The organism is Nocardia sp. CC227C, assembly GCF_030767025.1.
Lineage (GTDB): Bacteria > Actinomycetota > Actinomycetes > Mycobacteriales > Mycobacteriaceae > Nocardia.
Genome location: NZ_JASITE010000004.1, coordinates 171,980 through 283,074, shown reverse-complemented (window position 1 = coordinate 283,074; position 111,095 = coordinate 171,980). Strand labels below are relative to the sequence as shown.

General features: G+C 68.9%; 113 protein-coding genes and 1 pseudogene (2 of these 114 running past the window's edge). 58 read left to right on the top strand and 56 right to left on the bottom strand.

The genetic code is table 11. The features are described from left to right. The 5 genes from QMO76_RS09880 to QMO76_RS09860 form a co-directional block, all read right to left on the bottom strand. Nucleotides 1-11: the beginning of an FAD-binding protein gene (locus QMO76_RS09880; RefSeq protein WP_306360896.1), read on the bottom strand. 1,618 nt of this gene lie to the left of the window's left edge; the window shows 11 of its 1,629 coding nt (coding positions 1-11); it begins with the start codon at nt 9-11; its stop codon lies off the left edge, out of view. A 234-nt stretch (nt 12-245) separates the two neighbouring features. Further along, entirely contained in the window at nt 246-626 is a 381-nt protein-coding gene (locus tag QMO76_RS35320; RefSeq protein ID WP_372341938.1) for a type II toxin-antitoxin system VapC family toxin, read from the bottom strand. Beyond that, on the bottom strand, nt 623-925 hold the full coding sequence (locus QMO76_RS09870; protein WP_306360894.1) for a type II toxin-antitoxin system Phd/YefM family antitoxin: 303 nt from the start codon (nt 923-925) through the stop codon (nt 623-625). Before QMO76_RS09870 ends, QMO76_RS35320 begins: the two co-directional genes overlap by 4 nt. A gap of 131 nt (nt 926-1,056) precedes the next feature. Continuing rightward, the gene (locus tag QMO76_RS09865) at nt 1,057-2,277 is read right to left on the bottom strand and encodes an acetyl-CoA C-acetyltransferase (RefSeq protein ID WP_306360893.1); all 1,221 of its coding nucleotides are present in this window, start codon (nt 2,275-2,277) and stop codon (nt 1,057-1,059) included. A gap of 107 nt (nt 2,278-2,384) precedes the next feature. After that, the gene (locus QMO76_RS09860; RefSeq protein ID WP_306360891.1) at nt 2,385-2,888 is read right to left on the bottom strand and encodes a hypothetical protein; all 504 of its coding nucleotides are present in this window, start codon (nt 2,886-2,888) and stop codon (nt 2,385-2,387) included. Nucleotides 2,889-2,970: 82 nt separating this feature from the next. Here QMO76_RS09860 and QMO76_RS09855 point away from each other — a divergent pair, with 82 nt between their 5' ends. The 4 genes from QMO76_RS09855 (at nt 2,971) to QMO76_RS09840 (ending at nt 8,247) form a co-directional block, all read left to right on the top strand. Next, entirely contained in the window at nt 2,971-4,365 is a 1,395-nt protein-coding gene (locus tag QMO76_RS09855) for a cystathionine beta-synthase (RefSeq protein ID WP_306360890.1), read from the top strand. A 278-nt stretch (nt 4,366-4,643) separates the two neighbouring features. Then, a complete protein-coding gene (locus QMO76_RS09850; RefSeq protein WP_306360889.1) occupies nt 4,644-5,792 on the top strand; it encodes an AbrB family transcriptional regulator in 1,149 nt (382 codons plus the stop codon). A gap of 571 nt (nt 5,793-6,363) precedes the next feature. Continuing rightward, complete coding sequence (locus QMO76_RS09845) at nt 6,364-6,987, top strand: transglycosylase SLT domain-containing protein (protein ID WP_306360888.1); 624 nt, start codon at nt 6,364-6,366, stop codon at nt 6,985-6,987. A gap of 144 nt (nt 6,988-7,131) precedes the next feature. Then, entirely contained in the window at nt 7,132-8,247 is a 1,116-nt protein-coding gene (locus tag QMO76_RS09840) for a hypothetical protein (protein WP_306360887.1), read from the top strand. 374 nt (nt 8,248-8,621) lie between these two features. On the opposite strand, the gene QMO76_RS09835 is transcribed toward QMO76_RS09840, so the two are convergent. The 3 genes from QMO76_RS09835 to QMO76_RS09825 all read right to left on the bottom strand — a co-directional run bounded on the left by QMO76_RS09835 (nt 8,622) and on the right by QMO76_RS09825 (nt 10,753). Continuing rightward, on the bottom strand, nt 8,622-8,963 hold the full coding sequence (locus QMO76_RS09835) for a DUF6401 family natural product biosynthesis protein (protein ID WP_306360886.1): 342 nt from the start codon (nt 8,961-8,963) through the stop codon (nt 8,622-8,624). A 113-nt stretch (nt 8,964-9,076) separates the two neighbouring features. Next, on the bottom strand, nt 9,077-10,252 hold the full coding sequence (locus tag QMO76_RS09830) for an acyl-CoA dehydrogenase family protein (protein WP_306360885.1): 1,176 nt from the start codon (nt 10,250-10,252) through the stop codon (nt 9,077-9,079). A gap of 87 nt (nt 10,253-10,339) precedes the next feature. Then, nucleotides 10,340-10,753, bottom strand: coding sequence for an ankyrin repeat domain-containing protein (locus QMO76_RS09825; RefSeq protein ID WP_306360884.1), 414 nt, complete (start codon nt 10,751-10,753; stop codon nt 10,340-10,342). Nucleotides 10,754-10,867: 114 nt separating this feature from the next. On the opposite strand from QMO76_RS09825, the gene QMO76_RS09820 reads away from it, so the two are divergent. Next, nucleotides 10,868-12,013: a cystathionine gamma-synthase gene (locus tag QMO76_RS09820; RefSeq protein ID WP_306360882.1), complete on the top strand. Its 1,146-nt coding sequence runs from the start codon at nt 10,868-10,870 to the stop codon at nt 12,011-12,013. A 272-nt stretch (nt 12,014-12,285) separates the two neighbouring features. On the opposite strand, the gene greA is transcribed toward QMO76_RS09820, so the two are convergent. Both greA and QMO76_RS09810 read right to left on the bottom strand, forming a co-directional pair. Continuing rightward, complete coding sequence (gene greA, locus QMO76_RS09815; RefSeq protein WP_029931336.1) at nt 12,286-12,780, bottom strand: transcription elongation factor GreA; 495 nt, start codon at nt 12,778-12,780, stop codon at nt 12,286-12,288. Between the two features lie 244 nt (nt 12,781-13,024). After that, nucleotides 13,025-13,444 (bottom strand): DUF4307 domain-containing protein, encoded by a 420-nt coding sequence (locus QMO76_RS09810; RefSeq protein ID WP_306360881.1) that lies wholly within the window; start codon nt 13,442-13,444, stop codon nt 13,025-13,027. A gap of 156 nt (nt 13,445-13,600) precedes the next feature. Here QMO76_RS09810 and mca point away from each other — a divergent pair, with 156 nt between their 5' ends. Both mca and QMO76_RS09800 read left to right on the top strand, forming a co-directional pair. Beyond that, on the top strand, nt 13,601-14,479 hold the full coding sequence (gene mca / locus QMO76_RS09805; protein ID WP_306361140.1) for a mycothiol conjugate amidase Mca: 879 nt from the start codon (nt 13,601-13,603) through the stop codon (nt 14,477-14,479). Continuing rightward, entirely contained in the window at nt 14,476-14,757 is a 282-nt protein-coding gene (locus QMO76_RS09800; protein WP_306360880.1) for a hypothetical protein, read from the top strand. Before mca ends, QMO76_RS09800 begins: the two co-directional genes overlap by 4 nt. A 282-nt stretch (nt 14,758-15,039) precedes the next feature. Here QMO76_RS09800 and QMO76_RS09795 read toward each other — a convergent pair whose 3' ends face one another. Next, nucleotides 15,040-15,507 (bottom strand): carboxymuconolactone decarboxylase family protein, encoded by a 468-nt coding sequence (locus QMO76_RS09795; RefSeq protein ID WP_306360879.1) that lies wholly within the window; start codon nt 15,505-15,507, stop codon nt 15,040-15,042. 115 nt (nt 15,508-15,622) lie between these two features. Here QMO76_RS09795 and QMO76_RS09790 point away from each other — a divergent pair, with 115 nt between their 5' ends. The 4 genes and pseudogenes from QMO76_RS09790 (at nt 15,623) to QMO76_RS09775 (ending at nt 20,376) form a co-directional block, all read left to right on the top strand. Beyond that, complete coding sequence (locus QMO76_RS09790; RefSeq protein WP_306360878.1) at nt 15,623-16,408, top strand: alpha/beta fold hydrolase; 786 nt, start codon at nt 15,623-15,625, stop codon at nt 16,406-16,408. A gap of 191 nt (nt 16,409-16,599) precedes the next feature. After that, on the top strand, nt 16,600-17,130 hold the full coding sequence (locus QMO76_RS09785) for a hypothetical protein (RefSeq protein ID WP_306360877.1): 531 nt from the start codon (nt 16,600-16,602) through the stop codon (nt 17,128-17,130). A 366-nt stretch (nt 17,131-17,496) separates the two neighbouring features. Beyond that, nucleotides 17,497-18,231, top strand: coding sequence for a DUF3558 family protein (locus QMO76_RS09780; protein ID WP_306360876.1), 735 nt, complete (start codon nt 17,497-17,499; stop codon nt 18,229-18,231). A 60-nt stretch (nt 18,232-18,291) separates the two neighbouring features. Next, nucleotides 18,292-20,376, top strand: a pseudogene (locus QMO76_RS09775) (thioredoxin domain-containing protein). Nucleotides 20,377-20,590: 214 nt separating this feature from the next. On the opposite strand, the gene QMO76_RS09770 reads toward QMO76_RS09775, so the two are convergent. The 4 genes from QMO76_RS09770 to QMO76_RS09755 all read right to left on the bottom strand — a co-directional run bounded on the left by QMO76_RS09770 (nt 20,591) and on the right by QMO76_RS09755 (nt 24,529). Further along, nucleotides 20,591-21,040 (bottom strand): hypothetical protein, encoded by a 450-nt coding sequence (locus QMO76_RS09770; RefSeq protein ID WP_306360875.1) that lies wholly within the window; start codon nt 21,038-21,040, stop codon nt 20,591-20,593. Nucleotides 21,041-21,674: 634 nt separating this feature from the next. Beyond that, nucleotides 21,675-22,019 carry a hypothetical protein gene (locus QMO76_RS09765; RefSeq protein ID WP_306360874.1) on the bottom strand — a complete coding sequence of 115 codons (345 nt, stop codon included), beginning with the start codon at nt 22,017-22,019 and terminating at the stop codon, nt 21,675-21,677. Nucleotides 22,020-22,093: 74 nt separating this feature from the next. Further along, nucleotides 22,094-23,647 carry an adenylate/guanylate cyclase domain-containing protein gene (locus tag QMO76_RS09760; protein WP_306360873.1) on the bottom strand — a complete coding sequence of 518 codons (1,554 nt, stop codon included), beginning with the start codon at nt 23,645-23,647 and terminating at the stop codon, nt 22,094-22,096. Nucleotides 23,648-23,842: 195 nt separating this feature from the next. Continuing rightward, nucleotides 23,843-24,529, bottom strand: coding sequence for a hemolysin III family protein (locus QMO76_RS09755; RefSeq protein ID WP_306360872.1), 687 nt, complete (start codon nt 24,527-24,529; stop codon nt 23,843-23,845). Nucleotides 24,530-24,685: 156 nt separating this feature from the next. On the opposite strand from QMO76_RS09755, the gene QMO76_RS09750 reads away from it, so the two are divergent. Together QMO76_RS09750 and QMO76_RS09745 are read left to right on the top strand one after the other, a co-directional pair. Then, nucleotides 24,686-25,465 (top strand): isoprenyl transferase, encoded by a 780-nt coding sequence (locus QMO76_RS09750; protein ID WP_306360871.1) that lies wholly within the window; start codon nt 24,686-24,688, stop codon nt 25,463-25,465. Nucleotides 25,466-25,602: 137 nt separating this feature from the next. Then, a complete protein-coding gene (locus QMO76_RS09745) occupies nt 25,603-26,214 on the top strand; it encodes a hypothetical protein (protein ID WP_306360870.1) in 612 nt (203 codons plus the stop codon). On the opposite strand, the gene coaA is transcribed toward QMO76_RS09745, so the two are convergent. Beyond that, nucleotides 26,211-27,143, bottom strand: a complete 933-nt coding sequence (coaA, locus tag QMO76_RS09740; protein WP_306360869.1) for a type I pantothenate kinase — start codon at nt 27,141-27,143, stop codon at nt 26,211-26,213. The genes QMO76_RS09745 and coaA overlap by 4 nt on opposite strands. Before the next feature lie 223 nt (nt 27,144-27,366). On the opposite strand from coaA, the gene QMO76_RS09735 reads away from it, so the two are divergent. Further along, on the top strand, nt 27,367-28,566 hold the full coding sequence (locus tag QMO76_RS09735) for a DUF885 domain-containing protein (protein WP_306360868.1): 1,200 nt from the start codon (nt 27,367-27,369) through the stop codon (nt 28,564-28,566). A 182-nt stretch (nt 28,567-28,748) separates the two neighbouring features. Further along, a complete protein-coding gene (glyA, locus tag QMO76_RS09730) occupies nt 28,749-30,041 on the top strand; it encodes a serine hydroxymethyltransferase (RefSeq protein WP_306360867.1) in 1,293 nt (430 codons plus the stop codon). Between the two features lie 273 nt (nt 30,042-30,314). Here the strand turns inward: glyA and QMO76_RS09725 are convergent, their stop codons facing one another. Beyond that, complete coding sequence (locus tag QMO76_RS09725; protein ID WP_306360866.1) at nt 30,315-30,623, bottom strand: glutaredoxin domain-containing protein; 309 nt, start codon at nt 30,621-30,623, stop codon at nt 30,315-30,317. A gap of 148 nt (nt 30,624-30,771) precedes the next feature. Further along, complete coding sequence (locus QMO76_RS09720) at nt 30,772-31,044, bottom strand: hypothetical protein (RefSeq protein ID WP_306360865.1); 273 nt, start codon at nt 31,042-31,044, stop codon at nt 30,772-30,774. An 81-nt stretch (nt 31,045-31,125) separates the two neighbouring features. Between QMO76_RS09720 and QMO76_RS09715 the strand changes: the two genes are divergently transcribed. Further along, nucleotides 31,126-31,500 (top strand): DUF488 domain-containing protein, encoded by a 375-nt coding sequence (locus tag QMO76_RS09715; RefSeq protein ID WP_306360864.1) that lies wholly within the window; start codon nt 31,126-31,128, stop codon nt 31,498-31,500. A 352-nt stretch (nt 31,501-31,852) separates the two neighbouring features. Next, entirely contained in the window at nt 31,853-33,130 is a 1,278-nt protein-coding gene (locus QMO76_RS09710; protein WP_306360863.1) for a PhoH family protein, read from the top strand. A gap of 263 nt (nt 33,131-33,393) precedes the next feature. Here the strand turns inward: QMO76_RS09710 and QMO76_RS09705 are convergent, their stop codons facing one another. Genes QMO76_RS09705 through QMO76_RS09680 form a run of 6 tightly spaced genes read right to left on the bottom strand, consistent with a single transcriptional unit; the run spans nt 33,394 to nt 36,300 of the window. Next, the gene (locus QMO76_RS09705) at nt 33,394-34,296 is read right to left on the bottom strand and encodes a site-specific integrase (RefSeq protein ID WP_306360862.1); all 903 of its coding nucleotides are present in this window, start codon (nt 34,294-34,296) and stop codon (nt 33,394-33,396) included. Then, a complete protein-coding gene (locus QMO76_RS09700) occupies nt 34,289-34,567 on the bottom strand; it encodes a hypothetical protein (protein WP_306360861.1) in 279 nt (92 codons plus the stop codon). Before QMO76_RS09700 ends, QMO76_RS09705 begins: the two co-directional genes overlap by 8 nt. Nucleotides 34,568-34,569: 2 nt before the next feature. Then, entirely contained in the window at nt 34,570-34,767 is a 198-nt protein-coding gene (locus tag QMO76_RS09695; RefSeq protein WP_372341937.1) for a helix-turn-helix transcriptional regulator, read from the bottom strand. A 50-nt stretch (nt 34,768-34,817) separates the two neighbouring features. After that, nucleotides 34,818-35,567 (bottom strand): hypothetical protein, encoded by a 750-nt coding sequence (locus QMO76_RS09690; RefSeq protein WP_306360860.1) that lies wholly within the window; start codon nt 35,565-35,567, stop codon nt 34,818-34,820. Continuing rightward, entirely contained in the window at nt 35,567-35,977 is a 411-nt protein-coding gene (locus QMO76_RS09685; protein ID WP_306360859.1) for a helix-turn-helix domain-containing protein, read from the bottom strand. Before QMO76_RS09685 ends, QMO76_RS09690 begins: the two co-directional genes overlap by 1 nt. Beyond that, nucleotides 35,974-36,300, bottom strand: a complete 327-nt coding sequence (locus QMO76_RS09680) for a hypothetical protein (RefSeq protein WP_306360858.1) — start codon at nt 36,298-36,300, stop codon at nt 35,974-35,976. The genes QMO76_RS09685 and QMO76_RS09680 overlap by 4 nt, the downstream gene beginning before the upstream one ends. A 304-nt stretch (nt 36,301-36,604) precedes the next feature. Here QMO76_RS09680 and QMO76_RS09675 point away from each other — a divergent pair, with 304 nt between their 5' ends. After that, nucleotides 36,605-37,444, top strand: a complete 840-nt coding sequence (locus QMO76_RS09675; protein ID WP_306360857.1) for a sigma-70 family RNA polymerase sigma factor — start codon at nt 36,605-36,607, stop codon at nt 37,442-37,444. A gap of 74 nt (nt 37,445-37,518) precedes the next feature. Then, nucleotides 37,519-38,253: a protein phosphatase 2C domain-containing protein gene (locus QMO76_RS09670; protein WP_306360856.1), complete on the top strand. Its 735-nt coding sequence runs from the start codon at nt 37,519-37,521 to the stop codon at nt 38,251-38,253. Between the two features lie 14 nt (nt 38,254-38,267). Here the strand turns inward: QMO76_RS09670 and QMO76_RS09665 are convergent, their stop codons facing one another. Then, nucleotides 38,268-38,750, bottom strand: a complete 483-nt coding sequence (locus tag QMO76_RS09665) for a hypothetical protein (protein ID WP_306360855.1) — start codon at nt 38,748-38,750, stop codon at nt 38,268-38,270. Nucleotides 38,751-39,858: 1,108 nt separating this feature from the next. On the opposite strand from QMO76_RS09665, the gene QMO76_RS09660 reads away from it, so the two are divergent. The 3 genes from QMO76_RS09660 to QMO76_RS09650 all read left to right on the top strand — a co-directional run bounded on the left by QMO76_RS09660 (nt 39,859) and on the right by QMO76_RS09650 (nt 42,746). Further along, on the top strand, nt 39,859-40,029 hold the full coding sequence (locus QMO76_RS09660) for a hypothetical protein (protein WP_306360854.1): 171 nt from the start codon (nt 39,859-39,861) through the stop codon (nt 40,027-40,029). Between the two features lie 750 nt (nt 40,030-40,779). Beyond that, complete coding sequence (locus tag QMO76_RS09655) at nt 40,780-41,373, top strand: LGFP repeat-containing protein (protein WP_306360853.1); 594 nt, start codon at nt 40,780-40,782, stop codon at nt 41,371-41,373. 503 nt (nt 41,374-41,876) lie between these two features. Next, a complete protein-coding gene (locus QMO76_RS09650; RefSeq protein WP_306360852.1) occupies nt 41,877-42,746 on the top strand; it encodes an acyl-ACP desaturase in 870 nt (289 codons plus the stop codon). 73 nt (nt 42,747-42,819) lie between these two features. Here the strand turns inward: QMO76_RS09650 and QMO76_RS09645 are convergent, their stop codons facing one another. Further along, complete coding sequence (locus QMO76_RS09645; protein WP_306360851.1) at nt 42,820-45,951, bottom strand: BTAD domain-containing putative transcriptional regulator; 3,132 nt, start codon at nt 45,949-45,951, stop codon at nt 42,820-42,822. Between the two features lie 121 nt (nt 45,952-46,072). Between QMO76_RS09645 and QMO76_RS09640 the strand changes: the two genes are divergently transcribed. Together QMO76_RS09640 and QMO76_RS09635 are read left to right on the top strand one after the other, a co-directional pair. Beyond that, entirely contained in the window at nt 46,073-46,645 is a 573-nt protein-coding gene (locus QMO76_RS09640) for an NADPH-dependent FMN reductase (RefSeq protein ID WP_306360850.1), read from the top strand. Between the two features lie 19 nt (nt 46,646-46,664). Further along, the gene (locus QMO76_RS09635; protein ID WP_306360849.1) at nt 46,665-48,092 is read left to right on the top strand and encodes an MFS transporter; all 1,428 of its coding nucleotides are present in this window, start codon (nt 46,665-46,667) and stop codon (nt 48,090-48,092) included. Between the two features lie 4 nt (nt 48,093-48,096). On the opposite strand, the gene QMO76_RS09630 is transcribed toward QMO76_RS09635, so the two are convergent. Together QMO76_RS09630 and QMO76_RS09625 are read right to left on the bottom strand one after the other, a co-directional pair. After that, on the bottom strand, nt 48,097-48,519 hold the full coding sequence (locus tag QMO76_RS09630; protein WP_306360848.1) for a limonene-1,2-epoxide hydrolase family protein: 423 nt from the start codon (nt 48,517-48,519) through the stop codon (nt 48,097-48,099). Between the two features lie 44 nt (nt 48,520-48,563). After that, nucleotides 48,564-49,277: a TetR/AcrR family transcriptional regulator gene (locus QMO76_RS09625; protein WP_306360847.1), complete on the bottom strand. Its 714-nt coding sequence runs from the start codon at nt 49,275-49,277 to the stop codon at nt 48,564-48,566. Nucleotides 49,278-49,368: 91 nt separating this feature from the next. Here QMO76_RS09625 and QMO76_RS09620 point away from each other — a divergent pair, with 91 nt between their 5' ends. Beyond that, a complete protein-coding gene (locus QMO76_RS09620; RefSeq protein ID WP_306360846.1) occupies nt 49,369-50,547 on the top strand; it encodes an FAD-dependent monooxygenase in 1,179 nt (392 codons plus the stop codon). 286 nt (nt 50,548-50,833) lie between these two features. Here the strand turns inward: QMO76_RS09620 and QMO76_RS09615 are convergent, their stop codons facing one another. Then, nucleotides 50,834-51,667: a PASTA domain-containing protein gene (locus QMO76_RS09615; RefSeq protein WP_306360845.1), complete on the bottom strand. Its 834-nt coding sequence runs from the start codon at nt 51,665-51,667 to the stop codon at nt 50,834-50,836. Nucleotides 51,668-51,708: 41 nt separating this feature from the next. Beyond that, nucleotides 51,709-53,112, bottom strand: a complete 1,404-nt coding sequence (locus tag QMO76_RS09610; protein ID WP_306360844.1) for a class II fumarate hydratase — start codon at nt 53,110-53,112, stop codon at nt 51,709-51,711. 144 nt (nt 53,113-53,256) lie between these two features. Between QMO76_RS09610 and QMO76_RS09605 the strand changes: the two genes are divergently transcribed. After that, nucleotides 53,257-54,684 carry an RNA-guided endonuclease TnpB family protein gene (locus QMO76_RS09605; RefSeq protein ID WP_306360843.1) on the top strand — a complete coding sequence of 476 codons (1,428 nt, stop codon included), beginning with the start codon at nt 53,257-53,259 and terminating at the stop codon, nt 54,682-54,684. Between the two features lie 124 nt (nt 54,685-54,808). On the opposite strand, the gene glpX is transcribed toward QMO76_RS09605, so the two are convergent. Continuing rightward, on the bottom strand, nt 54,809-55,840 hold the full coding sequence (gene glpX / locus QMO76_RS09600) for a class II fructose-bisphosphatase (RefSeq protein ID WP_306360842.1): 1,032 nt from the start codon (nt 55,838-55,840) through the stop codon (nt 54,809-54,811). Nucleotides 55,841-56,012: 172 nt separating this feature from the next. Between glpX and QMO76_RS09595 the strand changes: the two genes are divergently transcribed. After that, the gene (locus QMO76_RS09595) at nt 56,013-56,549 is read left to right on the top strand and encodes a DUF4245 domain-containing protein (RefSeq protein ID WP_372341936.1); all 537 of its coding nucleotides are present in this window, start codon (nt 56,013-56,015) and stop codon (nt 56,547-56,549) included. A gap of 141 nt (nt 56,550-56,690) precedes the next feature. On the opposite strand, the gene QMO76_RS09590 is transcribed toward QMO76_RS09595, so the two are convergent. The 4 genes from QMO76_RS09590 to QMO76_RS09575 all read right to left on the bottom strand — a co-directional run bounded on the left by QMO76_RS09590 (nt 56,691) and on the right by QMO76_RS09575 (nt 59,748). Beyond that, nucleotides 56,691-57,035, bottom strand: coding sequence for a VOC family protein (locus QMO76_RS09590; RefSeq protein WP_306360840.1), 345 nt, complete (start codon nt 57,033-57,035; stop codon nt 56,691-56,693). Nucleotides 57,036-57,039: 4 nt separating this feature from the next. Next, entirely contained in the window at nt 57,040-57,261 is a 222-nt protein-coding gene (locus QMO76_RS09585; RefSeq protein ID WP_039817016.1) for an exodeoxyribonuclease VII small subunit, read from the bottom strand. Beyond that, the gene (xseA, locus tag QMO76_RS09580; protein ID WP_372341935.1) at nt 57,248-58,597 is read right to left on the bottom strand and encodes an exodeoxyribonuclease VII large subunit; all 1,350 of its coding nucleotides are present in this window, start codon (nt 58,595-58,597) and stop codon (nt 57,248-57,250) included. The genes QMO76_RS09585 and xseA overlap by 14 nt, the downstream gene beginning before the upstream one ends. Before the next feature lie 410 nt (nt 58,598-59,007). Continuing rightward, the gene (locus QMO76_RS09575) at nt 59,008-59,748 is read right to left on the bottom strand and encodes a lipid droplet-associated protein (protein ID WP_306360838.1); all 741 of its coding nucleotides are present in this window, start codon (nt 59,746-59,748) and stop codon (nt 59,008-59,010) included. A gap of 113 nt (nt 59,749-59,861) precedes the next feature. On the opposite strand from QMO76_RS09575, the gene QMO76_RS09570 reads away from it, so the two are divergent. Further along, nucleotides 59,862-60,866, top strand: a complete 1,005-nt coding sequence (locus QMO76_RS09570; protein ID WP_306360837.1) for a 4-hydroxy-3-methylbut-2-enyl diphosphate reductase — start codon at nt 59,862-59,864, stop codon at nt 60,864-60,866. 503 nt (nt 60,867-61,369) lie between these two features. Here the strand turns inward: QMO76_RS09570 and QMO76_RS09565 are convergent. Next, nucleotides 61,370-62,269 carry a DUF6542 domain-containing protein gene (locus tag QMO76_RS09565; RefSeq protein ID WP_306360836.1) on the bottom strand — a complete coding sequence of 300 codons (900 nt, stop codon included), beginning with the start codon at nt 62,267-62,269 and terminating at the stop codon, nt 61,370-61,372. A 67-nt stretch (nt 62,270-62,336) separates the two neighbouring features. Further along, nucleotides 62,337-63,500 carry a DNA recombination protein RmuC gene (locus tag QMO76_RS09560; protein ID WP_306360835.1) on the bottom strand — a complete coding sequence of 388 codons (1,164 nt, stop codon included), beginning with the start codon at nt 63,498-63,500 and terminating at the stop codon, nt 62,337-62,339. A gap of 144 nt (nt 63,501-63,644) precedes the next feature. Here QMO76_RS09560 and QMO76_RS09555 point away from each other — a divergent pair, with 144 nt between their 5' ends. After that, nucleotides 63,645-64,841, top strand: coding sequence for an exonuclease SbcCD subunit D (locus QMO76_RS09555; RefSeq protein ID WP_306360834.1), 1,197 nt, complete (start codon nt 63,645-63,647; stop codon nt 64,839-64,841). Between the two features lie 142 nt (nt 64,842-64,983). Beyond that, nucleotides 64,984-68,262, top strand: coding sequence for an AAA family ATPase (locus QMO76_RS09550; RefSeq protein WP_306360833.1), 3,279 nt, complete (start codon nt 64,984-64,986; stop codon nt 68,260-68,262). Nucleotides 68,263-68,357: 95 nt separating this feature from the next. On the opposite strand, the gene QMO76_RS09545 is transcribed toward QMO76_RS09550, so the two are convergent. From QMO76_RS09545 to QMO76_RS09530, 4 genes are all read right to left on the bottom strand, one after another. Further along, nucleotides 68,358-68,909, bottom strand: coding sequence for a methylated-DNA--[protein]-cysteine S-methyltransferase (locus QMO76_RS09545; RefSeq protein ID WP_306360832.1), 552 nt, complete (start codon nt 68,907-68,909; stop codon nt 68,358-68,360). Beyond that, nucleotides 68,906-70,393: an AlkA N-terminal domain-containing protein gene (locus QMO76_RS09540; RefSeq protein ID WP_306360831.1), complete on the bottom strand. Its 1,488-nt coding sequence runs from the start codon at nt 70,391-70,393 to the stop codon at nt 68,906-68,908. The genes QMO76_RS09545 and QMO76_RS09540 overlap by 4 nt, the downstream gene beginning before the upstream one ends. 58 nt (nt 70,394-70,451) lie before the next feature. Further along, nucleotides 70,452-70,631: a YbdD/YjiX family protein gene (locus QMO76_RS09535; protein ID WP_306361137.1), complete on the bottom strand. Its 180-nt coding sequence runs from the start codon at nt 70,629-70,631 to the stop codon at nt 70,452-70,454. Nucleotides 70,632-70,716: 85 nt separating this feature from the next. Further along, entirely contained in the window at nt 70,717-73,056 is a 2,340-nt protein-coding gene (locus QMO76_RS09530; protein WP_306360830.1) for a carbon starvation CstA family protein, read from the bottom strand. A gap of 206 nt (nt 73,057-73,262) precedes the next feature. Here QMO76_RS09530 and QMO76_RS09525 point away from each other — a divergent pair, with 206 nt between their 5' ends. The 5 genes from QMO76_RS09525 (at nt 73,263) to QMO76_RS09505 (ending at nt 77,340) form a co-directional block, all read left to right on the top strand. After that, the gene (locus QMO76_RS09525; protein ID WP_306360829.1) at nt 73,263-74,606 is read left to right on the top strand and encodes a sugar ABC transporter substrate-binding protein; all 1,344 of its coding nucleotides are present in this window, start codon (nt 73,263-73,265) and stop codon (nt 74,604-74,606) included. A gap of 223 nt (nt 74,607-74,829) precedes the next feature. Then, entirely contained in the window at nt 74,830-75,813 is a 984-nt protein-coding gene (locus QMO76_RS09520) for a carbohydrate ABC transporter permease (RefSeq protein WP_306360828.1), read from the top strand. An 8-nt stretch (nt 75,814-75,821) separates the two neighbouring features. Next, on the top strand, nt 75,822-76,658 hold the full coding sequence (locus tag QMO76_RS09515) for a carbohydrate ABC transporter permease (RefSeq protein ID WP_306361136.1): 837 nt from the start codon (nt 75,822-75,824) through the stop codon (nt 76,656-76,658). Nucleotides 76,659-76,708: 50 nt separating this feature from the next. Next, complete coding sequence (locus QMO76_RS09510; protein ID WP_282785366.1) at nt 76,709-76,927, top strand: type II toxin-antitoxin system VapB family antitoxin; 219 nt, start codon at nt 76,709-76,711, stop codon at nt 76,925-76,927. After that, entirely contained in the window at nt 76,924-77,340 is a 417-nt protein-coding gene (locus QMO76_RS09505) for a PIN domain nuclease (protein WP_306360827.1), read from the top strand. The genes QMO76_RS09510 and QMO76_RS09505 overlap by 4 nt, the downstream gene beginning before the upstream one ends. A gap of 30 nt (nt 77,341-77,370) precedes the next feature. Here the strand turns inward: QMO76_RS09505 and QMO76_RS09500 are convergent, their stop codons facing one another. Continuing rightward, nucleotides 77,371-78,774 carry a tetratricopeptide repeat protein gene (locus QMO76_RS09500; RefSeq protein WP_306360826.1) on the bottom strand — a complete coding sequence of 468 codons (1,404 nt, stop codon included), beginning with the start codon at nt 78,772-78,774 and terminating at the stop codon, nt 77,371-77,373. A 151-nt stretch (nt 78,775-78,925) separates the two neighbouring features. Between QMO76_RS09500 and ychF the strand changes: the two genes are divergently transcribed. The 3 genes from ychF (at nt 78,926) to QMO76_RS09485 (ending at nt 80,758) form a co-directional block, all read left to right on the top strand. Further along, complete coding sequence (ychF, locus tag QMO76_RS09495; RefSeq protein WP_306360825.1) at nt 78,926-80,005, top strand: redox-regulated ATPase YchF; 1,080 nt, start codon at nt 78,926-78,928, stop codon at nt 80,003-80,005. 124 nt (nt 80,006-80,129) lie between these two features. Next, entirely contained in the window at nt 80,130-80,348 is a 219-nt protein-coding gene (locus QMO76_RS09490) for a type II toxin-antitoxin system VapB family antitoxin (RefSeq protein WP_306360824.1), read from the top strand. After that, a complete protein-coding gene (locus QMO76_RS09485; RefSeq protein WP_306360823.1) occupies nt 80,345-80,758 on the top strand; it encodes a PIN domain-containing protein in 414 nt (137 codons plus the stop codon). Before QMO76_RS09490 ends, QMO76_RS09485 begins: the two co-directional genes overlap by 4 nt. A 142-nt stretch (nt 80,759-80,900) precedes the next feature. On the opposite strand, the gene QMO76_RS09480 is transcribed toward QMO76_RS09485, so the two are convergent. Beyond that, nucleotides 80,901-81,353 (bottom strand): hypothetical protein, encoded by a 453-nt coding sequence (locus QMO76_RS09480; protein WP_306360822.1) that lies wholly within the window; start codon nt 81,351-81,353, stop codon nt 80,901-80,903. A 21-nt stretch (nt 81,354-81,374) separates the two neighbouring features. On the opposite strand from QMO76_RS09480, the gene QMO76_RS09475 reads away from it, so the two are divergent. Continuing rightward, nucleotides 81,375-81,797, top strand: coding sequence for a TetR/AcrR family transcriptional regulator C-terminal domain-containing protein (locus QMO76_RS09475; protein WP_306361135.1), 423 nt, complete (start codon nt 81,375-81,377; stop codon nt 81,795-81,797). Between the two features lie 227 nt (nt 81,798-82,024). On the opposite strand, the gene QMO76_RS09470 is transcribed toward QMO76_RS09475, so the two are convergent. After that, nucleotides 82,025-82,387, bottom strand: coding sequence for an HNH endonuclease (locus QMO76_RS09470; protein WP_306360820.1), 363 nt, complete (start codon nt 82,385-82,387; stop codon nt 82,025-82,027). Between the two features lie 133 nt (nt 82,388-82,520). On the opposite strand from QMO76_RS09470, the gene QMO76_RS09465 reads away from it, so the two are divergent. Further along, the gene (locus QMO76_RS09465; protein ID WP_306360819.1) at nt 82,521-83,033 is read left to right on the top strand and encodes a nitroreductase/quinone reductase family protein; all 513 of its coding nucleotides are present in this window, start codon (nt 82,521-82,523) and stop codon (nt 83,031-83,033) included. 14 nt (nt 83,034-83,047) lie between these two features. Here QMO76_RS09465 and QMO76_RS09460 read toward each other — a convergent pair whose 3' ends face one another. Then, nucleotides 83,048-83,317, bottom strand: a complete 270-nt coding sequence (locus QMO76_RS09460; protein ID WP_306360818.1) for a hypothetical protein — start codon at nt 83,315-83,317, stop codon at nt 83,048-83,050. Between QMO76_RS09460 and QMO76_RS09455 the strand changes: the two genes are divergently transcribed. Both QMO76_RS09455 and QMO76_RS09450 read left to right on the top strand, forming a co-directional pair. Then, nucleotides 83,297-83,818: a carotenoid oxygenase family protein gene (locus QMO76_RS09455; protein WP_306360817.1), complete on the top strand. Its 522-nt coding sequence runs from the start codon at nt 83,297-83,299 to the stop codon at nt 83,816-83,818. The two genes, QMO76_RS09460 and QMO76_RS09455, sit on opposite strands and share 21 nt — an antisense overlap. Further along, nucleotides 83,782-84,609, top strand: a complete 828-nt coding sequence (locus QMO76_RS09450) for a carotenoid oxygenase family protein (RefSeq protein ID WP_306360816.1) — start codon at nt 83,782-83,784, stop codon at nt 84,607-84,609. The genes QMO76_RS09455 and QMO76_RS09450 overlap by 37 nt, the downstream gene beginning before the upstream one ends. Nucleotides 84,610-84,651: 42 nt before the next feature. On the opposite strand, the gene QMO76_RS09445 is transcribed toward QMO76_RS09450, so the two are convergent. Next, nucleotides 84,652-84,864, bottom strand: a complete 213-nt coding sequence (locus QMO76_RS09445; protein ID WP_306360815.1) for a hypothetical protein — start codon at nt 84,862-84,864, stop codon at nt 84,652-84,654. Nucleotides 84,865-84,941: 77 nt separating this feature from the next. Continuing rightward, nucleotides 84,942-85,529, bottom strand: a complete 588-nt coding sequence (locus QMO76_RS09440; protein ID WP_306360814.1) for a TetR/AcrR family transcriptional regulator — start codon at nt 85,527-85,529, stop codon at nt 84,942-84,944. A 179-nt stretch (nt 85,530-85,708) separates the two neighbouring features. On the opposite strand from QMO76_RS09440, the gene QMO76_RS09435 reads away from it, so the two are divergent. Next, a complete protein-coding gene (locus tag QMO76_RS09435; RefSeq protein WP_306360813.1) occupies nt 85,709-86,572 on the top strand; it encodes an SDR family NAD(P)-dependent oxidoreductase in 864 nt (287 codons plus the stop codon). Between the two features lie 194 nt (nt 86,573-86,766). Further along, on the top strand, nt 86,767-87,741 hold the full coding sequence (locus QMO76_RS09430) for a M48 family metalloprotease (protein WP_306360812.1): 975 nt from the start codon (nt 86,767-86,769) through the stop codon (nt 87,739-87,741). 57 nt (nt 87,742-87,798) lie between these two features. On the opposite strand, the gene QMO76_RS09425 is transcribed toward QMO76_RS09430, so the two are convergent. Beyond that, nucleotides 87,799-88,239, bottom strand: a complete 441-nt coding sequence (locus QMO76_RS09425; RefSeq protein ID WP_306360811.1) for an SRPBCC domain-containing protein — start codon at nt 88,237-88,239, stop codon at nt 87,799-87,801. A gap of 385 nt (nt 88,240-88,624) precedes the next feature. Further along, nucleotides 88,625-89,266, bottom strand: coding sequence for a hypothetical protein (locus QMO76_RS09420; protein WP_306360810.1), 642 nt, complete (start codon nt 89,264-89,266; stop codon nt 88,625-88,627). 128 nt (nt 89,267-89,394) lie between these two features. Between QMO76_RS09420 and QMO76_RS09415 the strand changes: the two genes are divergently transcribed. The 4 genes from QMO76_RS09415 to QMO76_RS09400 all read left to right on the top strand — a co-directional run bounded on the left by QMO76_RS09415 (nt 89,395) and on the right by QMO76_RS09400 (nt 92,727). After that, nucleotides 89,395-90,294, top strand: coding sequence for a hypothetical protein (locus QMO76_RS09415; RefSeq protein WP_306360809.1), 900 nt, complete (start codon nt 89,395-89,397; stop codon nt 90,292-90,294). A gap of 151 nt (nt 90,295-90,445) precedes the next feature. Next, nucleotides 90,446-91,141, top strand: coding sequence for a hypothetical protein (locus tag QMO76_RS09410; protein ID WP_306360808.1), 696 nt, complete (start codon nt 90,446-90,448; stop codon nt 91,139-91,141). Nucleotides 91,142-91,328: 187 nt separating this feature from the next. Next, the gene (locus QMO76_RS09405) at nt 91,329-92,006 is read left to right on the top strand and encodes a GNAT family N-acetyltransferase (protein WP_306360807.1); all 678 of its coding nucleotides are present in this window, start codon (nt 91,329-91,331) and stop codon (nt 92,004-92,006) included. Nucleotides 92,007-92,196: 190 nt separating this feature from the next. After that, complete coding sequence (locus tag QMO76_RS09400; protein WP_306360806.1) at nt 92,197-92,727, top strand: hypothetical protein; 531 nt, start codon at nt 92,197-92,199, stop codon at nt 92,725-92,727. 221 nt (nt 92,728-92,948) lie between these two features. Here the strand turns inward: QMO76_RS09400 and QMO76_RS09395 are convergent, their stop codons facing one another. Beyond that, entirely contained in the window at nt 92,949-93,467 is a 519-nt protein-coding gene (locus QMO76_RS09395; protein WP_306360805.1) for a hypothetical protein, read from the bottom strand. A gap of 172 nt (nt 93,468-93,639) precedes the next feature. On the opposite strand from QMO76_RS09395, the gene QMO76_RS09390 reads away from it, so the two are divergent. The 4 genes from QMO76_RS09390 to QMO76_RS09375 all read left to right on the top strand — a co-directional run bounded on the left by QMO76_RS09390 (nt 93,640) and on the right by QMO76_RS09375 (nt 100,075). Continuing rightward, nucleotides 93,640-96,960 (top strand): BTAD domain-containing putative transcriptional regulator, encoded by a 3,321-nt coding sequence (locus QMO76_RS09390; RefSeq protein ID WP_306360804.1) that lies wholly within the window; start codon nt 93,640-93,642, stop codon nt 96,958-96,960. Nucleotides 96,961-97,029: 69 nt separating this feature from the next. Continuing rightward, nucleotides 97,030-97,650, top strand: coding sequence for a CHAP domain-containing protein (locus tag QMO76_RS09385; RefSeq protein WP_306360803.1), 621 nt, complete (start codon nt 97,030-97,032; stop codon nt 97,648-97,650). Nucleotides 97,651-97,815: 165 nt separating this feature from the next. Beyond that, complete coding sequence (locus tag QMO76_RS09380) at nt 97,816-99,108, top strand: hypothetical protein (protein WP_306360802.1); 1,293 nt, start codon at nt 97,816-97,818, stop codon at nt 99,106-99,108. A 235-nt stretch (nt 99,109-99,343) separates the two neighbouring features. Further along, nucleotides 99,344-100,075 (top strand): DUF1906 domain-containing protein, encoded by a 732-nt coding sequence (locus QMO76_RS09375; RefSeq protein WP_306360801.1) that lies wholly within the window; start codon nt 99,344-99,346, stop codon nt 100,073-100,075. 7 nt (nt 100,076-100,082) lie between these two features. Here QMO76_RS09375 and QMO76_RS09370 read toward each other — a convergent pair whose 3' ends face one another. Together QMO76_RS09370 and QMO76_RS09365 are read right to left on the bottom strand one after the other, a co-directional pair. Beyond that, nucleotides 100,083-100,457: a hypothetical protein gene (locus QMO76_RS09370; RefSeq protein WP_306360800.1), complete on the bottom strand. Its 375-nt coding sequence runs from the start codon at nt 100,455-100,457 to the stop codon at nt 100,083-100,085. Between the two features lie 125 nt (nt 100,458-100,582). Further along, nucleotides 100,583-101,365, bottom strand: coding sequence for a hypothetical protein (locus tag QMO76_RS09365; RefSeq protein ID WP_306360799.1), 783 nt, complete (start codon nt 101,363-101,365; stop codon nt 100,583-100,585). A 298-nt stretch (nt 101,366-101,663) separates the two neighbouring features. On the opposite strand from QMO76_RS09365, the gene QMO76_RS09360 reads away from it, so the two are divergent. Then, on the top strand, nt 101,664-102,884 hold the full coding sequence (locus QMO76_RS09360) for a mannosyltransferase (protein ID WP_306360798.1): 1,221 nt from the start codon (nt 101,664-101,666) through the stop codon (nt 102,882-102,884). On the opposite strand, the gene QMO76_RS09355 is transcribed toward QMO76_RS09360, so the two are convergent. Continuing rightward, nucleotides 102,826-103,119: a 4a-hydroxytetrahydrobiopterin dehydratase gene (locus QMO76_RS09355; protein WP_029931425.1), complete on the bottom strand. Its 294-nt coding sequence runs from the start codon at nt 103,117-103,119 to the stop codon at nt 102,826-102,828. The genes QMO76_RS09360 and QMO76_RS09355 overlap by 59 nt on opposite strands. A gap of 74 nt (nt 103,120-103,193) precedes the next feature. Further along, the gene (locus tag QMO76_RS09350) at nt 103,194-103,373 is read right to left on the bottom strand and encodes a hypothetical protein (RefSeq protein WP_081592687.1); all 180 of its coding nucleotides are present in this window, start codon (nt 103,371-103,373) and stop codon (nt 103,194-103,196) included. 153 nt (nt 103,374-103,526) lie between these two features. On the opposite strand from QMO76_RS09350, the gene typA reads away from it, so the two are divergent. From typA to QMO76_RS09325, 5 genes are all read left to right on the top strand, one after another. Then, a complete protein-coding gene (gene typA / locus QMO76_RS09345) occupies nt 103,527-105,419 on the top strand; it encodes a translational GTPase TypA (protein WP_306360797.1) in 1,893 nt (630 codons plus the stop codon). Between the two features lie 554 nt (nt 105,420-105,973). Then, complete coding sequence (locus tag QMO76_RS09340; protein WP_306361134.1) at nt 105,974-107,689, top strand: ABC transporter family substrate-binding protein; 1,716 nt, start codon at nt 105,974-105,976, stop codon at nt 107,687-107,689. Then, on the top strand, nt 107,686-108,609 hold the full coding sequence (gene mshB, locus QMO76_RS09335; RefSeq protein ID WP_306360796.1) for an N-acetyl-1-D-myo-inositol-2-amino-2-deoxy-alpha-D-glucopyranoside deacetylase: 924 nt from the start codon (nt 107,686-107,688) through the stop codon (nt 108,607-108,609). Before QMO76_RS09340 ends, mshB begins: the two co-directional genes overlap by 4 nt. A gap of 5 nt (nt 108,610-108,614) precedes the next feature. Further along, nucleotides 108,615-108,773 (top strand): hypothetical protein, encoded by a 159-nt coding sequence (locus tag QMO76_RS09330; RefSeq protein ID WP_306360795.1) that lies wholly within the window; start codon nt 108,615-108,617, stop codon nt 108,771-108,773. After that, the gene (locus QMO76_RS09325) at nt 108,770-109,267 is read left to right on the top strand and encodes a hypothetical protein (RefSeq protein WP_306360794.1); all 498 of its coding nucleotides are present in this window, start codon (nt 108,770-108,772) and stop codon (nt 109,265-109,267) included. Before QMO76_RS09330 ends, QMO76_RS09325 begins: the two co-directional genes overlap by 4 nt. A 75-nt stretch (nt 109,268-109,342) precedes the next feature. On the opposite strand, the gene QMO76_RS09320 is transcribed toward QMO76_RS09325, so the two are convergent. Then, nucleotides 109,343-109,951, bottom strand: coding sequence for a hypothetical protein (locus QMO76_RS09320; protein ID WP_306360793.1), 609 nt, complete (start codon nt 109,949-109,951; stop codon nt 109,343-109,345). Continuing rightward, nucleotides 109,948-111,095, bottom strand: the 3' portion of a protein-coding gene (locus tag QMO76_RS09315; RefSeq protein ID WP_372341934.1) for a PH domain-containing protein. Its footprint extends 484 nt past the window's final position; only the last 1,148 of its 1,632 coding nucleotides appear in the window; its start codon lies off the right edge, out of view; its stop codon occupies nt 109,948-109,950. The genes QMO76_RS09320 and QMO76_RS09315 overlap by 4 nt, the downstream gene beginning before the upstream one ends.

Sequence of the window (111,095 nt, the reverse complement as noted above, 5' to 3'; positions counted from 1 at the left end):
GTCCGCACCATTGCCTTCACCCTCCCACCGACCGCCCGGCCGCTCGGAACTCGTGGGCAGACTATAACGTGTTCTATTTTGGGATGCGTTTCGGACGCGCAGCCCGAGGCTCCGGCGCATATGCCTACCACTTGGCAGGCGATGATCCGCCCGCTGTCGGGTCGGCGATCCAGCGAGGTGCGTCCGAAGTACCGCCAGTGGCGGCTGAACAGAGGCGGGCGCCGACGGCACCCGCCCAATTGTCGCTAGATCATCACTACCGACGCGTGGTGCCCAGGGGTCGAACTCAACTTTCCATCAGCTGTCACCAAGGGGCACGCCAGATCCTCCGCGAGGGCCAGGTAGAACGCGTCCCCCGGGTAGGTATTGCATCGCAGTTGCCACACGCGGGGGAGTAGGTCCGCCAAAGGAATTCGAGTTATAGGCAGATGGGCAAGGTCCTGGATTGCGGCGCCGCTGCGGTGTCCATCCAACTTCCCGCTCAGATGCAGACGCCGGATGACCTTGGCTACTTCGAAATCGACGTGGGCCGGGGCGTACACCGGGTTGCTGGCGAACTTTCGGGCGACCTTCCTCGAATCACCGACCAGAAGCTCTACGACGGCTGATGCGTCGGCAACGATCACGTATCACCCTCCTCGCGCACTTCTCGCACGGCTTCGACGATGTCGCTCGTCGTCGCGGTACTTCCGCCCAGGGCGGCGAGGCGCTCGGCGAGATCCGCGATGTCCTGGCCTGGTGGGTGCGGTTCGCCGACGAGTGTGGCCGAGATGGGGGCGATGACCGCCCATGGCTTTCCGTACCTGGTGAGCAGCGTGGTCTGCCCGGTGTAGTGCGCGAGGTTCGCCAACTTCGGAAGGTCGGCCCGGGCTTCGGCCAATGTAGCGGTGGGTAGGTCACGCAGGTACGCAGGCTCGGTATTCATGTACAAATTGTACAAGACTTGCTGGTGTGGGGAACCTCGCATCGCATCTCCCCGAGACAGCGGAAGGCCCGCCCGACGATCGAATCGGGCGGGCCTTCCGGCTCTGCGGAGACGGACGAATCGAGCGCGGCTCAGCTGAGGCGTTCGATGATCATCGCCATGCCCTGGCCGCCGCCCACGCACATGGTCTCCAGACCGAACTGCTTGTCCTGGGTCTGGAGGTTGTTGAGCAGGGTGGCGGTGATGCGGGCGCCGGTCATGCCGAAGGGGTGGCCGAGGGCGATGGCGCCGCCGGACACGTTCAGCTTGTCCAGGTCCATGTTCAGCTCGCGGGCCGAACCGAGCACCTGCACCGCGAACGCCTCGTTGATCTCGTACAGGTCCAGATCGTCGATGGTCATATTCGCGGTCTTCAGGGTCTTGCGCACCGCCTCGATCGGGCCGAGGCCCATGATCTCCGGCGACAGGCCCGACACACCGGTCGCCACGATGCGGGCCAGCGGGGTCAGGCCGAGTTCGCGGGCCTTGGTGTCGCTCATGACCACCAGCGCCGCCGCGCCGTCGTTGAGCGGACAGGCGTTACCGGCGGTAATGGTGCCGTCGGGGCGGAAGACCGGCTTCAGCTGCGAGATCTTCTCGTAGGTGGTGCCGGGCCGAGGGCCGTCGTCGGTGGCGACCACGGTGCCGTCGGGCAGCGTCACCGGGGTGATCTCCCGTTCGAAGAACCCGGACTTGATGGCCTCTTCGGCACGGTTCTGCGACCGCACGCCCCAGTGGTCCTGCTCCTCGCGGGAGATGCCGGTGTACTGGGCCACGTTCTCGGCGGTCTGGCCCATGGCGATGTAGACGTCGGGCAGGATGTCGTTCTCGCGCGGATCGGTCCACACCTCGGCCCCGCCCTCGGCGCGCTTGGCGGTGCGCGCCTCGGCGTCGGCGAACAGCGGGTTGTGGGTGTCGGGCCAGCCGTCGGCGGTGCCCTTCGGGAACCGCGACACCGTCTCCACACCGGCGGAGATGAACACGTCGCCCTCACCGGCCTTGATGGCGTGGAAGGCCATCCGAGTGGTCTGCAGCGAGGAGGAGCAGTAGCGGTTGAGGGTGACGCCGGGCAGGGTGTCGTAGCCCAGCTGCACGGCGACCGAGCGGGCCATATTGAAGCCGCCCTCACCGGCGGGCTGACCGCAGCCCAGGATCAGATCGTCGATATCGGTCGGCGCGAGGGCGGGCACCTTGTCCAGGGCCGCGCGCACCATCTGCGCCGTGAGGTCGTCGGGGCGCATGCTCACCAGCGAACCCTTGCCTGCGCGGCCGATAGGCGAACGGGCGAACGAAACGATGACGGCCTCTGGCATGAGGACTCCTTACTCGCAGGGGTGGAACCGCATTCGAATCTACGACGGCCGTGTGAGCGGGGAAACATCCGGTATGCCGGTATCCCGTTCAGTGACGGTGGGATTTCTCACTGCTCGGCGGGCTCGGCGGGCTCGGCGGGCGGCGGGGGCGGTGCGGGGACGACGAAGCTGCCGTACTGCGGCACATTCGGCATATCCGTAAAGATCGTCACGTCGACGCGTCCCGGCCCGGTGTCCTGGAACTGCGCGTACTGGATGCTGCCGTAGATCCCCGCCACCACGGTGACCCGGTACTCGCCCGCCGCGCCGGTGTTCACATTCCGCCAGGCGACCGTGGTGACCGCCTCGCACAGCGGCGCGGCCGAATAAGTGCCCGGCCCCAGCCCGCCGACGGGCAGCGCCTGCACATTGATGATCGCCCGGCCCGGATACTCCGGCCCGGTCTCCGCCCAGCTGCGAATCGCGCCACCGCAGTATCCGTTCCGCATCAGACTCGGCACCTGCGGGAATTCGACGGCCGCCGCGGACGCGGGCGCGGCCGCGAACACCGTTGCGGCACAGGCGAGACTTCCGAACACCGCGGCACTGCGAACGCTCGTCGGCGACGTCATATCTGCACAGGGTAGTGTGGCGCGCCCCGCCCTCGGCCGATGTGCGCGCAGGCCCCGATCTCCTTTCTGCAACGATGGGGGCATGCGCATTGCTGACCATGTCGTCGATCTGATCGGAAACACCCCGCTGGTTCGGCTGAACTCCGTGGTGGGTCCGAACTCGGGACTGGTGGCCGCGAAGGTCGAGTACCTCAATCCCGGCGGCAGTTCCAAGGACCGCATCGCCGTCAAGATGATCGACGCCGCCGAGAAGGCCGGGCTGCTGAAGCCCGGCGGCACGATCGTCGAGCCCACCTCCGGCAATACCGGCGTGGGCCTGGCGCTGGTCGCGCAGCAGCGCGGCTACAAGTGCGTATTCGTCTGCCCGGACAAGGTGAGCGAGGACAAGCGCAACGTCCTGCGCGCCTACGGTGCCGAGGTCGTGGTGTGCCCGACCGCCGTCGCGCCCGAGGACCCGCAGAGTTACTACAACGTCTCCGATCGGCTGGTGCGCGAGATCCCGGGCGCGTGGAAGCCGGACCAGTACTCCAACCCGGGCGGTCCGGACTCGCACTACGACACCACCGGCCCGGAGATCTGGCGCGATACCGAGGGCAAGGTCACCCACTTCGTGGCGGGCGTCGGCACCGGCGGCACCATCACCGGCACCGGTCGGTACCTCAAGGAGGTCTCCGGCGGCAAGGTGAAGATCATCGGCGCGGATCCGGAGGGTTCGGTGTACTCCGGCGGCACCGGCCGCCCCTACCTGGTCGAGGGGGTGGGCGAGGACTTCTGGCCCAGCGCCTACGACCCGGCCGTCCCGGACGAGATCATCGCCGTCTCCGATGCCGACTCCTTCGACATGACCCGCCGCCTGGCCCGTGAGGAGGGGCTGCTGGTCGGCGGCTCCTGCGGTATGGCCGTGGTGGCCGCGCTGCGGGTCGCCGAGCGGGATCCGGACGCGGTGGTGGTGGTGCTGCTGCCCGACGGTGGCCGCGGCTATCTGTCGAAGATCTTCAACGACGACTGGATGAGCTCGTACGGCTTCCTGCGCTCGCGCCTGGACGGTTCCGCCGCCACCGAACCGCTCGTCGGTGACGTGCTGCGCGGAAAGTCCGGCGCGCTGCCGGATCTGGTGCACACCCACCCGCAGGAGACGCTGCGCGACGCCATCGAGATCCTGCGCGAATACGGTGTCTCCCAGATGCCCGTGGTCGGTGCGGAACCGCCCGTCATGGCGGGCGAGGTCGCGGGCAGTGTGTCCGAACGCGATCTGCTGTCCGCGGTGTTCGAGGGTCGCGCCCACCTCACCGATTCGGTCAAACAGCATATGAGCCCCGCGTTCCCGCTGATCGGTTCGGGCGAACCGGTTTCCGCCGCCACCAAGGCCCTGGAGGAGACCGATGCCCTCATGGTGGTCGAGGACGGCAAGCCGGTCGGCGTGATCACCCGCCACGATCTGCTCGGCTTCCTCAGCACGGGAGTTCTCGGGCACTGAGCGCGCAGCGCATGCTCCGAAGCCCGTCCGACCGGAGTGTCGGGCGGGCTCGCTCATCTCGCCAAGGGATAGCTGTGCGGCTGAGCGTATCTCGTCGCCGCAACGCCTGCGCACAATGAATCGATCGAGCGAAATGATTGAAATCCCGAGGTAGAGGTCACATTTCGCGCTCTCGGCGAGGGGTGCGGCGGCGGTGCGAGCCGAATCACCGTGCCGTGTCACAGGTGATAACTGCGGTGTTACTGCTTGTTCATACTCGGCGAGAACGATCAGCACGCATGAACCGGTGGCAGGTGGTTTCGTGGGCGGCCCTGTTGGGCACCGTGCTCGGTCTCGCCGAGTTGCTGGAACGCGCCCGGTTCCCCGCGCCGCAGATGATCGTCGCGATCGTGATCGGAGCCGGGTTGGCGCTGCTGGGCCGGCTGCCCGCGCCGCTGCCCCGGGAGGTGTCGCTCGGGGTGCAGGCCATGCTGGGCGTGCTCATGGGCAGCTATCTCGAGATCTCGCTACTGGTGTCGATCGGATGGGATCTGCTGCCGGTGCTGGCCGTGACCGCCGCGACGGTGCTGGTGAGCATCCTCATCTCGCTGGTGTTCGCGCGAATTGCCAAGGTGGAGTTGCCGACTGCGACGCTGGGGCTGCTGGCGGGCGGGTCGGCGGCGGTGGTGTCGGTGGCCGACGAGTTGGAGGCGGACCCGCGGCGGGTGGCGTTCATGCAGTATCTGCGGGTCGCCCTGGTGGCCCTGACCGCGCCCGCGCTGGCGGCGTTCCTGGACGACGGCGAGCACGGGGGCTACGGCGCGGCGGTGCTGGGCGGCGCGGTCACCGATCCGGATCTGCCGTCCTGGATGATCGTCGGCCGCGGTGATCAGGTCGCCGGGCTGTCCATCGCGATCATGTTGTGCCTCATCGGACTTCGGCTCGGCCGCTGGCTGCGGCTGCCCAGCCCGGCGCTCATCGGACCCATGCTCGTCACCGCCGTGCTCACCGCGCTCGGCATCAGCCACGGCTACGCGCCCACCAACCTGTTGAAGGAATTGCTGTTCGTCCTCATCGGTTTCGAGGTCGGCACCCGCTTCACCCGCGCCGTGGTGGTCGAGATGGCGCGCATGATTCCGGGCATGATGGCCGCCATCGTGGCACTGTCGGGATTGGTCGGGGCGCTGGCGTTCGGGCTGGCGTGGGTGGTCGATCTGGAGCTGTCCGACCTCTACCTGGCCACCACCCCGGGCGGCATCAACGCGGTCCTTGCCACCGGCGAGGGGATGGACGCGAATATGCCGCTCATCACCAGTGTGCAGAGCGTGCGTCTGCTGCTCATGGTGCTGCTACTCCCGTTGATCATGCGCGGGCTGCGCGGACGCGCCGATCCGGAGCCGACGCCGGCCGCCGCCGTGCTTCCCGAACCGGTCCGGATCGCGGCCTGAGCGCTGTGCCCGCTGTGCCGTCTCGGCCGGTCCGGCGGGACACCCGAACCGTTAGCCGAACGATCGCGACACGCCGAGAATCCGGCGATTCGGGCTCATGTCCAGCGCGATGCGATAACTTTCTAAGTGAGCTGCACCACTTTCAGTTTGGAACAGGATGACCAGGTCAGGGCTGGAATTCGACCAGGTGAGCGAGGCTTACACTCGCGTGGTTCACCTGTAGTTCAACTGTGGTTCAGGCAGTGTTCATGTAGCGCAATCAGGCTGTGACCTTGTCAGAAACAGACCACAAGTCTGATCGGCACGAGGAGTTCCAACGCCTATGCGGAAACCTGATACGACGCCGGCGCCGGGAGGCGCCACGGCCGCAGCGGCCGCCCGCGTCCCGCACTGAACACCTCGCGCACGCTGCACAGGAATTGATTCCTCTTCGCCCGCAAAGGGTTTGAACGCAGCTCCCACAACAAACAGATAGCGCGTCCGACGAGCGCCGCCCCGGCGCTCGCCCGGTGTGGCGCGCTGTCTTCCAGGCCAAGCGACGGCCGAGACCGAATAGGAATCCAACTTCGCCATGCCCACAAACACCCTGACCGCACTGCGCTGCCCACATAAACGTAGCAAGGTGGTTGCCGCCGCCCGCACCGCGAGCGCCGCCGTGCTCGCCGTGGGCGTCTTCGGCGCCATCGCCACCGCGGGCGGCAACGCCAGCTCCTCCGAGATCCGGAAGGTCTCCCTCGCCGAGACCCTCGCGGCTACCGCGGAGCCCGCAGCTCCGGCCGACAAGGCCGCCGAAGCGCCCGCTCCCGCGCCGATGCCCGCCCCCGAACTTCCGGCCCCGGCTCCCGAGCCCGCGCCGGCCCCCGCCCCGGTGTACGAGAACAATCTCGACGGCTGGATCCGCGAAGCGCTGGACATCATGCGCGCGCACGGCATCCCGGGCAGCTACGAGAGCATCTACCGCAACATCATCCGGGAGTCGAGCGGCAATCCGCAGGCCATCAACCTGTACGACTCCAATGCCGCCATGGGCATCCCGTCCAAGGGCCTGCTGCAGGTGATCGACCCCACCTTCGCCGCCTACCACGTGCCCGGCACGCCGTACGACGTGTGGGATCCGGTCGCGAACATCGTGGCGGCCTGCAACTACGCGGCGGCCCGCTACGGTTCGATGGACAACGTCTACGGCGCGTACTGAGCACTTACCGCCGCAACCTGCGAACACCCTAATTGGCAACTTTTTCGCAAACTGCTAATTAGGGTGTTCGTTCAGGGGTATAACCCCCCTTGGAGCGAAGTTCTGGCAACCCGGCTGGAACAGATAGCGAAGGGATGGGGTTTCATGAACTCCTCGAGTCTGGCTATCGATATCCAAGGTGGGCTTTCCGACGCCTGGAGTTCCGTCGCCACATTCGTGCCCAAACTCGCCGGCTTCCTGGTCATCCTGGTCGTCGGCTGGCTGGTGGCCAAGGTGGTCGCCAAGCTGGTGTCACGAATACTGCACCGGATCGGCTTCGACCGGATGGTGGAGCGCGGCGGGATCAATCGGATGCTCGAGAACAGCAGTTACGACGCCGTCGACATCCTCGCAAAACTGGCGTACTACGCGATCCTGCTGATCACGCTGCAACTCGGCTTCGGCGCCTTCGGGCCGAACCCGGTGAGCGATATGCTCAACGGCATCGTGGCCTGGCTGCCGCGGGCGTTCATCGCCATCGTCATCGTGTGCATCGCCGGCGCGATCGCGAGCGCGGTCAAGGATCTGGTCTCCAATATGCTCAGCGGGCTCGACTACGGGCGCATGCTGGGCCGGGTCGCGGCCGTATTCATCTGGGGCATCGGCATTATCGCCGCCCTGAACCAGATCGGGGTCGGCACCTCGGTGACCATGCCGATACTCATCACGGTGCTCGCCACCATCGGCGGCGTGCTGGTGGTCGGCTTCGGCGGCGGTCTGGTGCGGCCCATGCAGCAGCGGTGGGACCGCTGGCTCAACACCATCGAGGGCGAGATGCCCGAGCTCAAGGGGCACGCGCAGGCGTACCAGCGAGGTCGGGAGGACGCCGCGCGCCAGCGTGAGGCCGCGCGCCAACAGTCCATGTCGGGGCGGCAGATGCCGCCCGGAAAGTGGGCCGACCAGCCGGTCGGCGCGTCGGGTTACGGCGCGCAGCCGGGATATGGTGGGGCGCAACCGAGTTCGGGTGGCGCGGAACAACAGCGCGGCTACGGCGGGCAGTCCGGCCAGGGCGGCGCACAGGCCGGTTACGGCGGGCAGTCCGGTTACGGCGGCGGCCAGATGGCGTCCGGCGGTGACCGGACGGATTACGGCGGCGGGCAGTCCGGTGCCGGTGATCCATCCGGCTGGAGCCGCCAGGATCCGCCGATGGGCGGCCGGGGGCGGTACTCCGGCCCGGCCGGTGGCCACACCGGCTGGGATGATCCTTCCGTCGATCGCTGAGGACATCGTCCGGCTCGCACAGCTCGACAACGCATCGGCCGCGCACCTGTCGTGCGCGGCCGATTCCATGTGCGGCAACAGCCGAGCGATCCCGGACCCGTGGTCGTGCTATGCCGGGGTCGAGCGATCCGGACCCGCCGTCGCGCTGTGTGAGATGCCCTGGGATCCGGCCATTGGTGTCGGTAGCACGCCGCGCGGCAGCCGTAGGTGGGCAATCGCCGCATCGGTAGTGCGGGATCGGCAGCCTGTCGGGGCGGGGCCACTCGGAGAAACACGCGACTGATCAGGCCGTGCCCGACCGGCAGGCCGTGCCGGGCGTTCTGCGGCTGTGTTGAGCCGTGCGTTCTCGGGTGGTCAGCCGCCCGGCGGCACGCTCAGGCGCTGTGGGCGAGCTGGCAGACACCCGCGAGCCGCAGGTGCAACCAGTCGGCGGCGATCCAGTCGTGCGGCTCGGCGGGGGTGGCGTCCAGGTCGCCGATATCGTCCACCAAGCCGCGCGCATAGCCTGCCAGCAGCACGCACACCGGTAGTTCGCGAGAATTCTCCACGCCCAGCTCGATGATGTCGCGGACCGCGGCGGCATGCTGGTCGACCAGTGCCGAGACCGCCGGGTACGCCGAGGCCGCATGTGTAGCCGGAGCTCCGTGCGTCCGGTGCAGGCGTTTCAGGGTCTTGCGCGCCGACACTTCGAGCAACGCGGAGCCGAGCAAAAACACCCGCTCATGCTAGCAATTCGCGGGCATCCAGCACTGTGAGTTTCCGCGCACCCGCCGATTCCGCCATCGCGTCGGCCGACCGGTCTGCCGGACCCCCGAGCGGACCCGGATCGTCAGCGGAAGGCTTTGGATCCCGTCAGCGCCTCGCCGAGTACCAGCTGGTGCACCTCCGCCGTGCCCTCGTAGGTGAGCACCGATTCCAGGTTGTTGGCGTGCCGCAGCACCGGATACTCCAGGGTGATGCCGTTCGCGCCGAGAATGGTGCGGCATTCGCGGGCGATGGCGATGGCGACCCGGGTGCTGTTGAGCTTGCCCGCGCTGATCTGCTCGGGGCGGATCTCGTGGCGGTCCTTGAGTCGGCCCAGGTGCAGGGCGAGCAGCTGGCCGGTGCCGAGTTCGACGGCCATATCCGCCAGCTTGGCCTGGGTCAGCTGGTAGGCGGCCAGCGGCTTGTCGAAGACCTCCCGGGTGCGCGCGTAGTCGATGGCGGCGGAAAGGCAGTCGCGGGCGGCGCCGAGCGCGCCGAAGACGATGCCGAAACGCGCCTCGCTCAGGCAGCCGAGCGGTCCGGCCAGGCCGCGAGCCTCCGGCAGCAGCGCGTCGGCGGGCAGGCGGACGCCGTCCAGGGACAGCTCCGCGGTGATCGAGGCGCGCAGCGAGAGCTTGCGGTGCATCTCGCGGGCGCTGAAACCCGGTGTGTCCGTGGGGACCACGAAGCCGCGGACGACCTGCCGCTCACCCTCCTGCGTCTGCGCCCAGACGATCGCCACATCGGCAACCGAGCCGTTGGTGATCCACATCTTCGCGCCGTCGAGCACCCAGTCGTCCCCGTCCCGGCGCGCCCGGGTGCGCATCCCGCCCGGATTCGAACCGAAATCCGGCTCGGTCAAGCCGAAGCATCCGATGAGCTGACCGGCCGCCATCCCCGGCAGCCACCGCTGCTTCTGCTCCTCCGACCCGTACTTGTGGATGGCGGTCATGGCCAGCGACCCCTGCACCGAAACCATGCTCCGCACACCGGAATCCACGGCCTCCAGCTCCATACAGGCCAGCCCGTACGCGGTCGCGGAGGTGCCCGCGCACCCGTACCCGTCCAAATGCATGCCGAGCAGTCCCAGCTTGCCGAGTTCGGGCGCGATCTCCCGGGCCGGGAACGTGCCCGCCTCGAACCAGTCCGCCACATTCGGCCGCAGCCGCTCCGCCCCGAACGCGCGCACGGTATCCCGAATGTCGGTCTCCTCGGCGGAAAGCAGGGACTCGATCGCGAACAGCTCGTCTACGGTGACCATTGCGCCAGCCTATGAGGGTGCGGCCGGGGCCACAACGCCCCGGATCACAACCGCGATAGATGTCCCGTCGCCAGCCGTAACGGGTGGTCAGGCGCGGGGGCCGAAGAGTTCGAGGAGGTGCGTCTGGCCGAACATCTCGGCGGCTTCGCGTGCGGTGGGCGCGCCCGCGTCGGGGCTGGCTCCGGCGGCGAGGAGGTCGCGGATGAGGTCGGCGTCGCCCTTGAAGACCGCGCCCGCGAGCGGGGTCTGGCCGGCGTCGTTGGTCTTGTCGGGGTCGGCGCCGCGGTCCAGCAGGACCTTCGTGGCGTCCCGGTGGCCGTGGTAGGCGGCGAGCATGAGCAGGCCGTCGCCGCGGGCGTTGGTGAGGTCGAGGGGCACGCCCGCGTCCAGGTAGGCGGCGAGGGTGGTGGCGTCACCCTGGCGGGCCAGGTCGAAGATCTTGGTGGCCAACTCGATGACGTCGGCGTCGGGCTGCGGGGTGTCGGCGTTCGCATCGCTCATGTGCCCAGTACTACCACCACCGGCCGACCTGGGCGGCGGATCGCCGCCGCCGTCGACCACGGAGTGAGCCCACCGCGAATTCGGGGCGATCGGCACGCGCAATAGACTCGGCTCATGAGCGATCAGCTGGGTTTCTCCACACGGGCCGTGCACGCCGGGTTCGACCCCGACCCTCAGACCGGTGCGGTGAACGTGCCCATCTACGCGAGTTCCACCTTCGCCCAGGACGGAGTGGGCGGGATGCGCGGCGGCTACGAGTACGCGCGGACCGGCAACCCGACCCGGACGGCCCTCGAAGCCAATCTGGCGGCGCTGGAGTCGGGAATCTACGGGCGGGCCTTCGCCTCGGGCATGGCCGCCACCGACTGCGCGCTGCGCGCCAACCTGCGGCCCGGCGATCACCTGGTGATCCCGAACGACGCCTACGGCGGCACCTTCCGGCTGATCGACAAGGTGTTCACCGAGTGGGGCATCGAGTACTCGGTCGCCGCGGTGAGCGACGCCGACGAGGTGGCGCGGGCCATGCGCCCCAACACCAAACTGGTGTGGATCGAGACCCCGACCAATCCGCTGCTGAACATCGGCGATATCGCGGCCATCGCCGAGGTCGCGCATCAGGGCGGCGCGAAGCTGGTGGTGGACAACACCTTCGCCTCGCCGTACCTCCAGCAGCCGCTGCTGCTCGGCGCGGATATCGTGATCCACTCGACCACCAAATACCTGGGCGGGCACTCCGATGTGGTGGGCGGTGCGCTCATCACCGACGACCGGGAGATGGACGCCAAGTTCGCGTTCCTGCAGAACGGCGCGGGCGCGGTCCCCGGCCCCACCGACGCGTTCCTGACGCTGCGCGGCATCAAGACGCTGGCCCTGCGCATGGACCGGCACTGCGACAATGCCGAGACGCTGGCCGAATTCCTCGCCAACCATCCGAAGATCGCCCAGGTCATCTACCCGGGGCTGCCGGAGCATCCGGGGCACACCGTGGCGCAGAAGCAGATGCGGCGCTTCGGCGGCATGATCTCGGTGCGCCTGCACGGCGGCAAGGACGCGGCCCTCGACTTCTGCGCGCGCACCAAGATCTTCACGCTGGCCGAATCGCTGGGCGGCGTGGAATCGCTCATCGAGCACCCGGGCGCCATGACGCACGCGTCGACGGCGGGCTCGGCCCTCGAGGTTCCGGCTGATCTGGTCCGGCTGTCGGTGGGCATCGAGGATGTGAGCGACCTGCTCTCGGATATCGAGCAGGCGCTGGCCTGACCGGAGGCCCCATGCACACGAAACGGCCGCATCGGATGAGATCCGATGCGGCCGTTCGGTTGTGGACGCGGGGCACCTCCCGGGTCGTCCGCTTGTGAGGACCCGCTCCGCGTCCATCGCGGCTCAGTGGTGAACGCGACGCCTGATTTCGTGAGGTTCGGGGAAACTCGCCGGGTACCCCCGGAATCGGTGTCGCGCCCGAACCGCATCTCCGCATATGGGACGGTGGACGGCTCGCGGCCGTGCGCTGAATATGGGGAGAGGCGGCACAGTCAGCTGTGGTAAGGCTCGGCGCTGACCAGGGTCACCTTCATGGTGTTGCCGTTGGGCAGCGTGTACTCGCGGGTCTCGCCCACCTTGGCGTCGATCAGTGCGCCGCCGAGCGGCGAGTTCGGCGAGTAGGTTTCCAGGTCGGCGCGGCCCAAACCCTCTTCGCGGGTCGCGATCAGGAACGTCTCGGTATCGGTCTCGTCACCGTCGTAGTAGACCTTGACGACGGAACCCGGCAGGGCGACACCCGACTTGCTCGGCGGCACACCCACCTTGGCGTTGTTGAGCAGCTCCTGCAGCTGGCGGATGCGCGCCTCCTGCTGGCCCTGCTCTTCACGCGCGGCGTGGTAACCGCCGTTCTCCTTGAGATCGCCTTCTTCACGGCGTTCGTTGATCTCGGCCGCGATGACCGGACGGTTGGCGATGAGCGCGTCGAGTTCGCCCTTGAGCCTCTCGTGCGACTCCGGGGTCAGCCAGGTCACGTTCGTCTCAGTCATCTCGATCACTCCCTAGTAGTTGTTCCCGGCATGCCGGGATTCCCTGATACCCGTCGCCGAAACCGCCTCGAGCGGGCACAGCGACAGTGAGCGGCTAGAGCGATCTCTGGGGGAGGTACCCGACAGCGCTGGCCGCCAATGCAGCAAACACGGCTCCGAGGTCCGGAACCGTGTGTCGGATCATTTTAGCACGATTCGGAAATGCGCAGGTAGAAGCGCCAAAGCGGGTCGCTTACCGGACTTTTCAGCCAGCGTGCAGGTAGGCGGGTACCTTGTCGCTACAACCGTAAACGCTGGCCGCGCCCGTACGGGCCGAGGTGCGGATGACGGTATCGATCCGGACGGTCTTGTCCTCCGAGCCCGCTATCAGCACCTCGCGGCGGCCGACCTCGACCTGGTCGGGGTCCAATGCCCGAACGTAGCACACGACCGGTTTGTTCGGATCCGCACGCGTGACCTTGAAGTCGAGGGTCACGGTGGAGTCGTCGAGCACGTCGTAGCCGATGCGCTCGGCCTCGATGTCCTGCGGGCCGTATTGGCGATAGCCCAGGTAGGCGACCACGAGACCGGCGACGACGACCAGAACGCCGAGCAGGATAAGTACCGGACGAGAGGTCTTGCGGGGCGCGGCTCCGTACCGGTCGGCCGGTCTCTGGATCACCACTGCGCGCTCCCGGGGGGGTAGGTCGGAACAAATAACAATCGGATGGAACTATAGGGAATGAAGATCTGACACCCCCTGCCTGGACTACCCGGCGGAGAGCATTGAGGTGAAGACTGTGATCGGTGAGGTGAACGAGAAGTGAGCGGACTTCGCCTCATGGCGGTGCATGCCCATCCCGACGACGAATCCAGCAAGGGCGCGGCGACCACGGCCCGCTATGCCGCGGAAGGGCACGAGGTCCTCGTCGTCACCCTCACCGGCGGTGAGCGCGGCGACATCCTGAACCCCGCCATGAACATCCCAGGCATTCGCGACCGCATCGCGGATGTGCGCCGCGAGGAGATGGCGGAGGCGGCCAAGGCGCTCGGCGTCCGGCAGACCTGGTTGGGGTTCGTGGACTCCGGGCTGCCCGAGGGCGACCCGCTGCCGCCGCTGCCCGAGGGCTGCTTCGCGCTGGTGCCCCTCGACGAGGCCACCGAAGCGCTGGTGAAGGTGGTGCGCGAATTCAAGCCGCATGTCATCACCACCTATGACGAGATGGGCGGTTACCCGCACCCGGACCACATCATGTGCCATCAGGTGTCGGCGGCCGCGTTCGACGCCGCGGGCGATCCGGAGCGCTTCCCCGACGCGGGCGAGCCGTGGACGCCGCTGAAGCTGTACTACAACCACGGCTTCAGCCTGGCCCGCCTGGAACTGTTCGCCGAGGAGTACGAGCGCATCGGCGAACCGTTCCCCATGCAGGACTGGATGGACCGCATGCGCAAGTACGCGGCCGAGCGCGGCGATATCATGGCCAGGGTCACCACCCAGGTCGAATGCGCCAAGTACTTCCCGCAGCGCGACGACGCCCTGCGGGCACACGCCACGCAGATCGACCCGAACGGCGCGTTCTTCGCGATTCCACTGGAGATGCAGCAGCGGCTGTGGCCCACCGAGGAGTTCGAACTCGCCCAGACCAGGGTGCGCACCGCCATCCCGGAGACCGACCTGTTCGCCGGAATCGAAGACGCCGACGAGGAAGCCCCCCGATGATCACAGCCTTGCTCGCCCAGACCCCCGGTACCCCGACCGGTCCGGAGTTCGGCAAGGCGTCGCCGCTGGGCCTGGTCATCGTCCTGGTCCTGCTGGTGGGCACGGTACTGCTCGTCTGGAGCATGAACAAGCACATCAAGAACCTGCCCGCCACCTTCTCACCGGAGCATCCGGAACCGGATCAGGCGGCGGACGAGGGCACCGATCCAGGAGTGGTGCGCGCCGACTCGCAGACGGTCGAGCAGGGCACGAAGAACGAATCCTCGGGCGCTTCCTGAGCGTCGCCCGACCCGATCGGAGCCCGTGCCGGACATTCGGCACGGGCTCCGATCGCGTGTAGCGGAAGTTTGGTCGCCCTGAGAGCCGGTACCTGTGCACTCGGGCGCGGTGCACGACTGTAGCGGCCGTGCCCCGGACGCCGCATCCGATTTTCGGCGTCCGGCGGATGGGCGGGCGGCGACGCCGAGATCCGGGCGGTGGCGCACCGCGCTTCGCACGGCCTGAGCCGCGCGGACCGTCGGCCGCTTCGGCGGGTGTCGAAGCGGCCGTGCGGTCGGCTCTCACCACTGGCCGGGCACGTACTCCCCGCCCGGGAGACCCGCGATGACATTGAGGCGGTTCCAGGCGTTGATGGTGGCGATCAGGCCGATCAGCGCGCCGATCTGGTCGTCGTCGTAATGCTTGCGGACCTCGGACCAGGTCTCTTCGGAGATGCCGCGGCCGTTGTCGGCCAGCCGGGTGCCTTCCTCGGTGAGCGCGAGGGCGGCGCGTTCGGCCTCGGTGAACACCGTCGACTCGCGCCAGGCGGCGACCATGGCCAGGCGCAGCGGCGTCTCGCCCGCATGCGCCGCGTCCTTGGTGTGCATATCCAGGCACATTCCGCAGCCGTTGATCTGGGAGGCGCGGATCTTCACCAGCTCCTGGGTGGGCATGGGCAGCGTGGAGTCGTCGATCACGCGGGCCGCGGTCACCAGGCGCTTGTTGAACTTGGCGGCGACTTCGTTCTCGTACAGGGCGAACCGGGTCATCGTCTTCTCTTTCCTGTTCGGGTTCGTGGTGCTTCGACAGGTTGACGACACGGTCGGCTCGGGTGTGACATCGCTCGGCGATACAGTGCGGGGACGCGGATCGGGAGGAGCCGGGATGACGAAGCCGCCACTGCTGTTGCTGCACGGTGTGACCATGTCGGGGCTGGCGTGGAAGGAGCTGTTGCCCAGCCTTTCCGAGCGCCACGAGGTGCTCGCGCCGACGCTGCGTGGACATCGGGGCGGACCGCCGCCGCGGCGTCGGCCGGTGCGGGTCCGCGATCTGGTGGACGATATGGAGCGGCTGATCGACGAGAAGGGTTGGGACACCGCACATCTGGCCGGAAACTCGCTCGGCGGATGGATCGCGGTGGAACTCGCCCGGCGTGGTCGGGCGCGCACCGTATGCGCGCTGTCGCCCGCTGGATTCTGGTCGGCCGGGGACGAGGAGCAGCAGCACGGAACCACGATTCTGCGGTGGCTGGCCCGGTTGGCCTCGGCCACACACACTCTCGCGCCGGTGGGGCTCGCCGTTCCGCCGGTGCGCAAGCTGGTGCTGCACTCGGTCGCGCAGCACGGCGAGCGGCTGTCCCGCGCGGACGCCGCCGCCGTCGTGCGCGATCTCGTCGGCTGCGCGGTGACCGCCGACATCCTGTCCTCCACCGAGGAGATCGCACCCCTGGATCCGGTGCCGTGCCCGATGACGATCGCCTGGTCGGAGCACGACCGCATCCTGCCGCTCGATGTCAATGGGGCTATCGCGCGGGAACGGGTGCCGGGTGCTCGGTTCGAGGTGCTCACCGGCGTCGGTCATGTGCCGATGATCGACGACCCGGCGCGGGTGGTCCGCGTCATCGAGGCCGGTACGGGTGTGCGCGATGGGTCCGGCGCGCCGGTGGAGTAGCGCGCGGTCCGGATCCGGACGGGCCGTCACCGGGGCTGGGTAACACGTCGTCTCGTGTCGCCGACGGTATTAATACAGGCCGACCGGTCGGCCCGTCGTGACCGGCGTTGATCGACAACCGTGATAGACACCGCCGGTAGCAGTGCACGACAGCTCGTAGACAACCGCCCGACCACGAGTGGAGTACGACCATGAAACGCACGATTCGGTACCTGACCGCCGCTACCTTCCTGGGCGCGGGCGTGGCCGTCGCCGCCGCGCCCGCCAATGCCGAACACCCCGGCGGCCCCTGCCAGCTCGGCTGGTCGAATGTGGAGCCGCGCTCCTGCGAGCAGAACAACTTCAACCTCGCCCCCACCTGGACCCTCGGCAACGGCATCTGCGCCGGCATGTTCTCCACCGGCGGCACCGCCTTCGACGGCCCCCTCTACGAGTACTCCGAAGCCCCGGGCGCCACGCACTCGGTGGTCCTGCGCATCACCCAGGGCTTCTCGCCCGTCGGCTACTGGGGCCCGCAGTTCCTCGCCTGCGACGTCACCGCCGTGGTCGACTGGCACAATCTCGACACCGGCCAGTCCGGCAGCATCAGCCAGTTCATCCCCGCGGGGCAGCGCACCACCCCCGCCATCCTGGTGGCGCATACCGGACCGGGGCGGGTGCAGCTCACCGTCCGCACCGACCGCCCGTCCATTCCGGCGACAGCGGAAGTGTTCGTGCCGTAGGCCGACGTCGCGATGACCCGGCCGGGGAGCCGCGCGACCCGTGGCTCCCGGCGCGGCTCAGCAGGATTCGAGCAGCGCGGCGGCGAGCCGCCGCGCCGTGGCTGTGTGAAACGGCCGAGCCGACCGTCGTTACACGGCCGAGCCGACCGTCTCGACGGCAAGATCATGGGCGATCCGCCGGATTGGGCACGGCGAGGACGGTGTTCCTGTTGGCACCGCTGGTGAGCTGCTCACCGGCCGGTGAATAGGGCATTCATCCGATAGTGCGGTCCCGGTTCGAACCATACGGTGGGATCTCCGCGTGATTGTCGAATCAGGTTCCGGGAGCTGGCTTTCGGACCGCTTAGCTGGAGGTATCGGCCGACCATGACACGAACTCGTGAGTTCCACGCCACCCCGCGTCCCCGGGGCGGCGGTGCGCGGACCGCCGCGGTCCGGATGGCGGCGGTGCTGGGTGGCGCGGCATTGGCGCTCGCCGGCTGCACCACCGACTCCACGGGCGGCGCACCGGCTCCGGGCGGGACCACCACGGCCACCACCGACACGCCAACGACGGTGCCGGGCGACGGCGGCACGGCGGCACCGGAGCCCACGCGGGCCGACACCCCCGCACCCGATCCCGCTCCGGTCGACAGTCCCGTGTCGGAGCCCACGCGGCCCCACAGCACCGCGCCCGCCACGACGACCACGGAGGCCGCATCCGGTGCCTTCTGGGATCCCTGTTCGATCCCCGAATCCGAGCTCGTCGCAGTCGGATTGGACCCCGCTACCGAGGTGCGGATGGCCGAATCGATGTTCGCGGCCTGCGAGTGGCAGTCCACCGATCGAACCTTCGAACTGATTCTGACGCACTCGGGCGATTCGATGGACTATGTACTCACGCCCGGAAACTACAAGGACCTCCGTCGCAGCGAGTACTACGGTCGCGAGTTCGCCGTCTTCCGCGCGGCATCCGACAGCGACAATACCGGCTGCCTGATCGTCACCCCGGCCGAAGCCGGCAGCTTCGTATTCACCCTCCGGAACTCCCAGCCCGATGGCGAGGACGCGTGTCTCACCATCCAGCGAGTCGGCACCGGACTGTTCCATTCCCTGCCCTGACCAGCCCCTCCTTCGGCGGGCAGTCGCGGCGATGGTGGTCGGTGTGGGAGGCTGGGACATATGAACCGATTAGGTGGTGCCACGTCGCCCTACCTGCGCCAGCACGCTGGAAACCCGGTGCACTGGCAGGAGTGGGGAGAGGAGGCGATCGCAGAAGCAACCAGGCGGGACGTACCCATCCTTCTTTCAGTGGGGTACGCATCCTGCCATTGGTAGCTTCTGCCGAACAAACCTTGGTGTCATGTGATGGCGCACGAGTCCTTCGAGGACGCCGCCACCGCCGCGCTCATGAACGAGAACTTCGTGTGCGTGAAGGTGGACCGGGAGGAGCGGCCGGATCTGGATGCCGTGTACATGGCGGCGACCGTCGCCATGACCGGGCAGGGCGGCTGGCCGATGACGTGTTTTCTGACTCCGGCGGGGGAGCCGTTCTATTGCGGGACCTACTTTCCGAGGACACCGCGGCACGGGATGCCGTCGTTCACGCAGTTGTTGACGGCGGTGTCGGGGACGTGGCGGGATCGGCGCGGGGAGGTGGACCAGGCGGCCACGCAGGTGGGGGAGGCGTTGCGGCAGCAGTCGGGCGGGCTGCCCGAAGCGACGGTGACGGTCGGGCCGGAACTGCTCGACCACGCGGTGGCGGCGGTGCTGCGGGATGTGGACCACGAGCGCGGCGGGTTCGGGAACGCGCCCAAGTTTCCGCCCTCGGCGCTCATGGAGGGGCTGTTGCGGGCCTATGAACGCGGCGGGAACGAGCAGGCGCTGCACGCGGTGATGTTCACGGCGGAGGCCATGGCACGCGGCGGTATCTACGATCAGCTGCGCGGCGGGTTCGCGCGCTATTCGGTGGACGCCGCCTGGGTGGTGCCGCATTTCGAGAAGATGCTCTACGACAACGCGCAACTGCTGCGGGTGTACGCGCACCTGGCGCGGCGCGCGCCGGACGCCCGCGACGACGTGCCGGAAGCGCTGCCCCTGCGAATCACCAGGGAGACAGCACGTTTCCTGCTCGACGACCTCGGCACCGAACAGGGTGGATTCGCGTCGGCGCTGGACGCGGACACGCATCTGGAACCGGGGCGGCCCGGCGTCGAGGGCGCGACCTACGTGTGGACTCCGGCGGAACTCAACGGCGCCCTGGGAGCCATCGACGGTGCTTGGGCCGCCGAGCTTTTCGGCGTCACCACGGCGGGCACCTTCGAACACGGCACCTCCGTGCTCACCCGCTATCGCGAACCCGTCGGCGAATACGAACGCTACGAAAGCATTCGGGAGACCATGCGCGCCGCTCGCGACCGCCGCCCGCAGCCCGAGCGCGACGACAAGGTGGTGACCGCCTGGAACGGCATGGCCGTCACCGCGTTGGCGGAGGCGGGTGGCGCGCACAGCCGCAGGGACTGGATCGCGGCCGCCGAGGCGTGCGCGCTGTTCCTACTGGACGTGCACGTGGTCGGAGACCGGGTGCTGCGGGCCTCGCTCGGCGGCGTGGCCGGCGCCGCGCCCGGGGTGCTGGAGGATTACGCCTGGCTCACAACGGGTTTGCTGTCGCTGCATCAGACCATCGGTGGCCGCGACTGGCTCGGCCACGCGCAGCGCATCCTGGACGCCGCCATCGCGCACTTCGCCGATCCGGACGCGCCCGGCAGCTGGTTCGATACCGCCGACGACGCCGAGACCCTGGTGGCCCGCCCGCGTGATCCCCTGGACGGAGCCACCCCCTCCGGGGCCTCCGCCATGGCCGAGGCACTGGTCACGGCCGCCGCGCTGAGCGACCCGGACCGCGCCGAGCGCTACCGCGAACTCGCCGACCGCACACTCGAACGCGGAGCGATCGTCCTGGCCCGCGCACCCCGCTCGGGTGGGCACTGGCTGACCGTCGCCGAGGCCGCCGTGCGCGGACCCATCCAGGTGGCGGTCGCCGTCTCACCCGACGACAGTCAGGACTGCTCGGCCGGATTGGCGCTCACCGCATGGGAATCCGCGCCCGGCGGCACGGTGATCGTGACCGGGACCCCCGACAGCGCCCCGCTGCTCACCGACCGCCACCCCGTCTCCGGCCGCTCCGCCGCCTACGTCTGCCGCGGCGCGGTCTGCGACCTCCCGGTCACCTCCCCCGACGACCTGCGTGCCGCGCTGGCCCGCTGAACCGCGCTGCTGGCGGTGCGATCGGTGGGTCTCGCGGTGGCCTTGACCGCGGCGCTGTGCTCGTCGACCGGGCTGCCCGCTCGCTGACGGTGCTGGGACGGCGGGTATCGCCGCGCTGCCCGGCACCGCGAGCGGTCTCGCATTGACGCGCAAGGGATCCCGTTCCCGCGCCGCCGCCCGCCGCGGTTCGGCGGGGCGGGTGTGTCTCGCGCGGTCATCGGCGAGCGCGGACCAGGGCGGGGAGGGCGATGAGGACGGCCAGGATGTGCACGGCGCGAAGGGCTCCGACCACTACGGACTCCGTGGTCCAGCCCAGCGTCAGCTCGCTGAGGTGCGGTGTCGTGAGCACCGCCCGCACCGGCTCCGCGAGCAGCGACAGCAGACCCACCGTCCCCAATCCGGCGGCGAGAGTCCAACGCGCCCAGGACGATCCGGCCGCCATCCGGAACGCGAGGACGACCACCGTCAGATAGACCGCGGCGCGCACCGCCAGCGCGGGCAGCAGCCCGCCGATATCGGCTTCGGGCCGTTCGAGCAGCATGGCCGCCCGCAGCAGCGTTTCGCCGATCCCGCAGTACACGGCGATCAGGACGGCGTGCAGCGCCACCGCCACCGAACGGGGACGCGCGACCTCGGCGCTCTCGCGAAGTGAGCTCTCGATCATGTCCGCCACTGTGCGCGCGGTCGGCCGCGCACCGGATCCCCCGCGAGTATCGAAGACTGCTCACCCGTTGGTATGAGTTCCCGCCGCGAGCCGAGGTCGGCCGCCGAAGGTGGGCCGCACCGGCGCTCCCGGTCACCGATGAACCACGCGACCGCATGCCCGCCGCCGCCCACGCCGTGCCCGGGGCTGGCACCGACACTGTGTCTTCGGTTAGCGCTGACGCTGTGTCCGTGGCCAGCGCTGACGCTGTGCTCGTGGCCAGCGCTGACGCTGTGCTCGTGGCCAGCGCTGACGCTGTGCCCGTGTTCAGTGCCGACGCTGTGCCGGTGGCTAGCGCCAATGCTGTGCCGGTGGCTAGCACCGACGCTGCGCCCCCGGCCAGCGCCGATGCTGCGCCCGGTGCTGGCTCGGACGCGGTGCGCCCGCGCCACGCACATGTCCGCCCGCATAATGTTTTGCCCACCGCCGACCCTGGGCCTAAAGTCCGAAACATGTCCCTCTCAATCTGTCCAGCGCGCGATCGACGAGCACCCGGTGCTCGAGGCGATGACTGTGCATGACTGACAGCCGTCGATCGGGGGTGTTCGCGCCGCCCAATCGAGCGGACACCACCCGTGCCTTGAACGACCGCTACCTACAGCGCCCGCGCCGCGCCACGGCCACCCGGCCCCCGTCCAGTCGCCCGGGAGCCCGCCGCGGCTGAGCCGGAAATTCTGGGCCGCAGGCGTAGTCGGCGGCGGGCCACGAACGGCTGCCCGCCCCGGGGTGTCGTGCCGACGGGGCCGATGTCGCGCCGCATGGCGCGGAGGTCGTCAGCGGCCGGTGGCGCGCCCGGGCGGGGGAGCATGCGCGGTGTGAGCGGACCCGTTGCGGCACCTGCGCCCCGGATGATGGTGTCGCCGGTGAGCAGGTAGCGCTTGCCCGCGATGGTGGCCGGATAGTTGGTCGTTCCGCACCGTCGTCGATTGCGGTGGTGCATCCGGGCGGAGCGTTGTCGGCGGTGGTGTGGGTGCGCCCGACGGCCGGCACCGGCGGCAGCGCAGCGGATTCCGGTCAGCCGGTCTCGGCGGCTGGTTCGGCGAGTTCGCCTGTGCCGGAGCGGGTTTTGGGCGGCGTCGGCTCCGTGACCCGCCGGGTGTCCAGATCCGTCCAGCAGTCGGTCGGGGTCTTGCGGCCGCGCAGCAGGACGGTTTCGTGCAGCGTCCAGCGTGTTCGCTCGCATTCGGCGGCGGCGTCGATGACGGCCCGGCTGGCCAGGACGCGTCGCGGGACCCGTTTGGCCTCGGTGGTGAGGCGTGCCGCCTCGTTCACCGCGTCGCCGATGACGGTGAACTCCAGGCGGGTGTCGGCTCCGATATCGCCCGCGAACACCAGGCCGCGGGCCACGCCGATGCCGATGTCGAGTTCTCCGGCCGCCGCCACCTCGTCGCGAATGCGGCGGGCAGCGCGCAGGGCGGGGGTGGCGTTGTCCGACAGCGAGATCGGCGCGCCGAAAATGCACAGCGCGGCGTCGCCCTCGAACTTGTTGACCAGACCGTGGTTGTCCTCGGTGGCCGCCACCACCGTGGACAGCAGCCGGTTGAGTTTGGCTACGAAGGCGTCCGGGGTGAGCTCGGTGGACAGCGCCACCGATCCGGTCACATCCACGAACAGCGCCGTCACCACGCGCATATCGCCGGTGAGGTCGGCGCCGCCGGCGAGTGCCCGCTCGGCCACCTCCGCGCCGACGTGGCGGCCGAAGACGGTGCGCATACGGTCGCGCTCGCGCAGATTCGCGGCCAGCTCGTTGACCGAGAGCTCCAGCCGTCCCAGTTCGCTGGCGCTGCCGATGGGCACCCGCACGTCGAGGTCGCCGCGTGCGATCCGGTCCAGCGCCATCCGCAGCGTGTGCATGGGGGTGGCGACCGCGCGGGCCAGCGCCGCCGTCGCCACCGCGCCCGCCGACAGTCCGACGACGGCGAGGTAGATACCGGTGCGAATCCGGTCGTCGGGGGACGGCACCGGATCGGCCAGCACCGTGATCAGCATGAACAGCGGGACGGCCCCCGCCACCGCGAAGGTCACCAGCACCCGCACCAGCACGGTGGAACTCCAGTGTGTGGTGACGCCGACCACCTCCGCCACCGTGGGAATGGTCGGCCGGATGAGCCGGTCCACGACGAGATAGGTGACCGCCGCCGACTCCAGTCCACCGAAGGTGAACATGGCCAGTACAACGGCCAGATCCTGCCCGGTGGTGGCCTGTGCGAACAGCGTGGCGGCGATGATCACTCCGGGCAGCCAGATGGCCAGCGCCCGCGCCGTGATGGTGATCGGCAGCGTCAGCAGGCGGCGGGCCTCGGCCTCGGTGGGCTTGCGGCGCTGGTCCAGCCAGCCGAAGTAGTGGCTGCGGTCGCGCACCGCGAGCACGATGCCGACCAGCGCGCCGATGGTCGGATAGATGGCGGCCGGAGCCATGGCCGACAGCCAGTTGGGGCCGAGGCGGCCGAGGTATCCGGCGAGCCAGAGTTCGGTGACGATGACGCCGAGGCCGCTGAGGTTGCACGCCATCACGACGGCGGCCAGCCCCCAACCCGCCCGTAGCGCCCACAGGATCAGACGGCTCATCCGCCTCTCCGTGTCTTCAGCGCGCGGCGCAGAGCCGCCGGCGGCCGTCGACGCGTGCCGCCCGTTGGGAGCCGAAAACACTGTGGGCGTGCCCGATGAGTTACCCCGATCCTCGCGAAATCGGCCGTCGCTACTCGGAAGCGCGGCTGTTCCGGTGATTACTGCGTGGCGCACAGTCTAGAGGTCGTGATCGTTTCAGCGCAGCAGGACCAGCCACACCGCGATGTAGTGGCACAGGGCCGCGACGACCGTCGCGGCGTGGAAGAACTCGTGGTGGCCGAAGACCTCGGGCCACGGATCGGGCCAGCGGGTGGCGTAGAGGATCGCGCCGCCGCTGTAGGCGAGGCCGCCGATGAGCAGCAGCAGCATCGGCGCTGGGCCGACATTGTGGGTGAGGGTCCCGGCGACCGGCACGATGGCCCAGCCCAGCAGCAGGTACAGCGGTACGCCGACCCAGCGGGGAGCGGTGGGCCACAGCAGTTTCAGGGCGACCCCGGCGAGCGCGCCGATCCACACCACGGTCAGCAGCGCGGTGCCGGACCGCCCGCCCACCCCGAGCAGTGCGAAGGGCGTGTAACTGCCCGCGATGAACAGGAAGATCATCGAGTGGTCGGCTCGCTTCATGTGGATGCGGGCGCGATCGGTCTTCCAGTTCACCCGGTGATAGGTGGCGCTGACCCCGAACACTCCGCACACGGTGAGCCCGTACACCAGTGTCGACCACGCCGCCGTCGCCGACACCGTGGTGCCCGCGACCACCAGCGCGACCACCCCGACGGCCGCGATCCCGACCGCCCAGGTGTGGATCCATCCCCGCATCCGCGGTTTGAGCAATACCTCGACAACGTCCGCCGCCGGAGCGGGCACCGCGGTATCCGACATCTAGTTACCTCCTGAGTAACCTACGGTACCGTAGGTTAGTGGACCGTAGGCGCGTCGCGCATCACACCGCGGTACGGGTCACGGCTGGCACCGCTGTATGTGGGTCCACTGTCCCGGTCGGCCCGCCGCCGCGCGGCGGGGCGTACTGTTTTCGCCGTGAAGCTTGCGAGTCAGGTGCGTGGTTTTCCCTACCGCATCTACGAGGCCCGGCTGTCGAAGCAGCTGGCTGGCAAACAACATCCGCGTCATGTGGCGGTGATGTGCGACGGCAATCGTCGCTGGGCGCGGGAGAACGGCTTCTCCGATATCAGTCACGGGCACCGGGTGGGGGCGCTCAAGATCGCCGAGCTGGTGAGCTGGTGCGGTGAGGTCGGCATCGAGATGGTCACCGTGTACCTGCTCTCGACCGAGAACCTGCGCCGCGACCGCGAGGAGTTGGAGACGCTCTTCGACGTGATCACCGACGTGGTGGAGGAACTGTCCGCGTCGGAACAGAATTCCACCGTCCGCATCGTGGGCGCGCTGGATCAGCTGCCCGAGGATATGGCACGGCGGCTGCGCGACGCCGCCAAGCGCACCGACGGCCGCAACGGCGTCCACGTGAACGTGGCCATCGGGTACGGCGGCCGCCAGGAGATCACCGATGCGGTGCGGTCGCTGGTTCGCCAGGAGATGGCGGCGGGTGAGACCGGCGAGGATCTGGTGCAGTCGATCACCGTCGACGCCATCGGCCAGCATCTCTACACCTCCGGCCAGCCGGATCCGGATCTGGTCATCCGCACCTCCGGTGAACAGCGGCTTTCCGGATTCCTGCTGTGGCAGAGCGCCTATTCGGAGATCTGGTTCACCGAGGCGTACTGGCCGGAGTTCCGGCGCACCGATTTCCTGCGCGCCCTGCGCGATTACGCCGCCCGCCACCGCCGCTTCGGCGTCTGAGGAGTCCACTCTGCCGCGAACCCGCCGGAGCGCAGCGGAGGCAATCGAACACGGCGAATAAAAACACAGCCACGGTTGGGTTGCAGTGCAATGGCTTCGGGGTTCGCGGGGGCCTTGCTGCCGTAGCGTCGGATGGCATGGGCGAGGTGCGCGAAGGGCCGTGGACCGCCGTGAACGCCGCGGCGGTGGTCGAGTCGGATCCGTATGTTTCCTACGAGGAGTTCGGCCGCAGATTTCTGGAATACGCGGCCTCGGAGCACCGCATCCAGGGCGCGTTCGGGCAATTGACGGGCGAGGCATTCGATTTCGGCCCGATCGGGGTGGGGCCGGGCCGGATCGCGAAGCTCTTCGCGACCGTGCGGCTCGGCAAACCGAAACTCGACCGGGAGGTGCGGGAGAATATCTCCTTCGCGCTGAAGATCCCGCTCGAGGTGGATCTGCTGGTCGATCTCGCCGTGGACCGCTATCCGTTCCATGTGGACGGCAAGATCCACCTGCATCTGACCGTGCGCACGGCCGAACCGCTGCGCGTGATCATCGATATCGCCGAACCGCGCCCCAGCGATGTGCGGGTGAATGTGGCGAGCGCTTCGCGCCGCGGTGAACTGCTGCGCATTCTGGCCAGCGTCGATCACGAGATCCGCCGTTTCGTGGCCCGCTACCTGGCCGAGGAGATCCGCAAACCGCATATCGTGGCCGCCACCGATATCGACGTGGCGGCACGGCTGGACGCGGCCTGGAAGCTCTAGAGCTTCCGCAGCCGCAGCCGGTTGATGCTGTGGTCGGAGTCCTTGCGCAGCACCAGCGTCGCGCGCGGGCGGGACGGCAGGATGTTCTCCACCAGATTGGGCCGGTTGGTGTTGTTCCAGATCTCGCGGGCCGCGCCGATGGCTTGCTGATCGTTGAATCGGGCGTAGTGGTGGAACGCCGAATTCGGGTCGGAGAACGAGGTCTTGCGCAGCGCGAGAAACCGCTCGATATACCAGTTCTCGATGTCTTCGATGCGCGCGTCGACATAGATGGAGAAATCGAACAGGTCCGACACCATGAGCCGCGGACCCGTCTGCAACACGTTCAATCCCTCGACGATGAGGATGTCGGGCTGGCGCACGCAGTGTTTCTGGTCCGGCACGATGTCGTAGGCGATATGCGAATACACCGGGGCGCATACTTCCGGCGCACCGGATTTCACCTCGGTGACGAAGCGCAGCAGTTTGCGGCGGTCGTAGCTCTCCGGGAAGCCCTTGCGGTGCATGAGACCGCGGCGGGTGAGTTCCGCTGTGGGGTAGAGGAATCCGTCGGTGGTCACCAGGTCGACGCGCGGATGGTGGTCCCAGCGGGCCAGCAGCGCCTGGAGCACGCGGGCGGTGGTGGACTTGCCGACTGCCACGCTGCCCGCGACGCCGATGACGAACGGCACCTGGCGGTCCGGGTGGGTTTCCCCGAGGAAGGTGGCGGTGGCGGCGAAAAGCCGCTGTCTGGCGGCCACCTGGAGGTGAATGAGTCGCGCCAGCGGCAAGTAGACCTCGGCGACCTCTTCCAGGTCGATCTGTTCACCCAGACCGCGCAGACCGATCAGTTCTTCCTCGGTGAGCACCAATGGGGTCGACTTGCGCAGTGTGCGCCACTGCTTCCGGTCGAATTCCACATAGGGGCTCGGCTCGCTCATCCGCGCCACGAAGCCTCACCATTCCCGTGTCCGGTCCGGTGAGATCCGGTCCACACTCCACGCATAGGCGAATTCTGCTCGGGTGCAACGGGGCGCGAAAAACCGGGTGTAGTTACCGGCCAGTAGCAAGGGTGAGATATCCCACGCGGACTCCACGTTTGAAATGGCGTTCCGGCGCTTCACCGGTCCGGACCGTCGCCGCGGTGGCCCGGGGCCGTTAGTGTCTGCGGACATGGCAGCGCATCCCCTGGTTACCGACTATCTGCGACTGGGCCTGGCTTTCGACCGGCTCGAGGAAGGGTTCGTCGACGCGTACACCGGTGATCCCGCTCTGCGTCGCGAGGTGCAGAACGCGCCGCGGCCGGAGCCCCGCGATCTCGCGCACCGCGCCGCGGCACTGCGCAAGGAACTGCCCGAGGCCGGGCTCGCCGCCGAACGCACCGAATTCCTGGACGTGCACCTGCGGGCCATGGAGTGCTCGGCGCGCACATTCGCCGGGGACGAGATTCCGTTCGTCGAGGAGGTGCGCGCCTACTTCGACGTGGATATCGCCCCCGGTGACGAGGCCGAGTACCAGGAAGCGCACCGACAGATGGACGAGGTGCTCGCGGGCGAGGGTTCGCTGTTCGAGCGGGTGAGCGCGCACCGGCGCGCCGACGAGATTCCGCCGGAGCGCCTGCGGGCGTGCGTGGCGGCGTTCTCGGGCGCGCTGCGGGAACTGGTGCGCCAGCGCTATCCGCTGCCCGACCACGAATTCGTGGAGTACGAGGTGGTCGGTGACAAGCCGTGGTCCGGCTTCAACTACTACCTCGGCAACTTCGAGTCCCGGGTCGCCATCAACTCGGACCTGAAGCAGCACATGGCCAACCTGCCGCACCTCATCGCGCACGAGTCCTATCCGGGGCATCACACCGAGCACTGCCGCAAGGAAGCCGGGCTGGTGGCGGCCGGGCAGGCCGAGCAGACCCTGTTCCTGGTGAACACCCCGCAGTGCCTGATGGCGGAGGGGCTGGCGGATCTGGCGCTGAAGTCCATCGTGGGTCCGGGGTGGGGCAGATGGGCGCAGGAGATCTACGCCGACCTCGGCCTGCGCTTCGACGGTGAACGCGCCGAACGCCTGTCGAACGCCTCCGCCAAACTGCTGAACGTGCGTCAGGACGCCGCGCTGCTGCTGCACGATCGCCGCAGGGACGCCGACGAGGTGGCGGTTTTCCTCGAGCGCTGGAGCCTGGCGACGCCCGAACGCGCCCGCCAGGCCCTGCGCTTCCTGTCCTCCCCGCTGTGGCGCGCCTACATCTCCACCTACGTGGAGGGGTACCGTCTGCTCGGCGGCTGGCTCGACGGTGCCGCCGACGCGGACGACCGCTCGGAACGCTTCCGCCGCTTGCTCGACGAGCCCCTCACCCCGGGCGCGATACGTCGCATGCCCTGAGGTCGTGCCGGAGCACGCTGACATCGCGGGGTGTGGCGGAGCGTGCCGGCGTGGCGGGGTGGCGGCGTGCGCTGCCGTTGTGGAGGTGGCTGACTCCGCGGGTGGGACGATGGTGCACGCGGGTGTCGGGGAGGCGGCGGGGGTGAGCGATCGGTCGACGGCCGCCCCCTAGACTGACCGTCGTGACCCAGACCGCCGCCTCCGTCAACACCCAGTCGCTCGCCGAGCTCGACCCGCAGGTCGCCGCCGCGATGGCCGAAGAGCTCACCCGGGAACGCGACACCCTCGAGATGATCGCCTCCGAGAACTTCGTGCCGCGCGCCGTGCTGCAGGCGCAGGGCAGCGTGCTCACCAACAAGTACGCCGAGGGGTACCCGGGTCGGCGCTACTACGGTGGCTGCGAGGCCGTCGACAAGGTCGAGGAGCTGGCGCGCGAACGCGTGAAGGAGCTTTTCGGCGCGGAATTCGCCAATGTCCAGCCGCATTCGGGCGCGCAGGCCAATGCCGCCGTGCTGATGGCGCTGATGAATCCGGGCGACAAGATGCTCGGCCTGGATCTGGCGCACGGCGGCCACCTCACCCACGGCATGCGGCTGAACTTCTCCGGCAAGCTGTACGAGGTGCACGCCTACGGGGTGTCCAAGGAGGACCACCGCGTGGATATGGACCAGGTGCGCGAGATCGCCCGCGACACCCGCCCGAAGGTGATCGTGGCCGGTTGGTCGGCCTACCCCCGTCACCTCGATTTCGCCGCCTTCCGGGAGATCGCCGACGAGGTCGGCGCGTACCTGTGGGTCGACATGGCGCATTTCGCCGGTCTGGTCGCCGCCGGTCTGCACCCGTCGCCGGTGCCGCATGCCGATGTGGTGTCCTCCACCGTGCACAAGACCCTCGGCGGTCCGCGGTCGGGTCTCATCCTGGCCAAGCAGGATTTCGCCAAGAAGCTGAACTCCGCGGTCTTCCCGGGCCAGCAGGGCGGCCCGCTCATGCACGCCATCGCCGCCAAGGCCGTGGCCTTCAAGATCGCGGGCGGCGAGGAGTTCAAGGAGCGTCAGCAGCGCACGCTGTCGGGCGCGAAGATCCTGGCCGAGCGGCTCACCGGCGCGGATGTCAAGGACAAGGGCATCACCGTGCTCACCGGCGGCACCGATGTGCACCTGGTGCTGGTGGATCTGCGGAACTCGGCGCTGGACGGCCAGCAGGGTGAGGATCTGCTGCACGAGGTCGGAATCACCGTGAACCGCAATGCCGTTCCGTTCGACCCGCGCCCGCCGATGGTCACCTCGGGCCTGCGCATCGGCACCGCCGCGCTGGCCACCCGCGGCTTCGGCGACACCGAGTTCACCGAGGTCGCCGACATCATCGCCACCGCCCTCACCGGCGGTGACATCGCCGCCCTGCGCGCCCGGGTCGCCAAGCTGGCCCAGGACTTCCCGCTCTACGAGGGCCTCGAGGACTGGAAACTGCTCGGCTGATCACCGCGCCGAAACGCCTGCGGCGCTGAAGCATCGGGGCCTGGTTATAGCACGCGATAACCAGGCCCCGCCGGTGTCCGGGGCCCGGTCGCGGCTACCCGGCGCGAGCCGATCGGTGAAGCGGGCGGGTTGACGCGGGCGGTGACACCATGCGGTGTGGCGCTACCGGCAGGCGCGCGGGCACGCTCGCGGCGTGAAGTCGCGGTGCGAGCTTGTGGTGCGAGCTGGGTGGCCGAATGGTGGTGTGGCCGGGCGGGTGTGGCCGCCGGACTCCTACCAGCTCCAGAACTTGCGCGGCCCCTCCGTGAGCGCGGGTGCGTCGGCGGACACCGTGCGGATCAGCCGCTTCGGGGACGGGTTGACCCAATGTTGCTCGCGCGCTTCGGTTTTCAATACGACCGTGGGAACGGTCTCGTTGCCGTCGGCGACCGAGCGCACGAAGGCGGCCGCGTCCGGGTCCTCCCAGATATCGATCTCGCTGTGCACGATGCCGTGGCGGTTGAGCACCCGCCGCATCCGGGAGCAGTAGGGGCAGCCTGCGCGGCGGTAAACTAGCAGCTCCGGGGTGGAATCGGCGGTCATGTCCGGAGTCTAGGTCAGCGCGCGGATGTGCGCAGCCAGTCGAGCAGAGCGGCGGTGAAACCTCCGCGGGCCGTTCCCTCGCGGAGACTTCCCGGCGGTTCGTGCGCGCGACGCGGACCCGTCGAACGGTATCGCGTGCCCGGCCCGCTCAGGAGTGCTTGACGAGGTAGTCCAGGTACATGGGCCGCAGCACCTCGGCGATATCGCCCTCGCCCGCGTGCACGTAGTCGTCGAGCACCGGGAGCACGTACTTGATGTCGGCCTCGCTCTCCCCGATGTTGCCGGCCGCGGCCTCGGCGGCCGGGATCGACTTCAGCAGTTCCCACAGGAATTTCACGTCACCGTGCCGGACGGCCAGCTTCACGGCGCGGTTGTGCAGTTCCTTGGAGGACAGCTTCTCGAGATCCTGATCATCGGCCATGGTTCGACTGTATCGGCTCCGGATCGGAATCGGCGGCGTGGTGTATCGCGTCGGCCGCCCGGTTCGTGCTGCCATACGGAGATGGCACAGCAACCGCGTTTCCAGGTCAAGCGGGTGTACGACCCGCCGGAGTCGAGTGACGGCCGCCGGGTGCTGGTGGATCGGCTGTGGCCGCGCGGGATCAGCAAACAGGCGGCGGAGATCGACGAGTGGGCCAGGGAGGTGACGCCCTCCTCGGCGCTGCGGAAGTGGTTCCACGCCGACCCGTCGGGGCGTCGGGCGGAGTTCGAGCGCCGGTACCGTGCCGAGCTCGCCGACGATGCCGCGCGGGATGTGTTGGCGCGGTTGCGCCACGAGGCCGCTGCTCAGACATCGACGCTGGTCACGGCCGTGAAAGAACATGATCACAGCCACGTTCCGATACTGCTCGCCGAATTGGGCGAATCGCCCGAATAGGGCGTCCGTTAACGGGATCTTCACCAACACGCCTGTAACTCGGTAGGCCGGAAGCCCAAATCGGCTGTAGCGTCGGGGGTGCGGGTCGCGTAGAGGTGGCCCGTACGGGAGGTCCTGGTCGTGACTGAGCAACTCAGTGCGAGGGGGCCGGCACCCGGCCCTCGGGTCGACTGACCTACAGGGCGGACCGGCCCAGCGAGAACACCCGCGCGGGGCCGCGTGGGTGACAAAGGAGCCCACCGTGACTGATGCACGCTCCGTAACCGCTCCCAGCAGGGATGCCCGCACCGCGAGCACCGGAAAGGGAGTTCGCGCCTCGCAGTCGTCCGAATCCGGACGTAAAACCTTTGTCGTGGACACTTCGGTGTTGCTGTCGGACCCTTGGGCGGTCACCCGCTTCGGTGAGCATCATGTGGTGCTGCCGATCGTGGTGATCAGCGAGCTCGAGGCCAAACGCCACCACCACGAACTGGGCTGGTTCGCCCGCGAGGCGCTGCGCATGCTGGACGATCTCCGACTCCAGCACGGACGGCTCGACCAGGAGATTCCGGTCGGCGTCGACGGTGGGACCTTGCAGGTCGAGTTGAACCACACCGATCCGGAGGTGCTGCCGGTCGGGTTCCGCACCGATACCAACGACTCCCGGATTCTGGCCTGCGCGCTGAATCTGTCGGCCGAGGGTCATCGAGTCGTCCTGGTGTCCAAGGACATTCCGCTGCGCGTCAAGGCGAGCGCGGTGGGCTTGGCCGCCGACGAGTACCACGCCCAGGACGTGGTCACCTCCGGCTGGACCGGGATGGCCGAGCTGGACGTCAGCGCGGCGGTGGTGGACAAGCTCTACGCCGAGTCCGTCGTCGATCTGGACGAGGCCCGAGACCTGCCGTGCCACACCGGCATTCGACTGCTCGGCACCAACGGCAGCGCGCTGGCCCGGGTGACCCCGGACAAGCGGGTGCAGCTGGTGCGCGGTGATCGCGAGGCGTTCGGCCTGCACGGCCGTTCCGCCGAGCAGCGCATCGCCCTGGATCTGCTGCTCGACGAGAGCGTGGGCATCGTGTCCATGGGCGGCCGCGCCGGTACCGGCAAGTCGGCGCTGGCGCTGATGGCCGGTCTGGAGGCCGTGCTGGAGCGCCGCTCGCACCGCAAGGTCGTGGTGTTCCGGCCGCTGTACGCGGTCGGCGGCCAGGATCTCGGCTACCTGCCCGGTTCGGAGAGCGAGAAGATGGGGCCGTGGGCGCAGGCCGTCTTCGACACCCTCGAGGGGCTCGCCAGCCAGGAGGTGATGGAGGAGGTGCAGTCGCGCGGCATGCTGGAGGTGCTGCCGCTCACCCACATTCGCGGGCGGTCCCTGCACGACTCCTTCGTGATCGTGGACGAGGCGCAGTCACTGGAACGCAATGTGCTGCTCACCGTGCTCAGCCGCCTGGGCACGGGATCGCGGGTGGTGCTCACCCACGATGTGGCGCAGCGCGACAATCTGCGAGTCGGTCGGCACGACGGCGTCGCCGCCGTGATCGAGAAGCTGAAGGGGCATCCGCTGTTCGCCCACATCACCCTGACCCGCAGCGAGCGTTCGCCGATCGCCGCCCTGGTGACCGAGATGCTGGAGGAGTACGGGCCCAACTCCTGAAAAGCTGCGCGACCTGCGTGAATGCCGGTGAATGCCGGGTTTGGTACGCAGTGGGTACGCAGTAGTCGGGAAACACGGAAGGCGGCGGACATTCTTTGATGGCTGTCCGCCGCCTTCTCCGTGCTCTGCTGTCGCCTCGGTGTCCACCCGTTGTCGCCTCGGTGTCCAGTCCTGTCGCCTCCAGTGTCCACCTACGGCACCGTAAGGAGACAGGCGCTGGACACCGGTGGACAGAGGTGACAGCCGGGGCGACAGCTTGTCGCCTACGCCTGCTCGTCGGTTGCCCGCGACGGGGCGGAGTTCCGCTCCTTGAACACCGCGGCGATTACCAGTCTGGTCGATTCGTCGGTGTCGGGCCAGAGATGCCCGTAGGTGTCCAGTGTGGTCTTCGCTTTCGCGTGCCGCATGCGAGCCTGGACGACCTTGATGTTCGCGCCGTGCGCGATCAGCAGCGACGCCAGATAGTGACGCAGGTCTTGGAAGCTGAATTCTTCCGGGAGCCCCGGAACCTTGGCTCGCACGTCGCGGAACGCGGCCTCGATCTGCCAGGGCGGCACGGGCTTGCCGAAGTCGTCGGCCACTACCCGCTCGCCCGGCCGCCGACGCACAGCTGCCGACAGCTCCAGCGCGAGTTCGTTCGGAATCGGGATCGGCGCTTCTGATCCGGGCGTCTTCAGCGGTTTGGCCGGCCACTGCTGTTTCGGGTGCACGATGCCGCGGATGAAATCGACGTCAGCCACGCGCAGCCCGGACACCTCCGCGATCCGCAGCCCCGCGAAGGCTCCGAGCAGAACCGCGGGCCGGATATGGTCCGGCACCGCCTCGTAGATGGCCCACACCTGTTCGGTGGTGGCGCAGTAGACCTTCTGCCTGCCAGCGGGCGGGGATGTCCGCCTGGAGCACGGATTGCGGGCGAGACGGCCGTCGAGAATGGTGTCGTTGAGGATCTGGGACAGCCGACCGTGCAGCGCGTAGATGTAGCTGGCCTCGTAGCCCTGTTCCTTGAGCTTCGCCGTCCAGGCTTTCACGCTGGACGGACGTATGGCCGACAGCTGAAGGTCCCCGAACTCGGCGTTGATCTGGGCGATATGGATCCGGCCTTGCTTCACGGTGCCAGCGCGGTGGATCGCGTAGCCCTTGATCCACTCGGCGTTCCACTCACGCACGGTGATCTGAGCATCCCGTGGGGCGACGTGCGTCCCGCTGACCAGGGTGGCCAGGGCCGTCCAGCCAGGTTTTGGCGTCGGCCTTGCGGGTGAAGCGCTGGCTGTGTTCCTTCCCGTTGTCATCGACGTAGCGAGCGCGCCAGCGCTTCCCGGTGCCGTGCAGCTTCGACGGAACACGCTCGCTGGTCTTCGTCCCGTCGTCGCCGATTTTCGAGACGGTCTTGTACCAGAGGTCTTCGACGCTCGCGCGGCGGTTCCGTCGTGCTGCCACGGCTAGACGGCCTCCCCTCGCCGGGTCTCGGCCTCCTGCTGCTCGATCCACGCCAGGATCACGCTGTGTCGCCATACGCGGCGGCGGCCGAGCTTGAAGCTCTCCGGGCCCGCGCCGATGTGCGCCCAGTAGCGCCACGTGGCCGCGGGGATTCCGGTCAGCTCCTCGCAGTCCTTGGCCTGGAGGAATCGGTCGTTCATGTCCATGGTGATACTCACTGTCCCTTGATGATTCGTGTTCGATACCCGCGTCACAGCGCGGTTCGGTTGATGTCGGCTCCGCCGTCGACCAAGCGCAGGTCCGGCCGTATCCCGCCCCGGGTGGGCGGCTTGCTCAACAGGGTCTCCAGCCGCGCCATGCGGACTTCCAGGCCACCCCGGAACAGGTGTGCCTGCTGCTTGAACAGCTGGTCGGCGGCCGTGCGGATGACGTTGCGGACCGCGTCGCCTCGGCAGTAATAGATCAGGCCGTGGCAGTGCGCGACTGCGGCGGCCTCGATGGCCGCGTACAGCGTGCGGTAGGCGTAGGCGGGATCTTTGGCGTTGAGCTCCACTTCCACCGCCCACCACTGGCCCTTGGGGTCGAGGTAGCGGCCGTCGTGGATGTGCGGGCGCTTCACCCCGCGGACCGGTGCGCCGACCTCGGCCCGCAATTGCCGCTCCGATACCCACCGGTCGAGGTCCATGCCCGCTAACGCGATCCGGGTGCGCAGCACCGTGGTCACGTGATCGGCCATTTTCGGCGTGGGCATCCAATGCCGGACCGGATGGTCGAGCAGCAGTTCCGCCACCGACCGTCGCGGCACCACCCACCGCGGGCCGGGGACCGGGCGCAGGGTCTCCCGCTTCACCAGTCCGGCTGTCCGCCACCGCTGTTCGATGCGGTACATGTTCGTCACGCTCACGCCCAACAGTTCGGCCGCGACATCCAAGGGGCCGCCGTAGTGCTGCGCCAGCACGGTCACCCCGGTCATATCGCGGGGGTTGAGGTAGACCGCCATCAGGCCACCCCCGCCCCGGCGAACTTGGCCGACTGCACCAGTCCGTACAGACATCCGCAGCCGCCCGGCCGCCTCCACGGCGCTCCCTCGCACGCGGAGCATTCCTCCCACAGCGCCGACTCGTGTCGGATCACGCAGTCGGAATCGGTGCAGCCGCGTCGCTCACACCAGATGCAGACACCAGCGAAGCTGAACCGTGCGGGACGGCGGGCGGTGTCGTCGGGCCACAGGTCGGCCTCCGACACCTGCAACAGCGTCGCGACCGCGTACCGGTGCACCGGGTAGGGCGTCCGTCCTCGTACCCACCGTTCCACGGTCTTCGCGTCCACCTCCACCGCGGCGGCGACCTTGGCAGGGGTCAGCCCGGCCCGCAACATCGCTTGCTGCAAGCGCACATTCTTGCCGGTCATCGGGCCACCACCATCTGCGCGGTGCCGAGCCCGCACGCGGCGAGAACATCGGCGTACTGTTTGGCGGCGTACTGCTGGGCGAACCGCTCCCACGGGTTGAACTTCACCGTCGGCGTCACGGGCCGGTAGCCGATCTCCTCGGCGGTGACGGGACGGCCAGCCTTCTCGCTCAGCGCCATCAACAGCACTTCGAGGCTGCGCGCGGTCGGCTGATGCTTACCGACCCGGTAGTTCTTGATGTTCGAATGCGAGGGTCGCAGCACCCTGCCGCCATCACGCTCACTGACCACTCGCATCCGGTGGGCAAGCCCTTTGTTGCTCACCCCCAACTCCTGCATTACCGCAGACAGGCAATGGTTCGGGATACACGGACGTTCTACACTGGACATGCTTCAGGCACTCCTTGAATCTGAGGCAAACGAAGCGGCTGCAACCGCTTCGGTCTTCGGCTCCCCGGTAGCTCCAACTGCCGGGGAGTCTTTGCGTTTCGGCGCTAGTGCGTAGGAGCCAGCGCGTGATTTATACCCCTAAACCAACACGATCAACGTTGGCTGCGTTAATTTAGTGGTATAAACCACAGGGTAGGGCTTCTGTAGGCACGAGTCAATACCCCCTAAACTGGCTCTCGTGAACGTGAGCGATGACGAGTTCGAGGCTGTCCGCCGTGACCCTGACCCGTTGCGGCGCGGTCGGCGGGCGACCGAGCTCATTACGCTCTACCAGCAGCGTGCTGCCGAGCTCGCACGCCTTCGTCGGGCGTCGATCGACGAGGCCTACCGAGACCTTGGATTGAACTACACCGAGATCGCATTGCGGTTGGGTGTCACCAAGGGGCGTATCACGCAGATCCGGAACTCCGCTCCAGCTCCAGAGCGCGCCTTCTTCGGGGTAGGCCCGGTAGCGGTAGGAATCCCTCGTCGATACGGCTTCGAGGACGGTCGCGAACGAACGTTCTTCGATGCAGCCGACGCAGCGACTCAGGCGTCTATCGAGGCAACCTTGAGCCGGTTGGCGCTCGCATCAACAAATTTCGCGATTGAACCTGATGATGCTGATGTTCCGGCAGGGGACGCCGTTGTCATCTGTGGGCCGAAGTCCGCGCCGGTAGCTCGAACCCTGCTGGATACTGATCCCCGGTTGGACTTCGTTCGGGAACATGACCGCTGGTGGATTACCGACGAGCAGACGGGGCAACGGTTCGACTCGCCGTATCGACGGCCGGACTCGACAGTTCGATCCGATGTCGGATACTTCGGTCGGCACGTTTTGGGGAATCGAATCGTCCTGCACATCGCTGGCATCATGAGCGTCGGCTCGCTGGGCGTAGCTCAGTGGCTCGACGCGAACCTTGAAGGGCTGTTCAACGACAACAGAACTCTGTCCGTCAGCGGCGTTGTTCATTGCGACTTCGATGAGGACTTCGCGGTCAAAGCCACACGGCTGATCGCAGGGCCGTACACCTGGTGATGTTCTCGCGGATCGCCTCGGCCCAGCTCCCCGCCAATTCGGATGACGACCGTTTGCTGGTCGCGTCGGACACTGTGGCTGTTCTGGATGGCGCCAGCGCATTTGGATCTCCCGGCAGAGTCTCCGGTGGTGCATTCGCTGAGAACTTGGGTAGGTCTCTCGTAGATGAGATGGACGAATCCTCCTCGCTGACAACCGTTCTCGTCCTTGCATTGCGCAAGACGATCGCGATGTTGGGCCTCCCGTTTGGATCACCAGATGCGCCATCGTCCACAGTCGCCGTGATTAGAGCGCGCACGGGCGGATTCCTCGATCTTCTGGCCCTCGGGGATAGCACGATCGTTCTCGGTTACCGCGACGGGACCCAGGAGATCATTTGCGACGACCGGCTGGAGCGGCTGGGCCTGCCACAGTCCGGCGCGTATCGGTCACGGCTCCAACGTGGCGGCGGATACAACGACGAACACCGAGAGCTCCTAGTCGAGCTACAGCAAGAGCAGCGACGCCGCCGTAATCGGCCAGGCGGGTACTGGATTGCCTCGACGGTCCCCGAAGCCTCCCGGCACGCTATTACCATGACGCGCTCGATGAAGGCTCTCTCATGGGTCGCTCTGGCGACAGACGGAGTAACAGACCCGCTCGAAGCCTTGGGGTACTCATGGCCAGAAGTCGCAGCCCTGAACAGCAACGAGATGGCGGATTTACTAAGCCGACTTCAGCAGTGGGAAGCCGAGACCGACCCGTGCGGCGTCGTATTACCGCGGGCGAAGCGCCACGACGACAAGACTCTGATCGTCGCTGCCGTCTGAGCGAAGGGCGACTCTCAGCGTGGTGTTCGAGGCTTCTTCCATGGTTTCACGTCCAGATACACCAACTGCACTGGCTCCGGGATCAGCAACTGTGGGTTTTGCGGTGCGCCCCATCGTAACCAGATCGCATCCCAGCCTTGATCGGTCGCGCCGACCAGCTTGTCCAGCGACCATCGTTTGTTCGCGCTATCGATCTCAATCATCAGCGGCGGCAGTGGTTTTGGCCGTTCGATACCCACATCAACATAGCCCCACCACTCCCCGGGATGGTGGACGCCCTTCTTGAAAAGGATCTCCTGTTCGGTCTTCGCGCGCCAACCTTGGTGGTCCCGCGCCCAAGCCACCACCAGCTTGGTCAGTTCATCAGTGATCATTGAACGGTTCCGCAACCATCGCAGGTGTCTTTTCTGCTGTACGAGATAGCCGTTCAGCTCGGCGGCGACGGCCTTGGTGGCTTCCATCCCCATGCCCTTCATGGTCGCATCGGCCACTGACATGCCCACCGACCTTTCGTCCCCTTCCTTCCTCGTACAGGCCGTCCCTTAGCGACTGTGGTGCCGGGTCAAGGGTGGCCGCCAGGCCATCGCCGTAGGCGACGCGCAGCGCCCTTGATGCGGTTCCGCAGTCGTAAGACAATCTCCGGCTGAGGAAGGAAGGGGTTCCCCGTTCATGGGCACGCGGCCGAAGGCTGCGCAATCTCTCCTCGGATCGCTACCGCGTAAGAGGTAATTCCCCGCGTAAGCGGTAGACCTGGAGCCCGAACGGCACCCCATACCGCGCATGCCCGAGCTCCCCGCGTAAGCGGTAAGTCGCCGACGCTACCCAGCTGCGGCACCCCACTCGGGCGCTCTACCGCCGCGTCCACGCCTCACGCGCCCAGCAGGCCGGAGGTAACCCAACGTAGGGACGCTGGCTACAGCGTGGCGCACCAAGGCCGCCCCGCGGCCGACTGCGACACGCTAGCCCGTCCCGGAACCACCATGCCAACGCAAGATAGCCACCAAAACGCAACCACCCACCCAACCTTGGAACGTCCCCGATTCCCTGCCTGATCTGTCCTTCAGGATGATGATTGAATCCACCCCCACCCGAACGACATCTCATGCGCACGAAGTGTGTATGAGATGTCGTTCGGGTGGGGGTGGGGGCGAGCAGCACGCTTGCGCAGGTCAGGCAGGGGATCGGGGACGTTCCCACCTAGCGAAAAGTCATGACTTGGAGTCATGCCTCATTCATGCCTTTTCGCTAGCTTTTCGCTAGCGTTTGGCACCCACCGATCCCGGCCGTGGACACCGGCCGCCGGAACTCGAATCACGGTGAGCCGCTTGCCCGCTCCCTCAGCGGGGGAGATTGTGCGCCGCCCCCGAACCTGGCTCAAGGGCGCTGCGCGTCGCCTACGGCGATGGCCTGGCGGCCACCCTTGCCCCAGCCCCGGCGTCGGCAAGCTTCCGCTTCGGAGGGAGCGGGCAAAGAACGGGCATTCAACACGACAGATGCCCGGATGGCCTGAGGGGTAGCAGCGAAGGCACTTCAGACCGCCCAGTATCGAAAAGCGTTTGCGGTTGCTGGATAATCGCCGATGTGCAGTGGAGTAGTCAGTCCCGAGTGTCACTCGCCATCTACCTGGGGATCTCAGTGTTCCTGTTCGTGCGTCATCCTGATCAGCGCCTTTGGGTCGTGTACGCGCTGGTGGTCCTTGTTGTAAGTCTGGCGCTTGTTCGGTGGGCCGTGCGGCGCGAAGTGGCCCGCCAACGCCGTGAAGGCACGATCGACTGATCTCGGCCATTCCACTCGATTCGAACCGGACGGCGGCGCTACCCGGCCGTCTGTCCGGCCTGGCGGTCCGCGTCCAGGAACCTGGACAACTTCCACACCGCGGTGCGCGGGACCATGCGCACGGCCGACGCCGCGCAGCACCTACACCCCACCCAGTGCGCAAGCCCTGCGCAGCGGACCACTTCACCCGTTCTCTGCGGGGCTGCCGGAAGCGCTGGACTGTTCGAGCGCACCACCGCACTGCTCGTGGTGCGTCCAGCGGCTGTTTCCCGCTGTCGCCCTTCGTGTTTCCTGCTGTCGCCTCGATGTCCAGTCCTGTCGCCTCCCGGTGTCCACCACTGTCTACCTACGCCACCGTAAGGAGACAGGCACTGGACACCGGTGGACACAAGCGACAGCCGCGGCGACAGTAGGCCGACCGGGTACGCAGAAAGTACGCAGGAGCCTCGATCGCAGCTCCCGCTGACCCAACCTCCCCAACACTGAAAGTGCAGGCCAGAGGATTTCGCCAACGTCACCAAACCGTCCAAACTCCCTGCAAGCAGTCCGGGCCCAACTCCTGAACCGGTTAACGCCGGGCGTGTGGTTTGCCTCACGGGTCGACGGGTATATTCCGGCAAAGTACCTGCTCGAAGCTGATTTCGGCTGATACCGATAGGTTTGCCGAACAGCTGCCGAATGTCGATCTGAGTCGCCGGAGGTGTCGTGGGAACACGGCACCTCCGTGCGGCCCGCAGCGGGAGGATGATCATGCACCACTTCGCTCGACGCACGGCCGGATTCATGACCGCGATCGCCCTGGTGGCGCTGCCGCTCGCCGGCTGCGCCAAGGACGACAAGGACGCCAAGCCCGACACCGGGATGGCGACGACCACTGCGATGGCCACGGCCACCGAACATGCCGACGACCACACCGGTGACAACGCCGACGCCACCCCCGACAACGAGACCGATCGCGGCGACGCCGACCGCGACGACACCCCCGAAACCAAGATCCCCACCGCCGCCGGGGATATCGAGGTGTCCGGCTCGATTCTGGAGAAGTACAACGCCGCCGGCGGCGTCACGAGCCCGCTCGGCGAACCCACCGGGGAATCGGAGGACGCGCCCGGCGGCGGCAGCATGCAGGCGTTCGAGGGCGGAGCCATCTACAGCAGCCCCGACACCGGCGCGCACATCGTCTGGGGCGAGATCCGGGAGGCCTGGATGGCCAATGGCGGCCCCGGCGGCAAGCTCGGCTACCCGACCACCGACGAGATGGATATCGCGGGCGGCAAGCAGAGCGATTTCACCGGTGGCACCATCACCTGGGTGGATCGACAGATCACGGTCACCGAGAAGTAGTCCGACCACCGCGGGCTCGGCAGCTGTGCTCCGAGCCCGCGGTGCGGCGGGATTCGCGGTGCGGCGGGATTCGCGGTGCGGCGGGATTCGCGGTGCGGCGGGATTCGCGGTGCCAGCGCCTCTACCTGCTCGGGCAGGACGACCAGCCGACCGGCACCTACACCTTCGCGGAACTGCTGGTCGAGGAACTGGCCGCCGCCGACCGCATCTGAGTCGCAACTCGCGGTGCGGTGCAACTCGCGGTGCGGCGCAACTCGCGGTGCGATGGGACTCGCGGTGGGGCGGGGGTGCGGATGCGACACGACCGCCGTGTGTTGGCCGGGTACCGACTGGTCGGCGGGGCGCTGGATTGTCGCGGGGCACCCGCGGGCGGGTGCTCGCGCGGCCCGCGCGACACGCGCCACGGAGTGGCGACACGCGGCGCGATGCTGGGTTTTGCGATAGCCGTTGCGAATACGGCGCGAAGATCCCCATGTTTGCCGCGCAGCCGCTAGATTGTGCCGGTGCAGAATGTGCTGTCCGACCGCGACCTCCTCGACGCACTCGCGCCGGAGGTGGAGACCAACCTGACCCGCCACATCGCCGCCGCCGCGGGGTGGCAGCCGCATGACTACGTGCCCTGGGACGACGGCCGCAACTTCGCCTTCCTCGGTGGGATCGACTGGGACCCCGAGCAATCCGAGCTGAGCGAGACCGCGAAGCTGGCGCTCACCGTCAGCGTGCTGATCGCCGACAACCTGCCGTCCTACCACCGCGAACTGGGCAGGCACCTGCGTCGCGGCCCGTGGTGGCGCTGGGTCGGCCGGTGGACCGCGGAGGAGAACCGGCACGAGATCCTCATCCGCAACTACCTCATGGTCACCCGTGCGGTGGACCCGGTGGAGCTGGAGCGGATGCGCATGGAGCACATGACGCGCGGCTTCCGCCGCCCGCCCATGCACCTGCTGGACGTGCTGGCGGTGTGCGCCCTCGAGGAGACCGCGTCCGCGGTGCGGCACCGCAATACCGAGGCGCTCGGCGAGAACCCCATGGTCACCGAGATCGCCCGCCGCATCGCCGTCGACGACGAACTCCAGGCGGAATTCTTCGCGAACCTGATCACCGCCGCCCTGGACCGTTTCCCGGACCAGACCATGCGCGCCATCGCCGACCGCGTCACCGACTTCCGCGTTCCGGAGGCCACCCTCGCCGACGGCCGCAGCAGCGATGACGTCCTCGCCGACGCGGGCCTCTACGACCGCGCCAAGGAACCCGAGCTCGTCTTCGCCCCGCTGCTGGACCGCTGGAACGTCTTCGGACGCACCGACCTCGGCGAATCCGGCGAACAGGCCCGCGCGGAACTCGAAACCCTGCGCCTGGTCGTAGCCCGCTAGCGCGTGTTCTCGAGGCCATGGAGCAGGCGGCCGGGTCGGCCGCCGAGCTCCTGAGTTCGTGCGCGGCCGTGGCTCATTCGGGGTGATCGGCGGCGGCCCTGATCGCCGCCATGATGCGGTCCACATCCATGCGCTCCGGTTCGGGCAGCGGTGCTCCCGCCGCATCGCGCGCCGCTGCCGCCGTACGGAGCAGGCGGCGGGCGCGTCCGGTGTGCCCGGCGAGGGCGGCGGCACCCGCGAGGCCCTCCTGTGCGAGGGCTATCGCGCGGGGATCACCGATTCGCCGGGCCACCGCCAGGCTTTCCCGGTGGTAGGCGTGCGCCTGCTCGGGATCGCCGCGCAGTTCGGCGATGAAGCCGAGTTCGGCGAGGCTGTGGGCGACACCGGGCGCGTAATCGACTTCGCGGTTCCAGTCCAGGGACGCCCGGGTGTGTTTCTCGGCCTCGTCGAGGCGTCCTTCGCGTCTGGCGCCGATGCCGAGGCCGACCGCCGCGAAGATCCGGCCGGGTTCGTGACCCTGGTTCACCGAGAGTTCGAGGGCGCGCTCGTGGAGTACTCGCGCTTGGGCCAGGTCGCCCGCGAGCAGGGCGAGCCGGCCCAGTCCCGACATCATGTCGGCCGCCCGCGGCCACAGGCCGAGTTCCTCGGCCCGGTGCAGTCCGTCGCGGCGCAGACGCGTGGATTCGGCGTAGTCGCCGATGATCTCGGCGTGTCGGCCGAGCAGTTCATCGGCACGCAGCTGGCCCCATCGATCGCCCAGAACCTCGAACAGACGGGCACTCTCGGTCGCGTCACGGGCCATGGCCGCCAGGTCGCCGCGCAGCATGGCGTGGTGGGCCGCGCTGCTGAGCGCGGCGGCGATACCCCACTGATCCCCGGACGTGCGGAAGCCCGTCAGAGACCGCTGAGCCAGCATGGCGCTGACCGACTGGTCGCCGCCGCCGAGCAGCACCTCGCCGAGTATCCATTCGGTGAACGCGCGGCCCGATGGATCGTTCACCCCGTCGAATCCCGCGAGTCCGGCCTCGACCAGCTCCGGTCGGTCGGACGCGGCAATGCTGAGCAGCGTGAGCGCCGATCGCCAGCCATTGGCCCGCGCCCACAGTGCGGGGGCGGCCGCCCCGCCGGCGCCGAGCGCCGCGTCGAGTTGCCGGATGCCCTCCTCGATCCGGCCGCGGAGAAACCAGTACCAGGCCAGCGCGCCGACGAGGCGCAGTGCGACGCCGGAATCGCCGCGACGCACCGAATCCTCGACGACGGACCGCATATTCGGGTATTCGATATCCAGCACGGCCAGCCAATGCCGCTGGTCGGCGCCTCGCAGCTGTGCGTGCGCCCGCTCGGACAGCGCCGTGTAGTACTCGTTGCGCACCGTGTGCAGCGAGTCGGCCTCACCGGCCTCCGACAGCCGATCCGAGCAGTACAGCGCGACCGATTCCAGCAGCCGGTAGCGGGGGCCCGCATCGGTGTCGGTCATCGCGACCAGCGAGCGGTCGACCAGGCGGGCGAGCAGGTCGGCGATCCGCTCCGGGGCGAGGTCCGCACTCGCGCAGACGTATTCGGCCGCCGCGAGCCCGAACCCGTCGCTGTGCACCGAGAGCCTGCGCAGCACGGCCTGTTCCGGTTCGGTCAGCTGTTCCCAGCTCCAGTCGATTACCGCGCGCAGCGTCTGTTGGCGGCCGGGCCCGCTCCGGCGTCCGGCGACCAACAGCTCGAATCGATCGTCCATCCGCGCCGCCAGTTCCCGGACGCCGAATGCCCGCACCCGGGCGGCGGCCAGCTCCAGTGCCAGCGGGATTCCGTCGAGTCGGCGACAGATCGTCGCGACGGCCGCGGCGTTTCCCGCGTCGATGGCGAAACCGGGGGAAGCGGCCGCCGCGCGGGCGGTGAACAGCCGGACGGCACTGAATTTCCGCAGTGCCGCCACGCCGGTATCAGCGGGCGAGTACGGCAGTTCGAGCGCGGCGACCGGATAGACGGCTTCACCGGAGACACCGAGTGGTTCCCGGCTCGTGGCCAGGATCCGCAGACCGGGCACCGACCGCAGGAGTTGCTCGGTCAGCTCGGCGACCACGGCGACCAGATGCTCGCAATTGTCGAGGACGAGCAGCACCTGTCTGCCGTCCCACGCGGCGACGAGTCGGTCGAGCGGACCGGTGGCGGTCCGAATGTCGCTGCGGATTCCGATCACCGCGTGCACGGTGTCCAGGATGGAGGTGCGGGCGGCGGTGGTCGCGTTCATCCCGGCGAGTTCGACGAACCACACGCCGTCGGGGTGGTCGGTGGTCAGTCCGCGCGCCGCCTCGATCGAGAGCCGGGTCTTGCCGACTCCGCCGGGGCCGACGAGTGTCACCAACCGGTAGTCGCCGACCAGGCCGTGCACCTCGTGCACCGCTTCGGCCCGACCGATCAGTTCGGTCAACTGGCCGGGCAGGTTCGTCGGCGTGGCGGCCGAGGCAGGCGTGAGCGCCGGATCCTGAGCGAGGATGGCCCGATGCACCTCGGCGATCTCGGGGCCGGGATCGATGCCGAGATCGGCGCGTAGCCGTTTCCGCAACTCGGTGAAAGCGGCGAGGGCCTCACTCTGGCGGCCGGACCCGTACAGCGCGCGCAGATACGCGGCGCACAGCCGTTCCCGCAGCGGATGTTCGGCGACCAGCGGCGCCAATTCCGCTACCAGATCGGTGTATTCGCCGAGTTCGAGCAGCGCCGCGGCCCAGGCTTCCACGGCCGAGAGCCGCAGTTCCGCCAGCCGTGCCGCCTCGACCGCCGCGAATTCCGCGTCGGCCACATCGGCGAAGGGCGCGCCCCGCCAGAGCCTGAGCGCGGTGGACAATGCATCCGCCCGCGAGCGCGCGTCCGAGCCGGTGGATGCCAGCAGCTCCTCGAACCGGCCCGCGTCCACCGCATCGGCCGTGACATCGAGGCGATAACCCCCGGTCCCGGACATCACCAGAGCGCGGGCACCCGGCTCGGCGGCGGCGAGCGCCCCGCGCAGTTGCGAGACCTTGACCTGTAGGGCGGCCGCGGCGTCCCGGGGTGTCCGGCGCGGCCACAGCGCGTCGACGAGGCGGTCGGTGGATACCGAATGTCCGCGGTGGACCAGGAGTACGGCGAGCACCGTTCGCAACTGCCCGGCCGGGATCGCGACCTGTACACCCCGATCCGTCCACACCTCGAGCGGGCCGAGCACACCGAACCTCATCCCCGAGACGATACGGACCGCTCGGTCGCGGCCGAACGGCGTGTAGGCCGGTTGTAGGGGTCCTGTAGGCCCCGGACGTGAAGGTCGTGGGGATCGACTTCACTGTGGAAAGGCAGACGCGATGCAAGCAACCGATCCCCTGCGCGTGGCGATCATCATCGGCAGCACACGAGCACAGCGATTCGGACCGACGGTGGCGACCTGGTTCCACGGTCACGCGAGGGCGCACGGCGGGCTCGACCTCGACCTGATCGATCTCGCCGAAGCCGGTCTGTCCGATGTCCTGGACGAAACCGGTGCCGCGGTCGATGCCCTGGCTCCGCGCCTGGCCGAGGCCGACGCCTTCGTGATCGTCTCGCCCGAGTACAACCGCGGCTACCCCGCCCCGCTCAAGACCGCCATCGACTCCTACGTCGACGAGTGGAAGGCGAAACCGGTCGCCTTCGTCAGTTACGGCGGAGTCTCGGGGGGCCTGCGCGCCGTCGAGCAGTTGCGTCAGGTGTTCGGCGAACTGCACGCGATCACCATCCGCAACACCGTGAGCTTCCACTCCTGCTGGAACAGGTTCGACGACGCGGGCCGGCCGCTGGACGCCGCCGGCGCGGAAGCCGCCGCGACCGCACTGCTCCACCAACTCACCTGGTGGGCCCGTGCACTACACGACGCCCGGGCCATCCGGCCGTATGCGCACTAGTACCGGAGAAGGACAGCTCATGAAACGCCCTGCGACAACCCTCGCCCTCTTGGCCTTCTCCAGCCTGATCACCTCGCTGGACTTCACGATCATCTATGTCGCCCTCCCCGACATAGCCCGCGACGTCGGCTTCTCCGGCCACTCGATGCAGTGGGTGGTCAGCGCCTACGCCATCTTCTTCGGCGGCTTGCTGCTGCTGGGCGGACGGTCCGCGGATCTGCTCGGCAAGCGGCGGATGTTCGTTCTCGGCATGGTGGTTTTCGGAGCCGCGTCGCTGCTGGGCGGCCTGGCCACCACCACGACCGCGCTGATCGTCGCCCGGGCGCTACAGGGAGCCGGTGCGGCGCTGCTGTTCCCCGCGACCCTGTCGCTGGTCAACACCATGTTCGAGGAGGGTGCGCAGCGGATCCGCGCGCTCGCGGTCTGGGCGATGGCCGGTGCGGGCGGGCTCAGTCTCGGCGCACTGCTCGGCGGCGTGCTGACCAGTGCCTTCGGGTGGCAGGCGGTGTTCTTGATCAACATCCCGCTGGTCGTCATGGGCGCGGCGGCGGCCTTCGGATTGCTGAGTCCGGACGGTCCACGCGATCGGGGTCGCGGGTTCGACGTGCCCGGCGCGCTCACCGGAACCGTGGGCGTCACCCTGCTGGTATTCACCGTGGCGCAGGGGCCGGAGTCCGGGTGGACCTCGACACCCGTCCTCGGAGGCGCCGCGGCGGCGGTGGCGCTGCTGGTCGCGTTCGTGGTCATCGAAGCGCGCAGTGCCAGCCCGCTGATGCCGTTGCGGTTGGCCCGCGCGCTGGGGCCGGTGCTGGCCGTCATCTTCGTGTTCGGCGCGACGGTGCAGAACATCGTCTACTTCCTCACCCTGTTCCTGCAGAACGTGTGGCGCTACAGCGCACTGGTCACCGGACTCGTGTTCCTGAGCCTGTCGCTGGTCATCGCGGTCGCGAACTTCGTCGCCGAGCGGCTCATCGTCCGGATCGGCCTCCGCGCCACCCTGGTCATCGGCTTGGTGCTCGCGGCGGCCGGTGGTGCCCTGCTCGCGGTGGGGATGGTCGCCGACGGGTCCTACCGGACGATCCTGGCCGGAATCGTGGTCTACGGCATGGGGACGGGCACGGTCTTCCCGACCATGTTCGCCGCGGCCGGTACGGGCGTCGCCGCGCGCGAACAGGGCACCGCCGGTGGGATGGCGAACACCGCGATGCAGGTCGGTATCGGCGCCGGACTCGCGATTCTCGTCGGCGTCGCGAACGCGGGCACCGCCGGGCTCGACGACGAGGCCCTGCGGATCGCGACCGGGGACGGCCTGCGCACCACGGTCGTCATGGCCGCCGCGCTCACCCTGCTCGGCCTGCTCGCCGCGGCGGCGCTGCCCGGGCGTCGCGCGGCCGACCGCGAACATCCCGCGACCGAGCCCGCCCCGGTCCGAGGCGGGGGCCGGTGAGCGCTCAGCGCGAGAACAGCGCCCGTGCCACGCCCACCACGGTGCCTCGCACGAAGTTCTCCCACGAGAAGTGGTCGTGCCAGACGAAGATCCGTCCGTCGACGAATTCGAACGTGCCGCACACCCAGAAGGCCACTTCCACCGACCCCACTCGCAGGTAGTCGGTGCGCTCGGTGAGCACGACGCCGTCGTCGGTCGCCGCGACGTGGTGCATATCGGCGCGGAATCCGTACCGGGGTCCCGCGAAGCGGTTCAGCACCCATCGCACGCGGTCGGCTCCGCGGACATCCGGCAGCGAGGTGTTCTTCCAGACGATTCCGGGATGGACGAGGTCCATGGCCTCGTCCAGGGCGTTGACCTCGAGGGCGGCGAAGAATTCGCGCACCGCCGTGACGGCGTCCTGCCGGAGTTCGGGTAAGTCGGACATGTTCCGACTCTAAGCCCGAGCGCTGGCGGGCAACAGTATTCGGCTCACTTCCGCCGTGCGACGAACGCCGCCACACCGTCGAGAATCCGGTCGATCCCGTAGCGCAGCGCGTTGTCGCGCCCGGACTCTCCGGCCGGCCCGGCCGCCGCCGCGGCCAGCGCGGCGACGACATGCGGGTAGTCCCGGCCGTGCGCGGCCAGCACCGCCGCCATCTCGCGCTGCAACCGCCCTTCCGCGTCGGCGCCGTCGCCGCCGCCGATCTGCTGGACGAGGCTGCGCACATGCCCGATCAGCAGTACCACGGTGTCGAACTGCTCGGCGGCCGTCAGCCCCGTGTCGTCGAGCGCGTGCAGCGCGGTCTCCACCCAGCTCATCTCGTGCGGGCCCATGACGTGCGCGCCGACGGAGAGTTCGATGGTCCATGGATGCGTGTGCATGCGCTGGTACAGCGTTTCCGCCCAGCGGCCCAGATACCCCCGCCACGGTTCGTCCGCGTCGAGTTCCGGCGGCGCGCCCACTCCGGTGTCGAGCATGAGGGCGGTGAGTTCGGCCTTCCCGGGCACATAGCGGTAGAGCGCCATCTTGGCGCAGCCGAGCCGCTCACCGAGCCGAGCCATGGACAGGTTGGCCAGTCCTTCCGCATCGGCGAGGGCGATGGCCTCGGCGACGATGCGTTCCAGCGTGAGCGAGGGTTTGGGTCCGCGTTTGGGCCGCTGCCGGGTGCCCCACAGCAGTTCCGTGGTGGTGGGTGCCGCCATGGTGGTCATCCTTCCGGAAATCGGCGTTGACGTCTAACTGTGTCCGCCATACGCTTTATAGCGTCTACCGGACACAGTTGAAGGGAACGTCATGCGCAGAACCACCGTTCTGATCTCCGGCGCGAGCATCGCCGGTCCCGCGCTCGCCTACTGGCTGCACCGCTACGGTGTCGACGTGACCGTGGTGGAGCGGGCTCCCGCGGTGCGGCCCGGTGGTCAGGCGGTCGACTTCAAGGGCGAGACCCAGTTGACCGTGCTGGCGCGCATGGGCGTGCTCGACGACCTGCGCGCCCGCCGCACCGGCACCACCGATACCCGGTTCGTCGACGCCGACGGCGTCGAATTGGCGTTCATGTCGGGAGATTTCACCGGCGGCGATCTCGAGATCCGGCGCGGCGACCTGGCGCGCGTGCTGTACGACCACAGCGCCGCGAACTGCGAATACATCTTCGGGGATCGGATCACCGCCCTGCGAGAGGATTCCGACGGCGTGCACGTCGAATTCGAGAACGCTCCGGGCCGGGATTTCGACCTGGTTTTCGGGGCCGATGGAATCCATTCCGGCGTACGGCGATTGGCATTCGGCCCGGAGCGCGACCATGTGCGCTACCGCGGCTGGTATTACTGCATCGCCGGCGACGCGCCGACCGATCCCGGTGCGCCGCGAGTGCGGGAAACCGCTTATGCGTACAACACTCCGGGACGGCTGGTCATCGCGGGTGGTCCGAAATCACCGCAGCTGTACATGTTCGCGTCCCGGGAACTCGACTACCCCCGCGACGACATCGCCGCCCAGAAACGCATCGTCATCGACAAGTTCACCGGAATGGGTTGGCGCGTGCCCGAACTGCTCGGAGAACTCCAGGCCACCGAAACCTGCTATCTGGATTCGATCAGCAGGGTGCGAATGAAGAAATTCACCACGGGTCGTGTAGCGCTCGTCGGCGATGCCGCCCACGGCAATACGCTCGCCGGTTTCGGCACCGGGCACGCGGTGGTGGGAGCTTACGTTCTCGCAGGTGAACTCGCCGCTGCGGGCGGTGACCACACGGTGGGCTTCGCGCGCTACGACGAGATCATGAAGCGATACCTGCGCACGGTCGACGGCGCCAACCCGGGACCTTTCCTGGCCCCGAAGACCGCGCTGGGAATTCGTTTCCGGAACTGGTTCCTGGGTTCGCGCGCCTTCGCGTGGATGGCAAAGTACGGCGACAGGGCGGCGAACGATATCGACCTGAGAGATTATCCGGAAAGTATTGGTGCGCGATGAGAATCGGCGCACCCCGGTGCGTGGGTATGGCGACCTACGCCACCATACCCACCGACCGAGATATTCAAATGATGATGCCCAGTGTCGCCAGGGCGGCCACGAGTCCAGCTGCGCCGAGAGTGACGAAGAAGGCAGCGAGTCCAGTCAACATTGTTCTTTCCTTTCGTGGAACATCCGCTGTTTTCACGGACACCCAGCTAATCGGGAGCAATGAGTGGCATGTTTCACATTTCATCCGCTATCCGGAAAATAGGTCCCTGACCCGGTAAGTGCCGGAGCGATAATTTCAGCAGCTGCCCGCGTCGAATCCCACCTCGCCGGTGGTGAGAGTAACCACTGTCCCAGCAGTCACTTTCGTACCAGCCGCGGGATTCTGTTCCGCCACCACGCATTGAGCGTCGTGCGGCCCGCGATCGGTTCCGCCGACCACCTTGGCCAGCAGCCCGTCCTCGGCGAGCAGATTCTCCGCGCGGATCGGGCGCTCACCGCGCACATCGGGCACCGCGACCAGCGTCGATTCCGCCCCACCGGAGTTCTCCAGCCGACTGGATTCCTTCGACACGAAGAACGAGGCCCCGGACTCCCGCTGCTCACAGGTGATGCCGACTTCGCGGGACAGACAGCGCACATTCCCGAACTCCAGGTAGGAGCCGTAGGGCAGCGCCTCGATATCGCCCGGACCGTAGAACAGCCCCTCGGTGGTGCAGGCGAACCGCGGCCCGTCCAGGCTGAGGCCGAAGGCGGGCATCGGCGCCTGCGCCCCGGACATCTCCGCGCACGGCTGCTCGCCCTCCGGAACGGCGGCGAGACGGCCCTGGCAGCCCGCCTCGACGGCGGTGTCGGCGAGGGCGAGTGGTTCGTCGAAGATGGCGCAGCGGAAGTTGCCGCTGGGCGTCTGGAAGTAGTACCCGGGTGTGCCGGTCGGCGTGTCCGCGAGCCGGTACGCCGCCGCGTCGACGGGTTCGCCCGTGCTCGGCGCGGTCGTGGTCGGTGCGGTGGTCTCCGTCGTCGGCGCGGTGGTTGTCGTCGCGGTCGGTTCCGTCGCGGTGCCGGACTGTTCGCTCGAGCAGCCGGACAGCAGGGCGGTCAGTGTCGCCGCGACTGCGACGACAACGCGCATTCTCACAAGCATCCCTTCGGGTAGGTCATACCCGCACGAGATTATTTGTCGTCGTTGACTTTTGCCATCGACAGCACGTTCAGGCGGCGGTCGAGTTCCTCGACGGTGAGCGCGTCGCCGATGAGACCGCGATCGATGACGGTCTGGCGGATCGTCTTGTTCTCCTTCAGCGCCTGCTTGGCGACCGCGGCGGCCTCCTCGTAGCCGATGGCGGAGTTGAGCGGGGTCACGATGGAGGGGGAGGATTCGGCCAGCCGCTGTAGCCGCTCGACATCGGCGGTGAGGCCGCTGACGCACTTGTCGGCGAACAGGCGCGAGACATTCGCGAGCAGCCGGATCGACTCCAGCACATTGCGGGCCATCATCGGGATGTAGACATTGAGTTCGAAGTGGCCGTTGCCGCCGCCCCAGGCCACCGCCGCGTCATTGCCGATAACCTGCGCGGCCACCTGGGTGACCGCTTCGGGGAGAACGGGATTCACCTTGCCCGGCATGATGGACGAGCCCGGCTGCAGATCCGGCAGCTGGAGTTCGGCCAGGCCGGTGAGCGGACCCGACCCCATCCAGCGGATATCGTTGGCGATCTTGGTGAGGCTGATGGCGACGGTGCGCAGCGCGCCGGAAACCTCGACCAGCCCGTCCCGCGCGGCCTGCGCCTCGAAATGGTCCTTCGCCTCCGACAAGGCGTCCAGCCCGGTCGACTTCTTCAGTTCCGCGACGACTTTCGCGCCGAAACCGGCCGGGGCATTGAGGCCGGTGCCGACCGCGGTGCCGCCGATGGGCAGCTCGCCCAGGCGCGGCAGGGTGGCCAGCAGCCGCTCGATCCCGGCGCTCACCTGCCGGGTGTAACCGCCGAACTCCTGACCCAGGGTGACCGGTACGGCGTCCATCAAATGGGTGCGGCCGGACTTCACCACATCACGCCATTCGGCGGATTTGTCCAGCAGCGCCAGCCGCAGATGATCCAGTGCCGGAACCAGATCCTTCACCACGGCCTCGGTGGCGGCCAGATGCGTGGCGGTCGGGAAGGTGTCGTTGGACGACTGCGACATGTTCACGTCGTCATTCGGGTGCACGGTCACGCCGGCCCGGGCGGCGATGGTCGCGATCACCTCGTTGGTGTTCATATTCGAACTGGTGCCGGAACCGGTCTGGAAGACGTCGATGGGGAACTGATCGTCGTGCGCGCCGTCGGCGATCTCGGTGGCGGCCGCGACAATGGCGTCGGCCTTGGCGGTATCAAGCAGCCCCAGATCCCGGTTCACCACCGCGGTGGCGGCCTTCAGCAGCCCCAGCGCCCGGATCTGCGCCCGCTCCAGCCCGCGCCCGCTGATCGGGAAGTTCTCCACGGCACGCTGGGTCTGCGCGCGCCACAGCGCATCGACGGGGACGCGGACCTCGCCCATGGTGTCGTGTTCGATGCGGTACTCGGTCTCCTCGCTCATGAACTCGACCCTAGGCCCGTGCGGGGGTCCGTGGGGAAGCCACGCCTTGACCACCTGTTGGTGAGCTGATCGTTTCGTGTCATCCGGTGACGGCCGGACCGACCCCGGGTTTGTTGTCGGTGGCGTGTGTCACACTCGCCGGTGATGAGCAGGCACACCACCTTCCGCTACCGGCTCGACCCCACCACCGAGCAGCACACCACGCTGGCCCGGCACGCGGGCGCGGCGCGGTTCGCGTTCAACCAGTGCCTGCACCTGGTGAAAACCGCCCTGACACAACGCGAAACCGATCCCGAGCAGCCGGTGCCATGGACGGGGTTCAGTCTGATCAACGCGTTCAACGCCTGGAAGAAGACCGAGGCCGCCGGGCGGGTGTTCGCCGTCGATACCGCCGGGGTCGCGCGGGTGCGGGTGACCGGGTTGGTGTGGCGGGATCAGGTGTGCCAGCAGGTGTTCGAGGAAGCCGCCGTCGACTGCGGGCGCGCCCTCGCCAACTGGTCTGACTCCCGGAATGGCCGCCGTCAGGGCAGACGGGTCGGGTTTCCCCGCTTCAAGTCCAAACGGCGTGCCACCTCGGGATTCCGGCTGCGGAACAAGCCCGCCAGGAACGGCCGTCCGTCGATTCGGATCGGTGACGGCGATACCCCCCGGTCGGTCACCCCGCCCGGTCTCGGTGTGCTCCGGGTATGGGAGGACACGCGCCGGTTGCGGCGGATGCTGGCCAAGGGCCGCGCGAAGGTTCTGTATGCCACCGTCACCGAGCGTGGTGGCCGGTGGTGGGTCAGCGTGGCCACCGAGGTCGCCGACCTGCACCCCGCCCACCAGCACCGGCCCCGCGACCCCCGCGACGAACACGGCTGGGTCGGGGTGGACCGAGGACTGTCCGCGTTCGTGGTCGCCGCCACCGCCGAGGGTGGTGAGGTCGCCCGTATCACCGCGCCCAAGCCCCTTGCTGCCGGGTTGTCCCGGCAGCGACGGTTGTCGAAAGCGTTGTCCCGCACACAGAAAGGATCCCGTCACCGAGACCGGGCCGCCGCGCGGTTGGCCCGGCACCATCGTAAGACCGCCGACATCCGTCGCCACTTTCTGCATGAGGTCACCGGCATGCTGGTCCAAACCCACGACCGGCTCGTCGTCGAGGACCTGCACGTGGCCGGAATGCTACGCAACCCACGGTTGGCGCGGGCGATCGGCGACGCGGGGTGGGCCGAGTTCGCCCGCATCCTGCGGTATAAGCAGCAGTGGCGCGCAGGCACCGTGATCGCCGCTGATCGTTGGTTCCCGTCGAGCAATCTTTGTTCGCGTTGCGGCACCGTCAACACCGGCCTCCGTTTGGCCGATCGGGTGTTCGCGTGCGTGTGTGGGCTACAGCTGGATCGGGATGTGAACGCGGCGGTCAACCTCGCGCGCTGGCCGACCATCCACCAGAGCGTGTCACGATCCCCGGACCTCCCAGCAGGGGGCCGGGTCACCAACGCCCGCCGACGGGAAGGCGCTGACCGACACCGTTCGGGTGTCGGTGTAACCGGCCCGGTAGACGCGGGAACCGACACTCACCCGCTCGCGGTGTGAGTGCCGGACGCCCGAGAAGGGCGCTGTCGAGTAACCCGACAATCCCGGTTACCCAACAGGCTGTGAGGGGATCAGCGCACCGAAAGGCGGTGGTGCACTGGGAATAAGCGGGGTGTCGATCGGGTCAGGGCATCGGGGGAGCGGCGTCCTCGTCGCCGACGAAGTCCACCGAGGAGTACTCGCGCAGTTTGGTGAGGCGGTGGTAGGCGTCGATGATGCGGACGGTGCCGGACTTGGCGCGCATCACGATGGACTGGCTGTACGCACCGCCGCCGAAGTAGCGCACGCCGCGCAGCAGGTCGCCGTCGGTGACGCCGGTGGCGCTGAAGAACACGTCCTCACCGGAGACCAGGTCCTCGGTATTGAGGATGCGGTCCAGGTCGTGTCCGGCGTCGATGGCCTGCTGGCGCTCCTCGTCGTCCTTGGGGGCCAGCTTGCCCTGCAACGCGCCGCCCATGCAGCGCATGGCGGCCGCCGCGATGATGCCCTCGGGGGTGCCGCCGATGCCGATCAGCACGTCCACACCGGATTCGGGGCGGGCGGTGGCGATGGCGCCGGCCACGTCACCGTCGGAGATGAGGCGGATGCGGGCGCCCGCGTCGCGCACCTCCTGGATGTGGCGGGCGTGGCGGGGACGGTCCAGGACGCAGACGGTCAGGTCGGAGACGGCCGAGCCCTTGGCCTTGGCGACCCGGCGTAGGTTCTCGGCGATGGGGGCCGACAGGTCGATGACATCGGCGGCCTCCGGGCCGACCGCGATCTTCTCCATGTAGAACACCGCGGAGGGGTCGAACATGGCGCCGCGCTCGGCCACCGCCAGCACCGAGATCGCGCCCGCCGAACCCTTGGACATGAGGGTGGTGCCGTCGATGGGGTCGACCGCGAAGTCCAGCTCCGGGCCGGTGCCGTCGCCGACCAGCTCGCCGTTGTAGAGCATGGGCGCTTCGTCCTTCTCGCCCTCGCCGATCACCACGATGCCGCGCATCGAGACGGTCGCCACCAGCTGCCGCATGGCGTCGACGGCCGCACCGTCGCCGCCTTCCTTGTCGCCGCGCCCCACCCAGCGTCCGGCGGCCATGGCCCCGGCCTCGGTGACTCGGACCAACTCCAGGGCCAGATTGCGATCCGGAGCCTCGCGGCGGCTGGATGCGGTCATGACGGGTGCCTCCTTGGTTGTCTATTGCTGCGAGAATTGTCGCATTGAGGTCGGCGGGGGCATTCAGGTACTCACGTTCCAATTCCGTCGGTACGCCGACGCGCACCTGTGTGCCGGGTCGCAGTACCCGGCCGTGGATACTGGGTGCGTGTCGTATCAAAAGCCGCGGATCATGAACGACTGGAAGGACCTGTTCTGGTCGTTGTTCCCGCTGGTGCTGATCTGCTTGGTCATCGCCGGGATCGCCAGCCAGTGCACCTTCTCGGCGAAAGGCCCTACGCCGGGGCAGATTCCGGACTTCGATGTGAGCGCAGCGCTGGCCGACGACGCGGCGAACATGCCGTTCGCCATTCGGGAACCTGCGCTCCCGGAGCAATGGACCCCCAACTCGGGACGACGCGACACCATCGCGGGCACCGGCGGCGGCCCGGTGAGCACCGTGGGTTACATCACGCCGCAGGGCACCTACATGCAGCTCTCGCAGACCGACGCCACCGAGGAAGCCCTCGCCAAGCACGTGGTCGACACCCGATACGCCACCGGCACCGAGCAGATCGGCGACCGCAAGTGGGTGGTCTACGCCGAGCCCGGCACCGAAGCCGCCTGGATCACCGACTTCGGCGACGCCCGCGTGCTCATCAAGGGTGCGGGCAACCCCGCCGCCTATACGACGCTCGCCACCGCCATCGGCCGGGCGAACCCGCTGTAGTACCCGCGTCGCCACGATCCGGAACGTCACACGCCATGCGGCGGCACTCCGCGCGCCATGCTGCGGCACTCCGCGACACGACGATCCGCGGCGACGATCCGCGACATCGGACGGTCCGCACGCATGCGGCGGACTCGTCCGTCAGCGGTGGGCGACCACATTGACGACGGTTCCGTTCGGATCGCGAACGAAGAACCGCCGCACACCCCAGGGCTCGTCGCGCAGGGCGTAGACGATCTCCGCCCCGGCGGCGACCATGGCGGCGTGCGCGGCGTCCACGTCGTCGACCTCGACGCTCATATCGGGCTGCGGTCCCTCCGTGTCCGGGCCGAACAGCAGCACCTGGGCGGTCGGATTGTCGGGACTGGCCAGGGTGACGACCCAGCCGAGGTCCATCACCTCCTCGAAGCCGAGCTCGCGGTAGAAGGCCCGGCTGGCGGCCATGTCCGCGGTGCGGATATCCGGGACGACTCGGCGGATGCTCATCGGCTCACTCCTGGTCGCGCCGCGCCAGCGCGTCCTCCACGCGCTGCCGCGCGCCCGCCAGATGCTCCTCGCACCGGGTGGCGAGCGCCTCGCCGCGCTCCCAGAGCGCGAGCGAGTCGTCCAGGTCCATCCCGCCCTGTTCGAGCATCTTCACCACGTTCACCAGCTCGTCGCGGGCGCGTTCGTAACCGAATCCGGCGATTTCGGCGAGGTCACTCTCGGTCATCGGTGGACTCCTTTCGGGGGCGGGTGCCGAGGGGTTGGCTGCCGAGCGCGGCGGCGGTGACCGCGCCGTCGGCGACGCGGATGCGCAGCTGACTGCCGGCCGGGGAATCGTCGATGGAGCGGACCACCTGCCGCTCGCTGCCCGTAACCCGTTGCACCACCGCGTATCCGCGCGCCAGGGTGGCGGCCGGGCCGACGGCGGTGAGCTTCTCGCGCAGGTGGCGGGTGGTGGTGGATTCGGCGGTGAGCAGGTGCTCGACCGCGCGGCGGGCGGCGGTGCGCAGTCGTTCCGCCTCGTCGTAGCGCTGGTCGAGCAGGCGGAGCGGCTCGGCCAGCACCGGGCGGGAGCGCAGCTGCGCCAGGGCGCGGGATTCGCGGTCCACCCAGCCGCGCAGGGCGGCGGCGGCGCGTTCGGTGAGTTCGCGCAGCAGTGCCATTTCGGCGGCGGCGTCGGGGACGACGCGCTTGGCGGCGTCGGTGGGGGTGGCGGCGCGCAGATCGGCCACATAGTCGCTGATCGGGTTGTCGGGCTCGTGCCCGATGGCGCTTACGATCGGTGTCTTGGCGGAAACGATTGCCCGGCACAGGGTTTCATCGGAGAAGGGCAGCAGGTCCTCGACGCTGCCGCCGCCGCGCGCCAGCACGATCACATCCACCTCGGGATGTGCGTCGAGCGCGGCGATGGCCTCCAGGATCTGCGGTACGGCGGTCGGTCCCTGCACGGCGGTATTGCGGATCTCGAACTTCGCCGCGGGCCAGCGCTGGGTCGCCACGGTCACCACATCGTGCTCGGCGGCCGAGGCGCGGCCGGTGATGAGCCCGATCCGCTCGGGTAGGAAGGGGATCGGCCGTTTGAGCCGCTCATCGAACAGCCCCTCCGCCGCCAGCAGCCCCTTCAGCCGTTCGATGCGGGCCAGCAGCTCGCCGATGCCGACGGGGCGGATCTCGGTGACGCGCAGCGAAATGGTCCCGCGCCCGGTGAAGAACGAGAGCTTGCCGTACACGATGACCCGGCTGCCCTCCTGCAAGGGCGCCGGGGAGTTCCGCAGCAGCTCCGGGTCGCAGGTCACCGACAGGGACATATCCGCTGCCGGGTCGCGCAGCACCAGAAACGCCGTCCGCGTCCCCGGCCGCAGATTGATCTGCGTGATCTGCCCCTCCACCCACACCGCACCGAGCCGCTCGATCCACTGCGCCACCTTGATCGAAATGGTGCGCACCGGCCACGGATTCTCCGGAGAGCTCGCCCCCCGCTCGGACGTAGCGGCATTCACCGCACCAGTGTCGGTCACCGCACCATTGTCACGTCCCCCACCGACAGGCTCACGGCCACCCATACGAACCCGCGTCCCACCAGCCACATACGCCCCGCGCCGACCGGCGACCTCGCGGGTGAACACGCGACCGACCCGGGCCGACGAGGCAACGGATCCCGCATGCTTCGGGGCAATCACCGGGTGCGTCCGACATGGATTCGCACCCCGGCGACCGGTGCGCACACGACGGCCCGCGGGCCGTGCGCTGAACAAGCGGAGAGGCGGCACAGTGCACCGAATACGCGGCAAGGCGATACGGCGCGCTGGTGGTGCGGAGAGGCGGCACGACCTGCTGGGGCGCGGCGAGGCGGCACGGTGCGCTGGTGGTGCGGAGAGGCCGCACGGCGCGCTGGTGAGCGGGAGGGCGGACAAGCGACAGCGCCGGTCGCCCGGCGTTCTCGTCCGGGCGACCGGCGCTGGCGGGTGATCGTCTACTTGGCCTGCACGGTGGCGATGCGGTTCGTCAGCATGGTGACGAACGGCGCGCGTGCCTGGGTCTGCTGTTCGAAGGCGAGCAGCTGGGACAGCTCCTCCACGCTGAGCATGCGCAGGCGGGCGCGCAGCTGCGCCAGCGTCATGTTCATGTAGTCGTAGCGGGAGGCGACCTCCGGCTCGACGGCCGCGAAATTGCCATTGTGGCCATTGGCGGACGCGCCGGAAGTGCTTGCGGAAGAGCTGCTTTCGGCGGGCTCGGCCGACTCGGCGGGCTGCGGTGCGGCGGATCCGGTGTCGGCGGCCGGGGCCTCCTGCTCCTCGGCGACGACGGATTCCGGCTCGGGGCCCGCGGGTGTTTCCGACACCGGGGCCTGGGGGGCGGAGACCGCGATCGGTTCCGGCTCCGGTGCGCCCGCGTCCTCGGGGCTGTACAGGTCGAAGCGGCTCTTGTATGCCGATTTCGCGGCGGTGCCGAAGGTTTGCTCGTCGTCGGCGTCCTCGTCGAAGGTGGCCCACTCGGGCTGCTCCTCGGGACGGTTCACGAAGCGGTCGAAAACCTCGTCGCCCTTGAGGGCGAGGCTGGTCACGAACTGCTGCACGTGCATGAAGTTCTGCAGCAGCTGGCTGACGGCGGTAATCGGGAGGTTGACCGCGGTATTCGGTAGCCGACGGGTTTCCTCGAGGGCGTAGACGGCGGCCCCGGCGGCGACCCGGGCCAGAAAGGGAGGTCGAAACATGGTCCTAGCCTGCCCGAAACGGCGTGTGATGCAAAGGACGGAATTCGCCGGAAGTGATTATCGCCGCGCCTCCGACCCGGTGCGGTTCATTCCGCACACGTATTCTGTGGGGCATGTCCTCGGCTATCCCATTGAACGTCGGAATCACCCGGTCGGCCGTCTCGGGTGCTGCCGACTCGCCGAAGCGTGTGCTGCTCGCCGAACCCCGTGGTTACTGCGCCGGTGTGGACCGCGCGGTGGAGACGGTGGAGAAGGCGCTCGAGAAGCACGGCGCGCCCATCTATGTCCGCAAGGAGATCGTGCACAACCGGCACGTCGTGGAGACGCTGCGGGAGCGCGGGGTGATCTTCGTCGACGAGACCGACGAGGTGCCAGAGGGGTCGGTGGTGGTGTTCTCCGCCCACGGCGTCTCGCCCATGGTGCACTCCTCCGCCGCCGCCCGCAGTCTGCACACCATCGACGCCACCTGTCCGCTGGTGACCAAGGTGCACCAGGAGGCCAAGCGCTTCGCCCGCGACGACTTCGACATCCTGCTCATCGGCCACGAGGGCCACGAGGAGGTGGAGGGCACCGCCGGGGAGGCCCCCGAGCACGTGCAGCTGGTGGACGGCCCCGATGCGGTGGACGGCGTCACCGTGCGCGATGAGAGCAAGGTCATCTGGCTCTCCCAGACCACGCTGTCGGTGGACGAGACCATGGAGACCGTGCAGCGGCTGCGGGAGCGGTTCCCGAGCCTCCAGGATCCGCCCAGCGACGACATCTGCTACGCCACCCAGAACCGCCAGACCGCGGTCAAGGCCATGGCACCGGAATGCGACCTGGTGATCGTGGTGGGGTCGCGCAACTCCTCCAACTCGGTGCGCCTGGTCGAGGTGGCGCTGGGCGCGGGCGCCAAGGCCGCGTACCTGGTCGACTACGCCCGCGAGGTGGACCCCGCCTGGCTGGAGGGCGTCCGCACCATCGGCATCACCTCGGGCGCGTCGGTGCCGGAGATCCTGGTCGAGGGTGTGCTGGAACTGCTGGCCGAGCACGGCTTCGGCGACGTCCAGCCGGTGACCACCGCCAACGAGACCCTGGTCTTCTCCCTGCCCCGCGAACTGCGCGCCGCCCGCGCCTGATCACGCGAAGGACCACGTGCGCCCCGTGCGATTCGCACGGGGCGCAGTGCTGTCGGTCGTGGTCCGCCCGTGTCGTTCATCCCGTCGCCGGTGCCCCGGTCGAGGACGCGGCGGCTGTGCGCGCCGAGGCGCGGGACCGCCGCTCGAGCGTGCGGCGGCGGGCGGACTGGTCGTGGCTGCGCGGTGAGCCGCTGCGGATTCCGTGGCTCGGACCGCGTATCGGCCACGCCTGGGTCACTCGTGCTCGGAAGAACAGGCCCGGGTCACTCGTGCTCGGAAGAACAGGCCCGGGTCACTCGTGTTCGGAAGAACACGCCCGGGGTCGCACGTGGTCGGACGAATCGGGTGCGCCGTTCCTCGGTCCGGATCGATCGACCGGTCGAGCTGCGCGGCCGCCGTGGTCGGCGGTCAGCGGTCGGCGGAGTCCACCACGGGCGGGCGGTTGTTCGTTCCCGGTGGTCCGGCCGCACGGGTCGCGGCTCGTCGTGTGCGGGCGCGGCGCGTCAGCGCTCGATGCGGCCCGAATCGCGATCGCGGTAGCGCACATTGGGGCGGGGGTGCGGGGGCACCTCGCCGCCCGCGGCGGCGCGGCGGCGCGGCGGCTGGTCACCCCGGGGCTTGCGGGCCGCGGCGGCGGGGGGAGTGCGGTCGCCGGTCCTGCGGTCGGCGGGCGGTGTGCGCTCACCGGCGGGCTTGCGGTCCACCGGGGCGCGTTTGCGGTCGGCCCCGGCGGTGCGGTCGGAGCCCACGCGCGGCGGACGTTCGGCCACGCGGCCGGTGGGGCGGCGGCCGCGGGATCCGGATTTCGGTGCGGGATCGTCGAATTCGGCATCGGACGCGCGGGTGGTGCGGGTACGCCGCCGGGCCGGGTCCGACTCGCCGGCGCGGGAGCGGCGGGTGCGCGCGGCAGCGCCGGAACGGCTGCCGCGGGCACGTGAGCGCGACCGGTCGTCGCCGGGCATCCCCTCGTGCCGGTGTAGGTACAGGCGTAGGCCCCCGATGGCCAGGACCAGCACGGTGGCCAGCGCCATGGTGGGAAAGCGGTTGACCAGCGGGATCGCCAGATTCAGCAGGATGTCCTTGAGCCCCAGGCTCCGGGAGTTGCCCAGCATCTGCTGATAGGCCAGCGGCACCGCGAAGAACAGCAGCAGCGGCGGCAGCACCAGCGCCGTGAACAGACCCCGGTAGCGGACCGCCAGCACCGCCAGCACACAGCCGAGCACGTACAGCGACGAGAACGTTCCGGTGAGCTCCGACCCCCCGCTGGCGTCGATGAAGAAGCCCAGGAAGGTACAGGTCACCGCGATCAATACCGCCGCTCCGGCGGGGACGCCCGGCACCGTCGGCAGAATCGAACGGTGCGACACGGGCACCTCTGCTCGCTCGCTTGGAGTAACTGCCACGTCAAGCACACTAAAGCATGTAGCTATTCCGCGAGGGAGGCGACTCGAGCGGCTTGCCGAGCGCGCGTCACCCGCGCTGGTCGATACTGTCGGCATAACCGTCCGGCACGTCGGTGAAACCCACCGCCCGCGGCCAATGGTCCACCCTGTCGATATCCGGCACGGGGGTATCGGCGATTTCCAGGTCGTGCAGTTTGCGGGCGGTCACCATGACCCGCGCCTCCACCGACGCCACGGCCTTGTTGAAGGCCATCACCGTTTTTCCGAGCTGTGCGCCCAGATCGTCCATATGCCGCCCCGCGACGCTCAACCGCGTATACAGCTCGCGCCCGAGTTGATGCACCGTCGCCATATCGCGGGACAGCGCCTCCTGCCGCCAGCCGAGCGCCACCGTCCGCAGCAGGGCGACCAGGGTCGTCGGCGTCGCCAGGATCACATTCCGGCCGAAGGCGTACTCGAGCAGGCCCGAGTCGGTGGTGAGGGCCGCGTCGAGAAAGGGGTCGCCGGGCACGAACAGCACCACGAATTCCGGTGACGGATCGAAGGCCCGCCAGTACTCCTTGTCGGCGAGCTGATCAATGTGCACGCGCAGCTGTTTGGCGTGCTGGGCCAGTTGCTGTTTGCGAATATTCGGATCATCGGCGGCCGCGGCCTCCAGATAGGCGGTGCACGGCACCTTGGCGTCCACCACGATCTGCCGCCCGCCCGCCAGCCGCACCACCAGGTCGGGCCGGATCACGGTATCGCCGCGCCGGGTCACCTGCGTATCGAAATCACAGTGCCGGGCCATTCCGGCCAATTCGACGACGCGTTCCAATTGGATCTCACCCCAGCGGCCGCGCACCTGCGGTGCTTTGAGCGCCGCCACCAATTGACCGGTCTGGGTGGACAGCTGATGCGAGGTGCGCTGCATTCCCGCGACCTGTTCCCGCAGTCCCGAATACGCGTTGATGCGGTTGTGCTCGACTTCCTGAATGTGGCGATTCAGATTCCCGACCGCTTCGCGCAGCGGCTCCACGAGATTGCCGATGGCGTAGGACTGCCGGCGTGCCGCGTCCTCGCTGGCCGCGCCGAGCGACTGGCGTAGCAACCGCTCGTTGTCGTGCATGGCGGCGAGTCGCGCCTCCGCGGTCGCGGCGCGTTGACCCGACCGCGCGGCGTGCGCGAGCCAGCCGACGGCCAGTCCGGCGAGGAACACCAACAGCAGCGCAAACAGCATCGGTGCGGTCATGCGCCTGATAGTGCACTACGTCACCGACACAAACGCGGAATCGGGCACTTCGCAGCGAGTTTCCAGCAACCGACCGGCACGCTTCGTGGCGCGACACCACCGCCGCTGGCTAGTTGTCGCCCCCATCGCCTACGGTTTTGCGGCATGCGGATACTGCACACCTCCGACTGGCATATCGGCCGCACCTTCCACGGTGTCGATCTGCTGGCCGATCAGGCGTGTTCGCTCGCGGCGATGGCGGAGCTGGTGGCGGCGGAGCGGGTCGATGTGGTCGTCGTCCCCGGCGACGTGTACGACCGCTCCATTCCGAGCGCCGACGCGATCGCGGTGTGCAATCGGGGCTTCGAGGCCATGCGCGCGGCGGGGGCAACCATCGTGGCGACCTCGGGCAACCACGATTCACCCACCCGGCTGGGTGCGCTGGGGAGTTTCGCGGCGGCGGGCGGGCTGCATCTGCGGACCACCATCGCCGAGGTGGCGCGGCCGGTGGTGCTCGCCGACGCCCACGGTGAGGTGGCCTGCTATGGCATCCCGTATCTGGAACCGGATATCACCCGCGCCGAATTGGGCGTGCCGCAGGCGCGTTCGCACGCCGAGATTCTCGATGCGGCCATGCGGCGCATTCGCGACGATCTGGCCGGGCGCGCCGGGACGCGGTCGGTGGTGCTGGCCCACGCCTTCGTGGTCGGCGGCGAGGCCACCGGCTCGGAGCGGTCCATCGCGGTCGGCGGGGTGGAAACGGTGCCGCTGCGCGCCTTCGACGGCATCGACTATGTCGCCCTGGGACATCTGCATTCCCCGCAGACGCTCTCGGAGTCGGTGCGCTACTCCGGATCGCCGCTGCCGTATTCGTTCGGGGAGCGCTCGCATCGCAAGGCGGTGTGGATCGTCGATCTCGAGGCCGACGGGCTGGGCGAGGTGCGCCGCGTCGAGCTGCCGGTGGTGCGCGGGCTGAGCCAGCTGGCCGGAACTCTCGATGAGTTGCTCACCGAACCGGAGTTCGCCGCCGCCGAGAATGACTATGTGGCAGCGACTCTCACCGATCACGCGCGGCCGGTGGACGCGCTGCGCAAGCTGCGCGGCCGCTTTCCGCACGCCGTTCACGTGGAATGGGTTCGGCCCGAGGGGAATCCGGAACTGCGCTACCGTGAGCGCGTGCAGGGACGCCGGGATATCGAGATCGCGCACAGCTTTCTCAGTGATGTGCGCGGAGAGCCCTCCGGCGGTGAGCTGAGGTGGGTGGAGCGGGCCCTGGCCGCGGCCGTGCGGGAACCGGAGCGGGAGTCGACGGCGGTGGAAGGGCTGTTCGCGGAACCTGGCACCACGGAACTCACCGCATGACGCCCGTCCGCACAGCGCCGGACCCCGGTGTGGCGCCGCGTCCCGATGCCGTGGTGTGCGCCGGTGACCCGCCCCGCGCCCGCTTCGTGCCGACCGTGTGGTCGCGCCGTGCGCTCTCGCCCCGTCTGGGGGCGTGCTCGGCATGAGGCTGCACCGCCTGGAGCTGACCGCCTTCGGGCCGTTCGCCGACACGACCGTGGTCGATTTCGACGTGCTCGGAGCCGATGGGCTGTTCCTGTTGCACGGGCAGACCGGGGCGGGCAAGACCACGGTGCTCGACGCCATCGCCTTCGCGCTCTACGGGCGGGTGCCCGGGGCGCGCGGGGAGAGCAAGCGCCTGCACTCCGACCACGCCGACGAGCAGACCCCGCCGCGGGTGGTGCTGGAGGCCACCCTCGGCGGGCGACGCCTGCGGTTGACCCGGACGCCGGAGTTCCTGCGGCCCAAGAAGCGCGGCACCGGCTGGATCACCGAGCAGGCCGGCGCCACCCTGGAATGGCTGGACGGGCGCGGGCTGAACCTGTCTCGCATCCCGGATATCGGCGACGAGGTCGTGCGCCTGCTCGGCATGAGCGCCGACCAGTTCTTCCAGGTGGTGCTGCTGCCGCAGGGCGATTTCGCGCGATTTCTGCGCGCCGACAACGAGGATCGCGAGAAGCTGCTCGAAAAGCTCTTCGACACCGAACGTTTCGGCACCGCCGAACAGTGGCTCATCGACAAGCGCCGGGCCTCCGCCGCCGACCTCGACACCCGCCGCCAGAGTATCGACCGGCTCATCGCCCAGATCGGCGTCGCGGCGGGCCTGCCCGCCACCGAGACCGTCGGCCCGCTCGAAGCGGTCGAATGGTCCCAGGATCTGCTGACTACCGCGCGCACCGCCCTGACCACCGCCGCCGCCGAGCTCGAACGCCGCGAGACGGCCGCGACGCGCACCCGCAAGGCCGCCGAAGAACAGCGCCGCCTGCACGATCTGCACCGCCGCCTGACCGCCGCCCGCACCCAGCTCGACCATTACGCCGCCGGAGCCGCCCGCCGCACCGAGGCGCAGGCCGAACTCGACCGCGCCCGCCGCGCCGAACCGGTCACCGCCGCCCTGTCCGACGCCCGCGCCGCCGCCGTCGCCCTGCGTCGCCGCGAGGAGGCCACCGGCCGCGCCGCCGCGGAACTGGCCGCCCGCCTGACCGAGCCCGCGAGCCTGGAGCTGCCCGGAACCTACTGGGCCGCTGTCGATCTCATACACGCTGAATTGGCCGGAACCGACCTGGCCGACGACCTCTCCGCCATCGATCCCGTGGCCGAAGCAGCGGCGGATGCCGCTGCGGCCCACCAGGCCGGGCCGCCGGACGGCGGGCACGCGTTCGGACCCGGGCGGGCAACGGTCGGCGATGCGGGGGCACCGGATCACGGGAACGCCGACGGGCGCGCGGGGGAGCTGGGGCTGTCCGACACCGGCGGGAGCGCCGGGCTCGAGTCGGCGATTCAGCGGTGGACCGCGCAGATCGGCGCGCTGGACGAGGTGCGGGCGGACGCCGAGACGGCCAAGCGGTTGGCGGGGGAGATGACGCGGCTGCGGCGGGAGCAGGACGAATCGGCGGGGCGAGCGGAGAAGGTGCGGCGGCTGCGGGGGGAACTGCCGGAGTCGATCGCGTCCGCGGAGGGACGGCTGCGGGCGGCGGCTGATGCGGCGGCCGGGCTGCCGGTGCTGGAGGCCGAATGCGAGCGACTGCGCACCGCCGCCACCGCCGCCCTCGAACTGGCCACGCGGCGTGCGGAACTGGTGCGCGCGCAGGCGGCGTTCGAGGCGGCGCGCACCGCGCATCTGGACGCCCGCGAACACACCCTGGCGCTGCGCGAGCGGCGACTGGCGGGGATGGCGGCGGAGTTGGCGGAGGCGCTGACCGAGGGGCAGCCGTGCACGGTGTGCGGGTCCGTCGACCATCCGGACCCGGCCCGCGTGGCGGGCGCGCCGGTGTCGAAGGACGCCGAGGACAAGGCATTGCAGGCCGAACGGGTGGCCGAGGCCGCCCGCGAGCGGGCGCAGCGGCAGGTCGCCGATCTGGAGCGCGCCATCGAGGTATTGGTGGAGCGCGGCGGCGACGCCGACAAGGCCGAGCTGGCCGGTGCCCTGGATGCGGCCACCAAGCGCTACGAGTCGGCGCGGCGGCTGGCCGAACGCGTCGAGGCGCTGACGGCCGAGCTGGCGCGGCTGCGTGCCGACGAGACCCGGCTCCAGGACGAGTTGCGCGACTGCGAAACCCGCGCCGGTGCGATCATGGAGCGCATCGTGGCCACCGATCGCCGCCTGGCCGAACTCACCGAGCGTTTGCACGCCGCCGCCGGTGCGGACGGCACCGTGGAGCGCCGCCGCGCCCGCCTGCGCACCCTCGTCGACGACGCCACCGAACTGCGATCCGCGCGCGCCGAGGTGGCGTCGGCCCGCGATCAGGTCGCCGCGGCGGCGCTGCGCGTCGAAACCCTCTCCCGCGACGCCGGTTTGGTGGAATCGGCCGTCCCGGTAATGCGCGCCGACGGCAGCGGCCCGGACTACACGGTGCTCGCCGACTACGCGCGCGTGGTGGACGCCGCCTCTCGCACGGCGGCGCAGCAGGCCGACCTCGAGGACGAACTGGTCGCGGCCGACCGCGCCCGCGCCACCGCGGCGGCCGTGCTCGCGGAGCCGGAGGTCCGCGCCGCCGCCACCGCCGAACTCGCCGATCTCGAACAGCTGGAAGCCACGGTGGCACAGGCACAGTCGGAACTCAGCGCCGCCGTGGCCGCACATGCGGGTGCCGCCCGCCGGGTGGAACAGCTCGAGGAGCTGTGCGGCCAGCTGTGGGCGGCCGTGGACCGGATCGCCCCGTTGCAGCGTGCCCACGAGGAACTCTCCGGACTGGCCGATGTGGTGGCGGGCCGCGGGGAGAACAACCGCAAGATGTCGCTGCGCTCCTACGTGCTCGCCGCCCGTCTGGAGGAGGTGGCACTCGCCGGCTCCGTGCGCCTTCGCCGAATGTCCGGCGGCCGTTACGAATTCGTCCACTCCGACGCCGCCGGTCCGCGCGGCCGCCGCGGCGGTCTGGGCCTGGACATCCGCGACGACTACACCGGAGCCGTGCGCCCCGCCAAAACCCTCTCCGGCGGTGAGACCTTCATGGCCTCCCTGTCCCTGGCGCTGGGTCTCGCCGATGTGGTGGCCGCCGAATCCGGCGGCCTGGTCCTCGACACCCTCTTCATCGACGAGGGCTTCGGCAGCCTGGACGCCGACACCTTGGACGCCGTCATGGGCGTCCTCGACGAACTGCGCTCCGGCGGCCGCGTGGTCGGCGTGGTCAGCCACGTCGACGAGATGCGCCAGCGCATCCCCAGCCGTTTGCACGTGGTCCGCGGCCGCACCGGCTCGTACCTGGAAACCAATGTGGCGTAGCGATTTCCGGTAAGCACGGCACCACCCCGGTCTGCGGCGCGGGGCACGGGATTCGCGGCCGTGCCTGGGTTACTGCCGTGCGTGGGACCGCGTCGTCAGTTCGTCGCGGTGCGCTCGTGTGCCAGCAGCCAGCGTTTGATGTCGAGTCCCCAGCGGAATCCGCCCAGGGTGCCGTCGGTGCGGATGATGCGGTGGCAGGGGACGAACAGGGCCGCCGCATTGCGGGCGCAGGCGTTGGCGGCGGCGCGGGTGGCGGCCGGGCGGCCGGATACGGTGGCGTATTCGGTGTAGGTGACCGGATTTCCGGCCGGGATCTTGCGCAGGATCTCCCAGGCGTGCACGAGGAACGGCCCGGATGTCTGGCGCACGGTCACCGTGTCGATGGCGCGCAGGTCGCCGTCGTGATACGCCTCGACGGCCGTGGTCACGGCGCCGAGCGAGGCACGCCGCCGCAGCGCGTCGGGTCGCAGGGCGGGGTGGATGAGCCCGCGCAGGTGTTCGGCGTCGTCGGTCCAGCCCGAGGCCAGTACCGCGCCGTCGGTGTCGACCACGGCGGTGAACGGCCCGATCGGTGTGGCGACGGTGGCGAAATCGGCTGTCGGCGAGCCGGTCCCGGTGGTCGTCCGGGTGCTGTCGGCGGTGCTCACGGTGCGGTTCTCGCTTTCCGGGCGCGGGTCGCGCCGTCGGGGGCGGCGGCCGGATTGGCCAGTGCGTGCTTCCACAGGTGCATGGAGAGATAGGACCGCCAGGGCGCGAAGCGGCCGGTATCGGTGAGGTCGAGTCCGAGCAGGTTCGCGCCGCGGCGCACCACCAGATCGGTGTGCAGCAGGATGTCCGGGTCGGCGAGCAGGCGCATGGTCACGTAGTCGGCCGTCCACGGTCCGACGCCGTCGAGGGCGAGCAGGTCGCGGCGCACATCGGCGGCGGTGCGTCCCGCGTGCAGAACGAGGTCGCCGGAGGCGAGCGCCCGCGCCGCGCCCACGATGGCGGCGGTGCGCCGGACCGGGCCGGTCAACACCTCCGCTCCCCGTTCGGCGATGGCCGCGGGGGTCGGGAACAGGTACGGCACCGGACCGGGCGCCGGGTCGCCGAGCGCCGTCACCAGCCGCGCGGTGTGGGTATTGGCGGCGGCCACCGAGATCTGCTGGCCGATCATGGTGCGCAGCAACAGTTCCGGGCCGTCCAGGCAGCCGGGTACCCGAATGCCCGGACCGGGCGGCATGCCGAATCCGGAGGCGAGGGATTCGTCGATGCCGATCGGGTCGGCGTCGAGGTCGAGCAGATGCCGCAGCCGGGCCACGGTCGGCGCGAGGTCGCGCATATCGTGCAGCGACAGCGCGGCCCGCACGTGTCCCGGCCGCACGCTCAGCCGCACGGTGGCATGCCCGTGCGGGGTGCGCAGGGTGCGGGTGTAGACGCCGTCCTCCCACAGTTCCAGCCCGGGGGTGGCGTGCGCGGACAGGAACCATTCCAGCCACGACCGGTCGAGCGGCTCCCGGTAGGGCAGCCGCAGGGTCAGCGACCCGTTGGTGGCGGCCACCGCGTCGCTGTTGCGCCGCACCTCCTCGCGTAGTCGGGTGGGGCTGACGGCGAAGACCTCCCGCACGGTGTCGTTGAACTGGCGGATGCTGGCGAATCCGGCCGCGAAGGCGATATCGGACATGGACAGCTGGGTGGTCTGGATCAGCAGCCGTGCGGTGTGCGCGCGGTGGGCGCGCGCCAAAGCCAGTGGGCCCGCGCCGAGTTCGGATGTCAGCACCCGGGTCAGTTGCCGCTGTGAATAGCCGAGGGAGTCGGCCAGCGCGGGCACGCCGCCGCGTTCCACCACGCCGTCGGCGATGAGCCGCATGGCGCGAGCGGCCAAGTCGGCCCGGGTGTTCCACAGTGGCGAGCCCGGCGCGGCATCGGGCAGGCAGCGGCGGCAGGCGCGGAATCCGCACTGCTGCGCGGCCGCCGCGGTGGGCAGGAAGGTGACGTTGGCGCGTTTCGGCGTTATGGCCGGACACGATGGGCGGCAATAGATTCCGGTGGTCCGCACGGCGGTGAAGAACTGCCCGTCGAAACGGGCGTCCCGGGTCGCGACAGCGCGGTAGCACCGTTCGAAGTCCAGTCCGGTTGCACTCACGCACATCACCCTCCCAGGCGGGGCCGATATCCGCTAGCGGAAATCAGCCATTATCCCCCGGCGGTCAGCAACAGCGGGTGCCGGGATTGCGGTCGGCGGCCTCGTGCCGCTGCCGCCAGTACTCGGCCTCGCTCGGAACCTCCTGGTCGGGGTGGTTCCGCCGCAGGTGCTGCACATAGCGGGCGTAGTCGTTGCCGCCGAGTATCGAATTGAACCACCACAGGAACCCGCGGACGGCCCGTATCAACGCGCGAACCGCCGACCTCGGGCCGAAGCCCGCGGTCGGCGGCACAGTGGAATCGTTCATCGCAGTCGGTTGTACGCCACGGTCAGTGCGCGTGCACTCCCGACCGCGCGCCGGGTGCGCGAATCTGTCCGGAGGCGATGAGCTCGTCCCACTCCTTCTGCACCTCCTTCTCCGCCTTGGTGGCGAGGAAGCTGCTCGGGCCGAAGATCTTCGACGGCTCCTCCGGCGATTCGGTGGTCTCGCCGCCGCCCTTGCGGATGGCGCGCACGCACACCAGCACGCCGACCACGGCCACGATCAGCACCAGCACCGCGAAGACGATGGACAGCGTGCCCTGGATGAAGGTGTTGCGGACGATCTTCTCCAGATCGGCGATCTGCTTCTCCAGCGCCGCCGCATCCGCCACGCCAGCGGGCAGCTGGCCGGTGTCGCGGGCGGCCTCGTAGGCATCCAGCTTGATCTTGGCGTTGTCGTGCGACTTCCAGTAGCCGATCTTCGGGTCGGCCGAGAAGATCTTCTGCCAGGACGCCGTCATGGTCACGATGAGATCCCAGGCCAGCGGCAGCGCCGGAATCCAGGCCCACTTGAGCAGGCCCTTCTTCACCACGATCACCGTCACCACGGTCAAGGCGATGGCCGCCAGCAGCTGGTTGGCGATGCCGAACAGCGGGAACAGCGTGTAGATGCCGCCCAACGGGTCGGTGACGCCCATCAGCAGCACCGAACCCCAGGCCGCCACCACGATGGCCGAACACAGCCACGCTCCCGGCCGCCACGACGCGTCCTTGAACCGGGTGAACGGGCCGCCCAGATTGCCCAGCGAATCCGACACCATGAAGCGCGCCACGCGGGTACCGGCGTCGATGGTGGTGAGGATGAACAGCGCCTCGAACATGATGGCGAAGTGGTACCAGAACGCCTTCCAGCCCGGGCCGCCCAGGAACTGGTGCAGCACCTCGGACATGCCGACCGCCAGGGTCGGCGCGCCGCCGGTGAGCGAGACGATCTTCTTCTCGCCGATGTCCTCCGCGGCCTGGGTCAGCTGCGCCGCGGTGATCGGATCGCCCTGTAGCCCCAAGCTGTTCACATATTCGGCAGCCGTCTCCGGGGTGTTGCCGGTGAGCGCGCCGCTGGCGTTCATGGCGAAGTACAGGTGCTGGTCGATGATGCTCGCGGTGACGATGGCCATCACGGCCACGAACGACTCCATGAGCATGCCGCCGTAGCCGATCATCCGCGCCTGCGACTGCTTCTCCAGCAGCTTCGGGGTGGTGCCCGACGACACCAGCGCGTGGAAACCCGACAGCGCACCGCAGGCGATGGTGATGAACAGGAACGGGAAGAGGCTGCCCGCGAAGGCCGGACCGTCGCTGTTGCTCGCGAACTCCGAGACCGCGGGGGCCTTCAGCACCGGCATGGTGATGAGAATGCCCGCGGCCAGCAGGAAGATGGTGCCGATCTTCATGAAGGTCGACAGGTAGTCGCGCGGGGCGAGCAGCAGCCACACCGGCAGCACCGAGGCGAAGAAGCCGTAGAGGATGAGCAGCCAGGCGATGGTGGCGGCGGAGAGAGTGAACCAGTCGCGGCCCCAGCCGGATTCGGCCACCCAGTTGCCGGAGACGATGGCCAGCATGAGCAGCGTGAAGCCGATCAGGGAGACCTCGCCGACCTTGCCCGGACGCACGAACCGCAGGTAGATGCCCATGAACAGGGCGATCGGAATGGTCATGGCGATGGAGAACACGCCCCACGGGCTGCCGCCCTCCAGCACGCCGGTGACCGGGTTCCTGGTGGCGGCCAGGGCGTTCACGACCACGATGCCGAGCACGGCCAGCAGGATCATCATGATCACCAGCACACCCACGATGGCGGCCACGCCGCCGACCGGGCCCAGTTCGTCGCGGGCCATCTGGCCCAGCGACCGGCCGCGCCGCTTGGACGACGCCCACAGCACCAGATAGTCCTGCACCGCGCCCGCGAGCACCACGCCCACGATGATCCAGATGGTGCCGGGCAGATAACCCATCTGCGCCGCCAGCACCGGGCCGACCAGCGGACCCGCGCCCGCGATGGCGGCGAAATGGTGCCCGAACAGCACCCGCCGGTCCATCGGCATGAAGTCCTTGCCGTTCTCCATGGCCTCGGCCGGAGTGGCGACGTCGTCGCGCGGCTTGGTGATCTTCCATTGGATCAGCCGGGCGTAGAACTGGTAGGCGAGGATGTAGGTGGACACGGCGGCGACCACGATCCACACCGCGTTCACGTTCTCGCCGCGCATGAAGGCCACGACCGACCAGGCGATCGCGCCGAGTACGGCTATCGCGAGGAAGATGCCCTTCTTGGCGGGTGTGAGCGGGGACCGGTCCACGATGCCCACCGGAGGTAGGGCGGGATCCGTCCGGAGGTATTCGATGGTCGCCATTCGACAACCCTCCCGTGCGGTACTGCGGCGTATTACGGAAACTGGCCGTCCAGCGAAGCCGACTTGTGGTCGGACCGGACGCGGTGCCGCCTGTCGGCGTTTCACCTCGCTTCCGCTGGAGGCCGAACGTATGCTGCCATGCGCCGTGGGATCTGCGTCACTCGGTCCGACGAACGGTCTGTTTTCTGCGACCAACGGTAGGAGTGATGCTGAGCGGGGTCAGGGAGGTCCGTGAACGGCCGGGCGCGGCCGTACCGCGGCGCACCGTACTCCGCACCGGTTTGGCCCTCCCGCTGCTGGCCGCGGGCTGTGGCGGCGGCTCCGATGACGCGGTGACCTTCTTCTTCCAGGCCCGGCCGGAGGAGGCGCGCACCCGGCTGCTCATCATCGACGAATTCCGCAGGCGGAGACCGGATATACCCATCCGCACCATCATGTCCGGGCCCGACCCCCTGCAACAGATGCTGACCTACTGCGCGGGCGGGAAGTGCCCGGATGTGCTCATGGCGTGGGAACTGCTCTACGCCGGGCTGGCCGACCGCGGCGTACTGGCGGACCTGAGCGAATTCCTCGATCGCGATCCCGCGCACGCGGCCCGGCTGGCCGACGACGGGTACGCGCCGCTGCGGGACACCTTCGTCTGGCGGGGTGGGCGGTACGCGCTGCCGGAGCAGTGGTCGGGGGTGTTCCTCTATTACAACCGGCGGCTGTTCGACCAGGCCGGGATCCGCGCGCCCGCGCGCTGGTCGGACGCCTGGAACTTCGACGAGTTCCTGGCCGCCGCACGGGCCTTGACGCGCCGCGACGGCGACGGACGGGTGCGGCAGTGGGGATTCTCGGACGCCTGGGTGCCCTACTACTCGGCGGCCTGCTTCGGCATGAACAACGGGGCGGAATGGTTCAGCCCGCCGGTCGCGCCCACCCGAATCAATATCGGCGATCCGCGCTTCGCGGCCGGATTGCAGTTCTACGCCGACCTCGCCGTGCGGCACCGGGTCGCGCCGCGCGCCGCCGATCAGCAATCCGTCTCGGCCCCCGACCTCTTCGCCCGCGGCCGGGCCGCCATGCTGCTGGGCGGGCACTGGCTGTACTCGGAGTTCGTCGGCCGTGACGACCTGGATTTCGATGTCACCGTGCTGCCGGTCGGCCCGCACGGCGGCCCCGCCGCCATCACCGATGTGGGCACCACCGGGCTGGCCATCGCGGCGAACAGCCCGCGCCGCGAACAAGCCTGGGAATTCGTCAAATTCGCGACCGGGCCGGAAGGGCAGGAGATCATCGCGCGGTCCGGGCTGTTCGTGCCGGTGCTGGGATCCGCCATGCACTCGGCGGGTTTCGCGACCGCCCACCCCGGGATTCGCAATCTGGAGGTCTTCACCGAGGGGCCCGCGCACTCCCGGCACCTCGCGGTGACGCCGGTGTGGGGCAAGGTCGAATCGCTGCTGGAGCGCGGCTGCAACCGGGTGCTGCGCGGTGCGGCACAGGCGGATTCGCTGGGCGGGCGCACGGCGCGGGATATCGACGAGATCCTGCGGGCGGCGCGGATATGAGCGGGCGCTCGGAGGTGCGCCGCGGCCGGTGGCGTGGACGGCGGGCTCGTACGGCGCGGCGACGGGCCGGTATGCGCGCGCGCGTTCCGGGCGGGTGCAGCGAGTTTCGGGCTCGACGCGGGGCGAACCGACCTGTGCGGCGCACGATGGACGAGCTGGGCGGCGATCGTGCGGTGCCGCGCGATGTCGTACGCGATGGCTGCTCGTGCACCGCTGCTGCGGCATGGCCGAGCGGTCGTTGGGCGCTGCCGTGACCGGGGTGCTCGATGGCCTGCGCGTGGACGCCGGGGAGCCGCGGCGGGAGCGCCCACCCCGACCGCGCTCGGCGCTGGCCCGGCGGCGGGCGCGCGCGGGCGGGGCGTTCGTGGCCCCGAATGTGGCGGCGGTCGCCGTGTTCCTGCTGTTCCCGCTGGGCTTCTCGCTGTATCTCAGCTTCCACTCCTGGGATCTGTTCTCGCCGCCGCGGTTCATCGGGGCGGGCAACTACCGGCGGCTGTTCGCCGACGATCCGCTTTTCTATATCGCATTGCGGAATACCGCCGTGTTCACGCTGCTCACCCTGTTGCCCACGGTGGTGATCAGCCTGGCCGTCGCCGGGCTGTTGAATCGAAAACTGCCGGGTATCGGCGTGTTCCGCACGGTGGCCTTCCTGCCGCTGGTGGCCTCCACGGTCGCCATGGCGGTGGTGTTCCGGTTCCTCTTCGCCACCGAGGACGGGCTGGTGAACCTCGCGCTCGGGTGGGTGGGGCTGGGGCCGGTGCCGTGGCTGACCGATCCGGACTGGGCGTTGATCTCGCTCAGCATCGTCACCGTGTGGAAGAGCGTGCCGTTCGCCACCGTCATCCTGCTCGCCGCCATGCAGGGCGTGCCGGAAAACCTCTACGAGGCAGCACGAATCGACGGTGCGGGGGCGCTGCGGCGGTTCCGGTCGATCACCCTGCCGCTCATCCGGGGCGCGCTGTCGTTCGTCTTCGTCATCACGGTCATCAACACCGTGCAGGCATTCGATCAGGCGTACGCGCTCACCGGCGGCAACGGCGGCCCGGAGACCGGCACCTACGTGCTCGGGATCATGCTGTTCCAGAACGCTTTCCGCTTCTACGAGATCGGCTACGCCGCCGCGCTGGCCTGGGTGATCTTCGCGATGCTGCTGGTGCTCACGATCGTGCAACTGCGGCTGGCTCGACGCGGCGAGGCGGAGCGGTGAGCGCGCGGGTGGGCGGCAATATCCGGCGGCGGATCGCCGGGGGCTCACTCGCCTACCTGGCGCTCGTCGGCGTCGGCTGGTGTGCACTGGCACCTGTGCTGTGGGCGCTGTCGGCGTCGCTGAAATCCGATGTGGGCGTGAGTGATCCGTCTCCGCTGCCGACGCATCCGCAGTGGTCCAACTACGCCGAGGTCTTCGATCTCATCCCGCTGGGCCGCATGCTCCTCAATACCGCCGTCTACGCCGCCTGCGTCACCGCCGGGCAGGTGTTCTTCTGCTCCCTGGCCGGATATGCCTTCGCCCGCCTGCGTTTCCCCGGCCGCGAGGCCCTGTTCTTCTGCTACCTGGCCACCCTCATGGTGCCGCTCACCGTCACCGTCATCCCGCAGTTCATCCTCATGCGTTTTCTCGGCTGGGTGGACACCCCCTGGTCCATGATCGTCCCCGGCCTCTTCGGCAGCGCCTTCGGCACCTATCTCATGCGCCAGTTCTTCGCCACGCTCCCCGGCGAACTGGAGGAGGCCGCCATCCTCGACGGCTGCACCCCCTGGCAGATCTACTGGCGCGTCCTGCTCCCGCACACCCGCCCCGCCCTCATGGTGCTGGCCGTCCTCACCTGGATCACCGTCTGGAACGACTTCCTCTGGCCGCTGATCATGATCCAACGCAACGACTACGCCACCGCCACCCTCGGCCTGGTCCGCCTCCAGGGCCAGTACCACACCCACTGGCCCCTCCTCATGTCCGCCGCCGTCGTCATCCTGCTGCCCCTGATCGCCGTCTACGCCGTGGCCCAGCGCGCCTTCATCCGCGGCACCGCCCTCTCCGGCCTCGGCGGCCGTTGATACCATGGACGTCTAACTTGGATGTACTGGATATCCGAAGGAGGCAGGTCATGGGTGCATCGAAGACTCCGATCGAGATCGACGAAGAGGCGCTGGCCATCGCCGCGGAGGTGCTGGGGACCAAGACCAAGAAGGACACCGTCAACGCCGCACTACGTGAGGTCGGCCAGCGGCTGGTCCGGATCAGGGCGCTGGCCCGCCTGGGCGATATGGCCGATCGGGGCGACTTCGATGAATTCCTCGACGACAAGGCGGCATACCGGCGGTGAGCACAGCCCTGTACCTCATCGACCCATCCGGACTCTTCCGGATCTTGCAGGACAAGTTGCGACAGGCATGGGTGGACCAGTTGACCGCGGGCGTGATCGCCACCTGTCCGATTGTCGAGCTCGAATTCCTGTACTCGGCTCGCTCACTGGCCGACCGACTCGAGAAGCGCCGTCTACTGCGTGACCTGTTCGCCTGGGTCCCGATGTACGAACGTGGATACGAACGTGCCGCTGACATACAACAGCTGATGACGGAACAAGGCACGCATCGCTCGGCGGGGGCCGTGGATCTGCTGGTGGCGGCGACCGCCGAGCATCACAGACTCACGATCCTGTGCGACGACCGCGACTTCGCCACGGTCGCGCGGATAACCGGGCAGCCGGTGGCCTTCGTAGGTGATATCCGGGGCTGAGCCGCCTTGGAGCTGACCATCCTGCCGAGTTCATCGATTGGCTGTGAACGGAGGTGCCGCAGCACCACCGCGAGAATCGGTGCGCAGGCTCTGTTCGTAGGCCAGCGCCAAGTGCTCCCGCGATTTCAACGTATCCGGATGGTGTGCCCCCAGTACGCGCTCGCGATCGGCGACGACGGATCGGAACAGGGCGATCGCCTCGGCGTATCGGTGCAACCCGGAGTACGCGGTGGCTAGATTGTTTCGGGCGAGGAGGGTGAGCGGGTGGTCGGGGCCCCGATCCCGTTCCTGGTCGGCGGCCGCCTGCTCGAACAGTTCGACCGCCAGGTCGAGCCGTCCGAGCCGGTCGTAGGCGAAGGCCAGGTTGTTGCGGATGCGGACGCACAGGGAATGGTCCGCACCCAATGCCCGTTCGGCGGTGGCCAGCGCTCGCCGGTGCATCTCGACGGATTCGTCACGGCGGCCCTGGAGGTCCCGGTCCTCCGCCAGCGAATCCATCGCGAACAGAGTGTCCGGGTGATCCGGGCCGAGCGTACGTTCTCGGGTGGACAGCAACCGTTCGTCCAGCTCGGCCGCCTCATCGATGCGGCCCCCGGTCCGTAGCGCACCGGCCAGGCATTCCAGGGTGGCTAGGGTGCTTTCGTCGTCGACGCCGCAGATACGCTCACTCGCCGCCAACGCTTCGCGGAAGGTGGCGATGGCCTCATCGAGACGACCGGCCGTTCGGTAGGCGTACGCCAGGTTGTGGCGGGCGATGAGAGTGTTCGGATGTTCCGTTCCACAGGCATGCTCGGTATCCGCCAGTGTCCGTTCGTCCGAAGCGACAGCCTCGGCGAGTTTGCCCGCTTCCCGGTAGACGCGACCCAGGCTGGCGCGGAACAGCAGTGTGTCCGGGTCGTGTGTGCCGAAGGTGCTCTCGCAGTCGATGACGACGCGTTCGTACAGGTTGACGGCCTCGTCGAAGGCTCCCGCCTCGCGGTAGGCGCGGGCCAGGTTGGCTCCCGACATGAGGGTGTCGCGATGCAGCGGACCAAGTAGTCGGTCCCGGTCGGCCAGGATTCCCGCATACAGGTCGATGATCTCGGCGTGCGGGTCGGTCGGCTCGGGAACCAGTGGCTCGGGATCCGGCTCCCCGGCACTCCCGGTCGGGGACGGGACCGGGGTGAACGACTCGCTCGTATCCGGCCGCATCGTGAATTTTATTGTGTGCGAGGCTGTTTCGGCTGCCGTATCGGTGACGAGAAATTCCGGGCCGTGCGCGGTGTGCACCGCGGTGAGTCGCAGCGTCAGTTCGACATCCCGCGGCAGCAGTCGCAGCGGGCCGCCGTCCGCCGGAACGGTGAGCGACAGCTGTCCGGCGGCAGCGGCGTTCGCCAACTGCCTGTTCAGTGCGTCGAGCGCGTCGCCAAGCGGGACAGGTTTCGAATACGCCATCACGGCACCCCCTCGAATCGTTGACGGCGGCCGGTTCGCGGCCTCGCCTCGTATCGGATGGTATCGGCGGGCACCGACGAAAACGGCCCTCGGCCGCCCCGGCCCGCCCGGCTCGGTTCCCGCTGATGCGCGCGGGTAGAATCTGCTCTCCGTGAGTCTCACCCTCGGAATCGTCGGCCTGCCCAATGTCGGAAAGTCGACGCTGTTCAATGCGCTGACCCGCAATGACGTGCTCGCGGCGAACTACCCCTTCGCCACCATCGAGCCGAACGTCGGCGTGGTCCCGCTGCCCGATCCGAGGCTGGACAAGCTCGCCGAGATCTTCGGCTCCGAGCGCATCGTGCCCGCCACGGTGTCCTTCGTGGATATCGCGGGCATCGTGAAGGGCGCGTCCGAGGGCGCGGGCCTGGGCAACAAGTTCCTCGCCAATATCCGCGAGGCGGACGCCATCTGCCAGGTGGTGCGGGTGTTCGCCGACGATGACGTGGTGCATGTGGACGGCAAGATCGATCCGCTGTCCGATATCGAGGTCATCGAGACCGAGCTCATCCTCGCCGACCTGCAGACCCTGGAGAAGGCGGTGGTCCGCCTCGACAAGGAAGCCAAGGTCAAGAAGGACCGCAAGCCGGTCGCCGACGCCGCCAAGCAGGCCCAGGAGTTCCTCAACGAGGGCAAGACCCTGTTCTCCGTCCGCGACAAGATCGACGGTGAGCTCCTGAAGGAACTGTCCCTGCTCACCACGAAGCCGTTCCTCTACGTCTTCAACGCCGACGAGTCGGTGCTCACCGACGAGGCCCGCAAGGCCGAACTGCAGGCCGCCGTCGCCCCCGCCGACGCCGTCTTCCTGGACGCCAAGGTCGAAGCCGAACTCCTCGAACTCGACGCCGAATCCGCCCTGGAACTCCTCGAATCCATCGGCCAAACCGAACCCGGCCTGCACGCGCTCGCCCGCGCCGGTTTCCACACCCTCGGCCTCCAGACCTACCTCACCGCCGGCCCCAAGGAAGCCCGAGCCTGGACCATCCACCAGGGCGACACCGCCCCCAAGGCCGCCGGCGTCATCCACACCGACTTCGAACGCGGCTTCATCAAGGCCGAAATCGTCGCCTTCGACGACCTGGTCACGGCGGGCTCCATGGCAGCCGCCAAGTCCGCGGGCAAGGTGCGGATGGAGGGGAAGGACTACGTCATGGCCGATGGGGACGTGGTCGAGTTCAGGTTCAACGTCTAGTCGAGTCCGCTGCGACGTCGGATGGCGCGGTCAGTACGCCAGCAGGAGTCCGCGGCACGAGTGAGTGTTTCCCTGAAGCTGTTGATATATAATCAGCCATATAATCAATGGGTAGGGGGTCATCATGGCAGTCACCAGCGTCGACCTGGATCCGCGGCTGATCGAGCGTGCCAGGGCGCTCACGGGCGAGCGATCGAACCGAGCCGTCCTCGATCTCGCGTTGCGCCGCCTCATCGCTTCGAAGCAGAAGGGCGCGATGATCGACGGTATCGCAGGGCTGACCGACCTGGAGAACGAGCTCGGTGCGCCGGTGGTCTCTCCGAGCGAATCCGAGTCCGCGTGACCGACTACCTGGTCGACAATTCGGTCTGGGCAAGGCTGGCTACCGGAGACGCGGATATCACTGCGAGGCTCCGGCGTATCGAGCGAGCGCCAGCCGACCTGTTCGTCACCTGCCCGCCGCAGGTGCTCGAGTTCTGCCACAGCGCCCGAACGCCCGAGGAGTACGCGCACTATCGAGAGCAGATCTCCCTCGGGTTCCCGCTCGAGCGCGCACCCGAGGAATCGCTCGTGCTCGATATCCAGGAAGCACTGTGGAATGCGGGACTGGCCCGTGCTGCCGGCTCGCTCGACATCCTCATCGCCGGCTATGCCATCGTGAACGATGCGACCGTGCTTGCCGCGGACCACGACTTCGAGCACATCGCGAGAGTGTCCGACCTGCAGTGCGAGTACATCATGCCTTCGTCATGACGGTGCTTTGTGCCGGAACACAGCCGAATTCCGCCTCGAGGTGTAGCGGATCAGCGCCTGCGAGGAATCATCGCAGCGCGCCGCAGACCGGGTGTTGCCCGGTGCGGAGCGGAGGACGACACGCCGGTCTGCGGGGAAGCGCTCAGGGCAGTACGACGCAGGCGGGACCGAGATTGACACCGGTTCCGACGTTTATCGCACCGTTGCGGGTGTAGACATCGAACTCGTCATCGCCCAAGAGTTCGAGCGCCACGATCTTGTGCGAGCCCGCCCGGTCGGGGGTCCACGTGGTACGCGCCGTTCCGGACGCATCCGCTACCACTCTGTACGGCTGAAATTGCTTGTGGTCCGCGGTTTTCGGGTCGTCGCCGATCTGGTCGAGCAAGACCACCGACTTGCCGGGTTCCGTGGTCACGGTGATCGGGTAGGAGCAGCCGGTGCCGCGGGCGTCTGCCGAGCTGCCGAAGCTCTGTCCCTGTTCGACGTGGATGCTCGTGACGGCTGCCCCCGCCTGAGGCGCGGCGAACGCGATCGCCGCGGCGAGCGCACTGAGCGCCGCGGCGGTGGTGGCGGCTGCCCGGTTGGATTTATGCACGTTGAATGACTCTCTCTAGCACTGGATTCCCCTGTTCGGAGTCGCAGTGAACTGAACTGCCGATCCGCAGGGACTTCCCTATCCTGCAGGCCAACTCTCAGTATTTCAATTCGGTTTGCTCCCGGAGGGGAGTCCGCGGCACCGGCGCCCGCGGGTTCAGGCGATGCGGACCTCGGGGACTTCGCCGACCTGGCGGCCGAAATCCAGCAGCGCACCGCGATTCGGCTGCGCGAGGCCCTAGCCGACCGGCTGGCAAGACTGACCCTGGCCGGACAGCTGCGACGATCCGATCCGGACGTAGCCGCCGAACAGTACCTCGCTCTTCTCACCGGCCCCCTGGAAACCCGGTCACGGCCGGGCACACGCAAGATCTCGGCCGCCGAACTTCGCGCCATCGCCGAAGCCGCGACCGACACCTTCCTGCGCGCTTACGCGCCGGAGTGATCGCGGAATCCCCGAAGGTGTCATCGGAACCTATTGCGGGCCAACGACGCGATTCTCGCGGAGAACTCGACCCTGGCCGCTGATCCCTCTTGGCGGGGATGGTTCCGCGCTCGACGGTTGGGTCAGCGGGGGTATGCGGCCTGGGTGAGCGTGCGGGCGAGGAATCCGGCGAGCATCAGATGAGTAGCTACATGGGGCGCGAGCTGTCTTCGGTGACTCGCTGAGTGTTAGTCGCACTCCTGGGCGAACCGGGCGGTGAGCTCGGCCGAGATCTCGTAGTGGCGCACGAGGAACGAGCGTTCGTCGAGATTCTTGCGGCGCAGCCAGCCGGTCACTTCCGCGTTGCATTTGCTGGCGTTGCATGATCCGCACGCGGGTACGACGTTGCCGAGGGTGTAGCGGCCGCCGCGGGAGATGGCCTGGATGCAGTCCTTCTGTAGCGAGAGGGAGGGGGCGCCGCAGTAGGCGCAGCCGCCCCAGGCGGTCTTCAGTGCGTCCCATTGCGCGTCGGTGAGATCGTGGACGACGCGCGCCATCCGCTTCTTGCGCTTGCGCGCGGCGCGGACCTGTCTGCTACCGCCGGAGGGCATGAGTGGGAGGCTACGCGCCGCGATGGCCGAATGAGGTGAGTGAGGGCCGCATGGCGCGTTCGGGGATCAACGCGTCGATAGTTCTCGTTTAATTAGGACCGTAGCTGTCCTATCTCGTCGGCATACTCGAATCATGAGCGAGAACGAATCGACCCCGGGCCAGCCGGAGCGGGCCGAGATCACCGGCTACGACGATCCGAACGCGCCGTGGAACCAGGCGTGGGTTGAGGAGGTCGGCATTGCCAATTGGAATGACGACGTGATCAGGGAGTTCCGGGAGAACTCGGGCAAGGTGGGTGGCGCTTACGCGGGTGGCGACCTGATTCTGCTCACCACCACCGGAGCCAAGAGCGGCAAGCGGCACACGACCCCGCTGGGACCCCTGTACCGGGGCGACGCGATGTACGTGAGTTCGTTCATCGAGGACAAGTACCCGGCCTGGTGGTACAACATCAAGGCCAATCCGCAGGTCACCATCGAGCTCCGGGACAAGACCTACCGGGGCACCGGCAAGGTGCTCGACGGCGCGGATTATGACGAGTTCGCGGCGTGGGTGCTGACCAACAACCCGCTGCTGGCGGATTTCCAGTCCAAGATCGACCGGCCGATCCCCCTGGTCGTACTGACCCTCGACGGTGAGGTCTGAGCGGTCGAATCGCGTTATGTGGCTACGGGACTGGATGGGGAGCGGTCCGGGGCCTGCAATACGTTGATGCACATTCGTGCGCAGTCGGCGGCGAGTTCGGCGGCGGTCATCGTGATCGCACCCGATAGCCAGCCTTCGATGATCTGATTGACGCCGCCGGTGATGAACAGGCTCGCGCGTCGGAGCAGGTCTGGGTCCGGAGTGAATCCGAGGGCCGTGGGGGCGTGATCGACGACCAGGTCGGCGACGGTGTCGATGGCGTCGTGGCGTCGCTGCTGCTGCACAACATCTTCGACGGCGACGGGATGATCTCGCAGTTCATCCTCGACGGCCGCTCGGTGCGGTTCCGCAATCGATACGTGCGCACCCGGCACTTCAAGCACGGCCAGCAGTCGAGCACCATTCGGTTCCGGGGCGTCGGAGATCAGATTCCGGGTGGCTTCCGGGCGAATGTCGGACGCCTGCCGGAGAACGTGGCGAACACGAATATCGTCAACTGCGCCGGTGAACTGCTCGCGCTGTGGGAGATCGGCAGTCCGCATCGGATCGATCCCGAAACGCTCGACACTCTCGGAAGTACCGACTTCGGTGGTCGGCTCGGATATCTCGGCGCCTTCTCGGCGCACCCGAAGTGGGACCCCGATACCGGCGACATGTACAACTTCGGCCTCGATCTGCTTCCGACACCGCGGATTCGGACCTTTCGGATCGACCGCCACGGACGGCTGACCGGACTCGCCTCCGTCCGATGCTCGATCTGCCGTGGAACCACGACTTCGCGCTGACGCGGAAATACCCGGTGTTCGTGCTGGACCCGATCCTGCCCGATATCGGCAAGATCGCGCTGTCCATGACGTCGTTCGTCGATTCGCTGGAGTTCAAGCACGGCAAGGGAACTCGATTCGTCCTGGTGCCCAGGGACGGCGTTCGGGTCCGCATCGTGGAGCACGAGGCGCTGCTGCACGTCCACTTCACCAATGCCTACGACGACGGAGATGACGTCGTGGTCGAACTGCCCCGCCTCGAAACCGACTGGGAGAAGCTGCGGCTCATGACCGGGATGGTCAATCGCACCGACCTCGGCATTCCCGAGTACCCCGACTCCACGCTCATGCAGTTCCGGATCACCAAGGACGGCAGAATCATCGAGAACCAGGTATCGGACCGATCCGGTGAATTCCCGCAGTTCGACTGGCGGCGCGGCACCCGCAGACACCGCTACACCTACTTCGCCGGGAAGGGCGGCCCGGCGCGGCTGTTCAACTCCGTGGTCAAGGTCGACACCGAGACCGGCGCGACGACCAGCTGCGACCTCGGCCCCAGCTCGGTCGGCGAACCGCTGTTCGTTCCGCGCGGCCGCGACGCCGCCGAGGATGACGGCTGGCTGCTGGCATTGAATCACCAATTGGACGAAGACCGTTCGCAGCTCGTGGTTTTCGACGCCAAGGACCTCGACCGCGGCCCACTGGCCACCGCCTGGCTCGAACACCACATCCCCTGGGGTTTCCACGGCACGTTCAACCGCCGGATCGCCACACCCGAGGCTCCGGTGCCGACGCCGGAGCAGGTGCTGTGACCTGCGGCGGACGGCCGGGCCGGAATTTCCGCCTGATCGGGATCACGTGGGTATGACGATAGGGCAGGACATCGCGCCCACGGCACATGCGAGTGACGTGATGAGGTTCTGGACCACATCGGCGGAACCGGTGCCGATCGAACTGCTGCCGGTGCCGGTGGTTTCCGCGGCGGCTGAGCCGCCCGCGGTGACGAGTCCTGTGGTGAGGGCGATGGCGGCGACGCTGATGCGCAGTGTCCGTGTCGGAAAGATCATGGACGAATCGTATGGTCGGACAGCCGTTTTCGGATGCCACCGATTATGCGGGCTCGTTGGCGCCGACAATCCGGGCTTTAGGCGAATCCGTGCAGAACCGCGTCGACTATGGCGTCGGCGAAGGTGTCGTCGAGGGTGGTCGAATGGAGGAGCCAGCGGTGGGTGAGGGGGCCGTAGAGCATGTCGATGAGAAGGGGGAGGTCGGCGTCGGGGCGGAGTTGGCCGGCGCGTTGGGCGCTGCGCAGGCGGGTGAGGATGGCGTCGTGGGTGGGCTGTTGCAGCTTCTCCCGGTAGAGCGCGGCCAGGGCGGGGTCGGCGATGATCTCGATCATCAGGGCGCGGATCGGGGCGCTGAACGCGGGGTCGGCGAATTCGGCCGCGGTGGCGCGTAAGACGACTTTCAGGTCCGTGGTCAGATCGCCGGAATCCGGGAGTTCGATTCCGCCGTCGGGGTTTTCGCTCACGGCGAGCAGGGAGTCGAGGACCACCGCACCCTTGGAATCCCACCAGCGGTAGATGGTCTGCTTGCCGACCCCGGCGCGGGCGGCGATCGACTCGATGGTCAGCTTCGCGTACGGGACCTCGCCGAGCAGGGCGCGGGTGGCGTCGAGGATCGCGATGCGCGAGCTCTCGCGGCGGCGGGTGCTGGTGGGTTTGGCGGCCATGGTGCCGATCCTAACAAGACGGAACGTCTCGTCTTGACAATCGTCGCGTGGTGACGCAGAGTGGGTGACGTCAACGAGACGAACCGTCTCGTTTCTCCGGGGTCATGCCTCCCGCGACGCCGTATCGACGCGAGGCTGACCGACGGGCGAACGCCGTCCATCCGACGAAGGGATTGCTGTTGTCCAGAACCTGGTTCATCACCGGAGCCAACCGCGGGCTCGGCCGAGCGTTCACCGTGGCGGCGCTGGACGCCGGTGACACCGTCGTCGCGACCGCCCGCGACCCGCACACCATGGCCGACCTCGCCACCGAACGGCTCACCGTGCTGCCCCTCGACGTCCGCGATCGCGACCGCGTCTTCGCCACGGTGGTCGAGGCGTTCGATGTCACCGGCCGCATCGACGTACTCGTCAACAACGCGGGCTACGGGCTCGTCGGCGCACTCGAGGAACTCACCGAAAACCAGATCCGCGACCAGATCGACACCAACTTCTACGGTGCGCTCTGGGTGTCGCAGGCCGCGCTGCCCCACCTGCGCGCACAGGGCTCCGGCCACATCGTGCAGATCTCGACGGTCGGCGCGGTCGGCTCGCTGCCACTGTTCAGCATGTACAACGCCAGCAAATGGGCACTCGAGGGATTCAGCGCCTCCCTCGCCGACGAGCTGCGCCCCTTCGGCATCAAGGTCACCCTCGCCCAGATGGGCGGCTTCGACACCGACTGGGCCAAGTCGAGCATGAAGTTCGCCACGGGCATCCCGGCGTACTCGGCGGCTCGCGAAGCCATCCTCGGCATGCCCGATTACCCGGACATGTCGGCCGAGCCGCCGACCACCGAGCAGCCCGCGACCGACCCCGCCGAAAACGAATGGGCCGATGCCGCACCGGAAGTCGCCGCCGCCGCCCTGCTCGATCTCGTCGGCGACCCGAACCCGCCACTGCGCAAGGTCATCGGCCCGAGCGCGCACCAGATGGTCACCATGGCGTTGGACGCGCGCCGCCAGGACTACCTCACCGACCCCGAATTCACCTGGCCCGCATGACAGGTCGGCTGCGTGCGGGGGATGATGCGGGGCCAGCGGCCGTCATGGCGTCCCCGACGGTTACCGTGGTGGCAGCGCCATCCTGAGCGGACCGCCGCCCAGATGAGGGCCCGCACAGTTCACCGAGTGTAGGCACGATCGCCACTTTCCCTGGCTACTCTGGACTTTCGGAGAGGGACCGCGTTGGGGGTGCGATGTCGACGCCTCGTCTGGAAGTCGCCGGATCACGGGAACGTGCCCGATACCGTCGGGGACTGCGCCGGTACCGGTACGTCTCCACCACGTTGCGGGTGGTCGTCGGCATGCCCTCGGTCGTGCTGTCGGGCGTGATCGTCGGGCGACTCGGTGGCCTCTTCGGGCTGTGGGGGACGATCATCGCGGTCGAGCTGTGGCTGCTTTCCATTGTGCCCGTCTTGGATGGGGCGCGAAGGTGGCGGCGGGAAAAGCTCGCGGGCCTCGTCGCCCCCACTCCGGAGCAAGCCCGCCGACTCACCCCGGCGTGGCGCGAAGTCGTCGACGCGGCGGGGGTATCGGAGGCGGACTATGTGATCTCGGTGCCGGAGTCCGAGAAAGTCCGGGGTGTGGCATACGACGGCCGGGTCGTCGAAATATCGAGTGCGGCCGTGCATCGCATGACACCGGCGCAGTTGCGAGGACTGCTGGCGCACGAACTGGGGCATCTGCTCAGCGCTACTCGCGGCGTCTGGTACTCGATGCTGTACTGGTACGCGCTCCCGCTGCATGCGCTGCCCGCCGCGGTGTCCACCGCCTTCGAAGTCCGGTCCCGCCGGTCTCCCCGTACCGGAATTCTCGCGGCCACGGAGGCGGCGGCCTGGGCGACGGTGATCGGCCTGCTGCTCTGGCTGCTCGGGCTCCGGGGTGCGCTCATCGCCATCGTGCTGCTGGTCGCGCAGCGGCTTGCCACCCTCGCCATCGACCGGCGCGACGAACGGGTGGCAGACCGGGTCGCGGTCGATCTCGGCTTCGGTGCCGGAGTGCTCGCGTGGCTACGGGAAAACGGAAGCGAGTCCCGGGCCGCGGGCGCGGGCCGGGCGCTGCGCGGGCGCCTACTTCTGACCATGTTGTCGACCCATCCGTTCGTCGACGACCGCATTCGCGTCGTCGAAGCGAGGATTCACGTCCGAGAACGCGACCGGCCATCGACCTGAGGGTGCCGGCGATCGCATCCGCCATGAGCGAGCGTCACGACCCACGGGGCGAGCGGGTTATCGGTCGAGTAGTTCGCGCAAGCGAGACAGGGTGCCCTTCCAGCCGCGCTCCATGGCGTTGCGGGCCATCTTCTGGCGGCGGTCTTCGATGTCGAAACCGGTCTGCGTGAGGAGCAGGCGGGTGCCGCGGCCCTGGGGGTGGATCGTCCAGTCCACTATCCAGTGGGCGGGGTAGTCGGCGCGCAGGTCGATCCAGCGCAGGGTGAGCTGGGTGGCGGGTTCGGCGGTCAGGACCTCGCAGGCGATCTCGCCGGGCGGTCGGGTGGGTAGGGAGAAGATGAAGTGGGTGCCGACCGCGGGGGCGAAGCCGACCGAGCGCATCAGCCACTGCTCCAAGAGATCCGGATCGGTCAGCGCGCGCCAGACCGTGTCCGGCGCCGGCGGGAGGAAGCTGCCGATCTCGACGGCAGCGGGGTTCAGTTCCGGATCGGACATCATCGGCGAATCACCTCAACGCACCCAGCCATACCACCACCTTTCCATGGGTGGCGCCGGGCTTCAGGTATTCGACGAGGGTGAGTACCACGACCATGTCGCCGACGGCGTCCGGCGTGTCGGTTGCAGCGCCGCATTGAACGCCGAAATCATTGCGACACTGAGGATGTGGGCCGCGACGGCGGCGAACGGTACTGACGGACGACGGCTGTCGCCCACCGAAACCCGCGCCGGAGCGGCGGTCCGTAACCTGGTGCCGGACGACATGGCGGCGACGAGGGGACGCGTTGGACGACTACGGCAGCTTTCCAACCCAGCCGCTACCGGTCCGGCGCTCCGCCCGCCGCGTCGCCGTGCCGGTCAGACTGGCGCAGCCTGGCGAGCGGAATCAGCGGCCGGCTACCTGGACCAGTTGTTTGCCCAGGTTGTGGCCCTCGAAGAGGGATCGGAGGGCGGAGGGGGCGGATTCTAGGCCGGGGGTGATCGTTTCGGCGAGGGTGAGGTGGCCTCGGGTGTGCCAGTCCAGGAGGGTGGTGAAGGCTTCGGGGAAGCGGTCGACGTAGTCGAGGAAGATGAAGCCCTCCAGGCGCGAGCGGGTGAGGGCCAGGCGCGGGTAGTTGCGGGGGCCGGTGGACGGGTCTGTGCCCTGGTAGCCGGTGGCCACCGCGCCGGTCAGGACGACGCGGGCGTGGTGGGCGAGGTGGGCGAGGCCGTGTTCGAGGATGGGGCCGCCGACGCCGTCGAAGAAGACCCAACTCCCTACCGGATAACCGGGATGCTCCGAGGCCACCACCTGCCCGACCCCGCTACCGCGCATTACCGCGCCCAGCGGTACGGCATCCATGTAGTTGTCGGCGTCATTGAGCCATCCCCGCTGCGTGGCATCGATACCCAGCCACCGCACTCGAATCAACGCCTCGCCGGACGCGATGCTAGGAATCGGCGCACTGCGCAATTCGAAATCCTCGTCCCGGACCGTCGCGTCCGGGCGATGGCGCAGCACCCACTGTCGATTGACCGATCCCGTCACCCGCCCGATGGTAGAGGGCTCGGCTCGGTCGATCGAGCGCATTTCCGGGCCGTGGGCCGATGCCGTGGCCGGAGTGCGAAAATCGCATGGGCGTAGCGTTTTTCGGGGATTCCTGTCAGCGTGAGGCCATGAATGTAGGACAGCTGACGAGTCAGATTCCGTATATCGGGTCGGGGCCGTACTGCTATGCGAATGGGCTCGCCATGATGATGGGGGGCAGGGGTCCCGGTACGGCGGTGATCGAGACCGTTACCGGTAGCCCGTTCGGGATGCAGGTGGGGGAGGGGGTGGCCTTCTTCGATCCGCGTGGGTGGAATCCGGAGATAGGTGTGGGGGAGGCACTGGCGGCGCTGGGGTGGCGGGCCACGGTGACCAGTGGGGATGGCCCGGTGGCGCGGCTCGGGGAGGCGCTGCGCGGTGGGCCGGTGTTCATCGGACCGGTCGAGATGGGGTATCTGCGGTACCAGCCGGAGATGCGCGGGCCGGTCGGGGCTGATCACTTCCTGGTCGTCGTCGGAATGGACGAGGGCGGGGTCACCGTGCACGACCCGCAGGGATATCCGTACGCGCGCATCGAAATCGCGGACTTTCTCGCGGCGTGGCGTGGGGATTCGGTCGACTACGGGCAGCCGTTCACCATGTACACCGAGTTCGAGCGGACCCGCGTGGTGGGGGAGGAGGAGGCCGTCGCCGCCTGTCTGCCACGGGCGCGGGAACGCCTGGCGGGCAATGCCAGTGGGGATGCGGCGCGGCGTCTGGCGGCGATGCTGGCGGATGGGTGTGCGCCGGGATTGCGGACGCATCTGACGGCGTTCGCCGTCCGGGTGGGCGCACGTCGGGTCTCGGATGCGGCGGATTGCTTGCGGCGCATCGGATATGGCGAGGCGGCGGCGGTCATGGTCGAGCAGGCTCGGCTCATCGGGTCCCTGCAGCACCTGCTGGTGTCGGAGCGGGACCGGGCGGCCGCCGAGGTGGTCGGGGAACTCGCGCCGACCTATGGGCGACTGCGTGCGGCTCTGAGCCGGTGACGATGCGGACCGGACCATCAAGTACTACCAGCGGGAGGGACTGCCGCGGCCCTCGGCCGTAACGGGCCGGTCGATGCCGTGTCGGAACCCGATTCCGGGCGCGGCGGTCCGTACGCTCGGGCGTTGCCGATGATGAAAGGGGACGCCCGTCATGTTCGAGCGCACGGTGCAGAAATCCATCGAGTTGATCCTGCGCGGCGGTACCGGGGTGCAGGCGCCGCTGGCGGCCAGATACGTGGACCGGCTGCGCCGCAAGCATCCGAGCCGGTCACCCGAGGACATCGCGCGGGGTCTGGAGACGCGCTACCTGGTGCTGGTCACCGCCAGCGGCACGGTCGCGGGTCTGAGCGCGGCGGTTCCCGGCGTGGGCACGCTGATCGGCTTGGCGGTGAGCGGCGTCGAGTCGGTGTTCTTCCTGGAGGCGTCGGCGCTGTACGCCGTCTCGGTGGGCGCGGTGCACGGCGTCGGCTCGCTGCCGCCCGCACAGCGCCGCGCCATGGTGGTGAGCGTCGTGCTCGGTGAGACCGGCACGGCGGTGATGGGCAAGAACGCCAGCCAGTCGGCGCGGGATTGGGCCTCCGTGGTGGCCGACCGGCTGCCGGTGGTGCGGAATATCGACAACGCACTGGTGAAACGCTTCGTCGTGCAGTTCATCGTCAAGCGCGGTGTGCTGGTGTTCGGGCGGGCGCTGCCCGCGGGCATCGGCGCGGTGATCGGCGCGGTCGGCAACCGGGCGCTCGGCAAAGCGGTGATCGCCAACGCGCACAGCACCTTCGGCCCGCCACCCGCCACCTGGGACGACTCCGACTCCGGCGTCGTCGGCGCGGGGACGTCCGCGCTGGCCTGACCGCCGCCGGGCGGGCGCGGAAATTCGTGTGTCGCCTGCCGTCCGGTGCGCCGGTGTTCCGTTATCGTTCACCTCACTGATTCACGCTGCTACTGGCGCGCCAGGGCTGGTTCGTCCTATCCGGAGCGGGTAGCCGGTGCGGCACCGCCCGACGCGACCCCCGACCGCTTCGAAAGATCGAGGGAACGTGCCTGTACCGGTCACTCTCAACGGCCGCGTAGTGCGGCTGGAACCCCTTGCGCCGCATCATGCTCCGGGAATCGCCGAGGCGGCGGCGCACAATCGCGACGATTTCGCCTTCACCCCCGTGCCGCACGGCGTGGACGAGGCCATCGACTACATCGGCCAGGCGGTCGCCGGGCACGCCGCGGGCACCTCGCTGGCCTTCGCCATCGTCGCGGCGGGCAGCGGGCGGGTGCTCGGTTCCACCCGGTTCACCAGATTCGACTACTGGCAGGGGCCGGTGGTGTGGCCGCTGGTGCACGGGCTGCCGCCGGGCGACCCGCTGCTGGCCATCCCGGACGCCGCGGAGATCGGCAACACCTGGCTCGCGCCCGACGCGCGCGGAGCCGGGATCAACCTGGAGTCCAAACTGCTGCTGCTCGCGCACGCCTTCGAGGCGTGGCGGGTGCGCCGCATCGCCATGCGCGCCGATATGCGGAATCTACGGTCCCGCATGGCCATCGAGCGGCTCGGCGCGACCAGCGACGGGGTACGGCGGGCGCATTCGCGGGGGCTGGACGGCGAGGTGCGCAGTACGGCGTTCTACTCCATTCTGGACGAGGAGTGGCCGCTGGTACGCGCCACCATCGAGCGGCAGCTGGCGAGCCGGGCGGCGTCCCGGCGCGGGCTGATCGACGCCTGACGAACGCCCGCGGCGGGTGATGCGGCTCGACTATAATTCGCTGGTGTGCTCCGGTCGCGCTGCCGGGTCGGCCTCGCATCCACCCCGGGTCCGCGGCGAGATATCGAATACCAGCTGATCGCACCACCCCCCGGGCTGCCGCCCCGGGCGCGGACCGCACCCCGGTTCCGCACAATCGAGGGAGAAGCGCATGCCCGATCCCATGACCACCAAAGTCTGCCTGGCCGACGGATTCTCCGGTGCACCCGTGCTGAGCCTGTTCCTCGTCCCCGAACCGCGGGTGCCCGGCGGCAGCATGCTGCACCTGCTCGAACAGGACCCGCTCGCCGGACACGCGGTGCGCCGTCCGACCGCCGGACTCCTCTACCGGCTGGAGACCGAAGCGCCCGCCCGCCGCGCCGTCCGGGTGCGCTTCCTGGCCTTCGCCGCGGGCACCCCCGACCCGGCGCGTGTGCACGCCATCCTGCACGACCACTTCATCGCCGACGCCCCGCCCATCGGGCTCGACGCCACCGACCCCGATGAGCTGACCCGGCTGGAGCTGCTGCCCGAGCACCGGCTCGGCGCTCGCCGCATCGACGACTTCCACGCCCACGCCGTGCGGAGGGCCATGCTCGCGGTGTACCGCCACTTCGAGGTGGACCGGCGGATCCCGCTGGTGTATCACGGCTACGCCGACCCGGTCGACGGCTGGTTCGAGAGTCCGGCCGCACAAGCCTGATACGCGGGCGCGGCTGCGAGGCAATGGTCGGCGAGCCCGACGCCACGGTCCGTCACGCCCGGGAGCCCAATCCGGCGGGTCCGAGGTCTCGATCCGGCGGGTCCGAGGCCGCGGTCCGGCGGCCCTGTATCCCGGCCCGGCGAGCCGGACACCACGATCCAGCCAGCCGTGTCACCGTCGGACGAGCCGGACCGTGAGGCGGCGCCGCGACGGCGGACCGCTCAGGTCGCCGGGACCAGGGTGTACAGCAGCCAGGGGCGCGGCGGGGCCTCGAAGCCGAAGGTGTGCGCGTACAGGGCGCGCTCGTGGCCGGTCTCCGCATCTCGCACCAGCAGCAGCCGCCGCGCGGTATCCGGGATCCGGATCTCCTCCTCCCACAGCCGATCCCAGTCCGGTGCGCGGCGGCACAGCGTCAGGATCTCCTCGATGCGGCCGGATTCGGCCTGCGGCACCGACTTGCGGAACCGCTGCACCAGCAGCTGCGCCTCGAGTTCCCATTCGACCAGCACGCAGCGGGCCATGGGGTCGAGCAGCATCCAGGTGAGCAGGTTGGTGCCGGGCTCGAGGCCCGGGAACATCTCCGCGAAGGCGGTATTGGTGGCGACCACATCGCAGGTCGCCGGGGTGCGGTAGGCGGCGGGGTATGGAAAGCCCTGGAGTACCGATAGTTCGGCTCCGCGCGGCTGCTCGCCGATCGACCGCGTCGTGGTGGGCACGCGCAACCCGGACTGAGACACCATGGCAGTGTGCGGCATCACTCTTCGTGTCCACTTCGTATTCGGTTAAGTCGGATCACACCGATGAGACGTCTCGCAGAATTTCTGTCATTCTGTGTGTCGCAAGCAAGTCATTTGTCCAAGACGGCAGCGGGTACGGGGGTTTCTGCACAGCATGGCGGTCACGCGGATCGGGGTGCTGGGACCTCTGCAGATCTCCATCGACGGCCAGCGGGTGCCGTCCGGCGCGCCCATGCAGTGCGCGGTGCTGGGCCGCCTGGTCGCCGCCGGGGGCCGGGTCGTCCCCACCGACCGGCTCATCGACGACCTGTGGGACGGTGATCCCCCCGCCAAGGCCACCGCCGCGCTCCAGGTCTACATCCACAATCTGCGCCGCCTCTTCGAACCGGACCGGCCGCGCCGGGCCCGCGCCCGGGTCATCGTCTCCGAATCGCGCGGGTACGCCCTGAATCTCGAACCAGCCCAGGTGGACGCCTGGGAGTTCGAGCAGCTGCTGCACGGGCACGAGGCCGCCATGCGCGATCCCGCCGTGCGGCCCGACCCGCTCGAACAGATCCGGCTGCTGGACGCCGCCCTGGCCTGCTGGCACGGCGCCGCCCTGCAAACATTCCACGGAATGCCCTGGGCGGCAACGGAAGCCGCCCGGCTGACCGCTCTGCGGTTCACCGCCTCGGAGCTGCGGGCGCAGGCGGCGCTGGAGCTGAACCGGCCCGCCGAGGTGGTGCTGGCGCTGCGGCCGGTCTTCGAGGAGCATCCGGGCCGCGAGGAATGCGCGCGGCTGCTCGCCCTGGCCCAGTACCGGCTCGGGCAGTCCCTGGACGCGCTCACCACGGTGCGCCGCTGCCGGGCATTCCTCAATGGCGAATTCGGGGTGGACCCCGGCCCCGCGCTGCGCGACACCGAAACCGCGATCCTCACCCACCAGGTCGGCTCCGATGCTCCGACCGCGCCGATCACAGTGCGCGCCCCGCATCCGGAGCCGCTGCCCGACAGCGGATATGCCGAGCAGCGCGCCGCCGTGCTGGCGGCCGCGGAGACGGCGGCGCCGGGCCAGGTGCGCCTGGTCTGGCTCTCCGGCGAGGCGGGCGCGGGCAAGACCACCCTCGCCACCGCGGTCGCGGCGCAACTGGCCGAGCGGGGCTGGACCGCCGTATTCGGCCGCTGCCCCGAGGTGGAGGACGCGCCCCCGGCCTGGGCCTGGGCCGAGGTGCTGGTCGAACTCACCGCCGCCGACCCCGACGCCTCCGCCGCCGCCGACGCCTTCACCCTCGCCCGCCGCGTGGTCCGGCACTGCCGCGCCGCCTCCGGACCGGTGCTGATCGTGCTGGAGGACGTGCACGGCGCGGACACCGCCACCCTCCAGGTGCTGCGTCAGGTGGCGCACTGGCTGCGCGACCGCCCCGTGCTCATCATCGCCACCCTGCGTGGCACCGAAGCCGGTGCGGGAGTGCGTGATACCGCCGCCGCCCTGGCCCTGTTCACCGCCGACCGCATCGAACTCGACGGCCTCGATCTGAACGGCACCCGCTGGGCCGCGGCCGCCGCCGGACTCGTGGACGCCGACGACCAACTGGTGGCACTGCTGCGCCACCGCACCGGCGGCAATCCGCTGTTCGTGCGCGAGCTGGCCAAACTCGTCGCCACCCAGGGCACCACCGACGCGCTGCCCGACACCGTGCGAGACCTGCTCGGCCGCCGGGTCGCGCAGTTGCCCGCCGCGGTGGTCGACCTGCTCGAACTCATGTCGGTCTGGGGTGAGGACTGCGACGTGCCCACCCTCGCCACCGCCGCCGGACTCGGACCCGACCAGGTCGTCGACCGGGTCGCGGCGGCCGAGCAGGCCCGGTTGCTGCGTACCGAGCGCGGCGGCCGCATCCGCTTCGACCACGCGCTCATCCGGGAGACCGTGTACTGCGGCATCCCCGCGCTGCGCCGACTTCGAATGCACTGGGCGGTTTTCGAATCGCTGTGCGCGCGGATATGCGTTCCGGACTGCTCCGCCCTCACCGGACGTGACGCCGAAATCCTGGCGCATCACGCGGCATTCGGCGCAACCGTCGAAACCGCCGAGCGCGCACTGCATTTCGGCCGGGTCGCGGCCCGCCTCTGCGTGGAACGGCGGATGCGGGCCGATGCGGTGCGCCGCTGGCAGTCGGTGCTGACACTGCACGAACTGGCCGGGCACGACGGCGCAGCCGCCACCGGCGAGCAGCTGTCGGCGGTCTTGGAGGCGCGCTGCGAACTCGTCACCGCCCTCGCCTACGACGGGCGGCACGAACAGGCGCGGGTCGTCCGCGAACGGGCACTCGATCTCGCCGACCGGCTCGGCGGGGTCGAACCGCTGGTACGGGCCGCCACCTGTTGGCCAACCCCGCTCATCTGGTCGGCACGGGACTGGCACACCGCCGACCCGCGGGTGCTGGAACCACTGCGCATCGCCCGCGCCGACACCGGACTGCCGGTGCGCGACCGGATCCTGGTGCTGGTGACCGCCGTTTTCCACACGGCGCTGACCGAACTCGACGACGCTCGGGCCGCCGCCGACACGGCCGTGGCGCTGGCCGAACCGCTCGGAGATGCCGACCTGCTGTGCACGGCCGTCAACGCGCAGGCGTTCACCGCGTTCGTGCGGACCGGGTTCCTGCGTGCCGACGAGCTGAAAAGCCTTGCGACACGGCTGCTTCTCATGGCCGCTGCGGCCGAGCTCACCGAATTCCAGGCGCTGGCACGCTATCTGCTCTTCCGGGCGGCGCTGGCCGACGCCGATCTCACCACCGCCGCCGAACACGCCGGGCGCGCCGCGGAATTCGCCACCGACGGGCAGCTGCGCCATCTGCTCGACGCGCTCGTGCCCTTCGAGTTCCTGCTCGAACTGGTGCGCGGCGACATCGAATCGGCCGAACGCATGCTGGGTGACTGGCACCACGAGGGGGTGCTCGGGCCCGCGCCCCTGGCGACCCAGGCGTTGCCGGTCGACGATGTCACCCGTGACGCGGAGGCGCTGCACATCGGGCTGCTGCTGGCGCTGGCCTGGGTGCGCGGCGGGGATTTCTCCGCACTCACGGCCGCGCTCGGCGAACGCGCCGCGGTCGCGCCGGAACTGTTCTCCTACGGCTACGCGCTCGCGCTGCTGCACAGCGGGGATACCGCGCACGCGCGGCGGGTGCTGGCCGCCGCGCCGCCGGTGGGGCCGCCGTTCTGGGCGACCTTCAGCATCATCCGCTCGCGGATCGCGCTGTTCCTCGGCGATACGGCCGCCGCGCGGGAACTCTACGACGCGCTGCTGCCGCTGGCCGGGACCATCGGCGGCCTGGAGACCGGCGCATCGTTCCTGGGGCCGATGGACACCGTGCTCGCCGAACTGGCCGCCGCGCTCGGGCACGCCGACCGCGCCGCCGCGCACCGCGACGACGCCGAGCGTCTCATGGCCCGGCTGCGCGAGGAGGTCGCCGCAATCCGGGCCGATCGTTCACTCCGGACGCCGCCGCGACGATAAGGGAACCGAACGCGGACGAAGATCGTCGAAGTAGTGATGCGGTCGAACCACGGCCGGAGAGGGAGTGGGATGAGCGTGCGGGAGAGCGCGGACGAGGTGTCCGGAGGCCGTAGGGTCAGGGGTGTGCGCTGGTTGGCGGCGGTGGTGGCGCTGGCGGCGGTGACCGTACTGGCGGTGGTCGGGGTCGGCTGGTGGCAGCGGGAGCACCTGCCCGCGGCGGCGGGGGAGCGGTTGCGTGACTTCCCGGCGGTCGAGCAGGCGGGTCTGGACGATACCCAGAAACGCATTGTGGAGGTGTTGCGCGGTGAATTCGCGCGCCAGCCCGCGGGCACGAAATACGCCGAGGGTGTCGAGGAGCCGTGGTGCGCCGATTTCGTCAGCTGGGTGCTGCGCGAGGCCGGACAGCCGCTGGCCAATCCGAACTCGGGTTCGTGGCGGATTCCCGGGGTGTACACGCTCACCGAGTACTACCAGCGGCAGGGCCGCTTCGAATCGCCCGGATATCGCCCGCGGGTCGGTGATGTGGTGCTCTACAGCGAGACCAGTCCGTTCACGCAGCACACCAACTTCGTGATTGCCGCCGACGGCGATATGATCACCACTGTGGGGGGTAATGAGTTCGGGCGCATAACCATCCACCGCTATCGGCCCGCGGAGCTTTCCGGCCTGGTCGGATACGGTCGACTGTGAACAACGGCATCCCGCATGATGGAAAACATGCGGGCGCGCCCTAGGTAACGGGGGAATTACGCCCTACCATGGAGCCCGGCGGTGCCCGGCAGCATCGCCGAACGATCCCTGTCCTGCTGCCCCCTCATCGGCAGGACAGGGATTCCGCCCGACGAAAGAAGCTGGATGCCGTTGTCCGACCAACCGACCTGGATCGATTACGCCGAATTCGGTGAACGATTTGTCGAGGCGGCGGTGACGGAATCCCGAATCGAGGCGGCGGTCTCCGGTATGGCCGGTCGGGGGATGACCATCGGACCGTTCTCGGTCGGACCCGCCGGACTCGCGCGTTTCGTCGCCAAAGGCAGTGTGGGCAAACCACGTATCGTCCGCCACGGACCGCATGTGCACTTCGAGGTCATGGTGCCGGTGAAATTGCGGGTGGACATCACACTGGGCGGCCAGCGGCTGCGCCTCGAGGCGGTGGTCGAAATCGACCTGGACCTGCACGCGCGCACCGCGCGCCCGCTGCTCATCGTGATCGACATTCCGCCCGTCACCGGGCGCGACGTCAGCTTCGTCATGCGGGCGCAGGCCATCGGCACCGCCTTCGAACTGCTGCTGGACCCGATTTCCCGCATGGTGCAGCGCGAGGTCGCCAATCGCCTCAATGTCATGCTCGACGATCCGGAATCGCGACGCGGCCGGGTATTCGATGTCGAGGCCATCATCGACGGCCGGGAATCGAAGTATCGCGGACAGGCGGAATTCGACTGGATCGGCTACGACGAATTCGGTCGGCAGTTCTTCCAACACGTGGTGACGGCGCAGCGGGTGCGCGAGGTCGTGGAATCGCTGGCGGGCAAACCCATCGAGGTCGGACCGCTGCGCACCGGGCCGCGCAAGGCCGCCGAGGTATCGGTGCGGGGGAGCGTGCGCATGCCGCGGCTGGTGGCCCACGGGGAGGCCGCGACCACCGCGATATCCGACGGCGGCGCGACTGCGGCCGCCACCGTGGACCCGGGCGCTGCCGGCGAGGACGCGGGCGTTCCGAGCGCTGCCAGTGTGGGTGCCCGCGTGGACGCGGACGGCGACACCGGACGAGGCGGCCTCGACGATGGCAGTCCCTCCGATAAGGACGGACTGGTGGCCTTCGACCTGATGATCCCGGTGACCCTGGACATCACGGTCGACGTGCTCAAAGCCAACCGCTATCGCGCCGAGGTGGAGGTTCCCCTCGAGCTGGTGGCCCGGGCGGCGGATCCGCTGCTCATCGTGATCGACACCGAGGCCCCCGCCGCGCGCGACATCGCGCTCGAGGTGGTCGCGGAGGGCTGGCGGGCGCGGACGCTCGGCCGTCTCGCCAAGATCGACGCGCAGGTGGCCGCGCAGGTGGCGGCGGTGGTGCGCGGAGAGGTTGCCGACGTGGCGCGCCGCACCATCGACGTGGCCGCGCGGCTGAACAGCATCGGCGTCTGAGCGGTCCGTCCCGCGAAGTCCGCTCTGTCGGTTGCATCCCCTCGGTCCGTCCTGGGACCAGTGGTGCACATGTGCCCGGTGAGCCTGGCGATTCCCATGTGAATGTGGTGAAATGAGTGCACGTTCGGGGTCCCCGGCGCACTGATGGCATGTCCCCGCCATCGGGGAAGGTGCGCCGGGCATGCCGCAGACTTTGCTCGATCAGGTTCGATCCATGGTGCGAAGGAGTTCTGCGATGCCCTATTCCGATATCGACCGCCGCGGCTTCCTCGCCCGCGCCGCCGCGCTCGCCGGTGGCGCGGCGGCCCTGGGCGTGGCCGGAGCCGCCGTGGCACCCACCGCCGCCGCCCGCACCTCCCTGGGCACGCTGCTCGACTACGCGGGCGGGGTGCCCGATGCCCGGGCCATCGCCGAGGCCGGACATATCGGCGTCATCCGATACGTCTCGGACCGGCGGCCGGGTGCGGAGTGGATGGCGGGCAAACCGCTGCTGGCCGCGGAGGTCGTGGCACTCCAGGCGGCGGGCCTGAGCGTCGTCTCGTGCTACCAGTTCGGGAAGGGGCCGACGGCGGACTGGCGCGGTGGATTCGAGGCTGGCATACAGCACGCCGAGCGGGGCCTGGAGCTGCACAACGCGGCGGGCGGACCCGATACCGCGCCGATCTACGCCTCCATCGACGATAATCCGAGCGAGGGCGAGTTCCACGACTTCATCGCGCCGTACCTGGAAGGCTGGGAAGCGGTGCTCGGTCGGGAGCGCACCGGCGTGTACGCGAATACGCCGACCATCGACTGGACGCGCGGCGCGGGGCTGGGTTCCTGGTTCTGGCAGCACAACTGGGGCACCCCGAAGGGGTTCGTGCACCCCGGGGCGCATCTGCACCAGTTCGAGATCGACAAGCGCACCGTGGGCGGCGTCGGCGTGGACGTGAACGCCGTGCTGGCGCCGGACTACGGGCAGTGGTGACGCGGTCCTAGGTCTGGGTGTGGTAGGTCGGGTCCTGCCGCAGATCCGGTTCGTCGGCGACCACCCGCAGCGCGGGACGACCCTCCGCCACGGCCGGGGCCGACGGGTCGCCGGCGGCGGTCCAGGCCGCGCGATTGCCGCGCCAGGAGAACATCGACCAGCTCGACAGGGCCGAGAACGCCGAGCCCAGGCTGCCGAACGAGCCAGCCGAGATGATCGACCCGAACGATCCCGCCGATCCGATGGACAGCACCGACCCCACGCTGCCGATGGACAGAATCGAGTACGACGAACCGATCGACAGGATCGAACCCTCCGACCGGATCGACAGCACCGACCGCCGCGAATGCAGTCCCCGCACAGTCTCTTTCACAGCCGTCATGTCCCCGGTCTACCACAGTCGCCCCGCGCCCGAAACATCCCGTTGAGCAGCCGGACCGGTCGGTTGTGACAGCAATGCCCGGGTGACCTAGTGTCACCCGGGCATCGTCGGTGTCGAGCGGGCGCTTACGCGACCGAGAAGAATCCGATGGTCGGCAGGAACGAACAGGTGATCGGCGCGGCTTCCGGATCGGCCTGGGTGGTCAGCGAACCGGCGACCACGGCGACCACGCGGCCGCTGCCGGTGTCGGCGATGGCCGAGAGGGTGGCCGGGCCGTCGGGGTTGATCTTGGCCTCGTCGGTCAGATTCAGCACGCCGGACTGCCGGGTGTCCAGGTTGACCCACTGCACGGTCATCGGCGGCTGCTGCACCTCGGTCGGGCTCTTGGTGCCCAGCGCGGTGAAGACGAAACCGGTCTGACCGGCCTGCGGGCCGGGCGGGGGCAGCTGCGCGGGGCCGGGGACGGCCAGTGCGGTGCCGATCGAGTCGGAGGACGGGCCGATGCAGCCCTTGCCGATCGTGGGCCACAGGAACTGCGCGATGACCGGGCCGTCCTGCGGGATGTCCGGGCCGCCGCCGCCACTGCCGTCCAGGAACTTGATGATCCGTTCCAGGGTCGACTTGATCTGCGGCGGCAGGTTCAGCGTATTCAGGATCTGCTTCGCTTGATCCAGGATGGCCTGTTGCGGTCCGGCGGCGATATCGGCAGGTCCGGCGGCGGCCCCGATGATGGCGGGCACCAGCGACGCGAGCGCCTCCACCGGCACGCCCTCGGGAATCACCGGAATCGTGGAGACGGCTTGGGGCGCGGGGGCGGGCTGGGCGGTCGCTGTGGGTACGGCAATGGTGGCGCAGGCCGCCACGGCCAGCGCGGTGATTGCGAACCGCGATCCTCGGGTGCGAAGCACTGGTGTTGCCGTCCTTACCTTCGGGTACATCTGTGGCGATGGGACATCGCTGCGCGACACTCTAAGTACCGGGCCGCCCTGTTGTACAGCCACGGTGTGATCTTGCTGTCTTCGATCGAATCACGCTATCGGACGGACGATCAAAAAGCCTGTTACGCATGGGGCCAGTGATACGAATGTTACATCTGAATCTGGTGTGGCGTGGGTTTTTCGAATCGGCGTCGCGATGCGGCGAAAATAGGGCCCGAAGCGCACCGCTAGTCTGGTGCATCCACAACTCGACCCGAAAGTCCGCGCTGTGACTCGACACTTCCGACTCGCCGTCGCGGCGCTGGTGTTCTCGGTGCTCGCGCGGATGCTGTGGATGTTGTTATCGCCGAACGGCATGAATCTCGTCGATCTGCACGTCTACGTCGACGGGTCGGCGGCGCTGCTCACCGATCATCTCTACGACTTCACGTATTCGAAGGAGACGCCGGACTTCCCGCTGCCCTTCACCTATCCGCCGTTCGCCGCGGTGGTGTTCTTCCCGCTGCACTACTTCCCGTTCACGGCGGTCGCCATCGGATGGCTGCTGGCCACCGTGGCGGCGCTGTACGGCGTGGTGCGGATCGGGCTCGAGCTCATTCTGGGCGAGCGGGCGCTGCGCGAGCCGCACTGGCGCACCGCGGCGGTGGCATGGACCGCGGTGGGCGTGTGGATGGAGCCGGTGCGCACCACCATCGACTACGGCCAGGTGAACGTCTTCCTGGTGCTGGGGGCCATGCTCGCGGTGCGCAGTGCGCGCTGGTGGGTCTCCGGCACCCTGGTCGGCCTGATCGCGGGCATCAAGCTCACCCCGGCCATTACCGGGCTGTACTTCGTGGCGCGGCGGCGCTGGGGGACGGCGGCGTGGTCGGCGGTGGTGTTCGCGGGCACGGTCGGGATCAGTCTGCTGATCAATCAGACCGAGGCGCGGCGGTACTTCGGCGAGCTGCTGGGGAACGCCGACCGTATCGGACCAGTCGGTTCGGTGTGGAATCAATCACTGCGCGGCACCATCAGCCGCATCCTCGGCCACGACGTGCAGACCGGCCCGTGGTGGATCGCGGCCGTGCTGGCGGTGGCGGTGCTTGGCGTCTTCGCCTGGCGCGCCCTGGGGCCGGACGACCGGATGGGCACGCTCGTCATCGTCGCGCTGTTCGGCCTGATGATCTCGCCCATCTCCTGGTCGCACCACTTCGTCTGGTTGCTGCCGACCGTGCTGTGGCTGCTCTACGGGCCGCTGCGCGCGGCGGCGGGCGCCCGGCTGCTGGCCGGGTACTGGCTGGTCACCACGCTCGTCGGGGTGCCGTGGCTGCTGTCCTTCGCGCAGCCCGACATCTGGACCATTCCGCGCCCGGCCGGTTACGCGTGGCTGGGCGCGGTGGACGTGGTGGGTGTGCTGGTGCTGTTCGGCTGGATCATCTGGGCGGGCCGGGTCAGCTCTGCAGCGTCAGCCGATCGATCTCGTGAGCCAGCGCCACATCCAACTGGGTGAGCCCACCCGCAGAATGGGTGGACAGCGTGAAAGTCACCCGCCGCCAGCGGATATCGATATCGGGATGGTGATTGGCCGCCTCGGCGGCCTGGGCGACGCGCCGGACCAGCTCGATGCCCGCGAGGAAGGACGGCGCTTCCACGGTGCGGGCGATGGACGCGCCGGTATGGGTCCAGCCGGGGAGGTCGGTGAGGGCCTTGGCGATGTCGTCGTCGGACAGCAGCTCGGTACTCATAGTCCCGGTCTACGCCTTCGATGCGGAGGATGGGCGGACTCGGGGAAAAAGATGCGGAGTCGCAGGGTGGGCGCTCACGCCGCGCGGGCGTGCTTGAGCGCCTTCTTCAGATCCTTGCCGCAGACGCCGGCGGCCTCGCACTTCTTCATGCGCATGATCACGACGGGGCATTTCAGGCAGCGCGTCTTCTTGCGACAGCACTTGTTCTTCGGCTTCAAGCTCGAGACGTGCTTGGCCTTCACCTTCTTTCCCACGTTGGTTAGCTTAACCTAAGTCGTACGCCTGAAACCTGTGGGTTCGGACTGCCGGTACGCTGTTATCCGGCCGTAGCCCCCATCGCCGAACGGTCGATGGCGCTCGTGTCGTCGACACGGCCGCACTACCCACTTGCACCAGGAGGATCAACCGTGTCGTCTGTCGAGTTCCGCAACGTCGCCATCGTGGCGCACGTCGACCACGGCAAGACAACACTTGTCGATGCCATGCTGCGCCAGTCCGGCGTCTTCGCCGAGCGCGCCGAGGTCGTCGACCGCGTCATGGACTCCGGTGACCTGGAGCGCGAGAAGGGCATCACCATTCTCGCCAAGAACACCGCGGTGCACCGGCACAACGCGGACGGCTCGGTCACCGTCATCAATGTCATCGACACCCCCGGCCACGCCGACTTCGGCGGCGAGGTCGAGCGCGGCCTGTCCATGGTCGACGGCGTCGTGCTGCTCGTGGACGCCTCCGAGGGCCCGCTGCCGCAGACCCGCTTCGTGCTGCGCAAGGCCCTGGCCGCCTCGCTGCCGGTGATCCTGGTGGTCAACAAGACCGATCGCCCCGACGCCCGCATCGAGGAGGTCGTCGAGGAATCCCACGACCTGCTGCTGGACCTGGCCTCCGACCTGGACGACGAAGCTTCCGAGGCCGCCGAGCTCGCGCTGGACCTGCCGGTGCTCTACGCCTCCGGTCGCGCGGGCGTCGCCTCCACCAAGCGCCCCGAGAACGGCACCGTGCCGGACGCGGAAAACCTCGACGAGCTGTTCGAGGTCCTGATGAAGTACGTGCCCGCGCCCAAGGGCGACGCCACCAAGCCCTTGCAGGCGCACGTCACCAACCTCGACGCCTCGCCGTTCCTGGGCCGCATCGGCCTGGTGCGCATCCACAACGGCACGCTGAAGAAGGGCCAGAACGTGGCCTGGATGAGCGCCGAGGGCACCAAGACCGTGCGGATCACCGAGCTGCTGAAGACCATCGGTGTCGAGCGGCAGCCCGGCGAGGAGGCCGTGGCCGGTGACATCGTGGCCGTCGCGGGCATCCCGGAGATCATGATCGGCGACACCCTCGCCGACGTGGACGACCCGGTCGCGCTGCCGCGCATCACCGTCGACGAGCCCGCCATCTCGGTGACCATCGGCACCAACACCTCGCCGCTGGTCGGCCGGGTGCAGGGGCACAAGCTCACCGCCCGCATGGTCAAGGCGCGCCTGGACCAGGAACTGGTCGGCAATGTGTCGCTGCGCGTGCTCGACATCGGCCGCCCGGACGCCTGGGAGGTGCAGGGCCGCGGTGAGCTGGCGCTGGCCATCCTGGTCGAGCAGATGCGGCGCGAAGGCTTCGAACTCACCGTCGGCAAGCCGCAGGTGGTCACCAAGACCGTCGACGGCAAGGTGCACGAGCCCTTCGAGGAGCTGACCGTCGACGCCCCCGAGGAGTTCCTCGGCGCGATCACCCAGCTGCTGGCCGCCCGCAAGGGCAAGATGGTGCAGATGAGCAACCACGCCGCCGGTTGGGTGCGCATGGAGTTCATCGTCCCGTCGCGCGGTCTGATCGGTTTCCGCACCGACTTCCTCACCGAGACCCGCGGCACCGGCATCGCCAACGCCGTCTTCAACGGCTACGCGCCGTGGGCCGGTGAGATCCGCGCCCGTCACACCGGTTCGCTGGTCTCCGACCGTGCCGGAACCGTCACCCCCTACGCCATGATCCAGCTTGCCGACCGCGGCCAGTTCTTCGTGGAGCCGGGTGCGGACACCTACGAGGGGCACGTCGTCGGCATCAACCCGCGCGCCGAGGACCTCGACATCAACGTCACCCGCGAGAAGAAGCTGACCAATATGCGCTCGGCCACCGGTGACGTGCTGGAAACCCTCGCCAAGCCGCTCCAGCTCGACCTGGAGGGCGCCATGGAATTCTGTGCCGGCGACGAATGCGTCGAGGTCACCCCGGAGATCGTGCGCGTCCGCAAGGTCATCCTGGGCGCCACCGAACGCGGCCGCGAAGCCTCGCGCCGCAAAGCCCGCGACCGCTCTGTTTAATTTGCCCTCCGCTGCGCTCCGGGCGGATTCGCGGCTGTGTTGATTTGCCCTCCGCTGCGCTCCGGGCGGATTCGCGGCGCTGGAGGTCCCGGTTCTTCCCTCCTCCGCTTCGCTCCCCCGCTCCGTCAGTCCAGAACCGGGACGCGCCGCGAATCGGGAGTGCGGCGGTTCGCGGTTCATCGTGGGCCGCGGGTCCGAAGGGCGGCTGGTCGAACAGCCCGTACGGCGCGGCGGATATTGTCATCGGCAGACCGGACTCGACAACCGATACAGACCGGACTCGACAACTGATTTCGCAAGGATGGGGGTAACTCATCGGGTACGTCCAGAACTGGCTGCGGCGGGCGACCGCCGCACGCCAACGCGATTATGTCGGCTCCCGAGTCTGGCCTGAGGATACGGGGAGGCGGACCAGCTACGTCCAGAACTGGCTGCGGCGGGCGACCGCCGCACGCCAACGCGATTGTGTCGGCTCCCGAGTCTGGCCTGAAGACGCGGGGAGGCGGGCAGGCGCGGGGAGGCGGGCAGGCGCGGGGAGGCGGGCTGTGTTCTTGATGGTGGCGGCCTGTCTGGGGGTCGCTACCGGGTGCACCGCGAATCCGCCGCCGCCCATCGAGAGCACCGACAGCCCCCAGACGACTCCGGCCAAGCCGAGCAATACGTCGGTGGTGGTGGCCATCGACGACATCGGGCTCGGGTTCAATCCGCATCTGCGCGCGCATCAGTCGCCCGCGGCGTCGGCGGTGGCGTCCATGGTGCTGCCCAGTCCGCTGCGGCCGGTGCCGAGCCCGGCGGTGCCGGGGGCGACCGACTGGGTATTGGACGAGGCGCTCATGGTGGCGGCGGATGTGACGGCGCAGGAGCCGTTCACCATCACCTATCAGATCCGCAACGAGGCGTCCTGGTCCGACGGCGCGCCCATCGCCGCCGAGGACTTCCAGTACCTGTGGCAGCAGATGATCGAGCAGCCGGGTGTGGTCGACTCCGCTGGCTATCGGCTCATCTCCGAGGTGGGCTCGTCGGCGGGCGGCAAGACGGTGACCGTCACCATGCGGGAGCCGTATCCGGCCTGGCGGCAGCTGTTCTCGAATCTGCTGCCCTCGCATCTGGTGAAGGACTCCGGGTTCGAGACCGGGCTCACCGACACCATCCGCATCTCGGGCGGACACTTCCGCATCAAGCAGACCGATCGCGGCCGCGAGGAGATCCTGCTGGAGCGCAACGACCGGTACTGGGGCACGCCCGCGGTGCCGGACCAGATCCTGTTGCGGCGCGGCGGAACTCCGGCGCAGGTGGCCGAATCGCTGCGTACCGCCGACGCGCAGATGGCGCTGGTGCGCGGCGGGGTGTCGTTGCAGGCGCAGCTGGCCGCCATCCCCTCGGTGCGCACCGCCACGAATCTGCAATCGCGCGAAATGGAATTGGTGCTCAACGGCCGCACCGGCGACCTGGCCGATCCCCGGGTACGCAAGGCGGTGCTGGGCCTGCTCGATCCGGTGCTGCTCGCCACCGTCGGCGCACAGACCGGAAGCTGGGTGGAACCGGTGCGGGCACAGGTGCTTTCGCCGTCGGATCCGGGCTACGCGCCCACCGCGCCGCCGCGCATCAGCCCGGAGGAGGCGTTCGCGCTGCTGGGTGAGGCCGGATTCGGGCGCGCGCCGGAACCGCCGCCGAACGCCTCGCCGACATCGCCCGCGCCGCAACCGCGCCCGGTCGTCAAGGACGGCAAGACGCTGAGCGTGCACATCGGCGCGGTCGAGGGCGACGCCGCCACGCTGGCCGTCGCCAATACCGCCGCCGACCAATTGCGCAGTGCCGGAATCGATGCCACGGTACGCAGCGTCGCGGCGGATCAGCTCTACGGCCCGGAACTCGTCGACGGCGGCATCGACGCCATCGTCGGCTGGGAGCGCGCCGGGGACGATCCGGCCACCGTGCTGGCCTCCCGCTACGGCTGCCCGCCCCCGCAGGCCCCCGAGGTCGACGGCGAGGACGTCCGCGCGGAGGCGGCCCGCAACGCACCGGCCAATCTGTCCGGCGTCTGCGACCCCACCCTGCAACCCGCCATCGACGCGGCGTTGCGCGGCGTGGACACCCCGCGGGTGATCGCCGACGCCGAACCCAGGCTGTGGGAGTTGGCCACGGTACTGCCGATCGTGCAGGACACACAGGTGGCGGCGTCCGGCCCGCGGGTGGACGGCGCGTCGCTGAGCGGGGCCATCCAGACCGGCATTTTCGGCGACGCGGCGAACTGGCGGCGGCTGCCGTGAGCGGGCACGCCACGGGCGGACTGCTGCTGGTGCACGCCCATCCGGACGATGAATCCATCACCACCGGCGGCACCATCGCGCACTACCGGCGACTCGGCGTGCCGGTGACCGTGGTGACCTGCACGCTCGGTGAGGAGGGCGAGGTCATCGGGGACCGGTGGGCGCGGCTCGTCGCCGATCAGGCGGATCAGCTGGGCGGCTACCGGATCTCCGAATTGACCAGGGCGCTGGCGGAATTGGACGCCGGGCCGCCGCACTTCCTCGGCGGCGCGGGCCGGTGGCGGGATTCCGGCATGGCGGGGACACCCGCGGCGCGGCATCCGCGGGCCTTCGTGAACTCCGGTGACGAGGCGGTCGAGGCGCTGGTGGCGGTGCTGCTTGAGCTGCGGCCGCGGGTGGTGGTCGGCTACGACCCGCGCGGCGGCTACGGGCATCCGGATCACATTCGCGCCCACCAGGTCACGATGGCGGCGGTGGAGGCCGCGGCCGGACGCGGCTGGGATGTGCCCAAGACCTACTGGACCGTCACCGACGCCGAGGTGTTGCGCATGCACACCGAGGCGCTCAAGCGGCGCACGGTGGATCAGCTGCCCGGTGCGCTGCCGAGCGGATGGCGGCTGCCGCACGACGACGAACTGGCCTGCGTACCCGGTGAATCCGTCACCACCACCGTGGACGTGGCGCGGGTGCTGGCCGCCAAGCGGGCCGCCCTGCGCGCGCACGCCACCCAGGTGGCCGTGGCGCCGTCGGGCCGGGAGTTCGCGCTCTCCAACGATATCGCCCAGCCGGTGCTGCCGGAGGAGCATTACATTCTGGTGCGCGGCCGGCGCGGCGACTCCGGTCCGGACGGTCGCGAGCACGACCTGTTCGCGGGTTTGCCCGACATGCTCGATCCGATTCCGAGCCGGATGGGAGACTGATCGCCATGTACAACTGGAGTATCCAGAACATGATCGCCGCCTTCGTGGAGAGCCAGCGGCCCCACTTCGAGGCGCAGCACGAGCTGTATCTCCACGCGCTGTACACCTTCGTCGACATGCAGAGCCACCTGTTGGAACTGCTCGGCTTCCCGCCGGTGCCGTGACCGCGGCGCTCGGTACCGCCCCGCGCCTCGGCCGGCTGTCGCAGCGGAACTGGCTCAATGGCGTGATCGCGGCGCTGCTGGTGCTCGACGGTGTCGTCACCCTGGTGCTGGAGGCGCTGTTCCTGCCCGTCTACCTGGGCCACGCCGAGGTGGCGGCATCCCATCCGTCGACGACGCAGGCCGCGGCGTCGGCCGCCGACCTCACCGCGGGGGCCATACCCTTCCCGGTCACCGCGCTCATCGCGGCGGTGGTGAACGTGCTGCTGCTCGAGGGCATGTCGACGATCACCGACCGGCTCGGCCTGATCGCCCTGCCGCTGACCGCCTGGACCCTGTCCTACCTGCTGCTCACCTTCGGCGGCCCCGGCGGCGACGTGCTGTTCGTCAACGACTGGCCCACCTTGGCCCTGCTGGTCTGCGGTCTGCTGCCCGCCGGGCTGTATCTCTACTACCTCGCCAACCTCCGCGCGATCGGCACGCCCCGGCCGAACTGACCGACCCCGCCCGCGGTTCGGCGCGGCCACCCGGCGAACGCGGCAGTGTGCGGAAGTTCGTTCGGGCGGGAGCAATCAGCGGCCGTGCACCGAGGTCGGCAAGATCCGCGTCACCCGCATCCGGTCGCCGTCGAAGGTCGTCGTCTCGTAAGCCTGGCCGTTCGTCTCGGCGATGCCGATCGTGTCGTCCCCGACGAACGATGCGCGCGCCGGGCAGGGGCCCTGGAACCGTTCCCACACCAGGGTCTGCCTGCCGAGTATCGCGCCGCGTTCCCGAAGCATGACCCGGCACGAGGGGTCTATTCCCCCGAGTGACTCCATGGCGGTCTCGAATCGCCCATCAGGACTCACTTCGATGGCCACGACCTCGCTGTCGTCGTCGAAGAACATCGCCACCACCAGCGCCGTACCCCAGAGGAGCAGCGTCGCCGAGGCCAAGACGGAAACGAGTGTGGCCCGTACCCACATGCGGCGTGGCGCGGGCCTCGCGGCGGCGTCGAACCCGAGGGCGACCAGCGTCGCCGTCCAACATGCGGGCAGAGCCCACGCCGGAACCCAGCCGAACTGGTAGTAGCGATCCGACAGACTCCACGCGGCTGCCGCCGCGATTCCCGCCACCAGCAGTGCGAGAGCCGCGAACAGCCACCATCGGGGCCGCTCGCTCGCTTCCGTGCCGCCCGTCATCGCGCGCCCAATCGCCCCGGCGTGACCGCCTCGATCAGCGCCCAGGCGCGGTCGATCGGGATGTCGACGACGTGGTAGTGCTTCTTGCCCGCGGCGGTGGCGGCGGTGATGGTGGACAGGCCGACGCGGCGCTGGAACCAGGTCTGGGTGACCGTCCAGCCGATGATGCCGGGAGCCTCCAGGCAGTCGCGGTCGCGGTCCAGGGAGCCGCTGCGGGTGATGAGCCAGGTGGGATTGTTCTCGGCGGCGGGAATGACGGCGTGGCCGAGGCCGCGGTAGCGGTCCCAGGCCAGCGCGACCGCGAGCAGGGCGGCCAGGGCCAGCAGGATCCAGGACCACGGCGGCAGCGGACGCACCGCGAGGGCGAAGACCGCCATGGCCGCGGCGGCGATGAGCACCGGGCTCAGCGCGCGGGTGTAGCGGCGGCGGCGGGCGGCGGGGCCGTGCGGGACCAGAGTGACCGTGCTGGGCGCGGATTCGCCGAGCAGATGGGCGAGGGTGCGGTCCACGGCGGCGCGGGGAGCCTGGGGCAGGATCTTCTGCCGGGGATCGGTGCCGGTCATGACCGCCTCGAGTTCCGCCGCGCCCGCCAGGCGCAGCAGCAGCGGCTCGTTGACGGTGGCCCCGCGCAGCCGGGCCAGGTCCAGGGTGATCTGGCGGGTGGTGAACAGTCCGTGGCGGATGTGCAGGGTGGTGCCGTTGTCGTGCACCTTCAGGCCGAAATAGGTTGCCAGGTATCGCCCGCAGGCGGCCAGGCTCACCACCGCGATCAGAGCGAGGGCCAGTCCGACCACCACCGCCGTCAGAAACCACCGCCCGCGGTCGTCCAGGCTGTCGACCGTGTCCGAATCGACGGTCACCCGAGCGAAACCGAATTGGAAGGCCAGGCCGACCACGGGCGCGATGAGCGCGAAACCGGTGAGCGACAAGGGCGCGTAGCGCACCCACTCCGGCCGCCAGTGCGCGATCTCGACACCCGTCTCACGGTCGGCCGCCGGACCGTCGTCCTCCGCCCCCGGAACCCGCTGTGCTGCGGCGGCTTTCGCCGTGTGCGCGAGCAGTTCGGCGCGCAGACCCGGCACCAGCCGGGCGTCGAGCGAGTCGAGTTTGAAGCCCTCGCCGCGCTCGGCCTGCTGCCCGGTGC

Excerpts from the sequence above, each read along its gene's own strand:
- QMO76_RS09870 (WP_306360894.1), bottom strand. The coding sequence starts at position 925 with ATGAATACCGAGCCTGCGTACCTGCGTGACCTACCCACCGCTACATTG.
- QMO76_RS09865 (WP_306360893.1), bottom strand. The coding sequence starts at position 2,277 with ATGCCAGAGGCCGTCATCGTTTCGTTCGCCCGTTCGCCTATCGGCCGC.
- QMO76_RS09860 (WP_306360891.1), bottom strand. The coding sequence starts at position 2,888 with ATGACGTCGCCGACGAGCGTTCGCAGTGCCGCGGTGTTCGGAAGTCTC.
- QMO76_RS09855 (WP_306360890.1), top strand. The coding sequence starts at position 2,971 with ATGCGCATTGCTGACCATGTCGTCGATCTGATCGGAAACACCCCGCTG.
- QMO76_RS09850 (WP_306360889.1), top strand. The coding sequence starts at position 4,644 with ATGAACCGGTGGCAGGTGGTTTCGTGGGCGGCCCTGTTGGGCACCGTG.
- QMO76_RS09845 (WP_306360888.1), top strand. The coding sequence starts at position 6,364 with ATGCCCACAAACACCCTGACCGCACTGCGCTGCCCACATAAACGTAGC.
- QMO76_RS09840 (WP_306360887.1), top strand. The coding sequence starts at position 7,132 with ATGAACTCCTCGAGTCTGGCTATCGATATCCAAGGTGGGCTTTCCGAC.
- QMO76_RS09830 (WP_306360885.1), bottom strand. The coding sequence starts at position 10,252 with ATGGTCACCGTAGACGAGCTGTTCGCGATCGAGTCCCTGCTTTCCGCC.
- QMO76_RS09825 (WP_306360884.1), bottom strand. The coding sequence starts at position 10,753 with ATGAGCGATGCGAACGCCGACACCCCGCAGCCCGACGCCGACGTCATC.
- QMO76_RS09820 (WP_306360882.1), top strand. The coding sequence starts at position 10,868 with ATGAGCGATCAGCTGGGTTTCTCCACACGGGCCGTGCACGCCGGGTTC.
- greA (WP_029931336.1), bottom strand. The coding sequence starts at position 12,780 with ATGACTGAGACGAACGTGACCTGGCTGACCCCGGAGTCGCACGAGAGG.
- mca (WP_306361140.1), top strand. The coding sequence starts at position 13,601 with ATGGCGGTGCATGCCCATCCCGACGACGAATCCAGCAAGGGCGCGGCG.
- QMO76_RS09800 (WP_306360880.1), top strand. The coding sequence starts at position 14,476 with ATGATCACAGCCTTGCTCGCCCAGACCCCCGGTACCCCGACCGGTCCG.
- QMO76_RS09795 (WP_306360879.1), bottom strand. The coding sequence starts at position 15,507 with ATGACCCGGTTCGCCCTGTACGAGAACGAAGTCGCCGCCAAGTTCAAC.
- QMO76_RS09790 (WP_306360878.1), top strand. The coding sequence starts at position 15,623 with ATGACGAAGCCGCCACTGCTGTTGCTGCACGGTGTGACCATGTCGGGG.
- QMO76_RS09785 (WP_306360877.1), top strand. The coding sequence starts at position 16,600 with ATGAAACGCACGATTCGGTACCTGACCGCCGCTACCTTCCTGGGCGCG.
- QMO76_RS09780 (WP_306360876.1), top strand. The coding sequence starts at position 17,497 with ATGACACGAACTCGTGAGTTCCACGCCACCCCGCGTCCCCGGGGCGGC.
- QMO76_RS09770 (WP_306360875.1), bottom strand. The coding sequence starts at position 21,040 with ATGATCGAGAGCTCACTTCGCGAGAGCGCCGAGGTCGCGCGTCCCCGT.
- QMO76_RS09765 (WP_306360874.1), bottom strand. The coding sequence starts at position 22,019 with ATGCACCACCGCAATCGACGACGGTGCGGAACGACCAACTATCCGGCC.
- QMO76_RS09760 (WP_306360873.1), bottom strand. The coding sequence starts at position 23,647 with ATGAGCCGTCTGATCCTGTGGGCGCTACGGGCGGGTTGGGGGCTGGCC.
- QMO76_RS09755 (WP_306360872.1), bottom strand. The coding sequence starts at position 24,529 with ATGTCGGATACCGCGGTGCCCGCTCCGGCGGCGGACGTTGTCGAGGTA.
- QMO76_RS09745 (WP_306360870.1), top strand. The coding sequence starts at position 25,603 with ATGGGCGAGGTGCGCGAAGGGCCGTGGACCGCCGTGAACGCCGCGGCG.
- QMO76_RS09735 (WP_306360868.1), top strand. The coding sequence starts at position 27,367 with ATGGCAGCGCATCCCCTGGTTACCGACTATCTGCGACTGGGCCTGGCT.
- QMO76_RS09725 (WP_306360866.1), bottom strand. The coding sequence starts at position 30,623 with ATGACCGCCGATTCCACCCCGGAGCTGCTAGTTTACCGCCGCGCAGGC.
- QMO76_RS09720 (WP_306360865.1), bottom strand. The coding sequence starts at position 31,044 with ATGGCCGATGATCAGGATCTCGAGAAGCTGTCCTCCAAGGAACTGCAC.
- QMO76_RS09715 (WP_306360864.1), top strand. The coding sequence starts at position 31,126 with ATGGCACAGCAACCGCGTTTCCAGGTCAAGCGGGTGTACGACCCGCCG.
- QMO76_RS09695 (WP_372341937.1), bottom strand. The coding sequence starts at position 34,767 with ATGAACGACCGATTCCTCCAGGCCAAGGACTGCGAGGAGCTGACCGGA.
- QMO76_RS09690 (WP_306360860.1), bottom strand. The coding sequence starts at position 35,567 with ATGGCGGTCTACCTCAACCCCCGCGATATGACCGGGGTGACCGTGCTG.
- QMO76_RS09685 (WP_306360859.1), bottom strand. The coding sequence starts at position 35,977 with ATGACCGGCAAGAATGTGCGCTTGCAGCAAGCGATGTTGCGGGCCGGG.
- QMO76_RS09665 (WP_306360855.1), bottom strand. The coding sequence starts at position 38,750 with ATGTCAGTGGCCGATGCGACCATGAAGGGCATGGGGATGGAAGCCACC.
- QMO76_RS09655 (WP_306360853.1), top strand. The coding sequence starts at position 40,780 with ATGCACCACTTCGCTCGACGCACGGCCGGATTCATGACCGCGATCGCC.
- QMO76_RS09645 (WP_306360851.1), bottom strand. The coding sequence starts at position 45,951 with ATGAGGTTCGGTGTGCTCGGCCCGCTCGAGGTGTGGACGGATCGGGGT.
- QMO76_RS09640 (WP_306360850.1), top strand. The coding sequence starts at position 46,073 with ATGCAAGCAACCGATCCCCTGCGCGTGGCGATCATCATCGGCAGCACA.
- QMO76_RS09635 (WP_306360849.1), top strand. The coding sequence starts at position 46,665 with ATGAAACGCCCTGCGACAACCCTCGCCCTCTTGGCCTTCTCCAGCCTG.
- QMO76_RS09630 (WP_306360848.1), bottom strand. The coding sequence starts at position 48,519 with ATGTCCGACTTACCCGAACTCCGGCAGGACGCCGTCACGGCGGTGCGC.
- QMO76_RS09625 (WP_306360847.1), bottom strand. The coding sequence starts at position 49,277 with ATGGCGGCACCCACCACCACGGAACTGCTGTGGGGCACCCGGCAGCGG.
- QMO76_RS09620 (WP_306360846.1), top strand. The coding sequence starts at position 49,369 with ATGCGCAGAACCACCGTTCTGATCTCCGGCGCGAGCATCGCCGGTCCC.
- QMO76_RS09615 (WP_306360845.1), bottom strand. The coding sequence starts at position 51,667 with ATGCGCGTTGTCGTCGCAGTCGCGGCGACACTGACCGCCCTGCTGTCC.
- QMO76_RS09610 (WP_306360844.1), bottom strand. The coding sequence starts at position 53,112 with ATGAGCGAGGAGACCGAGTACCGCATCGAACACGACACCATGGGCGAG.
- QMO76_RS09605 (WP_306360843.1), top strand. The coding sequence starts at position 53,257 with ATGAGCAGGCACACCACCTTCCGCTACCGGCTCGACCCCACCACCGAG.
- glpX (WP_306360842.1), bottom strand. The coding sequence starts at position 55,840 with ATGACCGCATCCAGCCGCCGCGAGGCTCCGGATCGCAATCTGGCCCTG.
- QMO76_RS09595 (WP_372341936.1), top strand. The coding sequence starts at position 56,013 with ATGAACGACTGGAAGGACCTGTTCTGGTCGTTGTTCCCGCTGGTGCTG.
- QMO76_RS09590 (WP_306360840.1), bottom strand. The coding sequence starts at position 57,035 with ATGAGCATCCGCCGAGTCGTCCCGGATATCCGCACCGCGGACATGGCC.
- QMO76_RS09585 (WP_039817016.1), bottom strand. The coding sequence starts at position 57,261 with ATGACCGAGAGTGACCTCGCCGAAATCGCCGGATTCGGTTACGAACGC.
- xseA (WP_372341935.1), bottom strand. The coding sequence starts at position 58,597 with ATGGGTGGCCGTGAGCCTGTCGGTGGGGGACGTGACAATGGTGCGGTG.
- QMO76_RS09575 (WP_306360838.1), bottom strand. The coding sequence starts at position 59,748 with ATGTTTCGACCTCCCTTTCTGGCCCGGGTCGCCGCCGGGGCCGCCGTC.
- QMO76_RS09570 (WP_306360837.1), top strand. The coding sequence starts at position 59,862 with ATGTCCTCGGCTATCCCATTGAACGTCGGAATCACCCGGTCGGCCGTC.
- QMO76_RS09560 (WP_306360835.1), bottom strand. The coding sequence starts at position 63,500 with ATGACCGCACCGATGCTGTTTGCGCTGCTGTTGGTGTTCCTCGCCGGA.
- QMO76_RS09555 (WP_306360834.1), top strand. The coding sequence starts at position 63,645 with ATGCGGATACTGCACACCTCCGACTGGCATATCGGCCGCACCTTCCAC.
- QMO76_RS09550 (WP_306360833.1), top strand. The coding sequence starts at position 64,984 with ATGAGGCTGCACCGCCTGGAGCTGACCGCCTTCGGGCCGTTCGCCGAC.
- QMO76_RS09540 (WP_306360831.1), bottom strand. The coding sequence starts at position 70,393 with ATGTGCGTGAGTGCAACCGGACTGGACTTCGAACGGTGCTACCGCGCT.
- QMO76_RS09530 (WP_306360830.1), bottom strand. The coding sequence starts at position 73,056 with ATGGCGACCATCGAATACCTCCGGACGGATCCCGCCCTACCTCCGGTG.
- QMO76_RS09525 (WP_306360829.1), top strand. The coding sequence starts at position 73,263 with ATGCTGAGCGGGGTCAGGGAGGTCCGTGAACGGCCGGGCGCGGCCGTA.
- QMO76_RS09520 (WP_306360828.1), top strand. The coding sequence starts at position 74,830 with ATGGCCGAGCGGTCGTTGGGCGCTGCCGTGACCGGGGTGCTCGATGGC.
- QMO76_RS09510 (WP_282785366.1), top strand. The coding sequence starts at position 76,709 with ATGGGTGCATCGAAGACTCCGATCGAGATCGACGAAGAGGCGCTGGCC.
- QMO76_RS09500 (WP_306360826.1), bottom strand. The coding sequence starts at position 78,774 with ATGGCGTATTCGAAACCTGTCCCGCTTGGCGACGCGCTCGACGCACTG.
- QMO76_RS09490 (WP_306360824.1), top strand. The coding sequence starts at position 80,130 with ATGGCAGTCACCAGCGTCGACCTGGATCCGCGGCTGATCGAGCGTGCC.
- QMO76_RS09470 (WP_306360820.1), bottom strand. The coding sequence starts at position 82,387 with ATGCCCTCCGGCGGTAGCAGACAGGTCCGCGCCGCGCGCAAGCGCAAG.
- QMO76_RS09465 (WP_306360819.1), top strand. The coding sequence starts at position 82,521 with ATGAGCGAGAACGAATCGACCCCGGGCCAGCCGGAGCGGGCCGAGATC.
- QMO76_RS09450 (WP_306360816.1), top strand. The coding sequence starts at position 83,782 with ATGCTCGATCTGCCGTGGAACCACGACTTCGCGCTGACGCGGAAATAC.
- QMO76_RS09445 (WP_306360815.1), bottom strand. The coding sequence starts at position 84,864 with ATGATCTTTCCGACACGGACACTGCGCATCAGCGTCGCCGCCATCGCC.
- QMO76_RS09440 (WP_306360814.1), bottom strand. The coding sequence starts at position 85,529 with ATGGCCGCCAAACCCACCAGCACCCGCCGCCGCGAGAGCTCGCGCATC.
- QMO76_RS09430 (WP_306360812.1), top strand. The coding sequence starts at position 86,767 with ATGTCGACGCCTCGTCTGGAAGTCGCCGGATCACGGGAACGTGCCCGA.
- QMO76_RS09425 (WP_306360811.1), bottom strand. The coding sequence starts at position 88,239 with ATGATGTCCGATCCGGAACTGAACCCCGCTGCCGTCGAGATCGGCAGC.
- QMO76_RS09415 (WP_306360809.1), top strand. The coding sequence starts at position 89,395 with ATGAATGTAGGACAGCTGACGAGTCAGATTCCGTATATCGGGTCGGGG.
- QMO76_RS09410 (WP_306360808.1), top strand. The coding sequence starts at position 90,446 with ATGTTCGAGCGCACGGTGCAGAAATCCATCGAGTTGATCCTGCGCGGC.
- QMO76_RS09400 (WP_306360806.1), top strand. The coding sequence starts at position 92,197 with ATGCCCGATCCCATGACCACCAAAGTCTGCCTGGCCGACGGATTCTCC.
- QMO76_RS09395 (WP_306360805.1), bottom strand. The coding sequence starts at position 93,467 with ATGGTGTCTCAGTCCGGGTTGCGCGTGCCCACCACGACGCGGTCGATC.
- QMO76_RS09385 (WP_306360803.1), top strand. The coding sequence starts at position 97,030 with ATGAGCGTGCGGGAGAGCGCGGACGAGGTGTCCGGAGGCCGTAGGGTC.
- QMO76_RS09380 (WP_306360802.1), top strand. The coding sequence starts at position 97,816 with ATGCCGTTGTCCGACCAACCGACCTGGATCGATTACGCCGAATTCGGT.
- QMO76_RS09375 (WP_306360801.1), top strand. The coding sequence starts at position 99,344 with ATGCCCTATTCCGATATCGACCGCCGCGGCTTCCTCGCCCGCGCCGCC.
- QMO76_RS09370 (WP_306360800.1), bottom strand. The coding sequence starts at position 100,457 with ATGACGGCTGTGAAAGAGACTGTGCGGGGACTGCATTCGCGGCGGTCG.
- QMO76_RS09355 (WP_029931425.1), bottom strand. The coding sequence starts at position 103,119 with ATGAGTACCGAGCTGCTGTCCGACGACGACATCGCCAAGGCCCTCACC.
- QMO76_RS09340 (WP_306361134.1), top strand. The coding sequence starts at position 105,974 with ATGGTGGCGGCCTGTCTGGGGGTCGCTACCGGGTGCACCGCGAATCCG.
- QMO76_RS09330 (WP_306360795.1), top strand. The coding sequence starts at position 108,615 with ATGTACAACTGGAGTATCCAGAACATGATCGCCGCCTTCGTGGAGAGC.
- QMO76_RS09320 (WP_306360793.1), bottom strand. The coding sequence starts at position 109,951 with ATGACGGGCGGCACGGAAGCGAGCGAGCGGCCCCGATGGTGGCTGTTC.